General features: G+C 52.3%; 115 protein-coding genes, 1 tRNA gene and 10 pseudogenes (2 of these 126 cut by a window edge). 92 read left to right on the forward strand and 34 right to left on the reverse strand.

The annotated features are described in order from the left end of the window. Positions 1–1,652: pseudogene (locus DBY86_RS01265) on the forward strand (DNA internalization-related competence protein ComEC/Rec2) (it extends 567 nt beyond the left edge of the window). Positions 1,653–1,891: 239 nt separating this feature from the next. Here DBY86_RS01265 and DBY86_RS01270 read toward each other — a convergent pair. Further along, positions 1,892–2,695, reverse strand: coding sequence for an outer membrane protein assembly factor BamD (locus DBY86_RS01270; RefSeq protein WP_107818606.1), 804 nt, complete (start codon positions 2,693–2,695; stop codon positions 1,892–1,894). On the opposite strand from DBY86_RS01270, the gene rluD reads away from it, so the two are divergent. Further along, on the forward strand, positions 2,694–3,818 hold the full coding sequence (gene rluD / locus DBY86_RS01275; RefSeq protein WP_107818607.1) for a 23S rRNA pseudouridine(1911/1915/1917) synthase RluD: 1,125 nt from the start codon (positions 2,694–2,696) through the stop codon (positions 3,816–3,818). The two genes, DBY86_RS01270 and rluD, sit on opposite strands and share 2 nt — an antisense overlap. 152 nt (positions 3,819–3,970) lie before the next feature. Here rluD and DBY86_RS01280 read toward each other — a convergent pair whose 3' ends face one another. Together DBY86_RS01280 and DBY86_RS14040 are read right to left on the reverse strand one after the other, a co-directional pair. Then, positions 3,971–4,918, reverse strand: a complete 948-nt coding sequence (locus tag DBY86_RS01280; RefSeq protein WP_107818608.1) for a bile acid:sodium symporter family protein — start codon at positions 4,916–4,918, stop codon at positions 3,971–3,973. A 218-nt stretch (positions 4,919–5,136) separates the two neighbouring features. Continuing rightward, positions 5,137–5,360 (reverse strand): annotated as a pseudogene (locus DBY86_RS14040) (hypothetical protein); the annotation flags it as partial. A 165-nt stretch (positions 5,361–5,525) separates the two neighbouring features. On the opposite strand from DBY86_RS14040, the gene pgeF reads away from it, so the two are divergent. The 5 genes from pgeF (at position 5,526) to DBY86_RS01315 (ending at position 8,966) form a co-directional block, all read left to right on the forward strand. Further along, positions 5,526–6,305: a peptidoglycan editing factor PgeF gene (gene pgeF / locus DBY86_RS01295; RefSeq protein WP_107818611.1), complete on the forward strand. Its 780-nt coding sequence runs from the start codon at positions 5,526–5,528 to the stop codon at positions 6,303–6,305. Between the two features lie 51 nt (positions 6,306–6,356). Beyond that, positions 6,357–6,836, forward strand: coding sequence for an LPS-assembly lipoprotein LptE (locus DBY86_RS01300; protein WP_107818612.1), 480 nt, complete (start codon positions 6,357–6,359; stop codon positions 6,834–6,836). Between the two features lies 1 nt (position 6,837). Next, a complete protein-coding gene (gene holA / locus DBY86_RS01305; RefSeq protein ID WP_107818613.1) occupies positions 6,838–7,836 on the forward strand; it encodes a DNA polymerase III subunit delta in 999 nt (332 codons plus the stop codon). Between the two features lie 120 nt (positions 7,837–7,956). Next, on the forward strand, positions 7,957–8,376 hold the full coding sequence (locus DBY86_RS01310; protein WP_003707923.1) for a hypothetical protein: 420 nt from the start codon (positions 7,957–7,959) through the stop codon (positions 8,374–8,376). Positions 8,377–8,399: 23 nt separating this feature from the next. After that, positions 8,400–8,966, forward strand: a complete 567-nt coding sequence (locus DBY86_RS01315; protein WP_107818614.1) for an RDD family protein — start codon at positions 8,400–8,402, stop codon at positions 8,964–8,966. A gap of 211 nt (positions 8,967–9,177) precedes the next feature. Here DBY86_RS01315 and DBY86_RS01320 read toward each other — a convergent pair. After that, a pseudogene (locus DBY86_RS01320) lies at positions 9,178–9,399 on the reverse strand (S24 family peptidase); the annotation flags it as partial. A gap of 156 nt (positions 9,400–9,555) precedes the next feature. Further along, complete coding sequence (locus tag DBY86_RS01325) at positions 9,556–10,371, reverse strand: transcriptional regulator (protein WP_002224561.1); 816 nt, start codon at positions 10,369–10,371, stop codon at positions 9,556–9,558. Positions 10,372–10,499: 128 nt separating this feature from the next. Here DBY86_RS01325 and DBY86_RS01330 point away from each other — a divergent pair, with 128 nt between their 5' ends. Both DBY86_RS01330 and DBY86_RS01335 read left to right on the forward strand, forming a co-directional pair. Then, on the forward strand, positions 10,500–10,751 hold the full coding sequence (locus tag DBY86_RS01330; protein WP_002232388.1) for a helix-turn-helix domain-containing protein: 252 nt from the start codon (positions 10,500–10,502) through the stop codon (positions 10,749–10,751). A 1-nt stretch (position 10,752) separates the two neighbouring features. Continuing rightward, the gene (locus DBY86_RS01335; RefSeq protein WP_159068531.1) at positions 10,753–12,726 is read left to right on the forward strand and encodes a Mu transposase C-terminal domain-containing protein; all 1,974 of its coding nucleotides are present in this window, start codon (positions 10,753–10,755) and stop codon (positions 12,724–12,726) included. A gap of 66 nt (positions 12,727–12,792) precedes the next feature. Here the strand turns inward: DBY86_RS01335 and DBY86_RS14045 are convergent. After that, a pseudogene (locus DBY86_RS14045) lies at positions 12,793–12,879 on the reverse strand (GntR family transcriptional regulator); the annotation flags it as partial. Between the two features lie 67 nt (positions 12,880–12,946). On the opposite strand from DBY86_RS14045, the gene DBY86_RS01345 reads away from it, so the two are divergent. From DBY86_RS01345 to DBY86_RS01380, 10 genes are all read left to right on the forward strand, one after another. Then, on the forward strand, positions 12,947–13,858 hold the full coding sequence (locus DBY86_RS01345) for an AAA family ATPase (RefSeq protein WP_107818616.1): 912 nt from the start codon (positions 12,947–12,949) through the stop codon (positions 13,856–13,858). 15 nt (positions 13,859–13,873) lie between these two features. After that, positions 13,874–14,116: a toxin PIN gene (locus DBY86_RS01350; RefSeq protein ID WP_004520480.1), complete on the forward strand. Its 243-nt coding sequence runs from the start codon at positions 13,874–13,876 to the stop codon at positions 14,114–14,116. A gap of 27 nt (positions 14,117–14,143) precedes the next feature. After that, on the forward strand, positions 14,144–14,383 hold the full coding sequence (locus DBY86_RS01355; protein ID WP_049323763.1) for a hypothetical protein: 240 nt from the start codon (positions 14,144–14,146) through the stop codon (positions 14,381–14,383). Positions 14,384–14,488: 105 nt separating this feature from the next. Further along, positions 14,489–14,647 (forward strand): hypothetical protein, encoded by a 159-nt coding sequence (locus tag DBY86_RS13235; RefSeq protein WP_199901008.1) that lies wholly within the window; start codon positions 14,489–14,491, stop codon positions 14,645–14,647. A 156-nt stretch (positions 14,648–14,803) separates the two neighbouring features. Next, positions 14,804–14,971: a hypothetical protein gene (locus DBY86_RS13240; protein ID WP_199901009.1), complete on the forward strand. Its 168-nt coding sequence runs from the start codon at positions 14,804–14,806 to the stop codon at positions 14,969–14,971. Between the two features lie 85 nt (positions 14,972–15,056). Beyond that, positions 15,057–15,578 (forward strand): host-nuclease inhibitor Gam family protein, encoded by a 522-nt coding sequence (locus DBY86_RS01360; RefSeq protein WP_107818617.1) that lies wholly within the window; start codon positions 15,057–15,059, stop codon positions 15,576–15,578. A 138-nt stretch (positions 15,579–15,716) separates the two neighbouring features. Continuing rightward, a complete protein-coding gene (locus DBY86_RS01365) occupies positions 15,717–15,917 on the forward strand; it encodes a hypothetical protein (RefSeq protein WP_002213622.1) in 201 nt (66 codons plus the stop codon). A 149-nt stretch (positions 15,918–16,066) separates the two neighbouring features. Continuing rightward, positions 16,067–16,657: an antA/AntB antirepressor family protein gene (locus tag DBY86_RS01370; RefSeq protein ID WP_042507211.1), complete on the forward strand. Its 591-nt coding sequence runs from the start codon at positions 16,067–16,069 to the stop codon at positions 16,655–16,657. Positions 16,658–16,660: 3 nt separating this feature from the next. Then, positions 16,661–16,876, forward strand: coding sequence for a hypothetical protein (locus DBY86_RS01375; RefSeq protein ID WP_002213624.1), 216 nt, complete (start codon positions 16,661–16,663; stop codon positions 16,874–16,876). A 592-nt stretch (positions 16,877–17,468) separates the two neighbouring features. Next, on the forward strand, positions 17,469–17,954 hold the full coding sequence (locus tag DBY86_RS01380) for a DUF4760 domain-containing protein (RefSeq protein WP_234403349.1): 486 nt from the start codon (positions 17,469–17,471) through the stop codon (positions 17,952–17,954). Positions 17,955–18,011: 57 nt separating this feature from the next. Here the strand turns inward: DBY86_RS01380 and DBY86_RS01385 are convergent, their stop codons facing one another. From DBY86_RS01385 to DBY86_RS13245, 4 genes are all read right to left on the reverse strand, one after another. Then, positions 18,012–18,227, reverse strand: coding sequence for a hypothetical protein (locus tag DBY86_RS01385; protein ID WP_002213624.1), 216 nt, complete (start codon positions 18,225–18,227; stop codon positions 18,012–18,014). Between the two features lie 3 nt (positions 18,228–18,230). Then, positions 18,231–18,809 carry a Rha family transcriptional regulator gene (locus DBY86_RS01390; RefSeq protein ID WP_107818619.1) on the reverse strand — a complete coding sequence of 193 codons (579 nt, stop codon included), beginning with the start codon at positions 18,807–18,809 and terminating at the stop codon, positions 18,231–18,233. 104 nt (positions 18,810–18,913) lie between these two features. After that, a complete protein-coding gene (locus tag DBY86_RS01395; protein ID WP_002213621.1) occupies positions 18,914–19,099 on the reverse strand; it encodes a hypothetical protein in 186 nt (61 codons plus the stop codon). 272 nt (positions 19,100–19,371) lie between these two features. Next, on the reverse strand, positions 19,372–19,548 hold the full coding sequence (locus DBY86_RS13245) for a hypothetical protein (RefSeq protein WP_199901010.1): 177 nt from the start codon (positions 19,546–19,548) through the stop codon (positions 19,372–19,374). 282 nt (positions 19,549–19,830) lie between these two features. Between DBY86_RS13245 and DBY86_RS01400 the strand changes: the two genes are divergently transcribed. The 14 genes from DBY86_RS01400 to DBY86_RS01460 all read left to right on the forward strand — a co-directional run bounded on the left by DBY86_RS01400 (position 19,831) and on the right by DBY86_RS01460 (position 25,198). Next, complete coding sequence (locus tag DBY86_RS01400; protein ID WP_234403350.1) at positions 19,831–20,031, forward strand: hypothetical protein; 201 nt, start codon at positions 19,831–19,833, stop codon at positions 20,029–20,031. A gap of 44 nt (positions 20,032–20,075) precedes the next feature. Then, complete coding sequence (locus DBY86_RS01405; protein WP_070441643.1) at positions 20,076–20,267, forward strand: hypothetical protein; 192 nt, start codon at positions 20,076–20,078, stop codon at positions 20,265–20,267. Continuing rightward, positions 20,264–20,680: a hypothetical protein gene (locus DBY86_RS01410; RefSeq protein ID WP_107818620.1), complete on the forward strand. Its 417-nt coding sequence runs from the start codon at positions 20,264–20,266 to the stop codon at positions 20,678–20,680. The genes DBY86_RS01405 and DBY86_RS01410 overlap by 4 nt, the downstream gene beginning before the upstream one ends. 153 nt (positions 20,681–20,833) lie before the next feature. Beyond that, positions 20,834–21,235, forward strand: coding sequence for a regulatory protein GemA (locus tag DBY86_RS01415; RefSeq protein ID WP_107818621.1), 402 nt, complete (start codon positions 20,834–20,836; stop codon positions 21,233–21,235). Further along, on the forward strand, positions 21,235–21,675 hold the full coding sequence (locus DBY86_RS01420) for a Mor transcription activator family protein (protein WP_019272982.1): 441 nt from the start codon (positions 21,235–21,237) through the stop codon (positions 21,673–21,675). Before DBY86_RS01415 ends, DBY86_RS01420 begins: the two co-directional genes overlap by 1 nt. A gap of 1 nt (position 21,676) precedes the next feature. After that, positions 21,677–22,357 (forward strand): hypothetical protein, encoded by a 681-nt coding sequence (locus DBY86_RS01425; protein WP_107818622.1) that lies wholly within the window; start codon positions 21,677–21,679, stop codon positions 22,355–22,357. 143 nt (positions 22,358–22,500) lie between these two features. After that, positions 22,501–23,046 (forward strand): N-acetylmuramoyl-L-alanine amidase family protein, encoded by a 546-nt coding sequence (locus DBY86_RS01430; RefSeq protein WP_107818623.1) that lies wholly within the window; start codon positions 22,501–22,503, stop codon positions 23,044–23,046. Next, positions 23,043–23,219, forward strand: a complete 177-nt coding sequence (locus DBY86_RS13250) for a hypothetical protein (protein WP_199901011.1) — start codon at positions 23,043–23,045, stop codon at positions 23,217–23,219. Before DBY86_RS01430 ends, DBY86_RS13250 begins: the two co-directional genes overlap by 4 nt. Positions 23,220–23,380: 161 nt before the next feature. Continuing rightward, the gene (locus DBY86_RS01435) at positions 23,381–23,617 is read left to right on the forward strand and encodes a hypothetical protein (protein WP_107818624.1); all 237 of its coding nucleotides are present in this window, start codon (positions 23,381–23,383) and stop codon (positions 23,615–23,617) included. Continuing rightward, on the forward strand, positions 23,589–23,879 hold the full coding sequence (locus DBY86_RS01440) for a hypothetical protein (protein WP_107818625.1): 291 nt from the start codon (positions 23,589–23,591) through the stop codon (positions 23,877–23,879). The genes DBY86_RS01435 and DBY86_RS01440 overlap by 29 nt, the downstream gene beginning before the upstream one ends. Beyond that, a complete protein-coding gene (locus DBY86_RS01445) occupies positions 23,876–24,217 on the forward strand; it encodes a hypothetical protein (RefSeq protein ID WP_107818626.1) in 342 nt (113 codons plus the stop codon). Before DBY86_RS01440 ends, DBY86_RS01445 begins: the two co-directional genes overlap by 4 nt. An 11-nt stretch (positions 24,218–24,228) precedes the next feature. After that, complete coding sequence (locus tag DBY86_RS01450) at positions 24,229–24,495, forward strand: hypothetical protein (protein ID WP_002222591.1); 267 nt, start codon at positions 24,229–24,231, stop codon at positions 24,493–24,495. Then, positions 24,492–24,689: a hypothetical protein gene (locus tag DBY86_RS01455; protein WP_002234862.1), complete on the forward strand. Its 198-nt coding sequence runs from the start codon at positions 24,492–24,494 to the stop codon at positions 24,687–24,689. The genes DBY86_RS01450 and DBY86_RS01455 overlap by 4 nt, the downstream gene beginning before the upstream one ends. 2 nt (positions 24,690–24,691) lie before the next feature. Next, positions 24,692–25,198, forward strand: a complete 507-nt coding sequence (locus DBY86_RS01460; protein ID WP_004520456.1) for a DUF1804 family protein — start codon at positions 24,692–24,694, stop codon at positions 25,196–25,198. 10 nt (positions 25,199–25,208) lie between these two features. Here DBY86_RS01460 and DBY86_RS01465 read toward each other — a convergent pair whose 3' ends face one another. Then, positions 25,209–25,457 (reverse strand): hypothetical protein, encoded by a 249-nt coding sequence (locus DBY86_RS01465; protein WP_107818627.1) that lies wholly within the window; start codon positions 25,455–25,457, stop codon positions 25,209–25,211. A gap of 13 nt (positions 25,458–25,470) precedes the next feature. On the opposite strand from DBY86_RS01465, the gene terL reads away from it, so the two are divergent. The 27 genes and pseudogenes from terL to cas4 form a co-directional block, all read left to right on the forward strand. Continuing rightward, a complete protein-coding gene (gene terL / locus DBY86_RS01470; RefSeq protein WP_107818628.1) occupies positions 25,471–27,093 on the forward strand; it encodes a phage terminase large subunit in 1,623 nt (540 codons plus the stop codon). 76 nt (positions 27,094–27,169) lie between these two features. After that, positions 27,170–28,723 carry a phage portal protein family protein gene (locus DBY86_RS01475; protein ID WP_107818629.1) on the forward strand — a complete coding sequence of 518 codons (1,554 nt, stop codon included), beginning with the start codon at positions 27,170–27,172 and terminating at the stop codon, positions 28,721–28,723. Beyond that, positions 28,716–30,062, forward strand: a complete 1,347-nt coding sequence (locus DBY86_RS01480) for a phage minor head protein (protein WP_107818630.1) — start codon at positions 28,716–28,718, stop codon at positions 30,060–30,062. Before DBY86_RS01475 ends, DBY86_RS01480 begins: the two co-directional genes overlap by 8 nt. Before the next feature lie 226 nt (positions 30,063–30,288). After that, positions 30,289–30,783 carry a phage virion morphogenesis protein gene (locus tag DBY86_RS01485; RefSeq protein WP_107818631.1) on the forward strand — a complete coding sequence of 165 codons (495 nt, stop codon included), beginning with the start codon at positions 30,289–30,291 and terminating at the stop codon, positions 30,781–30,783. A gap of 217 nt (positions 30,784–31,000) precedes the next feature. Next, positions 31,001–32,056, forward strand: coding sequence for a phage protease (locus DBY86_RS01490; RefSeq protein ID WP_107818632.1), 1,056 nt, complete (start codon positions 31,001–31,003; stop codon positions 32,054–32,056). Positions 32,057–32,078: 22 nt separating this feature from the next. Then, positions 32,079–32,981 carry a Mu-like prophage major head subunit gpT family protein gene (locus DBY86_RS01495; protein WP_107737791.1) on the forward strand — a complete coding sequence of 301 codons (903 nt, stop codon included), beginning with the start codon at positions 32,079–32,081 and terminating at the stop codon, positions 32,979–32,981. 41 nt (positions 32,982–33,022) lie between these two features. Beyond that, positions 33,023–33,448, forward strand: coding sequence for a hypothetical protein (locus tag DBY86_RS01500; protein ID WP_107818633.1), 426 nt, complete (start codon positions 33,023–33,025; stop codon positions 33,446–33,448). Beyond that, positions 33,448–33,873: a phage protein Gp36 family protein gene (locus DBY86_RS01505; protein ID WP_107818634.1), complete on the forward strand. Its 426-nt coding sequence runs from the start codon at positions 33,448–33,450 to the stop codon at positions 33,871–33,873. Before DBY86_RS01500 ends, DBY86_RS01505 begins: the two co-directional genes overlap by 1 nt. Continuing rightward, complete coding sequence (locus DBY86_RS01510) at positions 33,857–34,528, forward strand: phage protein Gp37 (protein ID WP_107818635.1); 672 nt, start codon at positions 33,857–33,859, stop codon at positions 34,526–34,528. Before DBY86_RS01505 ends, DBY86_RS01510 begins: the two co-directional genes overlap by 17 nt. Continuing rightward, the gene (locus DBY86_RS01515; RefSeq protein ID WP_019273002.1) at positions 34,521–34,703 is read left to right on the forward strand and encodes a DUF2635 domain-containing protein; all 183 of its coding nucleotides are present in this window, start codon (positions 34,521–34,523) and stop codon (positions 34,701–34,703) included. The genes DBY86_RS01510 and DBY86_RS01515 overlap by 8 nt, the downstream gene beginning before the upstream one ends. Further along, positions 34,700–36,127 carry a phage tail sheath C-terminal domain-containing protein gene (locus tag DBY86_RS01520; RefSeq protein ID WP_107818636.1) on the forward strand — a complete coding sequence of 476 codons (1,428 nt, stop codon included), beginning with the start codon at positions 34,700–34,702 and terminating at the stop codon, positions 36,125–36,127. The genes DBY86_RS01515 and DBY86_RS01520 overlap by 4 nt, the downstream gene beginning before the upstream one ends. Positions 36,128–36,139: 12 nt before the next feature. Next, positions 36,140–36,514 carry a hypothetical protein gene (locus DBY86_RS01525; RefSeq protein ID WP_004520443.1) on the forward strand — a complete coding sequence of 125 codons (375 nt, stop codon included), beginning with the start codon at positions 36,140–36,142 and terminating at the stop codon, positions 36,512–36,514. A gap of 93 nt (positions 36,515–36,607) precedes the next feature. Further along, a complete protein-coding gene (locus tag DBY86_RS01530) occupies positions 36,608–36,994 on the forward strand; it encodes a hypothetical protein (RefSeq protein WP_107818637.1) in 387 nt (128 codons plus the stop codon). A 205-nt stretch (positions 36,995–37,199) separates the two neighbouring features. Further along, positions 37,200–39,332, forward strand: a complete 2,133-nt coding sequence (locus DBY86_RS01535) for a phage tail tape measure protein (RefSeq protein ID WP_107818638.1) — start codon at positions 37,200–37,202, stop codon at positions 39,330–39,332. A gap of 9 nt (positions 39,333–39,341) precedes the next feature. After that, positions 39,342–40,709, forward strand: a complete 1,368-nt coding sequence (locus DBY86_RS01540; protein WP_107818639.1) for a DNA circularization N-terminal domain-containing protein — start codon at positions 39,342–39,344, stop codon at positions 40,707–40,709. After that, a pseudogene (locus tag DBY86_RS01545) lies at positions 40,693–41,628 on the forward strand (phage baseplate assembly protein); the annotation flags it as partial. The gene DBY86_RS01540 and the pseudogene DBY86_RS01545, both read left to right, overlap by 17 nt. A gap of 1 nt (position 41,629) precedes the next feature. Next, positions 41,630–42,043, forward strand: a complete 414-nt coding sequence (locus tag DBY86_RS01550) for a phage baseplate assembly protein V (RefSeq protein ID WP_465119535.1) — start codon at positions 41,630–41,632, stop codon at positions 42,041–42,043. A 111-nt stretch (positions 42,044–42,154) separates the two neighbouring features. Beyond that, a complete protein-coding gene (locus tag DBY86_RS01555; RefSeq protein ID WP_107818640.1) occupies positions 42,155–42,508 on the forward strand; it encodes a phage GP46 family protein in 354 nt (117 codons plus the stop codon). Then, positions 42,505–43,560, forward strand: a complete 1,056-nt coding sequence (locus tag DBY86_RS01560; RefSeq protein ID WP_107818641.1) for a baseplate J/gp47 family protein — start codon at positions 42,505–42,507, stop codon at positions 43,558–43,560. Before DBY86_RS01555 ends, DBY86_RS01560 begins: the two co-directional genes overlap by 4 nt. After that, positions 43,557–44,120 carry a YmfQ family protein gene (locus DBY86_RS01565; protein WP_107818642.1) on the forward strand — a complete coding sequence of 188 codons (564 nt, stop codon included), beginning with the start codon at positions 43,557–43,559 and terminating at the stop codon, positions 44,118–44,120. The genes DBY86_RS01560 and DBY86_RS01565 overlap by 4 nt, the downstream gene beginning before the upstream one ends. Before the next feature lie 10 nt (positions 44,121–44,130). Beyond that, positions 44,131–44,368: pseudogene (locus DBY86_RS13510) on the forward strand (phage tail protein); the annotation flags it as partial. Positions 44,369–44,589: 221 nt separating this feature from the next. Beyond that, positions 44,590–45,060 carry a phage tail protein gene (locus DBY86_RS13515; protein ID WP_234403363.1) on the forward strand — a complete coding sequence of 157 codons (471 nt, stop codon included), beginning with the start codon at positions 44,590–44,592 and terminating at the stop codon, positions 45,058–45,060. A 39-nt stretch (positions 45,061–45,099) separates the two neighbouring features. Continuing rightward, a complete protein-coding gene (locus DBY86_RS01575) occupies positions 45,100–45,753 on the forward strand; it encodes a DUF4376 domain-containing protein (RefSeq protein WP_107818644.1) in 654 nt (217 codons plus the stop codon). Continuing rightward, complete coding sequence (locus DBY86_RS01580; RefSeq protein ID WP_107818645.1) at positions 45,750–46,154, forward strand: hypothetical protein; 405 nt, start codon at positions 45,750–45,752, stop codon at positions 46,152–46,154. Before DBY86_RS01575 ends, DBY86_RS01580 begins: the two co-directional genes overlap by 4 nt. Positions 46,155–46,471: 317 nt before the next feature. Next, on the forward strand, positions 46,472–47,551 hold the full coding sequence (locus DBY86_RS01585) for an AlwI family type II restriction endonuclease (protein WP_159068533.1): 1,080 nt from the start codon (positions 46,472–46,474) through the stop codon (positions 47,549–47,551). An 18-nt stretch (positions 47,552–47,569) separates the two neighbouring features. Further along, positions 47,570–47,734, forward strand: a pseudogene (locus tag DBY86_RS12835) (CRISPR-associated endonuclease Cas1); the annotation flags it as partial. Beyond that, positions 47,710–48,192: pseudogene (gene cas4, locus DBY86_RS01595) on the forward strand (CRISPR-associated protein Cas4); the annotation flags it as partial. The pseudogenes DBY86_RS12835 and cas4, both read left to right, overlap by 25 nt. A 40-nt stretch (positions 48,193–48,232) precedes the next feature. Here the strand turns inward: cas4 and rpoD are convergent. The 3 genes from rpoD to secA form a co-directional block, all read right to left on the reverse strand. Then, a complete protein-coding gene (gene rpoD, locus DBY86_RS01600) occupies positions 48,233–50,161 on the reverse strand; it encodes an RNA polymerase sigma factor RpoD (RefSeq protein ID WP_107818648.1) in 1,929 nt (642 codons plus the stop codon). Positions 50,162–50,345: 184 nt separating this feature from the next. Continuing rightward, positions 50,346–52,118 carry a DNA primase gene (gene dnaG, locus DBY86_RS01605; protein WP_107818649.1) on the reverse strand — a complete coding sequence of 591 codons (1,773 nt, stop codon included), beginning with the start codon at positions 52,116–52,118 and terminating at the stop codon, positions 50,346–50,348. 143 nt (positions 52,119–52,261) lie between these two features. Continuing rightward, positions 52,262–55,012 (reverse strand): preprotein translocase subunit SecA, encoded by a 2,751-nt coding sequence (secA, locus tag DBY86_RS01610; protein ID WP_107818650.1) that lies wholly within the window; start codon positions 55,010–55,012, stop codon positions 52,262–52,264. 131 nt (positions 55,013–55,143) lie between these two features. Between secA and DBY86_RS01615 the strand changes: the two genes are divergently transcribed. The 6 genes from DBY86_RS01615 (at position 55,144) to DBY86_RS01645 (ending at position 60,548) form a co-directional block, all read left to right on the forward strand. Beyond that, positions 55,144–55,566: a DciA family protein gene (locus tag DBY86_RS01615; protein WP_107818651.1), complete on the forward strand. Its 423-nt coding sequence runs from the start codon at positions 55,144–55,146 to the stop codon at positions 55,564–55,566. 281 nt (positions 55,567–55,847) lie between these two features. After that, positions 55,848–56,429, forward strand: coding sequence for an azurin (gene azu / locus DBY86_RS01625; protein WP_107818653.1), 582 nt, complete (start codon positions 55,848–55,850; stop codon positions 56,427–56,429). 92 nt (positions 56,430–56,521) lie between these two features. Continuing rightward, a complete protein-coding gene (locus DBY86_RS01630; protein WP_107818654.1) occupies positions 56,522–57,031 on the forward strand; it encodes a hemerythrin domain-containing protein in 510 nt (169 codons plus the stop codon). 118 nt (positions 57,032–57,149) lie between these two features. Beyond that, positions 57,150–57,770, forward strand: a complete 621-nt coding sequence (locus DBY86_RS01635; RefSeq protein WP_107818655.1) for an HI_0552 family protein — start codon at positions 57,150–57,152, stop codon at positions 57,768–57,770. A 99-nt stretch (positions 57,771–57,869) separates the two neighbouring features. Next, a complete protein-coding gene (gene dapE / locus DBY86_RS01640) occupies positions 57,870–59,015 on the forward strand; it encodes a succinyl-diaminopimelate desuccinylase (RefSeq protein WP_107818656.1) in 1,146 nt (381 codons plus the stop codon). 717 nt (positions 59,016–59,732) lie between these two features. Next, a complete protein-coding gene (locus DBY86_RS01645) occupies positions 59,733–60,548 on the forward strand; it encodes a helix-turn-helix transcriptional regulator (RefSeq protein WP_192884728.1) in 816 nt (271 codons plus the stop codon). Here DBY86_RS01645 and DBY86_RS01650 read toward each other — a convergent pair. Beyond that, the gene (locus tag DBY86_RS01650; protein WP_025457780.1) at positions 60,526–61,083 is read right to left on the reverse strand and encodes a YbhB/YbcL family Raf kinase inhibitor-like protein; all 558 of its coding nucleotides are present in this window, start codon (positions 61,081–61,083) and stop codon (positions 60,526–60,528) included. The two genes, DBY86_RS01645 and DBY86_RS01650, sit on opposite strands and share 23 nt — an antisense overlap. A gap of 254 nt (positions 61,084–61,337) precedes the next feature. Here DBY86_RS01650 and DBY86_RS01655 point away from each other — a divergent pair, with 254 nt between their 5' ends. Next, positions 61,338–62,147, forward strand: a complete 810-nt coding sequence (locus tag DBY86_RS01655) for a methylated-DNA--[protein]-cysteine S-methyltransferase (protein WP_107818658.1) — start codon at positions 61,338–61,340, stop codon at positions 62,145–62,147. Between the two features lie 49 nt (positions 62,148–62,196). On the opposite strand, the gene glgB is transcribed toward DBY86_RS01655, so the two are convergent. Beyond that, positions 62,197–66,489, reverse strand: a complete 4,293-nt coding sequence (glgB, locus tag DBY86_RS01660; RefSeq protein ID WP_107818853.1) for a 1,4-alpha-glucan branching protein GlgB — start codon at positions 66,487–66,489, stop codon at positions 62,197–62,199. A gap of 260 nt (positions 66,490–66,749) precedes the next feature. Between glgB and DBY86_RS01665 the strand changes: the two genes are divergently transcribed. The 3 genes from DBY86_RS01665 (at position 66,750) to smpB (ending at position 68,467) form a co-directional block, all read left to right on the forward strand. Continuing rightward, positions 66,750–66,825, forward strand: a tRNA-Asn gene (locus DBY86_RS01665). Between the two features lie 130 nt (positions 66,826–66,955). Continuing rightward, the gene (gene waaF, locus DBY86_RS01670; protein WP_107818659.1) at positions 66,956–67,966 is read left to right on the forward strand and encodes a lipopolysaccharide heptosyltransferase II; all 1,011 of its coding nucleotides are present in this window, start codon (positions 66,956–66,958) and stop codon (positions 67,964–67,966) included. A gap of 54 nt (positions 67,967–68,020) precedes the next feature. Further along, entirely contained in the window at positions 68,021–68,467 is a 447-nt protein-coding gene (gene smpB, locus DBY86_RS01675) for an SsrA-binding protein SmpB (RefSeq protein ID WP_019273200.1), read from the forward strand. Positions 68,468–68,654: 187 nt separating this feature from the next. Here smpB and DBY86_RS01680 read toward each other — a convergent pair whose 3' ends face one another. From DBY86_RS01680 to DBY86_RS01690, 3 genes are all read right to left on the reverse strand, one after another. Next, positions 68,655–69,155, reverse strand: coding sequence for a YfbM family protein (locus DBY86_RS01680; protein ID WP_234403351.1), 501 nt, complete (start codon positions 69,153–69,155; stop codon positions 68,655–68,657). Between the two features lie 40 nt (positions 69,156–69,195). Beyond that, entirely contained in the window at positions 69,196–70,563 is a 1,368-nt protein-coding gene (locus DBY86_RS01685) for an FAD-binding oxidoreductase (RefSeq protein ID WP_107818661.1), read from the reverse strand. A 109-nt stretch (positions 70,564–70,672) separates the two neighbouring features. Beyond that, complete coding sequence (locus DBY86_RS01690) at positions 70,673–70,960, reverse strand: hypothetical protein (RefSeq protein WP_107818662.1); 288 nt, start codon at positions 70,958–70,960, stop codon at positions 70,673–70,675. 477 nt (positions 70,961–71,437) lie between these two features. On the opposite strand from DBY86_RS01690, the gene DBY86_RS01700 reads away from it, so the two are divergent. Next, positions 71,438–71,920, forward strand: coding sequence for an FKBP-type peptidyl-prolyl cis-trans isomerase (locus tag DBY86_RS01700; RefSeq protein ID WP_107818663.1), 483 nt, complete (start codon positions 71,438–71,440; stop codon positions 71,918–71,920). A gap of 86 nt (positions 71,921–72,006) precedes the next feature. After that, positions 72,007–72,819, forward strand: coding sequence for a squalene synthase HpnC (gene hpnC, locus DBY86_RS01705; protein ID WP_199901023.1), 813 nt, complete (start codon positions 72,007–72,009; stop codon positions 72,817–72,819). Positions 72,820–72,891: 72 nt separating this feature from the next. Here the strand turns inward: hpnC and DBY86_RS01710 are convergent, their stop codons facing one another. Continuing rightward, positions 72,892–73,362, reverse strand: coding sequence for a DUF1841 family protein (locus DBY86_RS01710; RefSeq protein ID WP_107818665.1), 471 nt, complete (start codon positions 73,360–73,362; stop codon positions 72,892–72,894). A gap of 90 nt (positions 73,363–73,452) precedes the next feature. Here DBY86_RS01710 and DBY86_RS01715 point away from each other — a divergent pair, with 90 nt between their 5' ends. Beyond that, a complete protein-coding gene (locus DBY86_RS01715; RefSeq protein ID WP_107818666.1) occupies positions 73,453–75,294 on the forward strand; it encodes a protein-disulfide reductase DsbD family protein in 1,842 nt (613 codons plus the stop codon). Positions 75,295–75,857: 563 nt separating this feature from the next. Here the strand turns inward: DBY86_RS01715 and DBY86_RS01735 are convergent. After that, positions 75,858–77,054: an acetate kinase gene (locus tag DBY86_RS01735; RefSeq protein WP_107818667.1), complete on the reverse strand. Its 1,197-nt coding sequence runs from the start codon at positions 77,052–77,054 to the stop codon at positions 75,858–75,860. Between the two features lie 350 nt (positions 77,055–77,404). Here DBY86_RS01735 and DBY86_RS01740 point away from each other — a divergent pair, with 350 nt between their 5' ends. The 10 genes from DBY86_RS01740 to DBY86_RS01785 all read left to right on the forward strand — a co-directional run bounded on the left by DBY86_RS01740 (position 77,405) and on the right by DBY86_RS01785 (position 83,698). Beyond that, positions 77,405–77,704: an HLGFF motif protein gene (locus tag DBY86_RS01740; protein ID WP_107818668.1), complete on the forward strand. Its 300-nt coding sequence runs from the start codon at positions 77,405–77,407 to the stop codon at positions 77,702–77,704. Continuing rightward, positions 77,704–77,889, forward strand: coding sequence for a cbb3-type cytochrome oxidase assembly protein CcoS (ccoS, locus tag DBY86_RS01745; protein WP_003688317.1), 186 nt, complete (start codon positions 77,704–77,706; stop codon positions 77,887–77,889). The genes DBY86_RS01740 and ccoS overlap by 1 nt, the downstream gene beginning before the upstream one ends. Then, entirely contained in the window at positions 77,879–79,189 is a 1,311-nt protein-coding gene (locus DBY86_RS01750; protein ID WP_107818669.1) for an MFS transporter, read from the forward strand. The genes ccoS and DBY86_RS01750 overlap by 11 nt, the downstream gene beginning before the upstream one ends. A 157-nt stretch (positions 79,190–79,346) precedes the next feature. After that, positions 79,347–80,081 carry a DNA polymerase III subunit epsilon gene (gene dnaQ, locus DBY86_RS01755; RefSeq protein ID WP_107818854.1) on the forward strand — a complete coding sequence of 245 codons (735 nt, stop codon included), beginning with the start codon at positions 79,347–79,349 and terminating at the stop codon, positions 80,079–80,081. After that, positions 80,078–80,767 carry a 2-C-methyl-D-erythritol 4-phosphate cytidylyltransferase gene (gene ispD / locus DBY86_RS01760; protein ID WP_107818670.1) on the forward strand — a complete coding sequence of 230 codons (690 nt, stop codon included), beginning with the start codon at positions 80,078–80,080 and terminating at the stop codon, positions 80,765–80,767. The genes dnaQ and ispD overlap by 4 nt, the downstream gene beginning before the upstream one ends. Before the next feature lie 31 nt (positions 80,768–80,798). Next, positions 80,799–81,281: a 2-C-methyl-D-erythritol 2,4-cyclodiphosphate synthase gene (gene ispF, locus DBY86_RS01765; RefSeq protein ID WP_107818671.1), complete on the forward strand. Its 483-nt coding sequence runs from the start codon at positions 80,799–80,801 to the stop codon at positions 81,279–81,281. Positions 81,282–81,358: 77 nt separating this feature from the next. After that, the gene (rpiA, locus tag DBY86_RS01770; protein WP_002234071.1) at positions 81,359–82,030 is read left to right on the forward strand and encodes a ribose-5-phosphate isomerase RpiA; all 672 of its coding nucleotides are present in this window, start codon (positions 81,359–81,361) and stop codon (positions 82,028–82,030) included. A gap of 68 nt (positions 82,031–82,098) precedes the next feature. Then, positions 82,099–82,773 (forward strand): thermonuclease family protein, encoded by a 675-nt coding sequence (locus DBY86_RS01775; protein WP_199901012.1) that lies wholly within the window; start codon positions 82,099–82,101, stop codon positions 82,771–82,773. A 15-nt stretch (positions 82,774–82,788) separates the two neighbouring features. Beyond that, entirely contained in the window at positions 82,789–82,968 is a 180-nt protein-coding gene (locus DBY86_RS13520; RefSeq protein ID WP_107818673.1) for a hypothetical protein, read from the forward strand. After that, a complete protein-coding gene (locus DBY86_RS01785; RefSeq protein ID WP_107818674.1) occupies positions 82,952–83,698 on the forward strand; it encodes an amino acid ABC transporter permease in 747 nt (248 codons plus the stop codon). The genes DBY86_RS13520 and DBY86_RS01785 overlap by 17 nt, the downstream gene beginning before the upstream one ends. Positions 83,699–85,029: 1,331 nt before the next feature. On the opposite strand, the gene DBY86_RS01795 is transcribed toward DBY86_RS01785, so the two are convergent. The 7 genes and pseudogenes from DBY86_RS01795 to DBY86_RS01840 all read right to left on the reverse strand — a co-directional run bounded on the left by DBY86_RS01795 (position 85,030) and on the right by DBY86_RS01840 (position 94,041). Next, positions 85,030–86,448 carry an LTA synthase family protein gene (locus DBY86_RS01795; RefSeq protein ID WP_199901013.1) on the reverse strand — a complete coding sequence of 473 codons (1,419 nt, stop codon included), beginning with the start codon at positions 86,446–86,448 and terminating at the stop codon, positions 85,030–85,032. A gap of 541 nt (positions 86,449–86,989) precedes the next feature. Continuing rightward, the gene (gene argS, locus DBY86_RS01810; RefSeq protein WP_107818677.1) at positions 86,990–88,708 is read right to left on the reverse strand and encodes an arginine--tRNA ligase; all 1,719 of its coding nucleotides are present in this window, start codon (positions 88,706–88,708) and stop codon (positions 86,990–86,992) included. Between the two features lie 91 nt (positions 88,709–88,799). Beyond that, positions 88,800–90,008 carry a nicotinate phosphoribosyltransferase gene (gene pncB / locus DBY86_RS01815; protein ID WP_107818678.1) on the reverse strand — a complete coding sequence of 403 codons (1,209 nt, stop codon included), beginning with the start codon at positions 90,006–90,008 and terminating at the stop codon, positions 88,800–88,802. 107 nt (positions 90,009–90,115) lie between these two features. Beyond that, positions 90,116–91,441 (reverse strand): branched-chain amino acid transport system II carrier protein, encoded by a 1,326-nt coding sequence (brnQ, locus tag DBY86_RS01820; protein WP_107818679.1) that lies wholly within the window; start codon positions 91,439–91,441, stop codon positions 90,116–90,118. A gap of 135 nt (positions 91,442–91,576) precedes the next feature. Continuing rightward, positions 91,577–92,422, reverse strand: a complete 846-nt coding sequence (locus DBY86_RS01825) for a segregation and condensation protein A (RefSeq protein WP_107818680.1) — start codon at positions 92,420–92,422, stop codon at positions 91,577–91,579. 170 nt (positions 92,423–92,592) lie between these two features. Next, positions 92,593–93,121 (reverse strand): annotated as a pseudogene (locus DBY86_RS01835) (hypothetical protein). A 143-nt stretch (positions 93,122–93,264) separates the two neighbouring features. Continuing rightward, positions 93,265–94,041 (reverse strand): tRNA threonylcarbamoyladenosine dehydratase, encoded by a 777-nt coding sequence (locus DBY86_RS01840; protein ID WP_107818682.1) that lies wholly within the window; start codon positions 94,039–94,041, stop codon positions 93,265–93,267. A gap of 217 nt (positions 94,042–94,258) precedes the next feature. On the opposite strand from DBY86_RS01840, the gene DBY86_RS01845 reads away from it, so the two are divergent. The 3 genes from DBY86_RS01845 to DBY86_RS01855 all read left to right on the forward strand — a co-directional run bounded on the left by DBY86_RS01845 (position 94,259) and on the right by DBY86_RS01855 (position 97,085). Next, complete coding sequence (locus tag DBY86_RS01845; RefSeq protein ID WP_003713854.1) at positions 94,259–94,723, forward strand: universal stress protein; 465 nt, start codon at positions 94,259–94,261, stop codon at positions 94,721–94,723. Between the two features lie 218 nt (positions 94,724–94,941). Further along, complete coding sequence (rph, locus tag DBY86_RS01850; protein WP_107818683.1) at positions 94,942–95,670, forward strand: ribonuclease PH; 729 nt, start codon at positions 94,942–94,944, stop codon at positions 95,668–95,670. Positions 95,671–95,867: 197 nt separating this feature from the next. Beyond that, positions 95,868–97,085 (forward strand): aspartate kinase, encoded by a 1,218-nt coding sequence (locus tag DBY86_RS01855; protein WP_107818684.1) that lies wholly within the window; start codon positions 95,868–95,870, stop codon positions 97,083–97,085. 390 nt (positions 97,086–97,475) lie between these two features. On the opposite strand, the gene tdfH is transcribed toward DBY86_RS01855, so the two are convergent. The 4 genes from tdfH to DBY86_RS01880 form a co-directional block, all read right to left on the reverse strand. Beyond that, positions 97,476–100,241, reverse strand: coding sequence for a TonB-dependent zinc piracy receptor TdfH (tdfH, locus tag DBY86_RS01865; protein WP_107818685.1), 2,766 nt, complete (start codon positions 100,239–100,241; stop codon positions 97,476–97,478). A gap of 284 nt (positions 100,242–100,525) precedes the next feature. Beyond that, positions 100,526–101,086: an rRNA large subunit pseudouridine synthase E gene (locus tag DBY86_RS01870; protein WP_107818686.1), complete on the reverse strand. Its 561-nt coding sequence runs from the start codon at positions 101,084–101,086 to the stop codon at positions 100,526–100,528. A 237-nt stretch (positions 101,087–101,323) separates the two neighbouring features. Continuing rightward, positions 101,324–101,518, reverse strand: a complete 195-nt coding sequence (locus DBY86_RS01875; RefSeq protein WP_107818687.1) for a YbdD/YjiX family protein — start codon at positions 101,516–101,518, stop codon at positions 101,324–101,326. Beyond that, a complete protein-coding gene (locus DBY86_RS01880; RefSeq protein ID WP_107818688.1) occupies positions 101,508–103,589 on the reverse strand; it encodes a carbon starvation CstA family protein in 2,082 nt (693 codons plus the stop codon). The genes DBY86_RS01875 and DBY86_RS01880 overlap by 11 nt, the downstream gene beginning before the upstream one ends. A gap of 641 nt (positions 103,590–104,230) precedes the next feature. Here DBY86_RS01880 and DBY86_RS01890 point away from each other — a divergent pair. Further along, on the forward strand, positions 104,231–104,611 hold the full coding sequence (locus DBY86_RS01890; RefSeq protein ID WP_107818690.1) for an MliC family protein: 381 nt from the start codon (positions 104,231–104,233) through the stop codon (positions 104,609–104,611). A gap of 132 nt (positions 104,612–104,743) precedes the next feature. On the opposite strand, the pseudogene DBY86_RS01895 reads toward DBY86_RS01890, so the two are convergent. Next, positions 104,744–105,234, reverse strand: a pseudogene (locus DBY86_RS01895) (contact-dependent growth inhibition system immunity protein). 332 nt (positions 105,235–105,566) lie between these two features. On the opposite strand from DBY86_RS01895, the gene DBY86_RS01905 reads away from it, so the two are divergent. After that, a complete protein-coding gene (locus DBY86_RS01905; RefSeq protein ID WP_107818855.1) occupies positions 105,567–107,000 on the forward strand; it encodes an NAD-dependent succinate-semialdehyde dehydrogenase in 1,434 nt (477 codons plus the stop codon). 97 nt (positions 107,001–107,097) lie between these two features. Beyond that, entirely contained in the window at positions 107,098–107,913 is an 816-nt protein-coding gene (locus DBY86_RS01910; RefSeq protein WP_234403352.1) for a type III-B CRISPR module-associated Cmr3 family protein, read from the forward strand. A 370-nt stretch (positions 107,914–108,283) separates the two neighbouring features. Here the strand turns inward: DBY86_RS01910 and mnmC1 are convergent, their stop codons facing one another. Next, positions 108,284–109,903 (reverse strand): FAD-dependent 5-carboxymethylaminomethyl-2-thiouridine(34) oxidoreductase MnmC1, encoded by a 1,620-nt coding sequence (gene mnmC1, locus DBY86_RS01915; RefSeq protein ID WP_107818693.1) that lies wholly within the window; start codon positions 109,901–109,903, stop codon positions 108,284–108,286. Positions 109,904–110,022: 119 nt separating this feature from the next. Between mnmC1 and DBY86_RS01920 the strand changes: the two genes are divergently transcribed. The 3 genes from DBY86_RS01920 to DBY86_RS01930 all read left to right on the forward strand — a co-directional run. Further along, positions 110,023–110,382, forward strand: a complete 360-nt coding sequence (locus DBY86_RS01920) for a gamma-butyrobetaine hydroxylase family protein (protein ID WP_107818856.1) — start codon at positions 110,023–110,025, stop codon at positions 110,380–110,382. 53 nt (positions 110,383–110,435) lie between these two features. Next, positions 110,436–111,173, forward strand: coding sequence for a bifunctional demethylmenaquinone methyltransferase/2-methoxy-6-polyprenyl-1,4-benzoquinol methylase UbiE (ubiE, locus tag DBY86_RS01925; protein ID WP_002214049.1), 738 nt, complete (start codon positions 110,436–110,438; stop codon positions 111,171–111,173). A gap of 219 nt (positions 111,174–111,392) precedes the next feature. Continuing rightward, positions 111,393–111,566 carry the beginning of a hypothetical protein gene (locus tag DBY86_RS01930; RefSeq protein ID WP_101131418.1) on the forward strand. It continues 300 nt past the right edge of the window, so 174 of the gene's 474 nt are visible here — the first part of the coding sequence; the start codon lies at positions 111,393–111,395; its stop codon lies beyond the right edge, outside the window.

Raw genomic sequence — 111,566 nt, forward strand, 5'->3', positions numbered from 1 at the left:
CAGCAGGCGGATGCGGACGGCGGGCTTTCAGACGGCATCGGGCTGATGCGCGCGTTGAGCGTGGGCGAACAGTCGGCATTGCGCCCCGAATTGTGGCAGGCGTTCCGGCCGTTGGGGCTGACGCATCTGGTCAGTATTTCGGGTTTGCACGTTACGATGGTGGCGGTACTGTTTGCGTGGCTGGCGAAGCGGCTGCTTGCCTGTTCCCCGCGCCTTCCTGCCCGGCCGCGCGTGTGGGTTTTGGCGGCGGGGTGTGCAGGCGCGCTGTTTTACGCGCTGCTTGCCGGTTTTTCCGTGCCGACGCAGCGCAGTGTTTTGATGTTGGCGGCGTTTGCGTGGGCGTGGCGCAGGGGAAGGCTGTCGGCGTGGGCGACGTGGTGGCAGGCGTTGGCGGCGGTGCTGCTGTTCGACCCTTTGGCGGTCTTGGGTGTGGGAACTTGGCTGTCTTTCGGTTTGGTGGCGGCCCTGATATGGGCGTGTGCAGGGCGTTTGTACGAGGGGAAACGGCAAACTGCTTTGCGCGGGCAGTGGGCGGCTTCGGTGTTGTCGTTGGTTTTGCTCGGTTATCTGTTTGCCTCGCTGCCTTTAATCAGCCCTTTGGTCAATGCGGCGGCGATTCCGTGGTTTTCTTGGGTGTTGACGCCGCTGGCGTTGCTGGGTTCGGTCGTGCCGTTTGCGCCTTTGCAACAGTTGGGGCATTTTTGGCGGAATACACTTTGCGGTTTTTGGTGTGGCTTGCCGATGTGTCGCCCGAGTTTGCCGTTGCCGCCGCACCTTTGCCGCTGTTGGTTTTGGCGGTGTGTGCCGCTTTGATGTTGCTGCTGCCGCGCGGCTTGGGTTTGCGTCCGTGGGCGGTGTTGCTGTTGGCAGGGTTTGTGTTTTACCGTCCGCCCGGCGTGCCGGAAAATGAGGCTGTGGTTACGGTTTGGGATGCGGGGCAGGGCTTGTCGGTGTCGGTTCAGACGGCAAATCATCATCTTTTGTTTGACACCGGAACTGCATCGGCGGCGCAGACGGGGATTGTGCCGAGTTTGAATGCGGCGGGTGTCCGCCGTTTGGACAAGCTGGTTTTGTCGCATCACGACAGTGACCACGACGGCGGTTTTCAGGCAGTCGGCAAGATACCGAACGGCGGGATTTATGCCGGGCAGCCGGAATTTTATGAGGGGGCGCGGCATTGTGCGGAACAGCGTTGGCAATGGGACGGCGTAGATTTCGAGTTTTTGAGGCCGTCTGAACGCAAAAACATCGATGATAATGGGAAAAGTTGTGTTTTGCGTGTTGTGGCCGGCGGTGCGGCTTTGCTGGTAACCGGAGATTTGGATATGAAGGGCGAGGAAAGCCTGGTCGGCAAGTATGGAGGCAACCTGTACAGCCAGGTGTTGGTGTTGGGACATCACGGCAGCAATACGTCCTCGTCGGGCGTGTTCCTCAATGCCGTCTCGCCCGAATATGCCGTTGCTTCAAGCGGTTATGCCAACGCCTACAAACATCCGACCGAAGCGGTACAGAACCGTGTCCGCGCACACGGCATCAAGTTGTTGCGGACGGATTTGTCGGGCGCGCTGCAATTCGGCTTGGGACGCGGCGGCGTGAAGGCTCAACGTTTGAGAGGGTATAAATTCTATTGGCAGAAAAAACCGTTTGAGTGAATGGGAAGGCTGGTGCCGGAACGGAAAATGTCGCCTAAAAGGACTTCAGACGGCATTTTGGCGTTAACGCCGGTTCGTGCCGGCAAGGCATATCGTTTGATTTTCTGTGTGCGTCAAAAACAGAAAGGGCGTTGCGGTTAACGGCAGGGAGAACCGTTTGAATGAACGGAAAGGTTTGTGCCGGAACGGGAAATGCCGTCTGAAAGGGCTTCAGACGGCATCATGACATCGGTGCGGAATCAGTGCCAGTAACGCCACCAGGGCATATCGTCAGACCGCCACGGCTGCTTTAAGAACGGGCTTTTCGGAAAGTTGGCTTCCAAAACGCGGTGTGTGTCGGCGGCAAGCTGGGGCTTGTCCAACTTCTTGTAGGCAAGTTCCAATATGGCCAGTGATTCTTCGACATAGCGTGTATTTTGATAGCTGCCGATAATTTTTTGGGCGCGGTTGGCGGCGGCGATATATGCGCCGCGTTTCATGTAGTAACGCGCTACCGACATTTCATTGCCGCCCAGTGCATCGACCAGTTTGACCATGCGTGCGGTCGCATCGGCGGCGTATTTGCTGTTGGGGAAGCGTTGGACGAGTTCCGCAAAGGCCTGATACGCTTCGCGGTTGGCTTTCGGATCGCGGTCGGACCAGTCTTGCGAGGCCAGCTTGTTCAAGAAAGACTGATCTTCGTTGAACAGTACCAAACCGCGCAGGTACAGCGCGTAGTCCATATTCGGGTGTTGAGGGTGAAGGCGGCGGAAGCGGTCAATGGCGGCCAGCGCCTTATCCTTCTCATCATCTTTATAGTAGGCGTATGCCGTATCCAGTTGGGATTGCTGGGCATGGCGGCTGGTAGGGAAGCGCGATTCCAAGATTTCGTATAATTTGACAGCTCGCGTATAATTGCTGCTGTTCAGCTCGTCCTGGGCTTCGGCATAGAGTTTTTCCACACTCCAGTCTTGGGTAATCTGGGCATCTTTATCTACCGTACCTTTGGTGGCACAGGCACTCAGTGCCAAACCTAATGAAACCGTTAAAAGAATTTTTTTCATGCAGAATACTTCCTTTGATAATGAATCCGATTATAGCGATGATTCAGACTTTGTGTCAGCCCCGGAAACCGAAAACTGTATTTGTCTGACTGTTCCGCTCGAGCTTGCCGGCGGGCGGTTGGATGCGGTATTGGCAAAACTTCTGCCAGACTATTCGCGCAGCCGGTTGACATCATGGATTAGAGAAGGCGCGGTTATTGTAAACGATAAACCTTCGCAACCCAAAGACAAAATGATAGGCGGTGAGCAAATCCGTGTAACCGTCCGCCCGAGTGAGGAGAATCTGGCATTCATGCCGGAGCCTATGGATTTGGATATTGTTTACGAAGACGATACCGTCATCGTCGTCAACAAACCGGCCGGACTGGTCGTCCACCCGGCCGCAGGAAACTGGAGCGGTACCCTGCTCAACGGTCTGTTGGCGCATTGCCCCGAATTGAGCCAAGTACCGCGTGCAGGCATCGTACACCGTTTGGACAAAGAAACCAGCGGCCTGATGGTGGTCGCCAAAACCCTGCCGGCGCAAAATTCCCTCGTGCAACAGCTTCAAGAGCGCACGGTCAAACGCATCTACCGCGCCGTCGCCAACGGCATCGTTCCCTTTGACGGTAAAATCGAAACCCAAATCGGACGCGATCCGCACAACCGCCTGAAAATGGCGGTGGTCAAATTCGGCGGCAAACCAGCCGTTACCCACGTCAAAGTGTTGGAACGCTATCTTGCCCACAGCTACATCGAATGTTCGCTCGAAACGGGCAGGACGCACCAAATCCGTGTGCATATGCGCGAAGCCAACCATCCTCTTGCTGCCGACCCGGTTTACGGCAACCTGCGCCATCCCTGCAGCGAACCGGTGAAAGAAGCCGTTAAAAGTCTGGGCGCGCGTCAGGCATTGCACGCCTACCGCTTAAGTTTCGTCCATCCGGAAAGCGGCGAAACCGTTTCGTTTGAAGCCCCGATTCCCGACGATATATATCATTTGTTGTCCGTCCTCCGCCTCGAAGCCGGTTTGGATTCCGCCTTGGACAATGAAGAAGAATGGCAGGACAAACTCGGCGCGGATGACGACGATGATTGGAACGAAGACGACTATGATGTCGAAGTGGTTTATGTAAGGGAGTGAGGCGGCTTGAAAGGCGGGGCGAACGCAGGCAGCCGAACCGGAGCAGCCGAGCAATCGTCCCCGCCGATTTCAAACAAAGGCCGTCTGAAGGGGCCGGGCAGAAACCGCCGGTTTCGTTTGCCCCGTTCAGACGGCATTATGATGAAAGGCGTTTAGGGTTTTTTATGTTTACCGGCTTTAGCTGCCCAATAAGTTGCCAGCAGCGAGCCGGAGATATTGTGCCACACGCTGAACAATGCGCCCGGAACGGCAACGACCGGCGCGGCGGCAAAGTGTGCGGCGGCAAGCGCGGCGGCCAGGCCTGAGTTTTGCATACCGACTTCGATAGCCAGCGTTTTTTGTGCATCATAAGGCAGGCCGGTCCATTTGGCGGCAAAGAAGCCGAGCAGGTAGCCGATGCCGTTGTGGAGTACGACAACCGCAAAAATCAGCAGGCCGCTTTCCATAATCTTGCCTTTGCTTGCCCCGACTACCGCGCCGATAATCAGCACGATGGCGGCAACGGAAACCAGCGGCAGCGCATCGGTCAGCTTTTCGGTTTTACTGCCCAAAACCTTATGGACAATCAAACCCAAAACAATGGGGAGCAAAACCATTTTGACGATGGACATCAACATACCGACCGCTTGGATTTCCAGCATTTCACCGGCAAGCATCAGGAAGATGGCGGGAGTCAGCAATGGGGAAATCAGGGTGGAAACAGACGTAACGGCAACCGACAAAGCCACATTGCCACGCGCCAGATAGGTCATCACATTGGAAGCCGTACCGCCCGGGCAGCAGCCGACCAAAATCACGCCGACTGCGATTTCGGCAGGCAGGTTCAACAGTTTGGACAGCAGCCAGGCGGTTGTCGGCATAATGGCGAATTGTGCGATTACGCCGATGATGACGGCTTTGGGATGTTTGAACAAAATATCGAAGTCGGAAGGTTTGAGCGTCAAACCCATACCGAACATAATAATGCCCAGCAGCCAAGGAATATAAGGCCCCGCCCATTTGAAGGTGTCGGGCGCGAAAAAAGCGGTGGCGGCAAAGAGCGCGGCCCAGAGGGAAAATGTTTTTCCGATAAAGCTGCTGATTTTACTGAGGATATTCATAATAATGTGTTGCGTTTTTGTTTTTAAGGGAAGGCAAGCATACACGCCTTAACCTTAATTTGCAAAATGACCGCGCCTAAACAATGCCGTCTGAAAGTGGAGATTGGTTTTCAGACGGCATCGCCCGAGGGGTGTCGGAAACGGACTTTATCCCCATTCCTTTTCGGTTGAAACCCGTCTGTTTATAGCGATAGAATCTAATCGGAGGGCAGCCTCGTTCGGGCAACACGCAGTGCGGTGCTTGATGTGCCGTCCTCTGTTGAAACATATAAAGCTCGGAGAAAGTATAGTGGATTAAATTTAAACCAGTACGGCGTTGCCTCGCCTTAGCTCAAAGAGAACGATTCTCTAAGGTGCTGAAGCACCAAGTGAATCGGTTCCGTACTATTTGTACTGTCTGCGGCTTCGTCGCCTTGTCCTGATTTAAATTTAATCCACTATATATAAGGGCATCATTCCCGCGCCTGCAAGAATCCGAACCCGAACGTTTGAAAACAATCCCGAATCTCCGGATTCCCGCCTGTGCGGGAATGACGAAAAAACAAGCATCCATTTGCCCCGAAGGCAGTTAATCAACCCTTTCCGCCACACACCTATTCAATATCCAATGAAAACCATCACAGAAACCCTAAATCTTGCCCCGAAAGGCAAAAACTTCCTGACCGCCGATTGGCCCGCGCCCGCCAATGTGAAAACCCTGATTACCACGCGCAACGGCGGCGTGAGCCAAGGTGCGTATCAGAGTTTGAACCTCGGTACGCACGTCGGCGACGACCCTGAAGCCGTGCGCCGCAACCGCGAAATCGTGCAACAGCAGGTCGGATTGCCCGTTGCCTACCTCAATCAAATCCACAGTACCGTCGTCGTCAACGCTGCCGAAGCATTGGACGGCACGCCCGATGCCGACGCTTCCGTGGACGACACGGGCAAGGCTGCCTGTGCCGTGATGACCGCAGACTGTCTGCCCGTTCTATTTTGCGACAGGGCAGGTACGGCGGTTGCCGCCGCACACGCGGGCTGGCGCGGTTTGGCGGGCGGCGTATTGCAAAACACCATTGCCGCGATGAAGGTTCCGCCTGTTGAAATCATGGCGTATCTCGGCCCCGCCATCAGTGCGGATGCGTTTGAAGTCGGGCAGGACGTGTTTGATGCGTTCTGCACGCCCATGCCCGAAGCCGCCGCCGCATTTGAAGGCATAGGCGGCGGCAAATTCCTTGCCGACCTTTACGCGCTGGCACGCCTGATTCTGAAGCGCGAAGGCGTGGGCGGCGTGTACGGCGGCACGCATTGTACGGTTTTGGAACGGGACACTTTCTTTTCCTACCGACGCGACGGAGCGACAGGGCGTATGGCGAGCCTGATTTGGCTGGACGGCAATGCCGTCTGAACACGCCGCTGATATAATCTACCGACTTTGTGCTTTTGAGAAAGGCAAGCCATGAACAAACTGTTTCTTACTGCCGCAGTGCTGATGCTGGGCGCGTGCGGTTTCCACCTGAAAGGTGCAGACGGCATTTCTCCGCCGCTGACCTACCGGAGCTGGCACATCGAAGGCGGACAGGCATTGCAGTTTCCTTTGGAAATCGCGCTGTATCAGGCTTCGGGCAGGGTGGACGATGCTGCCGGCGCGCAGATGACCCTGCGTATAGACAGCGTTTCCCAAAACAAGGAAACCTATACCATTACCCGTGCGGCAGTCATCAACGAATATCTTTTAATCTTGACGGTTGAGGCACAGGCGTTGAAGCACGGCGAGCCGGTCGGCAAACCGATGACCGTGTCCGTCCGCCGCGTCCTTGCTTATGCCGACAACGAAATTTTGGGCAAACAGGAAGAAGAAGAAACCCTGTGGGCGGAAATGCGGCAGGATGCCGCCGAACAAATTGTCCGCCGCCTGACCTTTCTGAAGGCGGAATGACGTGGCGGCACATATCGGACGCATCGACACGGACGCGCCTTTGAAATCTCTGTATGTCATCCACGGCGAGGAAGAACTGTTGCGTATCGAGGCATTGGACGCATTGAGGGCGGCGGCGAAGAAGCAGGGTTATCTCAATCGCGAAGCCTATACCGCCGATGCGTCTTTCGATTGGAACGAACTGCTGCAAACCGCAGGCAGTGCGGGTCTGTTTGCCGATTTGAAGCTGTTGGAACTGCATATCCCCAACGGGAAACCCGGCAAAAATGGCGGCGAGGCGTTGCAGGATTTTGCCGCCCGACTGCCGGAAGATACGGTAACGCTGGTTTTGCTGCCCAAACTGGAGAAAACCCAGCTCCAGTCCAAATGGTTTGCCGCATTGGCGGCAAAGGGGGAAGTGTGGGAAGCCAAACCGGTCGGCGCGGCGGCCTTGCCCCAATGGATACGCGGACGGCTGGACAAAATCGGTTTGGGTATCGAGGCAGACGCATTGGCACTGTTTGCCGAGCGCGTGGAAGGCAATCTGTTGGCGGCGCGTCAGGAAATCGACAAGCTCGCGCTGCTGTATCCGAAAGGGCATACCGTCAATATCGATGAAGCGCAAACCGCCGTCGCCAATGTTGCCCGCTTCGACGTGTTCCAACTGGCAGGCGCGTGGATGAAGGGTGATGTGCCGCGCGTATGCAGGTTGTTGGACGGATTGCGGGAAGAAGGCGGGGAACCGGTGCTGCTTCTGTGGGCGGTTGCCGAAGACATCAGGACGCTGATCCGCCTTGCCGCCGCCTTGAAACAGGGTCAAAGCGTCCAAGCCGTCCGCAACAGCCTCAGGCTTTGGGGCGACAAGCAGACGCTCGCTCCGGCTGCGGTCAAACGGATTTCCGTCCCCCGCCTGCTTGACGCGCTGAAAACCTGTGCCGAAATCGACAGGATAATCAAAGGCGCGGAAGAAGGCGATGCGTGGGCGGCGTTCAAACAACTCGCCGTGTCGCTGGCGAAATAAAGCGGCAATCCCCAAAATACGAAAATACTGTAAAATACCGTTAATCCTGAAAAGTATTCACCAATCCGTCCGAAAACATTTCAGACGGCACGACCACCTTAATAAAGGAACATCAACCCTATGGACAATAAGACCAAACTGCGCTTGGGCGGCCTGATTTTACTGACTACCGCCGTCCTCAGCCTGATTATCGTGCTCATCGTCGATTCTTGGCCGCTCGCCATCCTGCTTGCCGCCATCATTGTCGCTGCCGCTGCGGGCGGTTTTGTTTGGACATCCCGCCGACAGCAGCGTCTGTTTATCGAACGTTTGAAAAAATTCGACATTGATCCGGAAAAAGGCAAAGTCAACGAGGCCAACCTGCGCCGGATGTACCACAGCGGCGGACAATATCAAAAAGATGCCGTCACATTAATCTGCCTGGCGCAAAAATGTTCGGTGGACGAGGCGCACGCTATGTTCAAAAAACGCCCGACCCGTCAGGAAATCAACCAAATGGCGGCAAAACAGTCGCGCGGTCAGAAACGTCCGCACCGTTAATCGTCCGAGGCATATCTGTATGAATGCCGTCTGAAACCCGCCCGTGCTTCAGACGGCATATTACGATTGAAAAGATGATGACACTGAAAACCGCCCCACTCAAACGCCGCTTTGCCGCCATATTGTATGAAATGCTGCTGGCAGGCGCGGCAACCTGTCCGGCGGCATTGCTTGCCGGCATTGCCGCCATTTTCCTCAATCCCGTCTCCGCTGCGCTTTCGGCATTGGTTACGAGCATCCTGATTGTCGGTTCGTGGTGGCTTTATTTCCGCGCCAACTGGCACGGGCAGGGGCAGACTTTGGCGATGAGGACGTGGAAAATCGGCTTGTGCGACCTTAACGGCATACAGCCGTCTTTGCACCTGCTGCGCCTGCGCTTTATTTGGGCGTGCATATTCACCGTATTCGTCCCCGCCCTTGCTTATGCCGGATTGCGCCACTTTCTCGGCATTCCGCCCAAGGGCGCGGCCGGTGCGGCATTGATTTGGCTGATTTTACCGTGGGGGTTCGCCCTGCTGAATCCCGACCGGCAGTTTCTGTATGACTTCCTTGCCGGAACGAGGTTGGTGGATGTGAAAGAACAATCTTGAATTTGTGGGGGACTGTTAGTTTTTGCACAAGGAACAAATAGAGTAAAAAACGCTGAAATCTTCGAAAGACGTGGATTTCGGCGTTTTTTTGTATCTGGAAAAGTTACACCAGCTTTTTCACGAAACCGCGCCGGAATGCGCGGTTTTCTGTTTTAAAGCTGACGAGATTAGGGAATTTTTAAAACTGTTTTAAGAGGTTTTTAAAATGGATTTAATCAATACTCCGGCCATACCACTCAACACGGCCTATGATGGCGATGTCGTCTTGGGCATTGCTCAAATCTATTTCAAACGGTGCGTAACGTGGATTTTCAGACGTTACAAGCAGTTTGCCCGGTATGCGTTGCACACGTTTGACAAAGAGGTCATTGCCTATACGCAAGACATATAGGCCGTCACGCGGGTCGGTTTCGGCGTGGTTGATGAGGATGTTTATAAAAGGCTTTAACTAGAAACTAAACATGGAACTCGTACAACAGTTCCATGTTTGAAAAAATCTCTTAATATCATACATCTAAAAAACAAAGCATCTGAAGACTATAAGCTAAACATGAAACTTGAATTTAAAGGCGGAGTTTCATGTTTAAGCCTATTTTTTCCGTTTTTTAGTCGATACTGCTGCATATGTTTTTTGCAAATCTTCATCACTTAATTCAGTCAGGCTTTCTACTGAGAAATTTTTTTCGAGGTAACTTTTCAACCAATCTTCAAGCTCAAGTTGTTTTACATTTAATTTGATATAAGCGTATTTCTTTTTTCGCCAGTCGGGATCGTTGTTCTTTGATGTTGCTGTATTACTCAACCTACCCAGCCATTTTCTGAGATAAGTTTCTGCTTTGTCGTAATCACTCAATGCGATTAGTTTGTAACTTGGAACTTTACAGTGAGCATTCAGACTAGCCCAAATTGCACGGATTGATTTTGGCGATCGTTTGGCAATCTCTTCGGCTGCGGCAACTTGTTTAACAAGTTGTTGCAGCTTTGAGGCTTGCTCAAGCGTTATGTGTTCCTTACCGGGTTTTGAATCGACACGGGTTCTGATGACATGATTCTGGGTATTAATTTGATGAACAACAGAACCAGATGAGGCGATAACAGCGTTACTGACGTTGCCGTTAATCTGATTTTCAACGTTTGATTTGCCAATAGCGTCGTCCAGTTTTTTATTAAGGTCGTCTGAAACAGCATTTAAATTTGCCGAATGAATGCCTGTAAAGACAAATTGAATATCCACCCCTAATTGGACAGCAGCAAGTAAAAAGTCCGCAGGAATGTTGACCTGCCCGCTTTCATACAGTCTCAAACTTTCTGCACTGCATCCAGTTTGCTCAGCAAAATTCTTTCGAGAGTATCCAAGTCGGCTTCTCTCTTCAACTAAATTCAATGCTAAATCAATGCGTTCCATAAAAAACACCGCAAAATAGTACCAAATATATTTGCTATACCAAATATTTTGGGTATATCATTCAGGTAACAGTTAAGGCAGGCATTAAAGCCTGTAAGGTAAGTAAGGGATTCTATCATGGAGGCATTATGCAAGCGAACGAAATCTATAAATCCTTAGAAGAAAAAAATATATCGGCAAGAATGTTGGCTTCGGCTTTAGGGGTAACTAACCAATCTGTTTCTGAGGTCATAAGAAATGGACGAGGAAGCAAAAGAATTGCGGAAGCAATCGCGAAAGTGATTCAAAAAGATTTAGTTGAAGTTTTTCCGCATTACAAGAAAACAGATTGTCGAGACAAAAAGATAGCTGAATTGAAAGAGATGCTCGGAGTGGGTTGAAATGGAATATATGGACCTCAAAAGCCTGCTTGATTTTGGGTTGCCAAATATGCCAAGAACAGTAATAGGGCTGAGAAAAAAAGCGCAAAGGGATGGTTGGCAAACGAGAAGGCGTCAAGGTAAGGGTGGTGGTGTTGAATATGCCCTACCTATTGAAATCCGAGCCGCCATCATGAAACGGCAGTCGGACGAACTGGCGGAGAAGATGCCGAAAATGCTGCCCCAAGTCAGACCGGGGACGGCGATGTCGGCTCAGGCACTGGCTGAAGCGGCCAAGCTGTTGAACGAGAAACAACGGTCGGTGGCGGATGCGCGATGTGCGGTGGTGGCGGCGGTGTTGGGTATCAAATATCAATACGGTTGCTCTGCGAAGGCTGCGGTGGCTCAGTTTTTGGGCTTGCTGGCAGAAGGCAAATTGGACGCGGTTACGCTTGGGAATTTGGAAAAGGCCAATGACCGCAGCCGGTCGGCGAAGGTTGGCGAACGTACTTTAGACGGCTGGATTTCTGCTTATTTGAAAGCGGAAAACGCGACGGAGCGGCTGGTGGCTTTGGCTCCGAAGACGACGAAGGCGGTTAAGCCGATTGAGAGCTACGGTTGGTTGCCGATGTTTATGCAGTTTCACAATATCCCGTCCGCGCCGAAGCTGGCGCACAGCTACCGCCGGTTTGTGCAGTGGGCGGAAGCGGAAAATATGCCGGTCAATGATGTGCCTAACTTGAGTATGGTGCGGCGCGTTTGGGACAAGCTGCCGCTGATTATGCAGGAGCGCGGCAGGAAAACGGGGGCGGCTTATAAATCGCTGCTGCCTTATGTGAAACGTGATTGGGGGGCTTTGAAGCCAAACGATGTTTGGATCGGCGACGGCCACAGCTTTAAGGCGAAGGTGGCACATCCGGTACACGGCAGGCCGTTTAAGCCTGAAGTTACGGTGATTATTGATGGATGTACGCGGTTTGTGGTGGGATTTTCGGTGTCGCTGGCTGAAAGTTGCGTAGCAGTGTCGGACGCTCTGCGTATCGGGGTCAAGCACTATGGTTTGCCGATTATTTATTACTCGGATAACGGCGGCGGTCAGACGGGTAAGACGATAGACCATGAAATCACGGGTATTACGTCCCGACTGGGTATCCGACATGAAACGGGTATCGCGGGCAACCCGCAAGGTCGAGGCATCATCGAGCGATGGTGGAAAGACAATCTGATTGAGATGGCGCGCCAGTATGAGACGTTTGCGGGCGCGGGGATGGACAGCAGTACGAAGAACCTGATGTACCGCAAGATGGAAAGTGCGTTCAACGCCTTGGAAAAAGGCAAGGATTTGACGGAGGAGCAACAGAAATATTTGAAAAAACTGCCGAGCTGGTCGCGTTTTATCGCGGATGTGGTCAAGTGTATCGACGAATACAACAACCGCCCGCACGGCGAGCTGCCCCGACATCCGGACGGCGGGCATTATTCGCCGAAGGCTTATCGGGAAATGAGGCTGGAACAGGACGGTATCGCGCCGGATATGTTGTCGGCGGAAGAGCTGGCGACGATGTTTATGCCGCAAGAGGTGCGAAAGGTACAGCGCGGTTGGCTGGATTTGTTCAACAACTCTTATTTCTCAACCGGGCTGGCGGAGTATCACAAAGACGAGGTACGGGTCAGCTACGATTTGAGCGATGCGTCGGCGGTCAATGTGTTTGATATGGACGGCAAGTTTATCACTAAGGCGCAGGCCAACGGCAATACACGCGAGGCTTTCCCGACGGCGCGTATCGACCAACTGGCGGAAAAACGCCGAAAAGGCAAAATCAAGCGGGCGGAAAATGCAATCAAGCTCGCGAATGCGGAAGTCAATCCGGCACTGGAACAGGCGGCAGCTTGGGACGAGCTGGGACATTTGGGCGGAAACGTCATCGAGGCGGAGTATGCGGTATTGCCGAAAACGGGCACAGACGATTTTGTGTTGTTTGAGGCGGATAGATAAAGGAAAACATGATGGACAAACAGCAAAATGCGGCGTTTTCGGCCGAGCTTATTGAAAAATTGAAACTCAAGCGAGCTCTTGGGCGGATTCAACGACTTCAAGCAAAGATTCAAGGTGTTCCCGCTGGACAGAATCAGGCTCAAACGTTTTTGCCTAAACCGAAAAACTCTTTCATTTCAGACGGCCTTTAAAGGTTGTTTAAAACTCAAGGATATTAAAAATGAAACAAATCAATCAAGCATTGCAACAAAAACTGGTTGAATTTAAAGAAAAATCGGGTATGAACCAAACCCAACTGGCACGCGGTATCGATACTTCGCCGGCCTCCATCAGTATGTATCTGAACGGCACTTATGCCGATAAAGGCGGCAATTATGAAACCATCGAGACGAAAATCGAGGCGTTTTTGGAGATGCAGGAAAGTAAGGCGCGACGTGAAGAGCTGGTGTTGGGTTTTGTATCGACTAAGACGACCCGCCGTATTGCGGAAGTGATGCGCGATGCGCATGAGGCTGGCGAGATTGCCGTCATTTACGGTCAGGCAGGCTTGGGCAAGACGCAGGCGGTCAAAAACTACTGCGAAAAACACGGAGCCATACTGATTGAAGCGAACCCGAGCTTTACGGCTTTGGTATTGATGAAGAAATTGGCAGCATCCGTCAAATTGACGACCAGTGGAACACTTAACGATTTATTTGAGGAGACGGCTTACCGTTTAGGTGGCTCTGAACGGCTGATTGTGGTCGATGAGGCGGAAAACCTGCCGCAACGCGCCCTTGAAATTGTACGCCGTCTGCACGATGAGACGGGCTGCGGCTTGGTGTTGAGCGGTATGCCCCGACTGGTGGCTAACCTGCGCGGTAAGCATGGCGAGCTGGTACAGCTTTACAGCCGCGTGTCGGTTGCGCTGAATTTGGGCGAATCTTTGCCGGACGAGGAACTCTTTGAGATTGCGAAAGCGGCTTTGCCTGATGCGGACGAAGAAACGCTTTTTGAATTGGTTAAACACAGCAACGGCAATACGCGCCGGATGAGCAAATTGATGCGCGGCGCGGTACGCACGGCAAACAAGAACGGTATCAAGGTGCAGGCCGGTATCGTTAAGAAATACAGCTCCCTGATTATCCGATAAGAAAGGCCGTCTGAAATGAGACACGAATATGCGGTACACGCCGGAGTCTATGAGGACACTTGGCACGATTATGAAACCCATAAACGTCGCAAGATTTGGCGGGCGGATGTGCGCGGCAAGCGCAAAGAAGGCTTTGCATGGTTGCAAATCCGCCGACTGCGGAAACGCTTCGAGAGCAAAGAGGAAGCCAAGGAATGGGCTGCTCAAGTGAAGGCGGATTGGGTACGCAATAATTTTTTTGCCTTAAGAAAATATTAAGTAATTGATTTATAAGGAAATAGGAAAATGTCTAATTTGTTTTGCGAACGAAAAACCAAGTGGATCGGTTTGGCTTTTTGGTTGTTGTTTTGGGCGGTTTTGGTGGGAACGATGCTTCACAGCTGCTCTAAGCCGGTGGTGTCGGCGGCGAAGTTGGAAATGTCACGCCGAGAGCGGATGGCGGATTTGGAGGCAAAGGCCTTGGGCGAGCAATACGAGTCGATGAGTACGGAAGAAAAAATGAAAGGGATTGTTTATGAGCGATAAGCCAATTTTATTGGGCCCTGCGGCGAAAAAAGAGGCTTTGGATCGGGCGGTAAAGGAAATCCGCGCGAAATATGGCGATAAGGCGATTGTGAAAGGATGTGTGAAATGAGTTTCGGACGACGCAATACGGATTGGCAGGCTTGGGGACAACACCGCAGGCGTGCGACGGCGCGAATGGCGCAAAAAAACAGAGAGCGTGAAATCGAGGAATATCAGGCGCGTTTTAAACGGCCTGCCGATGAGAAAAAGGAGGAGAAAAAATGATTTGGTCTGAACTGCCGGCCGGAATCGTCGTGTTGCACATAATCGGCAAATGCCATGACGGGTATGACGACAATTAAAACGGTAAGCCGTTGATGTTGCTCTATATTTTTTTGCCTTATTGAAAATATAAGGTACTGATTTAAAAGGATTTAAGAAATGAATGCAAAAGAAATTGCAGAATGGCTCGAAGACCGTGGCGAGCTGATGGTCATGAAGAAGGACGGCGAAGGCTTTGTCATCGCTGCGCGTGCGCCGGACGGGATGTGGAAGACTGCCGAGGCGGAAACTTTGGCACGGGCGATAACTTTATGGGAGGAAGTGTGATGAAGGGAGAAAAACAATCCAAGCGCGAACGCGAACAAGGCTTGAGCAAGCCGAAATGTTAAACCCAACCCGAAAGGAAAAGAAAATGGCTAAAACCCGAATCAAACAGCCCGCTATCGAAGCGGCACAAGACAAAGCGGAAGTCACTGCGTTTATCCGCAAAATCGGCGACTTGCAGCGCGAAGTCAAACGCCTGGAAACCGAAGCCGGAGACAAAAAAGCGGCCATCGAAGAAGAATATGCCGCCCAAGCCGCGCCGATGTGTGCCGAAATCATGAGCCTGACCGAACGTGTGGCCGCATACTGCGAGGCACATAAGGACGAGCTGACGGAAAACGGTAAAACCAAAACCGTGGACTTTACTACCGGCCTGATTAAATGGCGCATCCGTCCGCCATCCGTCAAGGTAACGGGCGTGGCCGCTGTCTTGGCGTGGCTCTCGGAAAAATCCGCCTTTGCCGAGTTTGTCCGCACTAAAAAGGAAATCGACAAAGACGCCATCCTGAATCAAAAAGAGCGTTTTTCAGACGGCCAAGTGCCGGGGATTAAGATTGTGAGCGGCGTGGAGGATTTTGTGATTGAGCCGACGGAGCAGGAGTTGTCATAGATATGACTACAAACAAAAAGGCCGCCTGAAACAGGTTTTAAACCCCATTTCAGACGGCTTTTTGTTGTAATACATCTTGATTAAAATGGTTTTTAGTATTACCATAATCGTGTTTTAAAACCTATTTAAAGGAAGATTATGGACTCGATTAAAAAGGCTCAAGAAAAATACGCACTCAAGCGAGTAGTGAAAACAGTATCGTTCAATTCTGAAAAAGAACTTGATTTAATTAAATTTTCTGAAAATTTAGATTTTTCAAACTGGGTAAAATCGAAAATTAGAGGAGATATGGAATCGGAAAAATTCAAAAAGAAAGCAAAAAAGAATATTGATAAATAGAATTACCATAATTTAAAATTTCCATATCTTGTGGTGCACAAGATATGGAAATCCCCGATAAGTGACAGCTTATCGGGGATAGTGGAAAAGCAACGTTAGAGCGTTCTTTCCCTTGTCATCTCAACCTTGAAATGAAAGATAATTTTACCATGAATACCCAACTCATCCCAACTGTTTCAGGTCAATTGGACAATCAAACACAAGCACTGGTTGATGCTCATGACCTGCATAAGTTCTTAGGTGTGGAAACACCATTTTCTAAATGGATTCAGCGTCGCATTGAAGAATACGGATTTACACAAGCCCTTGATTTTATCGGCGTGGACAAAATTGTCCGCACCGAAGCAGGTTTCTTTGGACAGCGTGATAAAACTGTTCAGGGGTATTATTTATCCCTCGACATGGCAAAAGAGCTGTGCATGGTTGAACGCAACGACAAAGGACGCCAAGCCCGCCGATATTTTATCGAAATGGAGAAACAGGCAAAAGCCCTGCCTGATGCCGTGCTATACCGCATCGATGCATTGGAAGACGCCTATTTCCAAGCCGCGCCCGAAATGCTCGCGCTGCTGCGCTACCGCAGTATGGGCTTGAACCTGACCGAAATAGGCAAACTCTTGGACATGAACCCCGGCGCGGTTTCCTACCGTCTCAAAAAACTCAACGATTTGGGTTTCTTGGAATATGTCCCCAAGCCCAAAATGGTGGTGCAACAACAGTCTTTGGGATTGGAGGGTTAAGCCATGAATACCACCTATACCCTGACTTTCGACCAAGACAGCCTCAAAGCCCTGAATCTGCTGGTGTTCACGCTCAACCATCTGAAAGTTTTGGATATGGACATGGAAGGAATCGAAGACGGTTTGTCTGCCGTGATTGAAACCGCCTCCGAGAAAGCCGACAAGCTGTCCGCCGCTTTCTACAACGCCGTGTACGAGCAGGAAGAGAAAGCAGCCTGAATGTAGGGCATGAAAAAAGGCCGTCTGAAACAGGTTTTAAACCCCATTTCAGACGGCCTTTAATCCAGCTTTAAACGCCAAAGAAAAATAAAATCAACGAAAGAAAAAACCAAACCACCCCGAAGCAGTAATAAATAAAGGCTTTTTTTCGGGCGCGCATAGCCTCTTTTTCTCCTTCTTTCACTTTTTCCCACACGAGAAAAGCGGTTTCCAATTTTCGGTTGGCGTTTTCGGTTAGGGCGTGGATGTAGAAGGAATCGCGTGCGGCAGTTCTTAAAAATTCCAGCTCAAGTGTTTTAAAGTCTTTAACAGGGGATTTAACAACAGTTTTAACAAGCTGTTTAAATCTTCTGTTAAATTTTTACAATAAACCATATATTCCAATATTTCAAAATATTTTTAATATAAAACACAATATATTGTATTTTTAATGTGGAGTAGCAAGTAAATTTAGGCCGTTAGAGTCCGCTAGAATTCGCTTTATTTGAATGAATGTATTAAAATTAAAGCATTGCTAATTTAGTGATTAACAACCAATGTTAGGAGGGAGCCATATGAAAAAAACTTATTCTGAAGGATGGGATGTATAAAAGTGGAAATTGTTATTTTACTCTCTGGGCTAGGCACCTGTATTGCTACAGTTTACCTAGCCCTTTTTGCAAGTAAACAACTTGATGAACAGCGTATTCATCATAAACAGAAATCTACGGTCGAGCTTCTGATTTCAAATAACAATAACCCGTTTTATCGTGATCAGCGCAAGTTGTTTGTTGATATGCGTCGAAATGGGGAAAATTTTACTTCTCTTGCCTGTAAAATTAACGAATCTGGTGCTCACGAAGGAAAAAATGCCACTATTTTGGCTGTTTTGAATTCAATTGAGTTTATTTGTGTGGGCATCAAAGAAGATATTTTTGATGAGGCTGTTTACAAAAGGATGAGCCGTAGTAGCGTGATTAATGACTGGAATACTTTAAAGCCATATGTAATGGAACTTAGACGCTTAAACGGAAACAATGAAAAGTTATTTTGTGAATTTGAATGGTTGGCGGGGAAATGGATAGAAGAGGATAAATAGGTTTTCGGCAAAAAGGCCGTCTGAATCATTCAGACGGCCTTTTTTCATGCCTTATATTCAGGCTGCCTTCTCTTCCTGCTCGTACACGGCGTTGTAGAAAGCGGCGGACAGCTTGTCGGCTTTCTCGGAGGCGGTTTCAATCACGGCAGACAAACCGTCTTCGATTCCTTCCATGTCCATATCCAAAACTTTCAGATGGTTGAGCGTGAACACCAGCAGATTCAGGGCTTTGAGGCTGTCTTGGTCGAAAGTCAGGGTATAGGTGGTATTCATGGCTTAACCCTCCAATCCCAAAGACTGTTGACCGTGTGCCGTTGCCAAGGCGCGGCGGTTGCGGTATTTCGGGTCGGGGCGGTATCCGGTCAGACCCAAATCGGCGAGTTGTTTGAGGCGGTGGCGAACGTTGGACGGAGCAATACCCAAGAGCTTGGCGGCTTCCGCCTGATTCAAGCCCATTTCGATGTAGCGCAACAGGTGCGCCATATCGGGGCGGGCGGAAAGGTAGGCGGTTTTGAGCTTGTCCGATGCCGGCGCGCGGCAGCGGGCAGCTTCGGCTTCCAGGGCGTTGAAGGCGGCGATGTATTTTTCCTTCCACTGCGCGGCAGCTGAGCCGGTAAAGCCCATGCACAGGAACACGAAGCCGTCGCGGGTGATTTCGTAGGCGGGTTTTTCGCGGTTCATTCCGTCGCGGTAGGAGATGGGCTGAAAATTCAGCTTTACAAACTCGTCTGAACATTCGAGGTTTTCAATTGCTTGAAGGACGTTCTTGTGCTTCTTGCCGAAATGGTTGCTGATTTCTAAGGAGGTGGTAACCAAACGGTTGCCGGAAATGCGTACTAAGGTTTGAGTTGTCATGATATAATGACCTTTCTGTTTACTCGGTTAAATGGACAGGAAAAGAACGTTACAGCGTTGCTTTCCCACTGTTCCCCCGATGTTCCACCATCGGGGGAATTTTCTTATTTCATTTTTTCCTTCATGACTGATTTAACCCAGTTTGAAAAGTCGGGAATTTCTTTTTGCATAAAATCCACTAACTCTTTCTCTCTTTCCAAATGGAAAGAAACTGTTTTCATCAGCCGCTTTTGGTCATACTTTCGCTGATATTCAGCTTGTTTTGCTTTTAGCGTTTTTTCATCAGGCATAGGCAATCCTTGATTTTTAAAACCGTTGTAGTAAAATGGCTTGCAGAAAGGTTGGCGAAAGGGGCGCGGTGTTCTGCCACCCCTTGTGTTTAATCAACTTGCTTAGTAAGCCGGACTACAGCTTAAAAGCAGAATGATGAAAAAAACAACTTTCGCCAGTTTTGTCATTTCCACAAGCCTCCTTTCTATCCGATAAGCCCCCGAAGTTGCCGCTTCGGGGCTTTGCTTTATCGGATAGGCGTATTATCTAGTATTTCTAGATTTTAATCAAGTTATTTTTTCATCCTTTCTCGGATCATGTCTTTAACCATTTGGGAAAAATCGACATTTCCTATAAACTTCAGCAAGTCGGCTTCTTTTTCCAGATTGAATGAAACGTGCTTGACAAGCCTTTTTTGCTCGTATTTTTTCCGATACTCGGCTGCCTTTTTGGCTTTTTCGTCATCCATAGGCAAACTCCTTGATTTTTTAAACCGTATTTTGTAAGATTGGGACTGGGGACGGCGGCGACCGCCCCCAGCTGGTCAGTCTTTAGTAGGCATTAGCACTTGCCAACATGAAAACTGCGACCAAGATGAGAATTTGAATAGTGCGTTTATTCATCTTCTTTCTCCCAGTTGAGCCCCGCTTCGGTGGGGCTTTTCCCGTATCGGGCTTCACTGCCCCGATGAATCGAATTATATCGTAACACGATAAAAAGTCAAGCCTTTCCCCAACAAAATCAAAGAAAAATGCCGTCTGAAAACAGCTCGAATGCTGTTTCAGCGGCATTTTTTGTTGTCGGGCATCAATGCCCTGCCATTTGTGCGGCGTTGCGGTTATGTAAATCAAGATATGGTATTTTAGTGTGTATTTTTGGAAGAAATTTACCATATATAGTATTAAAATATTATACAGTTGTTTTATATGGGTTTGATTTTCTTGAAAAATAAATCCTATATGCTAATATTTGCGCTATTTAAGCGAGGTTAAAAAAATGAATACCATCAAAGAATATACGACAGTCCGCGAACGGCTGCTCAATGCTGCCGATTATTTGGAAGAAGTCCGTAAAGACCGTAAGACGGGCAATATTGCGTCCGTGGAATTTGTGCCGCCGAAAATCGGGGCTCGGGGTTACGGCAAATTCAAAGTCCGTTACAAAACCTTGGTGGCGGTTGATTTATGAGCGGGGAAAAATCCGAGAATCTGCCGGTCGATGAACAGCAGAAAATGCTTCAGGAGTTTTTAGAACTTCAAAAACAGGATATTGCGGTCAAACAGAAGGAGTTGGAAAGCCGTAAGGACGAAATCCAATCTCACGAGCGCATTGCACTGGCTACCATCGAAGCGCAAAAACAGGGCGAACAGCAACATGGTGAGATTTTCAAAGAGGTACATAAACGCCGTCTGAATGCCGTGATTGCTGTTGCTTTTCTGATTGCCGCCGTGCTGATTACTGCGTTATGGCGCGATAAGGACAGCGTCGCTATTGAAATTGTCAAAATCGGCGGGGCGGTAGCTTTGGGATATTTTGCAGGAATCAACAGAGGTAAAGCGCAAACCTTGGAAAAGCAACGGCGCGAAAAAGACAGTGATTAGATTGTAGTAAAAAAGGCCGTCTGAAACGTTTTCAGACGACCTTTTTTCATGCCTGTCCGTTTCGTAAAAAAACAGCGGCTTACTACAATATATAGTATTTTATATGTATAATATGCATCAATTAATCAATATATTGTGTTTTATGGGTTTGAAATGCGCCGGGCGTTGATTGCGAAAATTAAGATTGCTCAAAAGGAGCTGGGCTTGGACGACGGTACCTATCGCGCGGTGTTGGAGTGTGTGACGGGTAAGCGATCGTGTACGGAGTGCAGTATCCCTGAGCTGGAGCGCGTGGTCGAGGATTTGCGCCAACATGGGTTTGCGCCGAAAAAAACGGCAGGCCGACGGCCGAACCGCCGAAGCTCTGCCGATCCGATGATGCGCAAAATCGAAGCCCTGCTGCTGGATAACGGCTGGACTTGGAATTATGCGCATGGTACGGCGAAAAAGATGTTTAGGGTTGACCGTGTGGAATGGTTGTCTGACGGCAATATGCACAAGCTGGTGGCGGCGTTGCAGATTGCTGCGAACCGCCGTAAGAAAGGGGCTATGTGATGTATGAGACGGCAGATTTTGGCGCGGTCAAGCATCTGCTCCCTGATAGTGTACAGGCGTTGATTACGGTCATCGGGTTTAATGAAACGCTGGAGCTGGTGCGCCTGATGGGCGGTACGACTTATCCTTTGCGGCAGGGTTATACGAAAAACAGTCAATCCCGTGTTGCATACTTGGAGGAGATTATCGGCAGTGAGGCGGCCGGTCGGCTGGTGGAGGCAATGGCTCCGTGCAATCTGTTTGTACCCCGTTGCGAGACGGCCTTGTATGAGCTGCGTAACCGTAAAATCCGCAGTCAGTTTGACCGGCAGACGGCAGGCGGCACCCCTGCTTATGAGGCCGTTAACGATTTGGCCTTGGCACACCGCCTAAGCGACCGCCATGTGTGGCGGATTTTGAAGCAGGCGGATAAGGAAGCGGAGCAGGAGAATTTGTTTTAGAATGGGATGCCATGCAGATGTATGGCATTTTATTTTGGAGAAAAATATGAAAACGTTTTATTTTGTGCTGCTGGCGTTGGGTTTGGCAGCGTGTGGGCAAGTATCAGAGGAAGTCAAACCGACAGCCCCAGCACAGCAAGAAACTCAGCCTGACCCGAAAGTGAAAATCGTGGAGCGCCTGAAAAACGAAGAATACTTTATAGGGGAGAATAATTTAGACAAAATCCGCCGGCACGGCGAACTGAAAAGCCATGCGGAAAAATTGGTGGCATTGCTTGCTCAAGCTGAAAAGGAGAGCCGCGACATGGTGTTAAACGGTAGCAATTTGGCGGAGGTCAAGACATTTAACGAGGCTTTTATCGCTGTCGCCAAGTCAGCCGATGAAACTTTCGGTGGGCCATTTTTGGAAGATAAGGCTGGATTGTATCAGTGTACCAATGCCGCCAATGCCGCATATGACTACTTTACCGCCAGACAAAACCAAAACGCTATGGTTGCCAATTATAAACAAAACTACAACAACGCTATGGCTGCTTGTAAAGAGCAAATTAAACATCCTCCTGAAGCTGAGGCAACTGTCTATGCCCGTAAAGGTATTAATCTGCCTATAAATGATTGTTTAGTCGTGTTGACCGGAGATGAACCATTTGACACATTTACTTGTCCGATGAAAATCAAATAAGGTTGAATCATGCCAAGGCCGTCTGAACAACAGACGGCCTTTTTGTTGCCTACTGACACTGTTTCGCCCGCTGCAAAAGCCATGCCGTTTGAAAATGTAAGCCTCTGAAAGTGCATTTTAATCTGATTTTGAGGAAGGCTTTAATGAGCAAAATTATTTGTCTGACTGCCGGACACAGTAACACCGACCCGGGCGCGGTCAACGGAAGCGACCGTGAGGCGGACTTGGCGCAGGATATGCGCAACATTGTGGCTTCAATCCTGCGTAACGATTACGGCCTGACCGTACGCACCGACGGCGAAGGCAAAGGCAATATGCCGCTGCGCGAAGCTGTAAAACTGATTCGCGGCTCGGATGTGGCGATTGAGTTCCATACCAACGCGGCGGCGAACAAAACGGCGACAGGCATCGAAGCCTTGTCCACGCCGAAAAACAAACGCTGGTGTCAGGTATTGGGCAAGGCTGTTGCCAAGAAAACCGGCTGGAAACTGCGCGGCGAAGACGGCTTTAAACCCGACAATGCGGGCCAGCATTCGCGTCTGGCTTATGCGCAGGCCGGCGGCATTGTGTTTGAGCCTTTTTTCATCAGCAACGACACTGATTTGGCCTTGTTTAAGGCTACAAAATGGGGTATCTGCCGCGCGATTGCGGATGCGATTGCAATCGAACTGGGAGCGGTGAAGGTATGAGAAAGTCTTTGATTGCTTTGGCTCTGTCTGTCTTGAAACCGCAGATGCCTGAATTTGAGATTAAGCCTGCCAGTATTGGCTATTTGAAACAACATCCGTCTATGCGCCCGGGTAAGTCGGGCGTGGCGGCAGCCAAACGCGCGGCGCGTAAACGCAAGGCGAGAAAATGCTGAAAACACGTCTGATTTGTTGGATTTTGAATTTGGTATCAAATGATTGGGAAGTCCGAATTGAAACACGTTGTATCGGCAGTGGTTATTACGACCGCCCAATCATTGCGAGAAAAAAGCACTGATTTTTGTCGGGCATAAATGCCCAACCTACTGGGTAAATAATGCGTATTTTGGATATTTTTAAAAACCCGGCTACCGGTAATGTGTCCCACTCTAAGCTATGGGCAAACGTTGCCTGCGCGGCGGGGACGGTTAAATTCGTCATGCTGCCCGACCCTTCGGCAGAGGTTTGGGCGGTTTATTTGGGCATCGTGGGCGGCTATGCGGTGGCACGCTCGCTGGTCAGCGTGAAACGGCAGGAGGTCGGGAATGAATCTCGTGAAACTGCTGGCGAATAACTGGCAACCGATTGCCATCATCGCGCTTGTCGGCACTCTCTTGGCGGTGTCGCACCATCAAGGCTACAAGTCGGCGTTTGCAAAGCAGCAGGCGGTCATTGACAAGATGGAAAAAGACAAGGCGCAAGCCCTGCTGTTGTCGGCTCAAAACTATGCCCGCGAACTGGAACAGGCGCGTGCGGAAGCTAAAAAATATGAAGTCAAGGCGCACGCTGTCGGCATGGCTTTGGCGAAAAAACAGGCGGAAGTCAGCCGTCGATGACGACTTATCGTGAGTTGGTACAACGCACAGTCGCCTGCCGCCATGCGGATTTAGAGCTGGGATTGAGCCGCGCACGCGAACAAGAGCCGTTTGTCATCCATGTTTCCGATTTGTTGGATAAGGCAGGCATTGAGTACGCGGTACGCATGGATAAGGATTTTCAGACGACCTTTAACCTTGAATATCCAAATACAAACTACGACACCTTTAAGCGTGTAGTTAGGCAGATGATTTCGGCGTATTACTGCGTTTGTAATGATGGAGATGGACTCGAAATTTCCGGCAATCGCCCTGACTGCTACTCCGTCCGTATCGTATTCGGCGATGTGCCGGTTTAAAGGGGTTTTAAATGGACTTTGAATTTGGTTTCAGAACCCTGTGGCCGATTGCGACGGCGGCGTTTTGGTTTTGGGTCAACGGCATTTCAGGCCGTCTGAAAGAGGCGGACAAGCGTATCGACGACCTTAAAGAGGAGCTGCACGCGGTCAAGCTCTCTTATCACACCAAGCAAGATGCCAAGGCAGACCGCGACAATATCGCGGCTTCTTTGGGACGCATCGAAAACAAGTTGGAAAAAGTAAACGAAAAACTGGACAGGAAAGCGGACAAATCATGAGCGCCCCGATTTTGGAAGCCTTGGCGCGTATCGAAAACAAGACTGATCAGACGCTGAAAAATCAGAAGGAAATGCAGGCGGAAATTGCACAAATCCGCCAAGACACGAAACGCACGGCCATTACATTCGGCGCACTGGGCGGCGGCGTGATTACGGTCGGCTGGGAATTGCTTAAAGCGAAAATGGGACTGTAATTATGGCTCACCCGCAAGAAATCCGTGAAAAGTTACGCCGGCTCTATGTGAGCGGCGAGCAAACTTTGGAAACGGCGGCCTTGATGTGCGAAATCCCGCAGGCCACTGCGCGTGCGTGGAAACGTGCGGATAAGGAAAAAGGCGACGACTGGGATAAGATGCGCGCCGCCTACACTTTGGCCGGCGGCGGTATTGAGGATTTGAGCCGCGCGATGCTGGCCGGTTTTATGGTGCAGTACAACAGCACGATGACGATGCTGCAGGATTCGAGTACCGAAGATTTGCCCCCGTCCGACCGCGCCAAGCTGTTGGCCAGCCTGGCCGATGCGTTTACCAAAACCGTATCCGCCAATGCCCGTGTGATGCCGGAAACGTCAAAACTGGCGACGGCTTTGGAATTGATTGAGTTCTTGATGGCGTTTGTGCAAGAAAAACACCCCAAACATTTGCCTGCCTTTGTGGAGGTATTGGAGCCGTTCGGGGCGGAAGTGGAGAAGAAGTTTGGTTAGTTGGGTGAAACTAAGGCTTGCGTCGTTTGCGTTTACCTTTTTCTGATTGTTTGATTTCTTCTGATTGTTCGACTTCCTTAGGCTTATTTTCATGAGATGCAAATAAATCTTCAATCAATTCTTGCAACTCTAAATCGGATATGCCTACCAGTTCATTTTCAAAAGTTTTTCTTAGTTCCTGAATAATTTCTGGAATGCTTAGACCCAAGGCTTGGAGCCTAAGGGCTTCTTTTTTAATTGGTTCGGATAATTCAAACATACATTGCACCCTTATGAAAAATAAAGAATTTCTCAAATCTCTTGCCACCCTTGCCGCCAGTCTGCGCCAAGTCATCGAAGCGGAAGTGGACGGCTTCGATGCGTCGCCAAAGGCTATTGCTGCACGCCGTGCCAAGGTATTTGACCCGGCAGGCGGTTACGAATATTTCGTAAATACCTACTTCCCCCATTATATCCGCTCGCCTGAGAAATCCGAACTGCATGCGTTTTTATTCAGCCGTCTGCCGGAGATTATCCGCTCCCCCAAAGGGGAAAATGAGGCGGTGGGTGCGCCGCGCGGCGAGGGTAAATCGACGCAGGTTACCCAGCTGTTTACGCTATGGTGTATTGTGACAGGCCAAAAACATTATGCCGTTATTGTGATGGACAGTATCGACCAAGCGTATCCGATGCTGGAGGCCATTAAGGCAGAACTTGAGTTTAACCCGCGCCTGAAAACCGACTTCCCGGAAGTCTGCGGGCAAGGCCGTGTATGGCAGGCCGGTACGATTGTGACGGCCAATGACGTTAAGGTGCAAGTGGCCGGTAGCGGTAAAAAGCTGCGCGGTTTGCGTCACGGCCCTTACCGTCCTGACTTAACTGTTTTGGACGATATTGAGAATGACGAGCAAGTCCGCAACCCCGAACAGCGCGACAAGCTCAATGCGTGGCTGACTAAGACTGTATTGCCTCTGGGCGGGGTCGGTCAGAAATACGATGTGATTTATATCGGCACGATTTTGCATTACGACAGCGTACTTAACCGCACTTTGAATAACCCGTTTTGGCACGGTATTAAGTTTAAGGCGATGAAACGCTGGCCCGACCGCATGGATTTGTGGGACAGGTGGGAGGAACTTTTCCGAAACGACGGCGAGATGGTGGCCGAGGCGTTTTATCTCGCCAATAAAGACGAGATGGAGCGCGGTGCGCAAACAAGCTGGGCGGCTCGCGGCGTACTCGCGCTGATGAAAATCCGCGCCCGTGACGGCCATGCGACGTTTGATTCGGAATATCAGAATGATCCGGTTGCTGGTGAGGCCGCTCCGTTTGCGAACAGCCTGAATTTTTGGGTCAATCGTGATTCGGATTGGATTTTTTATGGTGCGTGCGACCCGAGTTTGGGCAAGGCCGGCAACAGCCGTGACCCGTCTGCGTTGTGTATCGGCGGGTACAACCGTCGCACGGGTGTGTTGGATGTGGTGGAGGCTCTGATTAAGAAACGCCTGCCGGACAAGATTATTTCCGACATTATCGAACTGCAACGGCGGTACCGCTGTGTGTTGTGGGGCATTGAGACGGTGCAGTTTCAGGAGTTTTTAAAGACTGAGCTGGTCAAACGCGGCGCGGCTGCCGGTATCCCGATTCCGGCACGCGGCATTAAGCCGAGTGCGGACAAGTTGCTCCGTATTGAAAGCCTGCAGCCGTATATGCAAAACGGTCAAATCCGTTTGCACGCCAGTCAAAGCACACTGATTGACCAATTCCGCCATTTTCCGATGGCAGACCATGACGACGGCCCTGATGCCGTGCATATGCTGTGGGGCTTGGTTCAAAGCAGCGCGACTGTCGGCGGTTATATTGCCGTGCCTAGAGAGCACGGCTTGTCCGGACGGATGGGGAGCGGCGCATGGTAAAACTGACACGGGATATAGCCTGCTAAGGAGCGGCACGGCTGAAAATGGGGCAAGTTTAACTTGCCCTTTTTACGTCATGAAAAACCTACTCCGTGCGTTGTTTAGTAAAGCCGCACCTAAAACGCCCGATAAACCATCCCAAACGGCGGATATCGTTAAAAACCGCACTACCCATGAGCATCCGAGCAAAGGGCTGACTCCGCAGTCGCTCCATCGGATTTTAGAAGATGCGGAAAACGGCGATATTCAGGCACAGTCCGAACTCTTTGCCGATATTGAGGAGAAGGACGGCCATATCTTTTCGGAGATGAGCAAACGCAAGCGCGCGGTAATCGGCTTGGATTGGAATATTGTTCCGCCTCCGAACAGCGGCGAAGCGGAACGGAAGCTGGCCGAAGAGGTTGATGGCTGGCTCAATCAGATGACCGATTTAGAGGATATGATGTTTGACCTTTTGGACGCGGTCGGACACGGCTTCTCCTGCGTGGAAATCGAATGGGAAAACCTTGGTTCGTTATGGTTGCCCAAGGCATTCCATCATCGTCCGCAGGCTTGGTTTAAAGTCAATACGATGGATGAGGTGTTGCTGCGCAAAGACGGCAACCCTGACGGAGAAAAGTTGTGGGATTTGGGCTGGATTGTCCATAAGCACCGCAGCCGTTCGGGTATTTTGGCAAGAAGCGGTTTGATGCGCACGCTGGTGTGGCCGTATCTGTTTAAAAATTACTCGGTGCGTGATTTGGCCGAGTTTTTGGAGATTTACGGCCTGCCGACCCGAATCGGTAAATATGCCTCCGGTGCGGACGACAAAGATAAGCTCACCCTTTTGAATGCGGTGCGCGAAATCGGCCATAACGCGGCGGGGATTATTCCTGAAACCATGCAGATTGAGCTGCTCAACGCGGCCAATGGCAGCGCGGACCCGTTTCAGGCAATGATTGATTGGGCAGATAAAACGTCTTCAAAAGCGATTTTAGGCGGCACGCTGACCAGCCAGGCTGACGGCAAGACTGCTACCAATGCGCTGGGGCAAATCCATAACGAGGTGCGCCATGATTTGCTGGTGTCCGATGCCAAACAACTGGCCGGCACATTGACGCGCCAATTGATCCTGCCATTGTTGCAGCTTAATAAAGGCAATGTCGATGTTTCACGTCTGCCGCGCTTTGTGTTCGATACGCAATTACCCGAAGATTTGACGGCGTACTCCGACTCTTTGCCTAAATTGGTGGAAATCGGCATGAAGATTCCGTTGTCGTGGGCGCAGGAAAAATTGGCCATTCCTTTAGCTTCCGGAGACGAGCCGGTATTGGCTTTTCAAACCGATGTTAAAACAGATTTAAAAAGTGCCCCGCTAAGCTACCGCCGTGTGGCTTTGAGTAAATCGGGCGAGATTGTCGGCGCGGCGCAGGTGGATTTAGACAATGCGGACTTGAGCAAGGTGGCCTTGCCGGAAATGATTGAGCCGTTTTTACGCGGCTTAGGCCAGGCTTTGGCCGAGGGCGACAGTTATGAGGATGTGCAGGAGCGCCTGCTGCGCGTTTATCCCGAGCTGACTGCCGGGCAATTTCAGACGGCCTTGGCGCGTGTGGTTTTTGTGTCGGACTTATGGGGACGGATGAATGGCTGATTTGAGCTACGCATTCGGCCTCGAGCCTGAACAGGCCGTCAAGTATTTTGAGGGACTGGGCTTTAATGTGCCGCCCGATTGGAAAGTAACGTGGAACGAAGCGCAGGCTAAGGCACGGGCGATTGCGGGCATTCACAAGCAGGATATTGCCGCACAAATCCACGGTGCTTTGTATGAAAGCCTGAAAAACGGTACGTCATTTGAGAAATTCCGTGATGATGTGGTAGGCCGTCTGAAACAGCATGATTGGCAGCTGCTGAAAGATGGCGACATTGTGAATGCCAACACCGGCGAAGTAGGCGGTAAAGGCATCACGCGGCATCGACTGGAAACCATTTTCCGTACGCAAATGCAGTCGGCTTATATGGCTGGGCATTGGCAGGCTCTTGAAGATGGTCGAAACTCTGCGCCCTGGCTGCAGTATTCGGCCATTCTTGACAGCCGTACCCGACAAAGCCACGCTGCGGCGCATGGCGCGGTGTATCACATCGACGACCCGTTTTGGAATTACTTCTACCCGCCCAACGGCTTCAACTGCCGCTGTACCGTACGGGCGTTTTCAGACCGTGATTTGAAGCGGCGCAATCTGCTGCCGCAAAAGGCACAACTGGAAGATACGGAAGTGGTGGTCAACCGCAAGGGCGACACCCGCCCGGCCAAGGCAGTGAAGCTGGCCGACGGCAGCCGCTTTTATACTGATGCAGGTTTTCAGAACAATGTGGGTAAAAGCCATTTGGCCAACTTGGGGCAATTGCAGATGCAGCGTGCAGTGGAACTGCCGCCGAAGCTGGCAAGCGTGGCGATTCAGACGGCCTTAAAACAGCCCGATTTGATGCGGGCGGTGTCGCAACAGGCGGCGCAAATGGTGCGGCGGGTAGATGCGGAAAAAGTAGCGCGCGGGAAAACGCTGTATGTGGGCGCATTGACCCTACCCGTGTTAGATGCATTGGCGGTAAGGCAAATCTATCCGCAATCCGCCGTGATTTCGATGAGCGACGAACGGGTATTGCACGCTTTGCGCGACAAGAAGGTCAAGCCGCTGCCGGTGTCATTTTGGGAGCAGATACCCGAACTGCTGCAAGAACCGGAGCAGATTTTATTAGGCAAGGCGGGACGAAATGACGATGCCAAACAGTTTTTGGCATTTGTGTATCCGCTGCCGGCAGGCAAGGGGAAGCTGGTGGTAACGCTGGACTATGATGTAAAAACCCGACATCCGTTTACAGGTAAGAAAGAACATCTGACCTTGAATATGGTCAACACTGGCATGATTGCCGAAACGGATAAACAGGTGGATAGCTTACTGTACGGGTATGAAACAATATGGAAAAAGCCATAAAACTCTTTGCCTGATTCGAACAGGATAATACGCGACACGGTAACGTGGCCGTAACCTTTCCAGTAGGAAACCCGAGTTTTACGGCATTAAGGACAATATACTGATGGGGAGAAATAACCAAGTTGGCGGCTTTGCCTGATTCGAACAGGATAAAACAGCAGATAAACCACCGAGGCCATTCCGGTTGGCGACCCGCCGACAACTTGGCATTGAGGATAATATACTGATGATCGAGATAAAAATCAACACAGATGCACTACAAAACGGCTTAAATACCATTGCGCAACGTACAAGCAACACCCGGCCATTGATGACGCAGCTTGCCCGCATCATGCGCAACGCTGTGCTGGACAACTTCGAGGCAGGAGGCCGCCCCGCGTGGGCTCCGCGCAAATATCCGTCCGCGCGTGAGGGATCGGGGTTGTTGCAGGCCAGCGGGCGTTTGCGCAATTCGATTACGCAGGACAGTACGTCCACGGAAGCGGTGGTCGGTACCAATGTGGAATATGCGGCCATTCATCACTTCGGCGGACAAACTGCACCGCATACGATATTGCCGAAAAAAGGCAAAGCCTTAAAATTCGGCGGACGGCTTGCCAAACGCGTCAATCACCCCGGCAGTAAGATTCCCGCACGTCCGTTTATGGTTCTCCAACCTGACGACGAACAGGCTTTAGTCGATGCGGTAAATGATTACTTGGATGCCGCTCTCGGCAATTAAAACAAAAGCCGTCTGAAATTGCACACAGACGGCTTTTATACACCTTTCCCTTATCCACCCTTTCCCGAAACGTTTAAATCAATCTGTGATGGGCTTAAAAGGCTTCTGAAACGGTTTTAAACATACTCTCTTTTCCATTCTCCGATATTTCTCATTTTCGTTCCTTACTGACAGTGATTCAGCCTCTTGTGCCGGCTTGACGGTTCATGATTCGGCAATGGATACAAAAACCTTTCTTGCCGCCTTATCTGCCGCCAAAGTCGGAAATACGGACGGCCTTATCAAAATCGTACCCAAAGGTCAATTTGCACCAGTCGACGGACGCACCGATACAGGCGTGGCGCACTGGACGATGACTGCCTCTTTGGCGCAGCAAATCATTGCCGCCTTTGATGCCGGACAAACAGACCTTGTTGTGGACTACGAACACGCCACACTGAAAGCTGCAGAAACCGGACAGCAAAATCCTGCTGCCGGTTGGATCAGCAAATATGTGTGGGATGACGATCGCGGTCTGATGGGCGAAGTGAAATGGACACAACGCGCAAAAGACATGATAGACAGCGGCGAATACCGCTATCTGTCGCCGGTTCTCGAATACGACACATTGGGCAATGTGCGCGGGCTGCACAGTGTGGCGTTGACCAATTCGCCTGCGCTGGACGGCATGGCTCTGGCTGCATTGAGCCGCCAAAACTCTATCAACCCCAAACAGGAAACCAGTATGAACAAGGAAGCTTTAATCAAGCTCTTGGGCTTGGCGGCAGATGCCGACGATAAAGCCATTGAAGCGGCTTTGGCCGAAGCACAAGAAAAGCTGGGCGGTAAAACGCTGGCCGAAGCACTGGCCGAACACAAAAACGAACCGCAAGGCGGCGAAGGCGGTAAAGGCGATGCCGGCAAGCCCGAAGATAATCCGCAAGGCGGTAATGCCGAAGACGGCGAAGTTGCCGAGCTGAAAGCCCAAGTAGCTGCGTTGAGTAAGAAAGTGATTGCAATGGAAGTGGGCGGCACTTCAGACGGCCTGATCCGTGCAGCACTCTCAGACGGCCGCCTGCTGCCGCACCAAGAAGCATCTGCACGCCAATTGGCTGCTAAAGACCCGGAGGCATTTAAGAATCTGATGGAAGGCAGTTTGAAGTTGGCCGCGTTGAGTAAAACGCAAACTGGCGGCAAAGGCGCCCAAGGCGGTGAGCCTGCGTTGACTCCGGAAGAAATCGAAGTAGCCAGGCAATTGGGTATTTCGGCCACAGATTATCAAAAAGCCAAATAAGGCTTTAAACAAGGATTAAACCATGATTATCACTCCAGATACCCTGAAGGCGCTGTTTACCGGCTTTAAGAAAAACTTCCAAGACGGCCTGAAAATGGCGGATAGCCAATACAAGGAAATCGCCACCGTCATCCCGTCTTCCACGGCTTCCAATACTTACGGCTGGCTCGGCCAATGGCCTGCTTTCCGCGAATGGGTGGGCGACCGCGTATTCCAAGATATGAAGGCGCACGGCTATGCCATCACCAACAAGCATTTTGAAAGTTCGGTCAAGGTCAACCGCAACGACATCGAAGACGACAATGTCGGTATTTACGCGCCGATGATGACCGAGATGGGCCGTGCTTCCGCTGTTCATCCCGACGAATTGGTGTTTGCTCTGCTGAAAAACGCGCACGCTACGTTGTGTTATGACGGTCAGAACTTCTTCGACAACGACCACCCGGTATATGAAAAAGTCGATGGCACCGGTCAATCCACCACTGTATCCAATATTTTTGCCGGTACCGAAGCCGCTTGGTATTTGCTGGATACATCACGCGCCCTGAAACCTCTGATTTATCAGGAACGCAAACCTAAACAGTTCACTGCGATGACCGCCGCTACCGACGAAGGCGTATTTATGCGCAACGAATACCGCTACGGCGTGGACGGCCGTTGTAATGTTGGTTTGGGCTTCTGGCAAATGGCGGCCAAGTCGCAAGAAAAACTGGATGCCGCAGGTTTTGAAAAGGCTTACAACGCAATGGTCAGCCTGAAAGGCGATGGCGGCCGACCGCTGGGTATCCGCCCGAATGTACTGCTGGTTCCTCCTTCTTTGGAAAACGCCGCCAAAGAGTTGGTGGAAGGCGACCGCCTGGCGAATGGTGCGTACAACCCGAACAAAGGCAAATGCAAGGTAATCGTATCTCCTTGGTTGCTGTAACCCTTTAGATAGGCGGGCTTTGCCCGCCAAAAGGATAAAAAATGGCGAAAGTAAAAAACGAAGATGAAAAAACTGAGCAAACGGTTGGCGCAACTGTGGATGTAAATCCCGAAGACGTTAAGTTGCAGGCTTTTCTTGAGGCTGAAGTCGAAAAATTGAACACCGGGCTTGAAGCGGCGCGTGTGCGTATCGCCGAATTGGAAGCTCAATTGGAACAGGCCGCAAGAGGTGCCGTTGAAGCGGCAGAAGCGCAAGAACGCTATCAGGCAGGCGGTGAAGCGGCGGCCGATGCCGAAGTGGTTGCCGTCAAATCCAAACACGGCCATGCGTTTTGGCGCAGCGGGTATCACGTTCAGCCGCATTTTACCTTTGTGAAACGTGCCGATTTTGAGACCGAAGCGTGGGAGCGCCTGCTGGCCGAGCCGATGGCTGTTGTTTGTGAAGCCTTGCCCGTGGAGCAGGATTAATGGCTTACGCAACGGTTGCCGATTTGGTGGCGCGTTATACCGAGCCGACGATTGCAGGTCTGACCGACCTGACGCGCTTGGGCAGTGTGAACGCCGAAATCGCGCAACAAGGTTTGGATGATGCCTCTGCCGAAATCGACGGCTATCTGGCATCGCGTTATGAATTGCCGTTGCCTGCCCCTGTGCGCCTGTTGAGCCTTTATTGCTGCGACATTGCCGTTTACCGTTTGGCAACGGGCAAGCGCCAGCTGACGGAAGATATGGTGCACCGATATGAGGCGGCGGTTGCGTATCTCAAATTGGTGGCATCAGGCAAAGCTGGTTTGGGTGTGGCTGAAAATGCCGACCCCAAGCCGACCGTGCAAGGTGATGCGGTAATGTTTGCCGCCAAGGAAAAGGTGTTCGGCCGTGATAGCGTCTATTGAACAAGCCATCAAACAGCGTCTTTCAGACGGCCTTGGCCAAATGGTCAGCGGTGTGCATACCTACGGTGGTGAATTTGACGGCAAAGGCTTGGCTCAAGTGGTTAACCGGTTCCCCGCCGTTTGGATCATGTTTGCCGGCATCACCAACAGCGAGCCCCATGATACGCGCCGTACACGCTACCAAGTCACCGGCCGCTTTACTGTCTTAGTCGGCGACCGTGCCAGCGGCAGCGAGGCAGACAGCCGCTTTGGCAGTTTGCACCAGAATGATGTCGGTACTTACCGGCTGATGCAGACCGTGCGCCTGTTGCTGATCAATCAGACTATGGGTTTGTGTATAGGCCGTCTGAAACCCGGCAAAGCAAAAAGCCTGTTTTCAAAACAAATGGAGTTGGACGCAATCAGCGTATTCGCGCTGGATTTTGAAACGCATTGGTTTGAAGACGCACTGCAAGACGGCGATTGGCCGCGGCCTGCGGTTTCAGACGGCCGACAGGCGCAAGTATATGCCGACGTATCCGCCTACCGAGGCCGTACCGACCCGGAACATCCCGACTTTAAAGGTGCAAACCTTGAGCTGCGTATCCCGCCTAAAAAACCAAACCAACCCGCCGATATGGCGGCCACCGTTAAAACCGAGGTAAAACATGACTGAAACCATTAAAGTTCGTGCCGCCGCAGGTCTGCAAGTCCCTATGGCAGGCAAGCCACATGAATATATTACCGACCAAGAAACGGTCGAAGTGCCGAATGCCGCGTATTACCTGCGCTGTATTCACTACGGCGACTTGGTTATTGTTGAGGACAAACCGAAAGGCAACAAATCATGACTTCCGCAAACGTCAGTTTCGATAAGATTCAAACCAGTACGCGCAAGCCCGGCGTTTACGTCGAATGGAACACCAAGCTTGCCGTGCGCAACCTGCCGGCCAACAAGCAACGTGTGCTGATTGTGGCGCAGCACAACAATCCCGCCTTGGGCGGGCTTACCGGGCTGGAGAACGTATTTTCCGCCGCCGATGCGGCCGCCAAATACGGCGCGGGCAGTATGGCGCACCTGATGGTTACCGCCGCGATCAAAGCCTATGCCTATGCAGATTTGAGCCTGATTACCGTTGCCGACAATGAAGCAGGCGTTGCCGCGACCGGCAGTATCACGATTACGGGCACTGCCGCTACGCAAGGCGTTTTACGCGTCAACATCGGCAATGCCGATACGTTGACCGTCGGTGTCGCCTCCCGTGCAAGCGCCGCAACCGTAGCGGCAGCCGTTAAGGCGGCCATTGACGCGGAAACATCTTTGCCGGTAACGGCAACAGCTTCCGAAGGTTCGGTAACGCTGACGGCTAAAAATAAAGGCACGCACGGCAACCATATCCGTATCCGTGCCAGCAATACCGCCGAAGGGATTACCGTTGCGGTCAGGCCCATGAGCGGCGGTGATGCCGATGCCGATATCGGCCCCGCATTGAATGCAGTGGTTGCCGAAGGCCATCATTTAATTGCGGTAGGCTGTACCGATGAGGCGAACCTCTTGAAGTTGCGCGCACATTTGGACACTGTCGGCGCACCCGAAGAAAAACACTGGGCATTGGGTATTTACGGTCAAACCGGAGCATTGGCGCAGACAACGACACAGGCAGGCCGTCTGAACAGCGGTTATCTGTATTCGGCCTGGTATCGTAAAACGCCCAGCCTGCCGTGCGAGCTGGCGGCCGCGTTTGCTGCCGTCGCGGCAGGCGAGGAAGATCCGGCCCGTCCGCTCAATACCCTGAAGCTCAACGGCATCGGTGTGTGCGACAGTGCGGACAAGACGATGCGTACCGAACAGGAAAACGCGCTCTACAACGGCGTTACCCCTATTGAAACCAGCCCGGACGGCACATCCGCCCAAATCGTCCGCGCTATTTCGACTTATACCAAAACCGCCAACGGCACGGCAGACGAAAGCCTGCTTGATATGACTACCGTACGCACATTGATTTATGTATCAGGCGCGTGTGCCGACCGTATCGCATTGCGTTTCCCGCGCGACAAAATGACCGAGCGCACCATTGCCCGTGTCCGCTCCGAATTGATTGATGTGTTGATGAAATGCGAAGAATTGGAAATCGTCGAAGACGTTGAAAACAATTTGGCCAACTTGATTGTGGAACGCGATGCACAAAACACCGGCATGCTCAACTGCCGCGTGCCGTCTGATGTGGTTAACGGCCTGCACCAAGTAGGCATGGTTATCGACCTGTATCTGTAAAAAGGAAAGAACATGAGTACAGAATATGTAGGCAGCGTAACGCTGTATGTCGGTGCGACCGAGGTGGAGGTCACCAAGATTGATGTGAAAAACATCACAGGCAAAAAAGAAGTTAAAACCATGAACCGCACACGCCGCGTCAAAGGCTTTACGCGCGGTGTCGGCCAGTATGATATTTCTTTTACCGCCGTCGTGCCGACAGACGGTACGGTTATCGATTGGGATAAAATCGAAGACGCAAAAATCTCGCTGGTCCCTGATATCAATGGCGCACGCCCAACCTCCTATCTTGGTTTTTGCGCGAAGGAAGCCGGTGAAAGCTATACGGTGGACAACGAATTGGTCATTGATGTGACCGGCTTTGCAACCCGTAAAGTGATTGAGTAAGCCATCCGAAACTGACACCTGTTAAAGACGGTTTAAACAGCCTTTAAACGATAATTGGATTTTTATCCGATTAACCGTTTAGAGGCTTTTATTATGTCTTCAATTTCCAAAGAACTCGAACATGCCGCAAAAGAGTATGGGCTGGTTGTTTCTTCTGACCTGAAAACCGTTTCAGGCCGTCTGAAGTACGGTATCTCTGTTGACGGCGCTGTCCATCGTGATTTTTCCATGCATCTGCTGACCGTGCGCGAAGATATGGCTATTGACCCGACGCTGGAGGGTCAGGCGCGTATGTTGGCAGCCTATTCAGCCTCTCTCGACCATATCGGTACGATCCAACCTGATGTTTTAACGCCCGACTTCTTGGCCGATGAGTTGGTCGCCACCGATTTTGACGCGCTTTATTTCGCCCAAGAGCTGCTGGCAAAAAAGCGTCTGTCCGTTCAGCCCGTGCCGACCGCTACCGATACGCAGTCCTAAAGCTGGGGAGCTACGGTATCTCTGCCGACGATATCGGCAAGATGACTCAGCCGGAGCTTGAGGGATGGCTTAAACAGGCTGATTTGATTGACCGTGGCCGTGCCGCTCCCGTGGTGTTGCCATGGTTTGCCCCATCGGCCAAAACCTCAGCTCCATCTGCATCCGGCGGACACACTCAAACCTTTATCAGTAAACGGAAGAAAAAATGAGCCGTAATACAGTCGAATTAGTTGCCAAGTTCCGAGATGAGGCCAGCGTCGGCCTGCGCCGCTTGGCAACCGAGGCCAACCGTACGATGCAGATTCAAAGCCGTGCGGCATCATCTTCCGGCAGGCAACAACAGCTGATGCATGCAGCTGCCGCCCGTTTGGGCATTCGCACGGAGCGTGAAATCCGCCGTGAAATCCAACGTACTCAAGCGGCCTACAACGCAATGGCCAAAAGCGGCCGTGCTTCGCACAATGAACTGGCGCGAGCCGCCCAACAGACGCGCAGCCGTATTCGTGAGTTAAATGCCGAAATGAACAGCGGCAGCCGTTTCAACCGCATGGTTCAAGGCGGTAAAAGTTTGGCGCGCGGCGCGGCTTCGGTTGCCGCCGGTGCGGCGGCAGGGGCTTATGTATTGGCTCAGCCGGTCAGCCGGACAATGGACTATGACACGGAGCTGCGTCACGCGACCAATACCATGTATGCAGGCAAGACTTTGGCGGAAAAACGTGCCGGCATGGAGGAAATTAATAAAACGGTAAACGATGCCGCTTATTTGGGCGGAACATCTAAGCAAGCAGCCTTGCAGGCAATGAATACCATGGTGGCCAGCGGTTCGTTGAGTGATGCTGCCGTGAAGCAGATGTTGCCAACCGTAATGAAAACAGCACTTGCCGCCAATGCTGATGCCGATGATATTGCCAATATTGTGACCAAAGCGAAACAGGCAGGGTTTAAAGAAGCCGATATCCCTGCTTTGCTTGACCGAGCCATGCAATCGGGCGCGGATGGCGGTTTTGAGCTGAAAGACATGGCGCGATGGTTGCCGCAACAGTTGGCAGCAATGAAGTCCGCAGGTATGGGCGCGACACTGGATAATTTCAGCAGTTTGTTAAATGCAAACCAACTGGCGTTTATGACTGCAGGCAGTACAGACGAAGCCGGTAACAACCTGGTCAATCTGCTGGCGAAAATCAGCAGTCAGGACATCGTTACTAAGGCAAAGAAAATCGACATTAACGGGCAAGAGGGTTTTGACTTCACGGACAGTATGAATAAGCGTCAGGCTGCAGGCATGAACTCGCTGGACGCATTGGTCGATATCGTGAGTGAAATCGTGAGCAAGGATAAAAAGAGCGCGGCATTAATGAAACAAATGGCCGCCGCTCAAGGCGATGAAGCCAAGTTGGCTTTACTGGAAAACCAAAAAGCTTTGGTTGACGGTACGGCTGTCGGCCGGTTGGTTTCAGACCGCCAAGCCTTGATGGCGTTGCTCTCTCTCATCAATAACAAGCAAGAAGCCGCACGACTGCAGCAAGGACAAGCCAATGCCGCCGGTGCAGTAGACAATAATTATCAATTTGTGGCCGAAGGCTCCGGGTTCAAAAAAGAACAGCTCAAAACGGCATACAGCGAAGCTGAATATGGCGCATTCTCAAGCTTTACCGACATGGTGGCCGATAAGCTTAAAGGTATTGCCGACTGGGCCAGAGGTCATCAGGAGGCCGCGCAGACAGCGGTGGCGGCGGGTCAAGGGGCTGCGGCGGTATCCGCAACTGCGGGGACAAGCTCAATGGTAAGCGGCGGATGGCGGTTCTTCCAAGGCGGTCAAGGCGTTGCCGGTGCCGGCCGTTTTCTGCCTTCTGCAGGCTCAATGGGTGCCTTTACTTTGGGTGCTGCTCCGTTGGCCGCTATGGGCGGCGTAACACATTTGGCGGCGCAACGGGATAAATATGACGACTGGAGTAAGCCCTTGGCGGCATTCGCCGACCGCTTGCAGTCGTTTTTACCTGATTTTATGTCGTCTGCCAAAAACGAATACATGAGAAAACGGGAGGAATTGGGTGGGAATAACTCTCCGCTCGACAGCCCTGTTCTCAAAGAGAGTATGGCGCAGCTCAGTCAATCTGCACAAACCAATCAGCAAGCCAGCCAACAGTATGTCACAGCGGCAACTGAAAATCAGGCTGCAACTGTCCAGCTTACCAATGCGGCCTCCCAGATGACTGCGGCTGCCGCGCAAATGCAGGCGGCGGCAGGTAAGCCGATACCCGTTACAGTCACCGTTCAAAACGGCAATATTATGGCCTATATCAATCAAGCGGCGGCGCGTGCGGCAGCTAAAAATTAAGGATCCGTGATGAGTTGGAAAGATACTTTGCTTGATGCCAGTTTCAAGGGTGTCGGCTTTGATGTAATCGATGATACGTTGCGTGGCACGCACGCCTTAGCCGAACACGAATACCCGTTTGTTCAGGGTTCGGATATTGAGGACACGGGCGTATCGGCAATGGATATGAGCCTGACGGCGGTATTGTGGGGGGATGATTATGAAAGCAGGCTGCAAAGCCTGTTAGGTGTTTTGCGGGAGACTGGTGCGGGCGAATTGATCCACCCGATTTACGGCAGCGTGCCCGATTGCGTGGTGGCTGATTTTGAAGCTGCTCATAATGAAGAAAATCCCGATTACTGTACGGTGCGGATGACCTTTAAGCAAAGTGTCAAAGCCGCCCCGTTTTTTGACCGTGAATTGCCGTCTGCACTGGCCGATGAAATCGATTGGCTGGCAGATTTGGCCTCATGGCAGGGTTTTGAAGTGTTTCAGACGGCCTTGGGCAAGATTCAGAAGACACAAAGCCGTTGGAACGCATTTCATGCCACAGTATTGACGGCAGTCGGCGTTATGTATGGTCAGGTTAACGGCGTGTTTGCCGGCTCAATGAATCTTCTGAACAGCCCGCGTGTATTGGCGGCGGAGCTGAAATCAGTATTCGGTGTGTTGGCAAATATGCACGTTGTCGGTAAAAGTGGGCTGGATGGCTGGCGCGATATGGTTGGTGGGGTATCAAAAGCCGCCGCTACACCGTGGCAGGTAAGTCGCGGGGCAGAAGGCAGTGTTTCGGCAATAGATTTAATTCAGCGTGCAAAGGTTGAAGATGTCGCTGCGTTCACAGCGTTTACCGCAACCGTCGGAGCGTGTGCTTTGGCGGAACAGGCAGCAGATATTTTGGCAACACAAATTGATGATCCGACTTTAACGCCCGTGGAAATCTCACGCCTATTATCCGATACCCATACTGCTTTGCAACGTGCGCTGGGCGCAAACCGTATTTTGGCGATGATGTCGGCAGACGAGGCAAAGGCCGGAAAGATGGCTTATTTCCTGCTGCGGCTGTATCAGACACCGGCAGACAGCGCCGATGATGTGTACCGACGTATCGAAGCGGCAGGCCTGTTGCCGCAAACACCATATCTTGAAACTGCCGCCGAACTGACTGAAAGTTTGCGTGATACGGCACACAAGCTGCAAAAACAGGCTTTTGCCGTTTTGAATATGCGCCCTCCGTTAGTGCAGAAAATTGTAGGACATGATACCGGCCTGCATCTGTTGGCGTTTGAATGGTATGGCGATTACAGCCGTTTTGGCGAGCTGCTGTGTCTGAATCCGCAAATCCGTCATCCGAACTTTCTCAGTAAAGGAGAGGTGTTGAATGCCTACGCCAAATAATTCCGTCACTCTGATGATTAACGGCAAAACTCATGGGCAGTGGACGAATTACGACATTGTGTCCGACCTGTTGACTCCTGCCGATGATTTCAGCGTTACGCTGGGCCGTCCCGTCGATGCCGAACCCGATGCGGTGCGGGTGGGCGACAAAGTGGAAGTGCGCGTGGGCGGCGATACGGTATTGAGCGGCCGTATCGACCGTGCGCACACTACGACAGAGAAAGGCAATAAAACGCTGACCATTCAAGGCCGCGATGATGCCGGTATCCTGTTGGACTGTTCTGCGCCGTTGTTTAACGCGCAGGATATGGATTTAAACCAAATTATTGAAAAAATCGTCAAGCCTTTGGGTTTGTCAAAAATCCGTATCGATGCAGCCAAAACCAATAAAACCCATAAAGTACAAATCGAGCCCGGAAGCCGTGCATGGGATGCCTTGACGCAATATGCCGAAGCCAACGGGGTATGGCCTTGGATGGAGCCTGACGGTACGTTGGTTGTCGGTGGCCCCGACTACACTACAGCACCTGTTGCCGAGTTGGTCTTACGGGTCAGTGGCGACAATAACAATATCAAGCGCCTGGAAGTCGAGCGCAATATGGCTGCTCGGTACAGTGAGGTCACGGTATTGGGACAAAGCCATACCGGCAAGCACAATATCAAAGCAACGGTAAAAGATGAATCCCTTAAGCTGAGCCGGCCTTTAATTGTGACAGAGCCTGATGTTGACAGTCAGGCGGAAGCGGAACGTAAAGCAAAGAAACGCTTGGCGGACAGCCGCTTGGAAGGCTTGACCATCACGGCAGTGGTACAGGGGCACCGAACCGATGACGGTACGTTGTGGCAACCGGGTCAGAGAATCAACGTATTGAGCGAACCGGACGGCATCGACTCAGTGTATTTCCTTATGGCGCGTACCCTTGGGCGGCAAAACCAGCCACGGTATTATTGTTACCACGACAAACGGCGCGTACCGCATTACCGGTTTGTCTGATGGCGAAACGGCGGTTTACAACGCCGACGGTGCCAAGATGGTGTTAAAAAAGGGGCGTGTCATTGAGATCGACTGCGAAACGCTGAATATCAAAGCACCTGGCGGCGTAAATATTACTTCAGAAAAGGTCGAATGTTCGGCGGTGTTGACTGCGCAAGGTCAAATCAACGGCAATGGCGGTATGGCGGTGCAAGGCGGTAGCGGTACGACATTTACCGGCAATGTGGATATGGTCGGCAATTTGAATACTACCGGCGCATTAACCAACAACGGTAAAGATGTCGGCAGTAATCACAAACATACTGAGACCAACGGTTCGGAAACCGGTGAAGTCATTTAAACTGCTTTTAAAGGTCATCTAAGAATCCTTATTGGGTTTTTAGGCGGCTTTCTATATTTGTCTGACATCAATTCACTCAAAGAAGGGGCGTTCATATCCGAAAATTCTGGTATGGACGCTTTACTTAATCCCGCCACCGGCGACTACTTATTAAACCAATCCGCGCAAGGGATCGAAAACGAAGTCTATGTAAGGCTGGTTACCCCGCTGGGCAGCTACTGGGCCGAACCTGCATTAGGCAGCCGCCTGCACGAATTGCGCCGCATGAAAGACCTGCCGCGCATGGCGGTGCTGGCCAAGCAGTATGCCGAGCAGGCTTTGCAGCCGATTTTGGATACCCGCCGTGCCCGCCGCATCAATGTGGCCGCCTCTTTGGCACGGCGCGGCTGGCTGCGGCTGGATATTGCGGCGGTGGATGCAAGCGGCCGGAGTTTGAATTTAATCCACGAGGTGCGGCTGGCATGAAAACCAAAAACTTTGAGCAACTGCGCAGCGACTACCTGCGCGATTTGAGCAACCAACAGCCTGCCGCCCACACCCACCCCGGCAGCGACAATTACGCCCGCGCCACCGCTTTGGCCGCACTGGCCGAGGGGCAATACCAGCATCAAGAGTGGATTTTGCGGCAGGTATTTGCCGATACGGCGGACACCGCCTATTTGGAGCGCCATTGCGCCATGTATCGCATTTGGCGCAAAGCGGCTGCCGCAGCGGCGGGCAGCATCCGCATCAGCGGCGCACCCAATACCGTTCTGCCTGCCGGGCTGGTGGCCCAAGTGGGCAACATTGCCTATCAAACCAGTGCACCAGGTCAAACCGACGGCAGCGGTCAGGCATTGATTGCCTGCCACTGCCTGAGCACCGGTGCCACCGGCAATCAGCCGGACAACACCCCGGCCAAACTGCAAAGCCCGCCTGCCGGCATTGAGGCAGATGCCGTGCTTACCAGCATGGTGGGCGGCACCGATATCGAGAGTGATGCCGCGCTGTTAGACAGGCTGCTGTCGCGCCTGCGCCAGCCGCCCGCCGGCGGCAACGCCTACGACTATTACCGCTGGGCAATGGACGTGCCAGGGGTGGAGGCGGCATTTGTGTATCCGCTGCGTCGCGGTTTGGGCACGGTGGATGTGGCCATCCTTACCGCTTCCGGTTTACCCTCTCCCGATGTGGTGCGGGCCGTGCAGCAGTATATCGACGAACGCCGCCCGGTTACCGCCAAAAACGTGCAGGTGGTGGCGCCGCAACGCGTGCCGCTCAATGTATCTGTGCGCGTATCGCTGGCCGACGGCTACACCCTGCCTGCGGTCAAGGAGGCTGCCGAGCGCGCCTTGTCAGCCTATTTCGCGACCATCAAGCCGGGCGACACCGTCTATAAAAGCCATATCGAAGCACTGATTAGCGATACCCCGGGCGTGCGCGACCGCGTGCTCGACAGTCCGTCCGCCAACCAAAACGCCGCCATCACCCCGCACATCCAATGGCTCGCCTTGGGCACGTTTGAGATGACCCTGTTATGACTTACGCTGATTTACTCCCACTCTACTATCCGCCCGTCAGCTACGACGTACGTGCCACCCGGCAGGCCGCCGAGCGGCAGGCGGAAGCCGCCATATTCGACGGCGTGCAAACGCAGTCGGCACAGGTGCAGGCTGCCGCCTACGCCCCCACTGCCGGCGGCGACATCACGCGCTGGGAGCGGCTGCTCGGCATCAATCCGCCGCAGCCCGACAACTACGCCCGCCGTGTAGCCGATGTGTTGGCCAAACTCAATGAGACCGGCGGCCTGAGCATCCCGTATTTCATCCGGCTGGCTGCCGCAGCCGGCTACACCATCACCATCAGCGAGCCGCAGCCCTTCCGCGCCGGTGTAAACCGCGCCGGCGACCGTCTCGCCCGCGAAGACATTATGTGGGTGTGGTGGGTGGACGTGTCCGCCCAATCACAAACCGTGTGGTGCTTCCGCGCCGGCTCCGGCACCGCCGGCAGCCGCTTGAGCCAATACAGCGACGCCGTGATCGAGAGCCTGTTCAACCGCCTCAAGCCCGCCCACACCGCTATCCGATTTACCTACCGATAAGGACTAAACCATGCACCCCATCGAAACCCCCGACAAGACCTTCCACGACGGCGACGGCGTGAGCGAGCTTGGCACCATCCTGCCCGCGTGGTGGCTCAACCAAGTGCAATCCGAGCTGCTGGCCGTGCTGACTGCGGCCGGTATCCAGCCGGATAAGTCGCAGCCTAATCAATTACTGGCAGCACTGAATAAGCTGGCTGTAGTTGCCACCGGCAACCAAGAAATAGGCGGCGACAAAACCCTTACCGGCCTCGCCACCCTGAAAAAAGGCGCGATTGTGGCCGACAGCGTGGGCGACTTTAATGCCAACCAATACCTGCAAATCGGCGCAAACAACGTAAACGCTTATTTTTACAACAAACGGAGCGGCAAATACCTCTCCATGCGCAACGACGGCGAACTACGCTATGACGGCAAGCGCCTGCTCAACGTGGACGACCTCGCCGGCATGATACCCAGCGGCGCCGTGATGTACTTCGCCGGGCAAACCGCCCCGACCGGCTGGCTCAAAGCCAACGGCGCGGCCGTATCGCGCACCAACTATGCGGCCCTATTTGCCGCCATCGGTACAACTTACGGCACAGGTGACGGCCGCACCACCTTCAATCTGCCCGACCTTCGCGGCGAATTCGTGCGCGGCTGGGACGACGGCCGCGGCATCGACAGCGGGCGTGCACTGGGCAGTGCGCAAGGCGATGCCATCCGGAATATTACCGGCAAAATTGACAGCGGAAAAAACGGCGCACTGCAACTGTTCGACTACATTGAGCCGACGGGCGCGTTTGGCGTGGAAAAATCATGGAAACAGTGGACAAGCGAAGGCAACGGCGGAAATGACAATATTCCGCGCGCCATCACTTTCGACGCCTCCAGCGTCGTCCCAACCGCGCCCGAAAACCGCCCGCGCAACATCGCCCTTTTGCCCTGCATCAAAATTTGATGCGCGTTAAAACAAATGTCGTCTGAAAGGATAAACCCCATGATCCCCAAAACCGTTTACCAAATCGACACAAAAAACCTCTATGTCGGCAGCACTAGCGCCGACCCTGATCCCTTAAATCCTGAAAACTGGCTCATCCCGGCAGGCTGCATTGAGACCGCGCCGCCTGAAATCCCCGAACATCATGCCGCGCGTTGGACGGGCCAAGAGTGGGAAATCCTAGAAGACCATCGCGGCAAAACCGCCTACCGCACCGACGACGGCGCGGAGGTGCAGCTTGAACAGGTGGGTGAACTGCCTGACGAACTGACCTTTACCCCGCGTGAAAATGTGCATCAAACATGGGATGCCAAAGCGAAGGCTTGGATATTGCCTCCGGACGTTGCCGCCCGGCTCAAAGCCGAACAGCAGGATGAGATGTGGGAGCGCATCAAGGCCAAGCGTTACAACAACCTGCGGCATGGGGTTTATATCAAGTCCGTAGGCAAATGGTTTCAAACCGATGACGCCACTCGCCTGCAATATTTGGCGCTGGCGCTGGAAAGTGTAACGGGCGGTTTTAAAAAGCCCATCAACTGGAAGACGATGGATAACAGCTTTTTACAGCTAACTCCCGAGCTGCTGCGCGAAATCATGCAGACCATGCACGATACGGCTGGCGCGTATGGTGTGCAAGGGCGACCGACTGGCTGACCCGTGCCCTCACACGAGGACAATACAGCCATTGCGAGATTGCAGTGAGGCTGACAGAAAAAAACAATGGCGGACAGGTAGCGTATCAATGCTATTCCGCTTCCATCCGGGACGGCGGCGTGCGCGTGAAAACCATGCCGCTGCCTGCGTCCAAGTGGGACTTGATCCAAATGGAGTCAACCTCCGAAGCACACGAACGTCTGCAAAGGGTATGGGCGGAAACCCGAGGCCAAGGCTACGACCTGATGGGCGCATTGGGTATTGCCTTCGGGCTGCCGCAAAACCGCCGCCGTTGGTTCTGCTCCGAGTGGTGCGCCGCCGCATTGGGGTTGCCCGACGGCTGGCGCTGGTCGCCCAACGACCTCGCCGCCATCGTGCCCGCTTTAAAAAGGCAGGCATGAAAAATCCCGCCACATGGGCGGGGAACACGAAAGATGAGACGGAGACACGGCAGGTGCGGTAACACCCGCCGCGACAGCCAAGCAGAGATAGCCTGCATTGACCCAAGGCCGCCACCCTCGAGGGCACGCGGATTGTATCACGCAATGTAGGAAAAATAATGCAATACCGATGCAAAAGCTGCGACGACCACCTGATTTATAAGTTCTGACGGCGGGCGGCATACTACTTTTAAAGACATAAGATAATCCCCGTTTAACAGGCCATTAAACGGGGATAAATTTGGGCAAAAGCTTATACAATTTTCTACGCTGAGGCGGTGCAAAAGCTACTGCCAATTTGGGCAAAAGCTGCTGCCGCCTTACAACACTCTACTTTTGAAAAATTCATAAAAACAAAAGAAAGTAATATGCGCGATTACGCAGATGCTTTTTTTAGATATATCCGTGCAACTGAGTTGGTTACAATTGACTCTAAAACTATGAGAATTAAGATTTCACCATCTAGAAAAGATGATGTGAATTTTATTTTGGAAAATATTGATAGACATCCAATGCATTTTGATAGTGTAAAGTCATTTCAAAATTACCTATTTGATCCTGAATCATTAAAACTATTTTCAGATAATAAAGATAGGCTAATTGATAAGATAAAATCTTTGTCAGCTGAACAAGTAGTATTAGAAAGTAAGACTATTGATGAGTTAAAAGACGATTTGGTTGCGTTAGAAACTGAGCAAAAGAAAAAATTTGTAAGCGATAATATAATTAAATTAAAAGAAAATAAATTAGATGATTTAAATGATATTTATCTTATGTTTAATAAAATTATTGATAAAGAAGTTCCCGATGCCCCATTGTTTCTTGAGTGGAATGTTTGGCGTGCTTTTGCTGCTTTAAATCACACTAAAGAAATTTCTGGGAATTTTATTTTTGATTTAGATGGCATACCACTTAATACTGCTCCAGGAAATAAGCCGGATATTGAAATTAATTATGGGGATTTTTCCTGCATTATTGAAGTAACAATGTCTCGTGGTGAAACTCAATTTAATATGGAAGGTTCGTCTGTTCCCCGGCACTATGGTGATTTGGTCAATAAATTACAGCATAACAAAGCATATTGTTTTTTTATTGCACCTAAAATATCAGAAGCAACAAAGGCATTCTTTTTTAACCTGAATAAAGTGCATACTAAAAGGTATGGTGGAAAAACTAAAATTATTCCTATGGATTTATACAGTTTCATTGAATTTTTCAGAGTTGGAATTGTACAACAATTTTCACAAGTTTCTATTTTAGAAAACTGGTTGGAGCAACAATGGCTCTATAACCAAGATGCAGAAGATGAAGATATTTGGTTTAGACGGATTCAAGAAAGTATTCAAAATTGGATTTAAATATCTAATGGGCTAAAAATGAATTTGGTGTTTTTTACGGAAAACGGTCATTTCTTGGGGCGACTTCAGGGACGGCAGAGCGGCAATGTGCTGCTGCGTCGGGCGCAGTATCGGGTGTCGGAGCAAAGTCCCACACCGATTGCGCGCAATATCATTGCGGCAAAGATTCGGGTGAGCCGGAAACACGCAAGGGCGTGCGCTTTGAGCGGACGGTACACGTTTCGGCAGAAAAACCGGGCATCAGCGGCATATTGGATTTGGTGGAAGTGGACACGAAAACAGGCCGTCTGAAACCCGTGGAATACAAACGTGGCAAGCCAAAACCCGACCCGATAGACCAAATCCAGCTTTGCGCCCAAGGCTTGTGCTTGGAAGAAATGACGGGGCAAACCGTCTCTGAGGGCGCACTGTGGTATATGCAAACCCGCCGCCGTGTCCCCGTCGTGTTTTCAGACGGCCTGTGCGCCCAAACTCTCGCAACTATAGCCGCCGTCCGCGAACTTTTAAACAGCGGACAAACCCCGCCGCCCGACTACGGCAAACGCTGCAACGCCTGCTCGCTGGTGGAGATTTGCCAGCCGGAGTTGTTGGGAAAACGGGATAGGAGTGTGGGGTATCTGGAAGCGTTGTTTATTGTGTAAGAAAAAAACCGCAGGTATTTTGAATCTGCGGTTTTTTGGTTTACAGCTTGCTGTCTTCGCTGTCCAAGAAACTTCTCAAACGGTCGCTTCTTGTCGGATGCCGCAGCTTGCGGAGTGCTTTTGCCTCGATTTGACGGATGCGTTCGCGCGTTACGTCAAACTGTCTGCCGACTTCTTCCAGCGTGTGGTCGGTGTTCATATCGATGCCGAAACGCATACGCAGGACTTTTGCCTCACGCGGTGTCAGGCTTTCGAGTATTTCTTTGGTTACTTCGTGCAGGCTGGTGTACATTGCCGCATCGGCCGGCGCAACATTGTTGGCATCTTCGATGAAGTCGCCCAAGTGTGAATCGTCGTCGTCGCCGATCGGGGTTTCCATCGAAATCGGCTCTTTGGCGATTTTCATGATTTTGCGGATTTTGTCTTCGGGCATCTGCATCAGTTCGGCAAGTTTGGCGGAATCGGGTTCTTCGCCGGTTTCTTGCAGGTGTTGGCGCGAGATGCGGTTCATCTTGTTGATGGTTTCAATCATATGAACCGGAATGCGGATGGTACGTGCCTGATCGGCAATCGAGCGGGTGATTGCCTGGCGGATCCACCATGTTGCGTAGGTGGAGAACTTGTAGCCCCGGCGGTATTCGAACTTATCGACCGCCTTCATCAAGCCGATGTTGCCTTCCTGAATCAAATCAAGGAACTGCAAGCCACGGTTGGTGTATTTTTTGGCGATGGAAATGACGAGGCGCAAGTTTGCCTGAATCATTTCCTGTTTGGCGGCTGCGGTTTCTTTTTCGCTCGACACCATATTTTTGTTGATTTCTTTCAACTCTTCGATGGAAATGCGGGTTTCTTTTTCCATATCCGCCAACTCGGTTTGTTTTTCGAGGATGGCGTGGCGGAAGCGGTCGAGTGCGTCGCTCCAAATCCTGCCTTTGGCGATTTCTTCTTCAATCCATTCCAGATTGGTAATTTCGGGCAGGAAGTTTTGGATGAAGTAGTCGCGTTCCATATGGACGCGGTCGAGGCAGATGTCGCGGATTTCGCGTTCGAGTTTGCGGATGTTTTCTACTTTTCCGCGCAGGCTGCTGCTGAGGCTGTCGATTTGCCGGGTGGCAAAACGGACTTCCAGCAGTTTGTTGGCAATTGCGTCGCGGTAGGCGAGATAGTCTTTGTGCCGGCTGTGGTGTTTTTCCAAACGGCCGATCATTTTTTTGTAGTCTTTTTCGATTTGGGCAAAGTGACCGATGACTTTTTGTTTCAATTCGGCGAGATTGGCTGCCGAGATTTCATCCGCATCTTCTTCCGACTCTTCGTCGTCTTCGTTTTCATCCGAATTGTCGTTGGAAGGTTTCTCGGGCACTGTGGTTTCCAAGTGCCCCAAGCCCAATTCGTTGAGCAATACTTCATTCGGGTCGATAATGGCTTCTACGACTTCGTCGACGCGGATTTCGTCTTTGCGGATTTTTTCGATGAGTTCTAAGATTTCCGCAATGGATCCCGGGCAGGCGGAGATGGCCTGAACCATATTTTTCAGGGCGTTTTCGATTTTTTTGGCGATGATGATTTCGTCTTCGCGGGTCAGCAGGTCGACCTGTCCCATTTCGCGCATATACATACGGACGGGGTCGGTCGTCCTGCCGAACTCGGAATCTGCGCTGGAAAGGGCGGCCTCGGCTTCTTCGACGGCATCATCGTCGGTAACGGCGGCATTGTCGCTTAACAATATGTCTTCCGCATCGGGGGCGTGTTCGGTAACTTGGATGCCCAAACCGGAAATCATACTGACGATGTTGTCGATTTGATCGGCATCGGACATATCGTCTGGCAGGGCGTCGTTGATTTCGGAGTAGGTAATGTAGCCGCGTTCTTTACCCATGATGATGAGCTGACGCAGGCGCGCGCGTTGCTCTTCAATGCTTAACGGACGGGTGTCGTCTTGATATTCTTCGTGATTTTGGTTTCTGGACATTGTCTGCTTTCTGTTGGTAAGGTGCCGACGGTTTGCGTTTGACCGCACCTGAAGGCGTGGCAGAGTGGGGTACTCTGATGCCGTCTGAAAGTTTGTCTAATCGGATGTTCTGCCGGTATATTATGCAGCTGTGCCTAATACTTTTCAGACGGCATAACGGTTTACGGATGGCGGAATCCGCCGGTCAATTTTGTTTTGCGGTCAGCAGCGACAGCAAAAGTTTTTTCTCGCTTTCATTTAAGCCGGATTGCAGGCTTTTTTGTTTCAATGCTTCGATTTGGCTGTATTTTAACTCATTGAGCAGTTTTTTCATGCCGATTTGGAAATTCTCGCAATCTTCTTCACTGCTGCTGTTCATTTCTTCCGACTGGTGCGTTGAATGGAAGATTCGGTTTATCGTTTCTTCGTAAGGCGAGCCGCGCATATACTCTAAAACCTGAGCGGTTTCGGGTACGGCGGCATGGCTTTTAATCGATTCGGCAAGGTTGGCAAGGCAGGCGAAATCACCGTCCAACGCCAGATAATCAGGCAGGTCTATATATGCAGCCCAATCCGGATTTATCAAGAGGCTGCGGATTTGCCGCTGTACCAGCGTCAGCATGACGGGCTGTTTGACGGAAATTGGAGGCAGTTTGTAGCTTTTTTGTTTGACGTGCCGCTTCGGCGCTTCCTGTCCCAGCAGTCGGGCGAGATTGTCGGGGTCGATGCCGACCAGCTCGCTAAGCCGTTGTTTTAACAAATAAGCCAATGCCGGAGCGGTAATCTGCGCCAAAAGTGGCGAACTGGTTTTCACCAATTCCGCCTTGCCTTCCTGCGTATTGAGATTAATGCCGTCTGAAAGATGTTCCCAGAAATACTCCGACAAAGGCTTGCTTTGATTCAGAAGCGCGTCTTCAAATTGCGCTTTTCCGTAGGCGCGGATGTAGCTGTCGGGGTCGTGTTCCTCGGGCAGGAACAAAAAATGCAGCGATTTGTCGTCCTTCAACTGCGGCAACGCGTTTTCCAGCGCGCGCCAAGCCGCTTTTCGCCCCGCGCTGTCGCCGTCGAAACAGAAATAAATACTGTCTGCCTGACGCATTAGGATTTTGACGTGTTCCGCCGTCGTTGCCGTGCCTAAGGCCGCCACACCGTAGCCCACGCCGAACTGTGCCAGCGCGACCACGTCCATATAGCCTTCGACCACTAAAATCCGTCCTGCCTCTTTTACAGCAGCACGCCCCTCATACAAGCCGTAAAGGTTTTTCCCTTTGTCAAACAAAGGTGTATCGGGAGAGTTTAGATATTTGGGTTTGGAGTCGTCCAGCACCCTGCCGCCGAAACCGATGACCTGCCCGCGCGGATTGCGGATGGGGAACATAATCCGATGGCGGAAGCGGTCGTAATGCCGCCCCTCATTGTCAATCACCATCCCCGTATCCACTAACGCAGTATTCGGGTACGGTTGGAACACTTGCGCCAAAGGCTGCCAACCGTCGGGCGCGTAGCCCAACCCATAATGCGCGATGACTTCCGCGCTCAAGCCGCGCTTGTCCAAATAAGCCTTCGCCGCCGGATTGAATTTTAGCTGTTGCGCATAAAAATCAGCCGCCGCAGCCGTCGTTTCCTCCAGCGTCTGCTGTTTTTTCTTACGTTCGGCACGGACTTCGGGATTATCGTTCTGCCCGCGCACTTTAGGCACAACCATGCCCACACGGTCGGCAAGAAACTGCACCGCCTCCGGAAACGACAGCCCCTGATGTTCCATCACAAAACCAATCGCCGAACCATGCGCCCCGCAACTGAAACAATGGTAAAACTGCTTGGTCGGACTGACCGAAAACGACGGTGTTTTTTCCTTGTGGAACGGGCAACACGCCATATAGTTCGCCCCACCTTTTTTCAGCGGGACCTGTTCGTCGATGATGTCGACAATATCGGTTTTGGCCAGAAGTTCGTCAATGAAGTCGGATGGAATCATAGTTTGGCGGGGCGGATGCCTGTTTTTAGTTTGGACGGTATCAAATCGGGAGTTTTCGGATTGTCGGTTGGATACGGTGATTCAGGCAAAATGCCGTCTGAAGCCGGAAACCGGATGTTCAGACGGCATTTGCGTTCAAACGCTTAAGCCAATTTGCCGTGGCATTGTTTGTATTTCAAACCGCTGCCGCAGGGGCAGGGGTCGTTGCGGTGGACGATTTGCCCCCGCGCTTCCAAGGCTTCGGGGCTGAAATCTGTCCCATCGGGATTAAAGGCTTCGGTAACCAGATCGGTTTGCGATTGACCCAAAAGTTCTTCCATATCGGGTGATTCGGAATGGATGGACTGGATGTTGCCGACAGGTTGCTCTTCAACCGCCGCGACAGGGTTTTGTTCGATTTGAACCGAAGTAAGCAGGGAGGCAATATGGAATTTGATGCCGTTCCACAGGTCTTGGAACATGGTAAAGGCTTCGCGTTTGTATTCCTGCTTCGGATTTTTCTGGGCATAGCTGCGCAGGTGTATGCCTTGGCGCAGGTAGTCCATAGCGGCGAGGTGTTCGCGCCATTGGTTGTCGATGACCTGCAACATCACGTTGCGCTCAAAATCAGCCATTGCCTGCTTGCCGACCAGTTCGGTTTTGGCGGCATATTCGTTTTCGATGCGTTCGATCAGGCGCTCTTTGATGTCTTGACCGTCAATTGTATTGTCTGCTTTCAGCCAGGACTGAATGTCTTCGTGCAGTCTGAATTCGGCAGCCAGACGGTTTTCCAGAGTCGGAATGTCCCATTGTTCTTCCATGCTGTCCGGCGGCATATATATGTCTACAAGTCCGCCGATGACATCAAAACGGATTTCCTTCATCAGGTCGCTGATGTCTTTGCTGGTTAAAATTTCGTTGCGTTGGCTGTAAATGACTTTGCGCTGTTCGTTGGCGACGTCGTCGTATTCCAAAACCTGTTTGCGCATATCGAAGTTTCTGCCTTCGACTTTGCGTTGCGCGCCTTCGATTTGGCGTGTCAGCAGGTTGTGCTCGATGGCGACGCCGCGTTCGGGTGCAAGGCGGTTGAGGATGGCGGCGGCGCGGTCGAGTGCGAAGAGGCGCAGCAATGGGTCTTCAAAGGAGAGGTAGAAACGGCTGGATCCGGGGTCGCCCTGACGGCCGGAGCGTCCGCGCAATTGGTTGTCGATACGGCGGCTTTCGTGGCGTTCTGTGCCGATGATGTGCAAACCGCCTGCTTCCATAACCTTGTCGTGTTCTGCCTGCCAGCCGTTTTCGAGTGCGGTGATTTGTGCCTGTTTCTCTTCGTCGCTCAAGGTTTCGTCGGCGCGGATGGCATCGGTTTGGTGCTTCAGGTTGCCGCCCAATACGATGTCCGTACCGCGTCCCGCCATATTGGTGGCAACGGTAATCGCGCCGACTTTGCCGGCTTGGGCGACAATCAGGGCTTCACGTTCGTGTTCTTTGGCGTTGAGGACGTTGTGCGGCAGTCCGGCTTTTTGCAGAAGGTGGGAGACCAGTTCGGAGTTTTCGATGCTGGTCGTGCCGACGAGGACGGGCTGCCCGCGTTTGTGGCATTCCTCGATGTCTTTGACGACGGCTTCGAATTTTTCTTCGGCGGAACGGAAAATCTGGTCGTTGAAGTCTTTGCGCTGTACGGGGCGGTTGGTCGGGATAATGACGGTTTCGAGGTTGTAGATGCTTTGGAACTCGAAAGCCTCGGTATCTGCCGTACCAGTCATACCGGAGAGCTTGGTGTACAGGCGGAAATAGTTTTGGAAGGTAATAGATGCAAGCGTTTGGTTTTCGCGTTTGATTTCCACGCCTTCTTTGGCTTCCACGGCTTGATGCAGGCCTTCGGACCAGCGGCGGCCGGACATCAGACGGCCTGTAAATTCGTCAACGATGACGATTTCGCCGTCTTGGATAACGTAATGTTGGTCTTTGTGGAACAGCGAGTGCGCGCGCAGGGCAGCCATAAGGTGGTGCATCAGGGAGATATTTGCCGCCGAGTACAGTGAGTCGTTTTCTGCCAGCAGCCCCATTTGGGTCAGGATTTGTTCGGCGTGTTCGTGACCTGCTTCGCTCAGGATGACCTGATGTGCCTTTTCGTCGACCCAATAGTCGCCTTCTCCTTCTTCTGTCTCTTGACGGACGAGGTGGGGCGGAACGGTATTCATGATTTGGTAGAGCTGGATGTTGTCGTCCGCCTGGCCGGAAATAATCAGCGGAGTACGCGCTTCGTCAATTAAGATGGAGTCCACTTCGTCAACGACGGCGAAATTCAATTCGCGCTGCACTTTGTCGTATTGGTCGGTAACCATATTGTCGCGCAGGTAGTCGAAGCCGAATTCATTATTTGTGCCGTAGGTGATATCGGCGGCATAGGCGTTTTGACGGTCGAACGGCTGCATGTCTGAAATAATCACGCCCACGGTAAGACCGAGGAAATTATAGAGGGGCTCCATGATGCCCGCATCGCGTGAGGCAAGGTAGTCGTTGACGGTTACGACGTGTACGCCTTTGCCGGCAAGTGCGTTGAGATAAACGGCAAGGGTGGCGACCAAGGTTTTACCTTCGCCGGTACGCATTTCGGCGATTTTACCGTTGTGCAGCACCATGCCACCGATCAGTTGCACGTCGAAGTGGCGCATGCCGAGCACACGGCGGGATGCTTCGCGGCAGACGGCGAAGGCTTCGACCAAGATGTCGTCCAGAGTCTGTCCGTCGGCCAGGCGTTGTTTGAATTCGGCTGTTTTGGCCTGTAAATCCGCATCGCTCAAGGCTTTCATTTGTTCTTCGAGTGCGTTGATTTTGACAACGGATTTGCGGTATTGTTTGAGCAGCCTATCGTTGCGGCTGCCGAAGATTTTCTTGGCAATGTTTGTCAGCATGAATAATTCCTGCGCCTGATATAATAGTGGGGCGAAAACGCGATTTTAGCACAAGCGTTTGTGCAAAGTGCTAATGCCGTCTGAAATAAAGGCGCGTTTGCGGTATTTCAATCTTTTTGGGTGTATGTTTTATGAATTTGGAACAGTTGGGCAGGCGGGACGCGCTGCTTTCCGGACTTTTGAAACAGGCGGGACAGTGGCGGCGGTTGGATGCCGCCGTGAAAAAACTGCTGCCCGCCAACCTGCACCCTCATTTTCAGACGGCATGTATCGAAGACGGCAGGCTTGTCCTTTTGGCGGCAAACAATATGGCGGCATCGCGTTTGAAAATGATTGCACCGTCGGTATTGCCGCAGTTGGCAGGGCTTGACGCTTCGATACGGTCTGTTTCGGTCAGGCTGGTCCCGAAACCGGAAAAACCGCAGAAAACCAATACCCTGCATTTGAGTAAGGCTGCGCTGGAGAGTTTCGATTCGGCGGCGGCAAAGTTGGAAAAACGGCATCCCGAATTGGCGGCAGTGCTGGCGGAGCTGGTCAGGAAGCACGGGGCATAAGGCGGCCGGCAGGGATGTTGTAAATATCCGTTAATATTTACGCGGCGGGGGACGGCTTCCCTAATACTAAAGAAATAGGTTCGGGGTAAAATTGCCCTTTCTTGGGTAAACGATTGTAAACTTGCAAACAGGCTTTGATTTCAAATGAAATTTGTAGCAAAATGCCGCCCCGAAACATCTGTTTGTGCAACGCAGCGGAATCTTTTTCAAGGTTTTGTTAATGGCGGTTGTACTTTGATTTCCGTAAAACCGAATATTATTTTATCGATTGGAGATTTACCATGAAAGCTTATCTGGCCTTGATTTCTGCCGCCGTTATCGGTTTGGCTGCCTGCTCTCAAGAACCTGCCGCGCCTGCTGCCGAGGCAACTCCTGCTGCTGAAGCACCCGCTTCCGAAGCACCCGCTTCCGAAGCTGCTCCTGCAGATGCTGCTCCTGCAGATGCTGCTCCTGCAGATGCTGCCGAAGCCCCTGCTGCCGGTAACTGTGCGGCAACTGTCGAATCCAACGACAATATGCAGTTCAACACCAAAGACATCCAAGTCAGCAAAGCATGTAAAGAGTTCACCATCACTCTGAAACATACCGGTACGCAACCCAAAGCCAGCATGGGTCACAACCTCGTGATTGCCAAAGCTGAAGACATGGACGGCGTATTTAAAGACGGCGTAGGTGCTGCCGATACCGATTATGTTAAACCTGACGATGCACGCGTTATTGCCCACACCAAACTGATCGGCGGCGGCGAAGAGTCTTCCCTGACTTTGGATCCTGCCAAATTGGCTGACGGCGACTACAAATTTGCCTGCACCTTCCCGGGTCACGGTGCTTTGATGAACGGTAAAGTTACTTTGGTTGACTAATCCGTCTAAAGCTTGAAAACAGACAGCCTGCCTTGCGCAGGCTGTTTTGTTATAATTTGGAAACGTTAATTTAAGAATAAAACCTAAAAACCATGAATCCGTTTGAAACCAAAAGCGTTACCTTTGCCGAACCGATTGAAATGCTGTATGCCTGCCACGGCAAAGTGCGCCGTTTCTGCGGACAAGTTGCCATGCTGTCGGACTATATCGCCGAAAACGGCTGCAATCAGATTGTTTTGCAAACCATCCGCCAAATCGCCCAGTATTTCAACGTTGCCGCGCCGCTGCACCATGAAGACGAGGAAGAAAACTTTTTCCCGCTCCTGCTGCAATACGCGCCGCAAGCCCAAGAAAGCGTGGATGAGCTTTTGCGCCAACATGTGAGCCTACATGGCAACTGGGACGCCGTGGCTGCCGAATTTGCCAAACTCGAAGCAGACAACGTCTATATCCCTGATGCGGAAGCGTTCAAACGCTTTGTGGCGGGATATGATGTTCATTTGGCGATTGAAGAACCCTTGTTCGACATGGGCAAGATGTTTATCCCCAAAGAGAAACTGACCGAAATCGGCGAAATCATGGCGGCGCGCAGGCGCAGATAAGGTCATTTACAGATTACCGTTTCTTCAAACAAAGGTCGTCTTAAAACTTGAAAACAGAGTTTCAGGCGACCCCAGTATCCCCGTAACACAACCACGTCGTCTGAAAAGGAAGCCAACCATGCTGACCCCGAAAAGCTGCGATTTGTTCAATATCCCGTTTTTCCAGTTTGCCCAGCTCAAGAAATACCAGCCCGAAAGCATTCCGCAAATCAAAGCCGATTACAAGGAAAACTGGCAGATATGGCAGCAGTTGATTCAGCAGGTTGCCGCCGAATTGGGCGAACCTTTCGCCCCGCCGCATATCGAACGCTGGTGCAACGGCTGGCAGGTGCGCGCCCATTTCTTTGCCTATTTCAAATACGCCCAATACAAGAACTCTGCTGCCATCCTGTCGATACTACTTAACCGCCGCCGTCTGAGCGTCAGCTTGGATTGGCACTGCTACAAAGCCGACGTGTCGCCGATTGCGCTGCCGGAATACAACCGCTGGCTGGATGATTTCGATACCGACAAATACGCCGCATTCGATATGTGGCACGGTGCGGAAAGCGAATACGACGACTACCGCACCGTCGCGCAGCAAAATGAATCCGACCGAAGGTTGCAAAACGACGAAGATTTCTTCTGCATCGGCAAACACATCGAGCGCGACGATTTGGGCAGGCAGGATGTCGTGAAATGGATAGCGGAAACAGTGGAAGATTTGCTGCCGCTTTACGAAGCGTGTCATGGTGCTTGACCTGAAGAACCCGCTTCGCTATCGTTAGCCCGTTCCATTCAACATCAAATGCCGTCTGAAACTCCGTTCAGACGGCATCTCAAACAGAAAAGCCGAAAAATGACCGAAACCCGATCCCTAGAACTCGCCAAAGAATTGATTGCCCGACCGTCCGTTACGCCGGATGACCAAAATTGCCAACAACTGCTTGCCGAACGCCTGCACAAAATCGGTTTTGCGGCTGAGGAACTCCATTTCGGCGACACCAAAAACATCTGGTTGCGACGCGGCACGAAAGCTCCCGTCATCTGTTTTGCAGGGCATACCGACGTTGTGCCGACGGGCCCTGTTGAAAAATGGGATTCGCCCCCGTTCGAGCCGACCGAGCGCGACGGAAGATTATACGGGCGCGGCGCGGCGGACATGAAAACCAGCATCGCCTGCTTCGTTACCGCCTGCGAACGCTTCGTTGCCGAACACCCTGACCACCAAGGCAGCATTGCGCTTCTGATTACTTCTGACGAAGAGGGCGACGCGCTGGACGGTACGACCAAAGTCGTCGATGTGTTGAAAGCGCGCGGAGAGTTGATTGACTACTGCATCGTCGGCGAACCGACTGCCGTGGACAAATTGGGCGATATGATTAAAAACGGCCGGCGCGGCTCGCTGTCGGGCAACCTGACCGTCAAAGGCAAGCAAGGCCATATTGCCTATCCCCATTTGGCAATCAATCCCGTGCATACTTTTGCCCCAGCCTTGTTAGAGCTGACGCAGGAAGTCTGGGACGAAGGCAACGAATACTTTCCGCCGACCAGTTTCCAAATTTCCAATATCAACGGCGGCACAGGCGCGACCAACGTCATTCCGGGCGAGCTGAACGTCAAATTCAATTTCCGCTTCTCCACCGAGTCTACCGAAGCAGGGCTGAAACAACGCGTCCACGCCATTTTGGACAAACACGGCGTGCAATACGATTTGCAGTGGTCGTGTTCAGGGCAGCCCTTCCTGACCCAAGCGGGCAAACTGACCGACGTGGCACGCGCCGCCATCGCCGAAACCTGCGGCGTAGAGACCGAATTGTCTACCACCGGCGGTACTTCGGACGGACGCTTCATCAAAGCCATTGCAAAAGAACTTATCGAACTGGGCCCGTCCAACGCCACCATCCACCAAATCAACGAAAACGTGCGGCTGGACGACATTCCAAAGCTGTCGGCGGTGTATGAGGGGATATTGGCGCGGTTGTTGGCTGAAAAGGCCGTCTGAAAAGAAAATGGGCTGTCGGATATGGATGTCCGACAATTTGATTAGACCTAACATGAGTTCGAGATAACGCATTGATTTTTATGTAGAGCGATTTATTTGAACGGCAATCCATTCCCTCTCCCGTGGGAGAGGGTTAGGGAGAGGGCATCGGGGCGGTAACGGAAATATTGTCTGTATCTGCCCCGTTTTACCCTCTCCCCGAGCCTCCCCAACAGGGGAGGGAGCCAAGTTGCAGGCACGCCGACGGAATTTCGCTTTGCATTAACTGCCTTATTTCGAACGTACGTCAAACTTAAATTTGCAATGCCGTCTGAAAAGAAGATGGGCTGTCGGATACGGATATCCGACCATTTGATTAGACCTAACGTGGGTTTGAGATAACGCATTGATTTTTATGTAGGACGATTTATTTAAACGGCAATCCATTCCCTCTCCCGTGGGAGAGGGTTGGGGAGAGGGCATCGGGGCGGCAACGGAAATATTGTCTGTATCTGCCACGTTTTACCCTCCCCCACAGGGGAGGGAGCCAAGTTGCAGGCACGCCGACGGAATATGGTTGAAACCCGGCCATTCGGGGTAGTGGGATTTTGGTTTATTGTTGGGAAGTAACCCTTTCCAAATCAGGGTAAACAGGGCTGTGCCTTATGTGCAGCCCTGTGTGTTGAAACATTGAGGAATATAACCGTGCCGTCAAATTACTTTCATACGCGTGAACGATTGGGTGCTTTAGGCGGCATCGTGCAACATCATACCGCCTTGTACCGCAGCGTGGCGGTACATGAACCAACCGTGGTTATCGTGCGGCGCGGATGCAAGAAGCTGCGGTGGGCGGGGCGCGAATTGGGGATTGCGGCGGGTGAGGCGGTTGCCTTGGCAGGCGGGCAGACGTTTGACGTCATCAATATTCCCGATTCAGACGGCCTCTATCAGGCGCAATGGATTGCTTTCGAACAGGAAGCCATAGAAAGGTTTGCCGCACAATACGGGACGGCGCAGGCAGTGTGCGATGCGGTGAAGCTGCCGCACCCCGGGCGGATGAACGCGGCGTTTGATTATGCGGCTGCGGTGCTGGCGGATGAAGAAGTGCCGCACAATGCGGCGGAGGCCGCGCTTTGCGGCGTGTTGGCGTGGTTGCAGCATGACGGCATCGGTTTTGCCGTGTACGAAGGCGTCAACCTGATGCGGCAAATCCGCAAACTGATTACCGCCGATATGGCTGCGGACTGGTCGTCGGCGATGTTGGCGCAGCGGCTTAATTGCAGCGAGGCCGCGTTGCGGCGGCGGTTGGCGCGGCAGGACACGAATTTCCGTACGCTGCTGACGGATGTACGCATGATGCGCGCGCTGACGCTGTTGCAGGTTACGCAATGGCCGGTGGCGCAGATTGCCGACGCGGTCGGCTATGACTGTCCGTCCCGTTTCAGTGCGCGCTTCAAAGAGCGGTTCGGTTGCGTACCGTCAGCGGTCCGCTCGGAAGCGGGGCCGACGGCATATCGGCGCACGGGGCAGGTCAGCGTCGGTGTTCTACCGTGAATTTCGCTTCTCCCAAGCTGTTTGCCTTAGTAAAGAAACCGACCAGCGCGGGTGTGGATTCAGCGGTGATGTTCGGCAGCTTGGCGACTTTCAGCGCGGTGAGCGTGAATTCGTAGCGGTGTTTCCTGCCTTCGGGGGGGCATGCGCCGCCGTAGCCCGGCGTGCCGAAGTCTGTGCGGGTTTGCAGCGCGCCTTTGGGCAGCCTGCCGCCTTGCGCGGTAATGCCTGCGGGCAGGCGGCGGACATCGGCGGGAATGTCGGCGACCACCCAATGCATCCAGCCCAGGCCGGTTGGCGCGTCTTTATCGTAAACGGTCAGGACGAAACTTTTTGTCCCTGCGGGCGGATTTTTCCACGACAGCGCGGGCGAAGCATTGCCGCCCGAACAGCCGAAACCGTAAGGCGCGCTCAAAAGCTGGTTTTGCGTGAAGCCGCCGTCTTCGGACGGGTTGTCGAATTGCAGCGTGAATGCGCCCTCGGCAAAGGCAGCGGTTGAAAAAGCCAGCAGTACGGCGGAGAGGATGCGGGTTTGCATAGATGATTCTTTTGCTTGATGAATAAGTGGATTCATTATAGGCTGTCAACGGCGGCAGGAATGTGCCGAAACGGTTGGATGATGTGCCGAAATGCGCAAATGCAAAAATCCGTGGTTTCAGATGACCCTTCGCAGGTCGTCTGAAATCTTTAATTCCTTTCCCTGATGCTTTAGAAATATCGAATATTTAGGAATTGCCGCAACCTAACCCTCAAGATTTACGTCGTAGCCCGTTCCTGCATCAGCGTGCGGGAATGGCGAAAATTGGGGATTTTGCCGTCAAATCCATGATAGAGATACGGAGCAAACGAATGATTACCCTGCCTTCCTTAAACAACCTGCCGTCAAAATGGGATGAAATCCGCCATTGGCTCGAAACCCAAGTTTTTGAGTGCGAAGTCATGCCGTATCCCAATCTGACGGAACACGAAGCCAAGCAGTTCGAGCAGGATTTTATCGACCGTATCGGTTGCGCGCCTGAAGAATATGTCCGCATCCGCCGAGCCATCCGCATGTTGGAAGCGAGTTATCCTGACAGCCCGAACGAATTAACTACTGCCGCCATTGCCACGCCTTTGGGCGAGATGTTGGCGGTGTTCGGCGGTAACGGCTTGTGTTTGCTGGAGTTTGTCGGGCAGAAACATATGGAGCAGGAAATTATTGCTGTCCAAAAAGCCTTGCGCGGACGGTTTGTGTTTCGGGAAGATGAGCGGACGCAACTTCTGCGGCAGGAATTGGACTTGTATTTCCAATGCCGTCTGAAAACCTTTGCCACGCACTTGGAAATGATTGGTACGGCGTTTCAAAAACAGGCGTGGGACACGCTTTTGGCGATTCCTTACGGCGAAACGCGCAGCTACAAGGAGCAGGCGCAGCGTTTGGGCAATCCCAAAGCCGTCCGCGCCGTTGCCGCTGCAAACGGGCAGAACAAGGTGTCTATCTTGATTCCCTGCCACCGCGTCATCGGCAGCGACGGCAAACTGACCGGCTACGCGGGCGGGTTGAACCGCAAACAGTTTTTACTGGCTTTGGAACGCGGCGAAGTTCAGACGGCATTGTTTTGACGGGCGCGGAGGACAACGGGGCTTGAGGGGTTCAAGCCCCGTCCGCCTTTCAGACGGCATCGGAGGTTTTTTCCGCCCCGGTTTGGCTTTGTGCCGCCTGATACAGGTAAACCGTTGCCAACGGCGGTACGGTTACGGACAGGGAATTTGGTTTGCCATGCGACCAAACTTCTTCTGTTTTCAAGGTTGCGCCGGCAGAAACACCGCTGCCTTTGTAATGCAGGCCGTCTGAATTGAGGATTTCGCGGTATCCGCCGGCAGAATTCACACCGAAGCGGTAGCCTTCGCGTACCACAGGCGTGAAGTTGCTGATGACGATGACGCGGTTGCCTTCGCGGTCGCGGCGTTCGAAGACGAAGACGGAATTGTCGCCGTCGTCGGCAACCAGCCATTCGAAGCCTTCCGGCCATTGGTCGAGCTGGTAAAGCGGCGCGGTGTCTTTATAGACGCGGTTCAAATCGCGCACGAAGTCTTGCACGCCTTTGTGCCGGCCGCCTTCTTGGTCGAGCAAGAACCAATCCAGTCCTTCGTTGTAATTCCACTCTCTGCCTTGCGCGAACTCGTTGCCCATAAACAGGAGTTTTTTGCCGGGGAAGCCGTACATGAAGCCGTAGTAGGCGCGCAGGTTGGCGAATTGCTGCCAACAGTCGCCGGGCATACGTCCGAGCAGCGAGCGTTTGCCGTGTACGACTTCATCGTGTGAAAGCGGCAGGACGAAGTTTTCGCTGTACTGGTACATCATGCCGAAGGTCATTTTGTTGTGGTGATATTTGCGGTTGATAGGGTCTTCCATCATGTAGCGCAGGGTATCGTTCATCCAGCCCATATTCCATTTGAAGCTGAAGTTCAAACCTTCTTGACGGGTTACGTTGGCAAATGATGTAGATTCTTCGGCAATTTCGGTCGCAGCCGGAACTTCTTCTTTCAACATGGTGTTGGTATCGCGCAGGAAAGCGATGGCTTCAAGGTTTTCATGACCGCCGTATTGGTTCGGAATCCACTCGCCGTCTTTGCGCGAGTAGTTGCGGTAAATCATCGAAGCCACCGCATCCACGCGGATGCCGTCGAAACCGAAACGCTCTATCCAATACAGGGCGTTGCCTTGCAGGAAGTTTTTGACTTCGTTCCTGCCGAAGTTGTAAATCAGGGTGTTCCAGTCTTGGTGGAAACCTTCGCGGGGGTCGGCGTGTTCGTACAGCGCAGTGCCGTCAAACTTGGCAAGCCCGTGGTCGTCGGTAGGGAAGTGTCCGACCACCCAGTCGAGGATGACGCCGATGCCTTCGTCGTGGGCGGCTTTAATCAGGGCGCGCAATTCGTCGGGCGAACCGAAACGGCTGGTCGGCGCATACAATCCGGTCGCCTGATAGCCCCACGAGCCGTCAAACGGGTATTCGGAGACGGGCAAGAGTTCGATATGGGTAAAGCCCATGTCTTTGACGTATGCGACCAATTCTTTGGCGAGCTGTCCGTAAGTCAGCCAGTAGTTGTTTTCGGGATTGCGTTTCCACGAACCCAAATGCACTTCGTAAATGTTGATGGGCGCGTCAACGGCGTTGGCGCGGGCGCGGAAGTCGGGGGCTTCGACTTTTTCCGGCAAACCGCGCACGACAGACGCGGTATTCGGACGCAACTCCGCACCGAAGGCATACGGGTCGGCTTTTTGCCGCACATTGCCGCCGGCATCGCGGATTTCAAATTTATAGAGGGCATTGGGTTTGACTGCCGGAATAAAAATTTCCCAAATACCGTTGTCGCGGTGGAAACGCATCACATGGTGGCGGCCGTCCCAGTGGTTGAATTCTCCGATGACGGAAACGCGTTGGGCGTTCGGCGCCCATACGGCAAAGCGTACGCCCTTCACACCGTCCAACTCGGCAAAATGCGCGCCCAAAGTTTCATAAGGGCGCAGGTGTCTGCCTTCCGCCAACAGCCAAGAATCCATTTCTTCCAATGCCGACGGGAAGCGGTAGGGGTCTTCTTCGCGCACGGGGTTGCCGTTTCCGCCGTAATAGACGTTCAGCGCATAATCGGGCGCATCATCGGGCAGTACGGCGACAAAGAATCCGCGCTCATCGATTTTTTCAGACGGCACAATCAGTCTGCCGCTTTCACGGTTGACAATATCTACTGCCGAAGCGTCGGGAATCAGCGTGCGCACGACTTCGCCGCCTTCGGGAAGGCGGTGCCGTCCCAAATAGGCGAATACGTCGCCGTGGGCCGCAAAAAACAGGCTGTCAACCGTGTCGCGTTCGGCTTGGTCGGGTTGGCGGTAGGAAAGGGTTGGGCAGTTCTTTTTCATACGGACTCCGTCAATCATGGCAAGTTGGGCGGTCATGGTTCGGCAATCTGCAAAGTCTTCCAGTGCAAGAGGCATTTTGCGCGCCCAGTTGGGATAACCCTCGGCAACGCCCGGCACATTCAGGTTGTCGCCCACGCCCAGCAGGTTTTCCAGTTGCACCGCATACAGCCTGCTGCGGCTCATCGCGGCGTATTTGTGGATGGCGGACATCAGCCCTTCCGTCATTTCAGACGGCATTGTACTGTCTTTGTCCAAACAGCCGCATTGTTTAAGTTTGTCGAACAGGTCTGCCTTGTCGTGTTCGCGCGCTTCCAATGCCGTCTGAAAAGTTTCCGCATCGGGAATCGTGCCCAGGCGGAACATGGTTTCCAAATCCTTGCCCGTCCAATAACCCGCCAAAGGCGCGACATCGTGCGTGCTGACGACCGTAATCGCCTGTTCGGGATATTCATCGGGCAATTCAAAACCGTGCCTGCCTTTGCTGAAATACACGACCTTATAAGAAAACACCTGATAACGGTTCAGCAAATAACGCACCCGGTCGGGCACCGTCCCCAAATCCTCGCCGATGACGATGCAGCGGTTACGCCGGCTTTCCAAAGCCAAAATGGCAAACATCACGTCCGCGTCGTAATGCACATACGCACCCAAGTCCGCCGTCCCGCCCGCAACCCACCACAGGCGGTACAGAGCCATCACATGATCGATACGCAAGATGCCGTAAAGCCGCATATTTTCACGCAGCAGCCGGACAAACTTCTCATAACCCGTGTGCTTCAGCATTATCGGATTGAGCGGCGGCAAATCCCAGTTTTGCCCCGTCGGGCACAAAGGATCGGGCGGTGCGCCGACAGACATATCCATACAATAATCTTGGCGGTTTAACCAAGTGTCCGCGCCGCCGCGCGCCACGCCGACCGCCAAATCGCCGTAAATCCCCAACTTGATGCCGAGTCTGACCGCCGTTTCCTGCACTTTGTACCATTGTTCCGCGCAAAGCCATTGCAGCCACATATGAAAACGGATGTCGTGTCCGTAGTTGGCGGCAAAGTTTTTGACGGCTTCGCCGTCGGGGTCGTGAAACTCGGCAGACCAGGATTGCCAGCCTATGCCGTTGCAGCCGCCGTAATGTTGGTCGAGGGCTTCAAACAGCCCGAATCCCGACAGTGCCGCTCCTTTTTCTTCCGAAAATGCGGCAAAAGCCGCACGTTCCTTTTGGGCGGCTTCGCACGGTTCGGTTTCAAATGCTTGGAATGCCGCCTGAAGAGCTTCGCGTTTGAATGCCCAAACCGCCGTGTAGGTTACGGTATCGGTAATCCGCAGTGCGGCAATGCGCCGCTGCATTTTTTCTTGGGCAAAACGGTTTTTCAGGGTTTCGCTGTAGGAAAACGCCCCGACTTTTTCCACATCCAGATAAATCGGATTGAGCCATTCGCGCGAAGACGGGCTGTACGGGCTGGCAAAGGCGGGCTTGGCACTGAAAAGCGCGTGCAGCGGATTGATGCCGACGAAATCCAGCTTTTTCTCTGCCGCATAAGCCATCAGGTTCTGTAAATCGGTAAAGTCGCCTATGCCCCAGTTGCGGTGCGAACGCAGGCTGTACAAATGCACCGTCAGCCCGTTCATTCTTGCGCCGCAGTTTGGTTCGGGCGGACGGTAAACCGATTGCGGTGCGACAATCAGACGGATTTTTCCGGCAGCGCACGAAAGGGTGTAGTAGCCGCAAGGGAGGTCGGGTAGGGCGAGTCGGTATGTGCCGTGGTCGTCGCGGCTGAGGGGTAAAACCCGATGTGTGCCGTTTTCATCTTCCAAAACGGTTTCCGTTTCGTCCGACCATGCGGACGGCAGGGTCAGATTTTCGCATCCGTGTTCGCGGGCTGCCAGCGTGTCGAGATAAATGCCGTCTGAAACACCGTCTTTCTGCAAAGTATCGGCTATCGTTTCCCATATCTCGGGCGGCGTGGCGCGATATACGCCGCCGATGTCGTGAAACCCCAGGCTGATGCCCAAAGCAGAGGTCTGCTGTTCCGATACGGTATCCATCTTGTCGTCCTGTCTGTTGTCCGTAATCTCAAGGCGTAATCTTAATATAAATACGGAATGATGACGGCTGTAATTGCGTGTAACGGCGGTTTCTTCCATATTGTTTGATTTGAACCAATATGCCGTCTGAAGCCGGTTTTCCCGTTCAGACGGCATATTTGGCTAAATATCTTTTCCATTCATATATTTGTAGTTTTGTTACCCGTTTGGACAAAATTAAGGATTGACACATTTTTTCCGGACGCTATAATACGCCCCATTCCCCGATAGCTCAGTCGGTAGAGCGACGGACTGTTAATCCGCAGGTCCCTGGTTCGAGCCCAGGTCGGGGAGCCAGAATTTTGAAGCCCGAACTTGAATGTTCGGGCTTTTTCATATTTGCACATCCGGCGTTCGGAATGCGGCGAGATAGGTTTTCCAACGGTTTCGCGGTAAAATTCCGCCTGTCTGATTTCGGTTTCTTGTTATGTCCATCAAAATCCTGATTATTTCCCCCAGTTGGATAGGCGACTGCGTGATGACCCAGCCCTTGTTCCGCCGTTTGAAGGGACTTCACCCCGGTTGCACGATTGATGTGTTCGCACCGAAGTGGTCGATGGCGGTGTTTGAGCGTATGCCTGAAGTGAATGAGATTCTTGAAAATCCGTTCGGACACGGTGCGTTGGAGTTGAAACGCCGTTGGCGGGTCGGCAGGGAGTTGGGACGGCGCGGCTACAATCAGGTTATCGTGTTGCCGGGTTCTTTGAAGTCGGCAGTCATCGCGCTGGCAACGGGCATCGGAAAAAGAACAGGTTATGTCGGCGAAAGCCGTTATTTTTTGCTGAACGATATACGCAGGCTGGATAAGGAACGTCTGCCGTTGATGGTGGACAGATATACGGCTCTCGCGCATCAGAGTCAGGAAGATTTTGACGGGCATTCGGGATTCCCCGAGTTTTCCATTGATGAACGGCGGCGGGAAATTTCTGTCGAAACTTTCGGTTTGAATCTTGGAAAGCCTGTTCTGGCTTTTTGCCCGGGGGCGGAATTCGGGCCGGCAAAGCGTTGGCCGGCAAGGCATTTTGCCGAGTTGGGCAAACACTATTCGGCGGCGGGCTGGCAGGTTTGGCTGTTCGGTTCGCAAAAAGATGATGAAATTGCCGAAGAAATCAACCGCCTTTCAGATGGCATATGTGTCAATTTGTGCGGCAAAACCGATTTGTCGCAGGCAATGGATTTGCTGTCGTTGGCGGACACGGTCGTGTGCAACGACAGCGGGCTGATGCACTTGGCGGCGGCATTGGGCAGGAAGGTGGTGGCGGTTTACGGTTCGTCCAGCCCGACGCATACGCCGCCTTTGAGCGACAGGGCAAAAATCGTCAGCCTGCACTTGGAATGTTCCCCGTGTTTCAAGCGGGAATGTCCGTTGGGGCATACAGACTGCCTCAACAAACTTTATCCCGACAGGATTGTGCAGGCGGTTGAAGAGGCGGTATGATGGCTTCTGTTTTCGGATTTATGCCGTCTGACGGCGGATATTGATAGGATGTTTATGGCTATTGCGAATAATAAAAAAGCATTTCACGATTTTTTCATTGAAGACCGGATTGAAGCCGGTTTGGTCTTGGAAGGCTGGGAAGTCAAAGCAATCCGCGCCGCGCGCGTACAGCTTAAAGAGAGTTATATCTATTGGAAAAAAGATGCGTTTTATCTGGTCGGCTGCCATATTACTGCGTTGCCCACAGCCTCGACACACATCAAACCTGATGCCACGCGCCCGCGCAAGCTGTTATTAAAACAGTCGGAAATCAACAAATTAATCGGAAAAACGGAACGCGCCGGCTACACCATCGTGCCGCTGGATTTGCATTTTTCACGCGGAAAAATCAAGATGGAAATCGGTTTGGCAAAAGGTAAGAAACAGCACGACAAACGCCAGAGTATGAAAGAGGCGGATTGGAAACGCGAGAAACAGCGGTTGATTAAGCATACGCGCTGATGGGGGATGCGGTTTCAGACGGCATTTGAACAATGCCGTCTGACGGTTGTTTAGACAATGGTGTTGAAATACGAAACGGAAAAACAGGGCGGTTGCCCTGTTTTCTATTTGCGTAAAAGATGCGGATGACGGGAAGCGGAAAAACGGATTTGTCTTCATTAAAGTTTCCGTGATGTTTGAAATATGTTTAGTAAATGCTGACCAGTACATTGCTATTTGAATGCCGGGCGGTTTTGTAAAAATTGCCGATTTTGTAAAAGTAGTCGGTAATTTCTTCTTTTATATCATCAATTTCATCTTCATAATCCCAAATGTCGGGGTAGATATGATGCTCTTTGCACACCTGCATACTGAAATGCTCCATTGCGCTTTTTATGTCGAAGCCTTCCAAAGCTGAGACGATTTCATGGATTTGGGTGGATTCGATATAAGCGGCGTATCCGTCGCTGTCCGAAATAGGTGTCGTTCCGACGATTGATTCGGATAACAGATTGCCCTTTAAGGGATTTTCTGCACTTGTTCCGGTCAGTACAAAATGCAAAATATCCCACATTTTATCGATGTCGAGGCAGACGGCAGCCTCATCCTCCAAATCTTCCAGTTCTTCAAACAATTCTTGCCATTCGGCATCGGTATTTTTAAGCAAAGCCAGTTTTTCATTATCGACCAGTTGATAGGTTGCTGTCATTCCCATGATATTTCCTATAATTTAATTTTGAATCAGTTATTTATGGAAGAAGTTTTCCAGGGTTCATGATGTTATATGGATCAAGGTGTTGTTTGATGCTTTTCATCAGGGCGATTTCGGCAGGTGTGCGTACTTTGTCCAGCCACTGTTTTTTGATGATACCTATGCCGTGTTCGGCAGCAATTGTACCGTTGCAGGCAAGAACGTTGCAATAGACTGTGCTGTTAATGTCGTTTTCGTAACGATAGACTTCATTGCTGAGGATTTCGGGCAGGAAAGTATTGTAGTGCAGGCTGCCGTCGCCCAGATGTCCGAAGCAGACGATTTGTATGCCTTTGAAATTCTGTTCCAAATCTTTGGCGCACCGGCGGACAAAGTCGGCAACGCGCCCGATGGGGACGGCAATATCGTGTTTGATGCTGGTGCCCAGTTTGCGTTGTGAAACGGAGATGTTTTCGCGCAACGCCCACATATGGATACGTTCTTGTTCGCTTTGTGCCAATACGCTGTCGGTAAAGCCCTTTTCATATAGGAATTCGGCAAGTTGCCCGTCAAGGCTGCCGTTTGGCAGTGAATCGGTCAATTCAAGCAGGATGTTCCATTCTGAGTGTGTCGGCAGGGGGAGGTTGCTGAATTCGGAGGACAACTCGGCAGCAAAACGGCTGATCAGCTCAAAACTGCATAGGCGTTCGGCAAAGTGTGCTTGGGTTTCGGTCAGCAGGCGGACGGCGGATTCGATGTCGGGTATGCCGACCCATGCGGTTGCTTTGTCTAATGGGCGGGCAAACAGCTTGAGCGTGGCTGCAGTGATGATGCCCAGTGTACCTTCGCTGCCGATAAACAGATGGCGCAGGTCGTAGCCGGTGGTGTTTTTATGCAGGGGATGGAGATGGGAAACCAGTTCGCCGTTGGGGAGGACGACTTCCAAACCGATAACCAGGTCGCGCATCGTGCCGTAACGCAATACGTTCAAACCTCCGGCATTGCAGGCGATGTTGCCGCCGATTTGGCACGAGCCTTCGCTGGCGAGACTGAGTGGAAACAGCCTGTTTGAGGCTTCGGCTGCCTGTTGGACGGTTTGGAGTACGGAACCTGCTTCGACGGTTATGCAGTTGTCTGACAAATTGATGCTGCGGATGCGGTTAAGTTTTGAAAGGTTAAGCAATACGCCGTTTTCCGATACTGCCGCGCCGCACAAACCGGTATTGCCGCCTTGCGGCGTAACCGGAATACGGTGTTTGTGGCAGAAACGCATAATGGTTTGTACGCTTTCAACGCTGCGCGGCTGCAAAATGATGTCTGGTGCAGACGTAAAGCGGTTGCGCCGGTCTTCTAAAAGCGTCGGAGAAGGTTCGACAATTTCATCTGCCGGCAGGAGTCGGGAAAATTCGGTATGCAGGTCAAGCATGTTTGTCGGAAGGGTGGGGAGGAGATTGAGGAAGGGAATCTGATGCCGTCTGAAAAGTCAAAAAAGCAGGATACTGAACGTATCCTGCTTTTTTGCAAGCGGAAAATGCTTATTTTGCAGCTTCAGATGCAGCGGCAGGAGCTTCGGCAGCAGGTGCTTCAGCAGCGGGAGCTTCGGTAGAGGAAGCCTCAGCAGCAGGAGCTTCAGCGGCAGGAGTTTCGGTAGCGGAAGCTTCAGCAGCAGGAGTTTCGGTAGAGGAAGCCTCAGCAGCAGGAGCTTCAGTAGCGGGAGCTTCGGCGGCAGGTGCTTCGGCAGCAGGAGCTTCAGCGGCTTTTTCTCCGCCGCAGGCGGCCAGGGCCAAAGACAACAAAGCAGCGGCAAACAGGGATGTTTTCATTTTAGTAACCTTTAAAATCAATTTAAATCAAATTAGGGTAAAACAGTCATTATCGACCATCATTACAAACCAAGTTGAAAATTCATTGCTGAATTTTGCGTAATTATGCACCACGAAATAGGGGATTGCAACGGTGTGCAAATGGGAAAGCAGGTTTGAATGAAAAGTTTTTCCGCCGGGCGAATGATAAATCCTGTAAAACGGTTTTGCTGTTAAAAAATCGATAGGGATGAATATTATAGAGATTAATATAATTCAGTATCTTGTATGATTTATTAAGGCGGATTGGGGAAGTCGGCAGACGGGTCGGAATGGTTTTTGAGAATGTTGTAAAAAAGTTACACTACAATAAAATAACAAAAATTTACATTGAAATATGTGCCGTACAGTTTATGAACAGGTTAACGGTAATCGGCCGGCGCGGCGGTTGTGTTAGAATGCGCCTGTAATCAATCTGCTGTTCCTGAAAGGACAAATATGGCTATCGTGAAGAATTCCGTGGTTTCGCTGCATTATGAGATGTATGATGCCAACAATCAGCTTTTGGACAAAACCGAAGAACCGATTGCGTACCTGCACGGCGGTTACGACGGCATTTTCCCTTTGGTGGAAGAGGCGTTGCACGGCAAGGATGCCGGCGATACGGTCGATGTGGTACTTTCGCCCGACGATGCGTTCGGCGAGCAGGATCCGGGGTTGGTCCGTATTGAAGATGTGGGCGTGTTCCCTGTTGAAGTCGAAGTCGGCATGATGTTTGAAGCCGACGATCCTGAAACCGGCGATGTTGTCGTCTATCGTGTAACCGATGTTGCCGACGGCAAGGCGGTGGTTGACGGCAACCATCCTTTGGCCGGTATGAAAATCCGTTTTAAGGCTACGGTTGAAAGCGTGCGCGATGCATCCGATGAGGAAATCGCACACGGTCATGTCCACGGTCCGCACGGTCATCACCACCACTGATTGCCGGCAGCTTGGAGGTATCTGATGCCGTCTGAAAAGGGTTTGTTCCGTTTCAGACGGCATTTTGTTTGATGGATGGAGAAGGTATGTCGGTTGGGCATTATGAGAATTTTCCCGTCGGTTCGCTGATTTTGCCGCGCAGGTTAAGAAAGCCGGTCCATGCTGTATATGCGTTTGCACGGACGGCGGACGATATGGCGGATGAGGGTGGTATGCCGTCTGAAGCCAGGTTGGCGAAGTTGGAGGGTTTGCGGCGCGAGTTGGACGTGTTGGCATCGGGCGGCCGGTCGGCGCATCCTTTGATTGCACGATTGGATGCCGAGGCGGTTGTGCCGTTCGGTTTGGATTTGCAGCCGTTTTATGATCTGCTCTCGGCGTTTTCGCAGGACGTGGTCAAAACGCGGTACGCGCATTTCGGCGAGCTGGCCGATTATTGCCGACGTTCCGCCAACCCTGTCGGACGTATTATGCTGGCTTTGTACGGGAAAACGGATGCGGTGTGCGTGGCGCAAAGCGACGGCATCTGTACGGCTTTGCAACTGGTGAATTTTTGGCAGGATGTGGCTGTGGATTGGCAAAAGGGCAGGGTTTATATCCCGCAGGACGATTTGTTGAAATTCGGTGTTTCCGAAGGACAGATTGCGGAGGGTAGGGCGGATGCGGCGTTTCAGCGGCTGATGGCGTATGAGTGCCGACGCGCATTCCGTATGCTGAAGGCGGGTTCGCCTTTGGCGCGCGAATTGAAAGGGCGTATCGGTTTGGAACTCCGTATGATTGTGTTGGGGGCGCAGTTGATTTTGCAGAAACTGGACGCGTGCCGATACGATGTGTTTGCACAACGCCCCGTTTTGGATAAGAAGGATTGGTTGATTATGCTGAAACGCGCGTTGTGGAAATGATTGGGGGGAAATGAATGCCGTCTGAAAGGGGTTATTCCGCTTCAGACGGCATTTTGCAGGCGGTTGGTATGGTCAGGCGATTTCATGCGGGTTCAACCTGGCTTGATCTTCTGCACCCAAGCCGATGAGTTTGCGCAGTCGGGTCATGTAGAAATTGACATCCAAACCGGTGCCGTAGCGTTGCGCCGTCCACAGTGTTTCCGCCAGTGCCTCCATCATTTCGTGTTCGGCTTCCAGCCAGCCGCGTTTGGCGCACAGGGTGTCGTGGATTGCGCGTATGCCGTGCGGCTGGTCTATGCCCGCCTGTTCTTGGATGGAAAGGTGCAGCGACATGTGAAGAAACGGGTTGCTTTCGCCGTTTTCGGGCAGCCAGTCGGTGTCCAGATGGTCTTCGATGCGTTCGAGATAGCGGTGGTATTCGGGATGGGCTTCGACAATGCGGAGGGCTTTCTGTTCCAACGCGCTCAGTTGCAGCGGATTGAGCCGCTGCTGCCACACGCGGGCGAAAAAGCGGCGGACATCGTGGGTATTGACATCGTACATGGCGGGTTCGATAAGATGTTTATGGAAATAGGTTCGGATAATGGCGGGTTTTACATAAATTAAATCCTACCGTCAACCTTACCATTTATAATGCGGACAAATTATTTGTCTGAAACGGATTCGATTATGAAAAAACTGATTTGCCTGTTCGCCGTATTTTTGATGTTGTGCGGACGAGCTTTCGCGCTGGATGCGAACGATCTGCTGCCGCCGGAAAAGGCATTCGTGCCGGAGCTTACTGTTGCCGACGACGGTGTGAACGTCCGTTTCAGGATTGCCGACGGATACTATATGTATCAGGCGAAAATCGTCGGCAAGACCGATCCGGCGGATTTGTTGGGACAGCCTTCTTTCAGTAAGGGTGAAGAGAAGGAAGACGAGTTTTTCGGCAGGCAGACGGTTTACCATCACGAAGCGCAGGTTGCCTTTCCTTATGCAAAGGCTGTCGGCGAACCGTATAAATTGGTTTTGACTTATCAGGGCTGTGCCGAAGCCGGCGTGTGCTATCCGCCCGTGGATACCGAGTTTGATATTTCCGGCAACGGCACTTACCATCCGCAAACCGACGAACCGGCATCGGCCAAAGACCGCTTTTTGCAGCCTTCCGCCCCAAACGGCAGCGGGGCGTTGCCGCCCCCGAAGGGGGACGAGGGCGGCGACAGCCGTTTCAAGCTGTCTTGGGATACGCTCAACGCCAACCTGTTGGCGTTTTTTCTCGCCGGTTTGGGTCTGAGTTTTACCGCCTGTATGTATCCCCTGTTGCCGATTGTTTCCAGTATCGTGGTCGGTGACAAAAAGGCGGGCAAGGCGCGGGCGTTTGTGCTGTCCGTCGTTTATGTTCAGGGTTTGGCTCTGACTTATACGCTGGTCGGCATTGTTGCCGGACTGACGGGCGCGCTGCTGACCGTATGGTTGCAGCAGGCTTGGGTCGTGTTGGCGGCATCGGCTTTGATGGTCGTCTTGGCACTGTCTATGTTCGGGCTGTTCAACATCCAGCTTCCCAACGCCGTACAGTCGTATTTCCAAAACCAGAGCAGCAAACTTTCAGGCGGTAAAATCGTTTCCGTCTTTATTATGGGTATATTGTCCGCGCTGATTGTCGGGCCGTGTGTCGCCCCGCCGCTGGCATTTGCCTTGGGCTACATCGGTCAGACGGGCGATGCGGTTTTAGGCGGTTTGGCACTTTACACTTTGGCGTTGGGCACCGGCGTGCCGCTGATTGCCATCGGTACGTTCGGCGGACATATCCTGCCTAAGGCTGGCGATTGGATGAATGCCGTCAAATACGCATTCGGCTTTATCCTGCTAGCCGTCGCCGTTTACCTCGCCACGCCGCATTTGCCCTATTATCTCGTCGTCGCGCTGTACACGCTGCTGATGCTGGTTCCTGCCTGTATGCTGCTGGTCAACGGACGCAGGCAGAAACGCCGTCCGAAAGCTGTGGCATTCGTATTGGGCGGCATATTGCTGATAGGCGGCGCGTGGTTCGGCTGGCAGGGCGCAAACGGCAAAACGACCGCGCTGCACCATTTCCTGACTCTCAATCCCCCGGTCGAAGCAGGCAAATCTTCGGAACACGGCAAAATGTTTGCCGATACTGCCGCGCTGAAGGCAGCGATGGATATGGCGTTGAAAGAACATCCCGACAAACCCGTCGTTTTGGATTTTTATGCCGACTGGTGCATTTCCTGCAAAGAAATGGCGGCTTACACGCTCAATCAGCCGGAAGTGCATCAGGCGGTCGATATGGAACGCTTTTTCCAAATCGATGTAACCGCCAATACGCCCGAACATCAGGCGTTGTTGAAAGAATACGGTCTGTTCGGGCCGCCGGGCGTGTTTGTCGTCCGTGCGGACGGCAGCCGCAGCGAACCGCTGCTGGGTTTTGTCAAAGCCGACAAGTTTATTGAGTGGTATGAACAGAACCGCTGATTCCGATGTTTCAAATGCCGTCTGAAGTTCTCAGACGGCATTTTTGTCAGAAAGGAAAACGGCAATATCCGCTATACACACGGAAGCAGTCCAAAGATGTGAAAACCGTGTGTATAAGTTAGTTTGCGTATTGAAATTAAAAGATAAAAATACGATGATTAAAAAATAGGCATAAGAAAAGATAAACACAGCCGGTGTTTGCCGGTGTGTGTATCTTTTGTGGAAAAACATCTTAATGCCATGTATTTTATGGAAAATAACAACATGATTAAAAAATAGTCAATAATCAAGGTTCAGGTGGGGTAGCTGCAATCGTCAATGTCTGAAAAGAGGCAGTGCTGTTTAAGTATGGAAAGCCGGATATAGTGGATTAACAAAAATAAGGACAAGGCGACGAAGCCGCAGACAGTACAAATAGTACGGAACCGATTCACTTGGTGCTTCAGCACCTTAGAGAATCGTTCTCTTTGAGTTAAGGCGAGGCAACGCCGTACCGGTTTTTGTTAATCCACTATAAAAAAACTGCCTCCGTTTCCGGAAGCAGTTCGCGTGAGGATAAAACCTTACAGACCGCTCAAACGGGCGGTATCGTGGGCAATCATCAGCTCTTCGTTGGTCGGAATGACCACGGCGACGGCTTTGCTGTCGGCAGTGGTAATCACGCCGGCGTTGCCGAAGCGGGCTTTCAGGTTGGCTTCTTGGTCGATGTTCAGACCGAGGAAGCCCAAGTAGCCGATCACGCGTTCGCGGATGATGTCGGAGTTTTCGCCGATGCCGCCGGTAAAGACCAGTGCGTCCAAGCCGCCTGCGGCAACCGCCATGCTGCCGATGTATTTGGCAAGGCGGTAGATAAACATATCCAAGGCCAATTTCGCGCCTTTATGCCCCTTGGCGGCTTCTTCTTCAATGGTGCGGCAGTCGTTGGACAGGCCGGACAGACCGAGCAGGCCGGATTTTTTGTTCAGCATTTCGGTGATTTGGGCAATGGTCATATTGGCGTTTTCGGCGAGGAAGCCGAATACGGAAGGATCGATGTCGCCGCTGCGCGTACCCATTACCAGCCCTTCCAGCGGGGTCAGGCCCATGCTGGTGTCGCGGGATTCGCCGTTTGCGACGGCGGTAATGGACGCGCCGTTGCCCAAGTGGGCGATGACCATACGCAGGTCTTTTTTGTCTTTGCCGAGGAAGCGCGCGGTTTCGTCGGCGACGAAGCGGTAGCTGGTACCGTGCGCGCCGTAGCGGCGCAGGCCGTATTTTTCATACAATTCTTGCGGAACGGCGTATTTGTAGGCGTGTTCCGGCATAGTCTGATGGAAGGCGGTGTCGAAAACGACGACGTTGGGCAGGCCTTTGAAAATGCTTTGTGCGGCACGCAGGCCCAAGAGGTGGGCGGGGTTGTGCAGTGGGGCGAGCGGGATGCATTTTTCGATGCCGGCGATGACTTCGTCGTCAACGAGGATGGATTCGCTGTACAACTCGCCGCCGCTGACGACGCGGTGGCCGATAGCACCGATGCGGCTGTCGAGGCTGTGGGCTTTGAGTTCTTCCATCAGGGCTTCAACTGCGCCGGTGTGGTCGGGGTGTGCGGACAAATCGACTTTGTGTTTTTCGCCGTTTACTTTGAATGTGATGTATGCGTCGGGCAGGTTGAGTTTTTCGGCAAGGCAGCTCAGCAGGACTTCGCCGCTGCCGTTATCCAGGACCGCGCCTTTGAGGGACGAGCTGCCGCAGTTCAAAACCAAGATTAATTTTTGGGACATTTTCTTACTCCGGAAAGTTTCAGACGGCATCGGAATCGGCACCGGATACTAACCAAGCCCCGTGCCGAATCCGTTTTGCCTCCCTTGGCGGGAAAGTAGTGGGGCCGTCTGAAACGGTTGATAAAAGAAGCAGGCTATTCTAGCAAAAAATCTTTGCAATTGCTTGGCTTAATCGGGCGTTTGCGTGAAAATGGAAGAATGCGTAATTTTTTGACGGATAAGGGGAAATATGGGGTTTGCCGGTGTTTTCGGCTGTGGGAGGGAGAATTTCTTTGCATTCTTCCCGTCCAAACCGGTACATTTGCCCTGTTTTTGGTTGATGCCGTCTGAAAAAGGCGGGTGGGGAATTTATGCATTATTTCAGTATCCATACCCAATCGGGACAGCATATAGGCTTCTTCATCCTGCTTGCCGACGACGAATCGGAAGCACGGCCGCAGAGCGGGCGTTTTGCCGTTAAACTTGAAGGAGGAATGGAAAATCATGTCCTGTCGCCGTTTGCCCAGACGGAAATTCCCCAATATTGGCGTGTCGTCAAAGACCGTATCGAGCTGTTTTTTGACGAAGCCCCCGTCGGAACTTTGCGTAACGAATATCTGAACGTGTCGGGGCAGACTTTTGTTTTGAACGATTTGACAGGGAATATGTGATGGAAAGTATGTTTATTCTGGTGCCCATCAGCATCATTTTGGCGTTTGTCATCGGCTGGTTTTTCTGGTGGTCGGGCAAAAACGGACAGTTTGACGATTTGGAAGGGCCGGCGCACCGCATTTTGATGGATGATGATTCGACAAGTAAACTGATTGAAAAAGAGAAGGAAAACGATGGACGCTAAAAAAGGCGGTTTGGGACTGGTCAAAAGCCGCCGTTTCGCGCCTCTTTTCGCTACGCAGTTTCTCGGCGCGTTCAACGACAATGTGTTCAAAACCGTGCTGTTTGTGATGATCGGGTTTTACGGTTTGGGGCAAAACGGTGTTCTGCCTGCCGGACAGATGTTGAATTTGGGCGCGTTGCTGTTTATTTTGCCGTATTTCCTGTTTTCCGCGCTGTCGGGGCAGTTGGGCAACAAATTCGACAAGGCCGTTTTGGCGCGGTGGGTCAAGGTGCTGGAAATCATCATTATGGCGGTGGCGGCATACGGGTTTTATATCCGGTCTGCCCCGCTGCTCTTGCTCTGTCTGTTTTGCATGGGCGCGCAATCGACGCTGTTCGGCCCGCTGAAATACGCCATCTTACCCGATTATCTCGACGACGAAGAATTGATGATGGGCAACAGCCTGATTGAATCCGGTACGTTTATCGCCATCCTGTTCGGTCAGATACTGGGGACTGCGGTGGCAGGCGCGCCGCCTTATATTGTCGGGATACTGGTTTTGCTGGTCGCCGTCGGAGGCACGGCCGGCAGCCTGTTTATGCCATCCGTACCCGCCAAGGCTGCCGATACCCAAATCGAGTGGAATATTGTCCGTGGCACAAAATCCCTGCTTCGTGAAACGGTGCGGCACAAGCCCGTTTTTACCGCCATTATCGGTATTTCGTGGTTTTGGTTTGTCGGCGCGGTTTATACCACGCAACTGCCGACCTTTACCCAAATCCATTTGGGCGGCAACGACAATGTTTTTAACCTGATGCTTGCCCTGTTTTCCATCGGTATTGCCGCCGGTTCGGTACTGTGTGCCAAGTTCGGCAGGGAACGCCTGATGTTGGCTTGGGTAACGGCCGGTGCGTTCGGTTTGACGGTTTGCGGCCTGGTTTTGGTGTGGCTGACGCACGGACACCGTTTTGAAGGGCTGAACGGCATTTTTTGGTTTTTATCGCAAGGATGGGCATATCCCGTGATGGCGGTGATGATGCTGATCGGCTTTTTCGGCGGATTTTTCTCCGTTCCGCTCTACACTTGGCTGCAAACCGCCAGCAGCGAGACTTTCCGCGCCCGCGCCGTTGCCGCCAACAATATCATTAACGGCATCTTTATGGTTTCCGCCGCCGTTTTGAGCGCGGTGTTGCTGTTTTTGTTTGACAGCATTTCACTGCTGTACCTGATTGTCGCCTTGGGCAATATTCCGTTGTTGGCGTATTTGGTGAAACGTGAGAAGCGGTTTTTGGGAGTTGTGCCGATTGGGGAAAAACCTTGAATGCCGTCTGAAAAAATTATCCCCAAAATACACAATCCGCCTGTCCAATGTTGTGAACACGCTGTGAATAAGTGGGTTTGCACGTTGAAATAAAAACAGAAAAATACGCTGCCTAAAAAATAGTCAGCAGATGGAAAATTTGAAGAAAGAAGCAGACATGATTCAACGCCAAATCATCCTCGATACCGAAACCACCGGCCTGTATGCCGACGGCGGCGACCGCTTGGTCGAGTTTGCCGGTCTGGAAATGGTCAACCGCCAAATGACCGACAAAAACCTACACCTCTATGTCCACCCCGAGCGCGATATGCCCGAAGAGGCGGCACGCGTCCACGGTTTAACGATAGAGGTTTTGGAAGGGAAAAACGCGCCGCCGTTTGCAGAGGTCGGCAGGCAGATTGCCGATTTCCTGCGCGGTGCGGAGTTGATTATCCACAATGCCAAATTCGACGTGGGCTTCCTCAATATGGAGTTCCGCCGGATGGGTCTGCCGACCGTCGAGGAACTCGGCTGCACCGTTACCGATACCCTGGCGATGGCGCGCGAAATGTTCCCCGGGCAGAAAGCCAGCCTGGATGCCCTGTGCAACCGTTTTTCCGTCGACCGCAGCAAGCGCGTCCTGCACGGCGCATTGATCGACTGCGAACTTTTGGGCGAAGTTTATCTGGCGATGACGCGGCGGCAGTTCGACCTGATGGGGGAGGCCGCAGAGGAAAAAATGGAAACCAAACCCGTGGCGCATACCGAAACCAAACGCAGCGGCAAACTGAAAGTCATCAGGGCGGACGAAAACGAGTTGGCGGAGCACGGGCGATATTTGGACGGCTTGGGCGAGTCCTGTATTTGGCGTAAGGAAGCCGTGCCGTCTGAAAACGGCGGGACGGACGCATGAAACGCAAAAATATCGCCCTGATTCCCGCCGCCGGCATCGGGGCGCGTTTCGGTGCGGACAAACCCAAGCAATATGTCGAAATCGGAAGCAAAACCGTTTTGGAACATACGCTTGGGATTTTTGAACGGCATGAGGCCGTCGATTTGACCGTCGTTGTCGTCTCGCCAGAAGACACGTTTGCCGATAAGGTTCAGACGGCATTTCCACAGGTTCGGGTGTGGAAAAACGGCGGACAGACCCGCGCCGAAACTGTCCGCAACGGTGTGGAAAAACTGTTGGAAACCGGTTTGGCGGCGGAAACCGACAATATTCTGGTACACGATGCCGCCCGATGCTGCCTGCCGTCTGAAGCTCTGACGCGTTTGATAGAACAGGCGGGCAACGCCGCCGAAGGCGGGATTTTGGCAATTCCCGTTGCAGATACGCTCAAGCGTGCGGACGGTGGGAATATTAGTGCAACCGTCGAGCGGACAGGCCTTTGGCAGGCTCAAACGCCCCAGCTTTTCCGTGCCGGGCTGCTGTACCGCGCATTGGCTGCGGAAAACTTGGACGGCATTACCGATGAAGCGTCCGCCGTGGAAAAACTGGGTGTGCGTCCGCTACTGATACAGGGCGACGCGCGCAATTTGAAACTGACGCAGCCGCAGGACGCATACATCGTCAGGCTGCTGCTCGATGCCGTCTGAACTTCAATTCAAAACATCAGGAACACAAACGATGACGAACATCCGTATCGGACAGGGCTACGATGTCCACCAACTGACCGAAGGCAGAAAGCTGATACTCGGCGGAGTTGAAATCCCATTTGAAAAAGGGCTGCTCGGACATTCCGATGCCGACGCGCTGCTGCACGCCGTTACCGACGCGCTACTCGGCGCGGCAGGTTTGGGCGACATCGGCAGCCATTTCCCCGACACCGCCGCAGAGTTTAAAGATGCGGACAGCCGCGTCCTTTTGCGTGCGGCGTATCAAAGCGTTCAGGCGCAGGGTTGGCAGGCGGTCAATGTCGATACGACCGTGATTGCACAGAAACCCAAACTCGCGCCGCATATTCCGCAAATGCGTGCCAACATCGCCGCCGATTTGGGCATAGATGTTTCATGTGTCAACATTAAAGGGAAAACCAACGAAAAACTCGGTTATCTCGGGCGCATGGAAGGCATAGAGGCGCAGGCGGCGGTATTGCTGGTACGGATTTGAACGCGGCGGGCAGGACGTGCAAAAAAAATGTTAAGATGGCGGCTGTTTGTTGATACGGTTTCCCAAAGGACAAAAATATGACGACACAAGACGAACTCAAGCGCATCGCCGCCGAAAAAGCAGTCGAATTCGTACCCGAAAATGAATATATCGGCATCGGTACCGGCTCGACCATCAACTTTTTCATCGAAGCCTTGGGTAAGAGCGGCAAAAAAATCAAAGGCGCGGTATCTACTTCCAAAAAATCCAGCGAACTGCTTGCCCAATATGATATTCCCGTCGTTTCTTTGAACGAAGTATCGGGGTTGGCGGTCTATATCGACGGTGCGGACGAAGTCAACCACGCCCTGCAAATGATTAAGGGCGGCGGCGGCGCGCACCTCAACGAAAAAATCGTCGCCAGCGCATCAGAAAAATTCGTCTGCATTGCGGATGAAAGCAAATATGTTTCACGTTTGGGCAAATTCCCTCTGCCTGTGGAAGTCGTCGAAAGCGCGCGCTCCCTTGTTTCGCGCAAACTGCTCGCTATGGGCGGACAGCCCGAACTGCGTATCGGCTACACCACGTTTTACGGCAACCAAATCGTCGATGTCCACGGCTTGAATATCGACAAACCGCTGACGATGGAAGACGAAATCAACAAAATCACCGGCGTACTCGAAAACGGCATATTCGCCCGCGATGCCGCCGATGTGTTGATTTTGGGGACGGAAGAGGGTGCGAAAGTCATCTATCCCTGCCAAGGGTAATCCTGACGTTAAGATGCCGTCTGAAATCCGATTCCGATATGTTCAGACGGCATCGGCATTTGAAAAATATGCAGATTAAAAAAATCATGAAATGGCTTCCCGTCGCCCTGTCGCTTTTGGGCGCGTTGGGTTATACGGGGTACGACAGTGAGCTTGTTCGTACCGGTATTGCCGTACTGAATGGATTGGGTGTAGAGGAGGGTGCGGGCAGGTATGAAACGCCCGTCCGCCGACGGGCATCGGCGAAATCCGGCCACCGCTACACAGGCACGGTGTCCAAAGTCTATGACGGCGACACCCTACACGTCATTGATGGCGACGGCGCGAAACACAAAATCCGCATGGCGTATATCGATGCGCCGGAGATGAAACAGGCTTACGGCACGCGTTCGCGCGACAACCTGCGTGCGGCGGCGGAAGGCAGGAAAGTCAGCGTGCGCGTGTTCGACACCGACCGCTACCAGCGCGAAGTGGCGCAGGTTTCTGTCGGCAAAACCGATTTGAACCTGATGCAGGTGCAGGACGGGGCGGCGTGGCATTATGAAAGTTATGCCAAGAAACAGCAGGATAAGGCGGATTTTGCCGACTATGCCGACGCTCAAATTCAGGCGGAAAGGGAACGTAAAGGATTGTGGAAAGCTAAAAATCCGCAAGCGCCGTGGGCGTACCGCCGGGCAGGCAGGAGCGGCGAGGGCAATAAGGATTGGATGGATTCCGTGGGCGAATGGTTGGGCATTTGGTAAAGACACCGCACGGCTTTGAACGGCAAATGCCGTCTGAAAACCGCGCGTCCGGCATTTTTGCGGAAACGCGCAACCGCCGTCTGCCGCGATAAAAAAGTTCAGGCGGCGGTTTTTACGGTAAAATGGCGGATTATTTTGCAACGGCGGCAGTTTCGCCGGTTTTTGATACGGACACTATATGGATTTTCGTTTTGACATTATTTACGAATACCGCTGGATGTTCCTTTATGGCGCACTGACGACACTGGGGCTGACGGTCGTGGCGACCTCGGGCGGTTCGGTATTGGGGTTGCTTTTGGCATTGGCGCGCCTGATTCACTTGGAAAAAGCCGGTGTGCTGATGCGCGTGCTGGCGTGGGCGTTGCGTAAGGTTTCGCTGCTGTACGTTACGCTGTTCCGGGGTACGCCGCTGTTTGTTCAAATTGTGATTTGGGCGTATGTGTGGTTTCCGTTTTTTGTCCACCCTTCAGACGGCATTTTGGTCAGCGGGGAAGCGGCAGTCGAGCTGCGTCGCGGATACGGGCCGCTGATTGCCGGTTCGCTTGCTTTGGTTGCCAACTCGGGGGCGTATATCTGTGAGATTTTCCGCGCGGGCATCCAGTCTATAGACAAAGGGCAGATGGAGGCGGCGCGTTCTTTGGGTATGACTTATCCGCAGGCGATGCGCTATGTGATTCTGCCGCAGGCATTGCGCCGTATGCTGCCGCCTTTGGCAAGCGAATTCATCACGTTGCTGAAAGACAGCTCGCTGCTGTCGGTGATTGCCGTGGCGGAGTTGGCGTATGTTCAGAATACGATTACGGGCCGGTACTCGGTTTATGAAGAACCGCTTTATACCGTCGCCCTGATTTATCTTCTGATGACGACTTTCTTAGGCTGGATATTCCTGCGTTTGGAAAAACGTTACAATCCGCAACACCGCTGATTGGAGTCATATCAACAAAAAGTCGCCTCGGTATTCATTTGAGGCGGCTTTTTTGTAGCAAATTTACATTCAAAGAGAAAACGCCCTATGCCGTCTGAAAGTCTTTCAGACGGCATCTGTCAGCCTCACGCAAGAGGGAATTTCATCTGTCTGGTTTCAATTTTTTTGGGTTTTGGGTGATGTATAGTGGATTAACAAAAACTAGTACGGCGTTGCCTCGCCTTAGCTGAAAGAGAACGATTCTCTAAGGTGCTGAAGCACCGAGTGAATCGGTTCCGTACTATTTGTACTGTCTGCGGCTTCGTCGCCTTGTCCTGATTTTTGTTAATTCACTATAAATTCAAAGAGAAAACGCCCTATGCCGTCTGAAAGCCTTTCAGACGGCATCTGTCAGCCTCACGTAAGAGGGAGTCCCAGCTGTTTGGTTTCAATTTTTTGGGTGATGTATGAGCCGTCATTCCCGTGCAGGCGGGAATCCTGTCCGTTCGGTTTCCGTTGTTTTTGAGTTTCGGTTTTTCCGATAAATTTCTGCAGTTTCCGATTCCGGATTCCCGCTTTCGCGGGAATGACGAATCCATCCATACGGAAACCTGCACCACGTCATTCCTACGAACCTACATCCCGTCATTCCCACGAAAGTGGGAATCCAGAACGTAAAATCTGAAGAAACCGTTTTATCCGATAAGTTTCCGCACCGACAGACCTAGATTCCCGCCTGCGCGGGAACGACGGCGGAGAAGTTTCGGTTTTTCCGATAAATTCCCGTGGCTTTGGATTCCCGCTTTCGCGGGAACGACGAATCCATCCATACGGAAACCTGCACCACGTCATTCCTACGAACCTACATCCCGTCATTCCCACGAAAGTGGGAATCTAGAACGTAAAATCTGAAGAAACCGTTTTATCCGATAAGTTTCCGCACCGACAGACCTAGATTCCCGCCTGTGCGGGAACGACGGCGGAGAAGTTTCGGTTTTTCCGATAAATTCCCGTGGCTTTGGATTCCCGCTTTCGCGGGAATGATGGCGGATGGTTTCTGTTTTTTTGATAACTTCCTGTGATTTTGGATTTTTGGATTCTTATAGTGGATTAACAAAAATCAGGACAAGGCGACGAAGCCGCAGACAGTACAAATAGTACGGAACCGATTCACTTGGTGCTTCAGCACCTTAGAGAATCGTTCTCTTTGAGCTAAGGCGAGGCAACGCCGTACTGGTTTTTGTTAATCCACTATACAAAGCAATTTATCGGAGATGATGAAAAAGTGGGCTTGAGGGGTCTGTCTGCAAAATGCCGTCTGAAGGCTGTTGGTGCTTTCAGACGGCATCTGCTTATTTGATTTTGAAGTGCAGCCAGGCGACGTGCCCCTGTTTGAGGTAGCGGAAGGTTTCATTGAGGTTGCCGACGGGCGGCGGATGGTCGCCGACGATGATGACTTCCACGCCTTTCATTTCGGGGCGTTGGATCAAATCCGCCAGTTGGTCGAAAAATTGGGTGTGCAGGCTGAAATTGCGGCAGAGGTCGGTTTCGGCGGGCAGGCCGTATTCGGTGCATTTGAGCCTGTGGTTGAAAATGTCGGATTCGGGATAGTCGGCGTGGCTGGTCAGCGTCATCCAGTAAAACAGTCCCTTGTCGTGTTTTTTGAAAAATGCCGACACTTCGCCGAACAGCTCGCTGTCGCACACGCCGCCGAAAATGGCGCAGGTTTTTTTACCGATCAGGTTTTCGGCGGTTTTGATTTCTTGAAAGCCCGCCCTCGGATACCAGCTGAAGCGGTCGTAAAGCGAACTGCCCGCGCCGTGCATCGCAAAGGTGGCGTAACCTTCTTGTTTCAAACGGTTGGGGAGGCAGCGGGCAAATTTTTCGTCGGGCGCGCGGCGCAGTGCAAACCCGCGCAAACCGCCGTAGGCGCACAATTCGCGCATTTCGCCTTCGACCGTCGCGCCGATAAAGGGAAAACTGCCGCTTTCCCAAACTGAAAAACGGTCTTTTTGCGCCAGCAGTTTGGCAAAAGTGGCGTTTTGAAGTTCGGGATTGGCCGGCAGCCCCCAAGATTCGGCGATGATAAAGAGGATTTTTTGAGATTTCGGCTCGTTCAGATGCGTGGCGGCACGCTGCTGATTGCCCAAGGGGAGGAAGACGGGATCGATCAGGCCGGCGGTAATAAAGTCGGCATTCTGGCTGACGGTGTAGAGCATTGCCTGACTTTTGGCGTAGTAGAAGTTGTTTGCGCCGAAGATATTGGCCATCCGCCCCCGGTCGTAGTAACTCAAATGGCCGGTGAAATAGCCGGCTGCCGCCACGACGGCGGCGCAGACGGCAATGTGTCGGAAGTCGGTTTTGGCGGCGGCTTTCTGCAACACAAACGGCATCGCCAGCATATACAGCAGCAACAGCCCGGTCATTATCTGATAAGGGGCGGGGGCGGTCAGGATGAAGGGGACGAGGTTGATGGCGCCGATGAGGTCCATAAAAGGGAAAAGCTGGATCACCATCATCAGCCCGTCAAACAAAACCGCCAGCCAAAACGCCAATACGCCGGTAATTTTGACGAAACGCCAAGGCAGGGCGATCAGCAGCGCGGCGGGAAGGTAGTCCAAATTGACAATCGGGCGGGCGGTGGCGGTCAGCAGTGCCAAAACCCAAAACACCGCATTGGGAGCCAGCAGTATTAGCAGGGACAGCAGCAGCCGTTTCGGCAGAAATGGCGGCAGCGTCCATTGTTTGGAGAGCAGGGTGTGAATATTCATCGTATTTCCTTTTCGGTTGAAACTTCGCCACTCGGACATCTGTCCTTCGGGGCGGCAGGATCAGACTTTATTTGGGAGGCGTAACCCCTTCCAAATCAGGGCAACACATAGGGCGGTGCTTTATATGTCGTCCTGTGTGTTGAAACATCTGCATTTCTTTCTGAAACAGGGGTATTTAAAACAGAGAACCGGATGACAGACCGATGCCGTCCGGGCGCGAAAGTGCGGCACGGTGCGGCAGGGGTCGCGCGCGTGTCGGGGAAAGGAAAACAGGGAAAGGGGGCGGGCTGAAACCCTGCCTGAAGAAAAGGCGGGTTTGAGGGGCGGGAAAAGGGGAATGCGCCGCGCGGAAAGTGCGTGCGTCGGCAGGAAGGGGGTTATAATTTTTTGCTTTGCTTTGCTTTGCTTTGCTTTGCTTTGCTTGCTTAGCGTTTGTCTGTTTCGCATTTTGGGAGGGGCGGCGGATACGGTGTATCGCGCCGCTTTCTTCAGATTCGGATGAGGATTGCGGGGCTGTTGTCCGCAATCGGGCGGTGCGGTTTTACATTACGTCCAACACATCGATGCCCAGCAAATCCAGGCCTTGTTTCAGCGTATCGCCGGTGAGTTTTGCCAGTTGCAGGCGGCTGTTGCGGCTTGCGCCTTCGGCTTTCAAAATCGGGCAGGCTTCGTAGAAGCGGCTGAACAAGGTAGCGATTTGATAGAGGTAGGCGGCGAGGTAGTGCGGATACGCGGTGTCCGCCACGCTTTGCAGCACGTCTTCAAATTTCAGCAGCTCGGCGGCAAGCTGTTTTTCCAGCGGTTCGGTCAAAACGGTTGGCGCGGTTGCATCCCATTCGCCGGCTTTGCGGAATACGCTTTGCACGCGGGTGTAGGCGTATTGCAGGTAGGGGGCGGTGTTGCCTTCAAACGAAAGCATAGCGTCCCAGTCGAACACATAATCACTGGTACGGTTTTTGCTCAAGTCGGCATATTTGACCGCGCCGATGCCGACGGTTTTGCCGATTTTAGCGGCTTCGTCCGCGCCCAATTCGGGATTTTTTTCCTTCACCAAAGCAGTGGCGCGCTCAACGGCTTCGGTCAGCAGATCGACCAGTTTCACGGTGTCGCCGCTGCGCGTTTTGAATGGTTTGCCGTCTTTGCCCATCATCGTGCCGAAGCCGACAAATGCCGCGCCGACGTTTTCCGGCAAATAGCCTGCTTTGCGGGAAGTGGTGAAGAGTTGCTCAAAGTGCAGGGCTTGACGGTGGTCGACGACGTACAGCAGGCGGTCAGCTTTCAGACGGCCTATGCGGTAGCGCAGGCACGCCAAATCGGTGGAGGCGTAGAGGAAGCCGCCGCCTTGTTTTTGCACGATAAACGCGGCGGGTTCGCCTTCTTTGTTTTTGAACTCGTCCAAGAACACGACTTTCGCGCCGTCGTCTTCGACCGCCAGACCTTTTTGAACCAAATCATCGACCACGGGTTGCAAATCGTCGTTGTATTTCGATTCGCCCGCCACGTCTTCGGGGCGCAGCTTCAAGCCCAGCGTGTCGTAAACGGCTTGGGCGTGCGAGAGCGAAATATCGACAAACTGTTTCCACAACGCCAAAACGGTTTCATCGCCGCCTTGCAGCTTCACAACGTATTCGCGCGCGGTGTCGGCAAAGGCGGGGTCTTCGTCAAAGCGTACTTTGGCGGCGCGGTAAAATTGCTCCAAATCCGCCAGCTCGAACGCGGCATTGTCTTTTTGCTGCTCAACCAAATAAGCAACCAACATGCCGAACTGCGTACCCCAGTCGCCGACGTGGTTTTGGCGGATGACAGTGTTGCCCATAAATGCCAACACGCGCGAAATGCTGTCGCCGATGATGCTGGAGCGCAGATGGCCGACGTGCATTTCTTTTGCCAGATTGGGCGAAGAGTAGTCGATGACGACGGTTTGCGGTTTATCGGTTTTTGCTATGCCGAAACGCACGTCGTTCAAGGCCGTCTGAATGTTTCGGGCGAGAAATTCGGGGTGCAGGCGCAGGTTGATGAAGCCTGGACCGGCAACTTCCGCGCTTTCAATCACGGCGTTGTCAGCCAATGTTTCGGCGACCTTTTGCGCCAGTTCGCGCGGGTTTTGTTTGGCTTTTTTCGCCGCCCCCATCACGCCGTTGATTTGGAAATCGCCGTGTTCGGCATTTTTGGTCGGCTGCAAGACAACGGGGCTGTCGGCGATGCCTGCGGCGGCAAAGGCGGCGGCGGCTTCGTGTTCGACGGTTTGATGTAGGTTCATGAAGTTCGGTCTCTCGGTTAAATTCAAATCAGGCGGTATTTTAAAAGATTTTATGCGGCGGAAACAGGAATTGTGCGCTTTTTCTGCCGGTTTACGGCGTTCCGGGTTCGGGTACGCCGAACACTTGGCGCAGGTAGGCGAGGAAGGTGCTGTTGTTGGTCATGGTTTTGCCAGGCGAGTCGGACAGCTTGGCGACGGACTGCCCGTTGCATTCGACCAGTTTCAATACGATATTCAAGGGCGTATGCCCCATATCGTTGGTGAGGTTGGTGCCGATGCCGAAGCCGGTTTTGAAGCGGCCTTTGAAATATTGGTGCAATGCCCAAGAGCGTTCGATATCCAGCCCGTCGGAGAAGGTCAGCATTTTGGTGCGGCTGTCGATTTTGAGCTTTTGATAGTGGGCGTAGGCTTTGTCGCCCCAAACGTAAGGGTCGCCGCTGTCGTGGCGCAGCCCGTCGAAGAGTTTGGCAAAATAGAGGTCGAAATCGCGCAGGAAGGCATCCATACCGACAACGTCGGTCAGGGCAACGCCCAAATCGCCCCGGTATTCGTGTACCCAGCTTTCAAGTGCGGCTTTTTGGAAATTCCGCAATTGTACGTCGAGGGCCTGGAATGCCTGCAGGAACTCGTGCGCCATGGTGCCGATGGGGGTAATGCCGAGTTTTTTGGCGAGATAAACGTTGCTGGTCCCGCGTACGATGCCGGGGGCAGCTTCAAGCAGGGTGCGTATGACGTGTTCCTGCCATGGGAGATTGTAGCGGCGGCGTGTGCCGAAGTCGGAAATCAGGAAGGGCGGATCGTCCGGATTTTGTGTGGCGGCTATTTCTTTCAGACGCGCGGCTTTGGCTTGAAGCCGGCGTTCGCCTTCTTCGATAACGGCGGGGGTTTCGAGGCGGCGGAAGTAAAGTTCGTTGACAATGGCGAGGATGAAGATTTCAAAAAACATCGCCTGTATCATCGGGCCTTCGATGCGGATGTTCAGACGGCCTTCGGCATCGGGGCTGACTTGTACGAAGCGGCGTTGGAGCTGGAAGAGTTCGAGATAATCGACAAAGTCGCTTTTAATGAAGCGCAGGGAGCGCAGATAGCCGAGTTCGTCATGGGTGAAGCGCAGGCGGCAGAGTGCGTCGAGTTCGGCTTCCAAGTCTTCCCTGATGTCGGCAAGCGGATAGACGGTCGAGGCGTTGCGGCAGCGGAATTCGTAAAGGCTGTGCGTCTGCGGAAACTGGTGCAGGACTACTTGCAGCATAGTGAATTTGTAGAGGTCGGTGTCGAGCAGCGAATGTATGATGCCGGTCATATGGCGTGTCTTCCGATTTCTGTTGGCGGCTTGGGGCGTATTAGAACACATCGCGCCCGCCCCGTGTGCCGAAAATGCCGTCTGAAGGTCTTTCAGACGGCATGGTTTCAGGATTTTTTCCTTACGGCCGCATTGAGCAGGCAGCCTAAGGCAAAGCAGGTTAAAGAGGGAATAATCCAACCCAGTCCTATGCTGTATAGGGGAAGGGCTTTGTCGATGGCTTTTGCTGCCGTTTCGCTGAAACCGAAGGCGGTTTTGTAGGCATCGAGCAGGCCGACCGCCAGTGCGGGCATCATGGTGCAGAAATAGACGATGCGGCTGCCGCCGAACAGCCTGTCGGTCAGGGTCAGCAGGATGAGTACGATGGTCAGCGGATAAAGCAGCATGAGCATGGGGACGGAAATTTGCAGGATGGCTGACAGCCCCTTGTTTGCCAAGACGATGGAAACCAGCGTATTGATGATGACGAAGGTTTTATAGGAAATGCCCGGGCAGAGGCGGTTGAAGTATTCGGCACACGAAGTAACCAGACCGACCGCCGTGGTCAGGCAGGCTAGCAGTACGATGATGCCGAGCAGCAGGTTGCCGCCCAACCCGAAATAGTATTGTGCCGATTTCGACAATACCAGCGCGCCGTTTTCCTGTAAACCGATTCCCGCCACACTGGTCGCCCCCATATAGCCTATCAGCAGGTAAACCGCAGCAAGGCAGCCTGCAGCCATCAGGCCTGATATGACGGTGGTTTTCAGCAGGTCCGAACGGTTGTCGACACCCATGGCGCGGACGGCGTCGATAATGATAATGGCAAATACGAGCGAGGCGAGGGCGTCCATCGTGCCGTAGCCTTCCAAAATGCCTTTAATCATCGGGCGGACGGCAAAATCGCCTTGTGCGGCGAGCGGTGCGCCGATGGGGTTGAGTGCGGCATAACCGACCAATACGGCGATGGTCAGCAGGAGTGCGGGTGTCAGGATTTTTCCGATGCGGTCAACCAATTTGCCCGGAGAGATCGAAAGCCAGTAGGCCAGGCCGAAAAAAAGCAGGCTGAATACTGCCTGAGCCATATTCGGGGGAAGATTGCCGATCAGCGGTAAAACGCCGATTTCAAAGGAAACTGTCGCCGTCCGGGGCAGGGCGAACAGCGGGCCGATGGCAAGGTAGAGGGAGGCGGCAAACGCTATGCCGTACCAGGGGGCGACACGCGAGGCGAGTGCTTCGACATCACGGGAACCCGAGTAGCCGATGGCGATTACGCCCAATAGCGGCAGGCCTGCGCCGGTCAATAAGAAGCCGGGCATGGAAATCAGCCAGTTTTCGCCTGCCTGCTGACCGAGATAGGCGGGATAAATCAGGTTGCCCGCACCAAAAAACAGGGCAAACAGCATCAGTCCGACCGCCCATAATGAGGCTTGGTTTCGTTTGCTTGTCATCATGTTCCTTATATATTACGTCCCATCAGAGGGGCGCATTACTTTTCTTAACATTCCCCTTTGGCAGCCAAGTGAAAGGGGCTTTTTTATGTCAAGATCAAATTCAAAAATAAATTTAATATTCTCTTTTTAAATAGGTCAATCCGGTGTTTCTGTCCCGGTCATGCCGTCTGAATGCGCCCCCTCATGATTGAGGCTGATTCGGATTTCTCCGAAACCGACTTCCTGCACGATTCTGACCAAGCCTTCCTTGGCAAGCTCCAGCAGCGCGATGAAATTGACCACTACATAAGCCGCACCCTGTCCGGGCTTGAACAGGTCGTGAAACCCGCATATCCCGTGCCCGTTCAGACGGCGCAGGATTGCCGCCATTTGCGCCCGTACGGAGATGGTTTCTTTGATTACTTCGTGGCTGCGCGTGTGTTTCGCCCGCGACAAAATACTCAGCCAAGCCTGCGTCAGGTCGGCAATATAGACTTCGGGCAGCCTGACCTCGGCGGCGATTTCCAAAGGCAGGTATGCCCACGCGAAATCCCGTCCGGCGCGGGGCAGCGCGTCCAAGCCCTGTGCCGCCAGCTTCATTTGTTCGTAAGCCAGCAGGCGGCGCACCAGCTCGGCACGCGGGTCGGCCTCGTTTTCTTCGGTTTCTTCGGGGCGCGGCAGCAGCAGGCGGGATTTGATTTCAATCAGCATTGCCGCCATCAAAAGATATTCCGCCGCCAAATCAAACTGATAGGCTTCCATTTGGGCAATATAGTGCAGATACTGTTCAGTAATCTTCACCATGGGAATATCCAGTACATCGATATTCTGTTTGCGGATCAGATACAGCAGTAGATCCAAAGGGCCTTGGAAGCTGCCCAATACGACTTTCAGCGCGTCGGGCGGGATAAACAAATCCTGCGGCAAATCGGTAACGGGTTGTCCGAATACCCATGCGACGGTGTGCTCGGATGGTGCGGATGGGGCAGGGATGGGCGGCATAGCGTGAATCGGTAAGTGGATTTTAATATAAGTTTACAAAAGAAAACAATCTGCCGGCATTCACGCGTAATGTGGTCGGGCAGATGTTCAGACGGCATTATAACGGCTTTTAAATGCAAATGTTTTGAAAAGGAGCAGGTTGTGAATACGGTCTTGCTAAAACCTCTTAATTAATATAAATGTCTGAATTTTAAGTTTCTTGAGACAATATAATCAGTACTGGCTCTATCTATATAACCAGTAGCTTCTTTTACTTCAATATTATCTACATTACCGTATATTACAGGTAGCGACCCATAAATGATAAATTTATTCCCCAAAATTTTTTTACTAATTGATATATCATCTTCCATAAGTAATTCAGCGTAATTTTTAGCTCTTACTTGAAATCTAAACAATATTTTTCCTGCGTAAATTCTCGTATATGTGGGAGAGTTTATACCATAATCTTTGTATAGATGAACAATAGAAATACATTGTTCATCTATGCAATAATAAGCTACTTTTTGTTGGTCAAGATAACGGCAATATATGTAATACATACTGCAAAGTATTACCACTAATAATGTAAAACTTGTTCTTAGGATACATATTTTGCGATAACGTATCTTATGGTATATACCATATACTACAAAAAATATCGGAATAAGCATTAGTAATAAAAATGAAAAAAATAACTAAATTATTAACGAATTCCATTAAATAGCTCTCCGATACTTAGTATATTATTAGGAATCATATATTTTATGTTATTTTTTTATCCGTATCCTTTTTTGTCCTAAATCATAACCATAGTTTGTCCAAATGCCGTCTGAATCCTGCCTGTTTCAGACGGCATTTTTTTATTTTTTGCCCGCGATGTGTTCCACTGCCGCCTGCGCGCAATACAGACCGAACGAAGCGGTAACGAGCATACTTGCGCCATAGCCGGCGCACGACAAGCCCTGCGGTGCGGCATCGGCAGAACACGCCGCGCCCGATTGCGGCGGCGTGATGTTTTCGGTTGAGAACACGCACGGCACGCGCATTTTGGCTTTCGTATCGCGGCTGAATCCGTAGCGTTTCCGCAAGGTATAGCGCAGGTTGGCAAGCAGGGGGTCGTGGGTGGTGCGGCTTAAGTCGGCGGTTTGGATCAGGGCGGGGTTTTTCTGTCCGCCCGCGCCGCCGCTGACGATGAAAGGCTGACGGTTTTTCACAAAATAAGCCGCCATTGCCGCTTTGACGCGCACTTGGTCGATCGCGTCAATCACAAAATCAAAGCCCCTGCCAAACAGGGTTTCGATATTGTCTTCACTGACAAAATCTTCAATTTCAAATACTTCGCATTGCGGATTGATTTGTGTAATACGTTCGCGCAAGGCGGTAACTTTTGCTTTGCCGAAGTCGCCGGTCAGGGCGTGCAGTTGTCGGTTGACATTCGATTCGGCAACGTTGTCCAAATCAATCAGGGTCAAACGTCCGATGCCCGTCCGCGCCAAAGCCTCGACCGCCCACGAGCCGACTCCGCCCACGCCGACCACGCAAACGTGCGCGCGGGCAAAATGTGAGAGAGCTTCATCTCCGTAGAGCCGCGCAATGCCGCCGAAGCGGCGCGAAAGGTTCAAACCGGTGCCGGTCATAAGTCAAATCCTGTAAGGTTGCATCAAATGAAGCGTAAACGGAAGCCGGTGGGAAACGTCCTGCCGTCCGACGGCGGCGTATTATACTGTAAAGCGGCCGGGCTGTTCGGCTGTTGTATAAAACCCGGCGGCGGGACTATAATGAAACGGCGCAGACAGCCTTTGCGCGAACCTGATGAAACGGCGCCGCGAGGCGGTGCAAAAGGAGGATACGATTATGTACAAACATTTGGTCGTTGCCGTCGACGGCAGTGAAACGTCCATCAATGCCCTGAAACACGCCGCCGAACTTGCCGGCGTCAACAATGCGCGCCTGACTTTGGTGCACGTTGCCAATCCTGCCGAATATATGGCGCTTGCCCCCGAATTTTTGCAACACGAAAGCTACGAAGCCGCCGCCGTCGCACAAGGCAACGAGGTTTTGGACAATGCCGAGAGGATTGCCCGCGAACTGGGTGTTGGAAATACGGTCAAACACCTCTTGGTGGCGAACAAAGGCGCGCGCGAAATGGCGCAGGATTTGGTCGATTATGCCGATGAAAACGGTGCCGACCTGCTGGTGTTGGGCACGCACGGACGTACCGGCCTGATGCACCTTCTGATGGGCAGTTTCGCCGAAACGGTAATGCGCCAAAGCCACCTGCCGCTTTTGATTATCCGCAGCAAAGCCGAAGAGGCGTAAAGTTTCCCCGTCCGTTCGCCTTAAATGTGATTTCTTCATATTTAAGGCTTTTTGATTTTTTCGCTTGTGTTTCCGTCATCCGCCGGTTCGGCTTATGGGCAAGGCGTTTGTTTTCTGCCCGGTCGGAAATCTGTTTTGGCAGATGAAAAGTATTTTCCAACCGGCGGACGGCCCGGCATTGCATTGGAACACAGCCTTTTTTGACAAACGGAGCAACCGTGTCCGATTACATCCGCACCTCACGCGCCGCAGACAGCCTGCGCGATATTAAAATCACCCCTCGTTTCCTGCCGCATACGGACGGTTCGTGCCTCATCGAATGCGGCAATACCAAAGTGATTTGCACCGCAAGCGTGGACGAAAACGTCCCGCCGTTTTTACGCGGTAAAAACCAAGGCTGGGTAACGGCAGAATACGGGATGCTGCCCGCATCCACCGCTTTCCGGATGCGCCGCGAAGCTTCGGAGGGCAAACAGTCCGGGCGTACTCAGGAAATCCAACGCCTTATCGGGCGTTCCCTGCGCGCGGTCGTGGATATGGAAAAACTCGGCGAACGCCAAATCTTGATTGACTGCGACGTGATTCAGGCAGACGGCGGTACGCGTACGGCATCCATTACCGGCGCGTTTGTCGCGCTGCAAATCGCCGTCGGAAAGCTGATTTCAGACGGCATATTGACCGAAAATCCGATTCGTGAGGCCGTTGCCGCCGTATCCGCAGGCATAGTCGGCGGAGTGCCGCTTTTAGATTTGGATTATCCCGAAGACTCCGGTTGCGACAGTGATGTGAACATCGTCATGACCGCATCGGGGAAAATCATCGAAATACAGGGGACGGCAGAAGGCGCGCCATTTAGTTTGGAAGAATTGGGCAAATTAATCGGTTTGGCGGAAAAGGGGATAGGGGAGCTGCTGCGTTATCAGCAAAATGCGCTGTCCGCCGTCTGATTATTGTCCGTATGCCGTCTGAACGCTCTGACGGCATTCCGCCGCCCCGGCGGAACAAGTGGCATTTGCATGAGAGGCTTCAGAAAGGGGCGGAGAAATCTTTGCCCGTCCTTGAACTCTGTATCAAAAATAGTAATAATAAGCCCTTTTCCAGCAAATATGCTGCCCGACCAATCCCACACAAGAAAGCACGAAACATGGCGTTAATCGTACACAAATACGGCGGCACATCCGTAGGCTCGCCCGAACGCATTAAAAACGTGGCCAAACGTGTCGCCAAAGCCCGCGCCGAAGGACACGACATCGTCGTCGTCGTATCCGCTATGAGCGGCGAAACCAACCGCCTGGTCGCGTTGGCGCACGAAATGCAGGAACACCCCGATCCGCGCGAATTGGACGTGGTTTTGTCCACCGGCGAACAGGTTACCATCGGTCTTTTGGCAATGGCGTTGAAAGACATCGGCGTGGATGCCAAAAGCTACACAGGTTGGCAGGTCGCCCTCAAAACCGATACCGCCCACACCAAAGCCCGCATCGAAAGCATCGACGATGAAAAAATGCGTGTCGACCTTGCCGCCGGCAAAGTCGTCATCGTCGCCGGCTTCCAAGGCATCAGCAGCGAAGGCGATATTTCCACGCTCGGACGCGGCGGTTCCGACACTTCCGCCGTTGCGCTTGCCGCCGCGCTCAAAGCCGACGAGTGCCAAATCTATACCGATGTAGACGGCGTTTACACCACCGACCCCCGCGTCGTACCCGAAGCGCGCCGCATGGATACGGTTACATTTGAAGAAATGATCGAACTGGCCAGCCTCGGTTCGAAAGTTTTGCAAATCCGTTCAGTAGAATTTGCCGGAAAATACAAAGTGCGCCTGCGCGTACTGAGCAGCCTGCAAGACGGCGGCAACGGCACCTTAATTACCTTTGAAGAGGACGACAATATGGAAAGAGCTGCCGTAACCGGTATCGCATTCGACAAAAACCAAGCCCGCATCAACGTGCGCGGCGTACCCGACAAACCCGGCGTCGCCTATCAGATTTTGGGCGCGGTCGCCGATGCCAACATCGAAGTCGATATGATTATCCAAAATGTCGGCAGCGAAGGCACAACCGATTTTTCTTTCACCGTACCGCGCGGCGATTACAAACAGACTTTGGAAATCCTGTCGGAACGTCAAGACAGTATCGGCGCGGCTTCTATCGACGGCGACGACACCGTGTGCAAAGTCTCCGCAGTCGGCTTGGGTATGCGTTCGCACGTCGGCGTAGCCGCCAAAATCTTCCGCACGCTCGCCGAAGAGGGCATCAACATCCAAATGATTTCAACCTCCGAAATCAAAGTTTCCGTATTGATTGATGAAAAATACATGGAACTGGCAACCAGGGTATTGCATAAAGCCTTTGATTTGGGCTGATGTTTTACGGTTTGAAACGGACAACGGCACTGCCTTTATCGGGCAGTGCCGTTTTGTCTGCCGTCTGAACGTTCAGACGGTATATTTTGACTTTGGAACAAAAAATAAAATATCCTAAAAAATTAGCTACATATGACAAATTGAAATAGAAAATTCATTTTCACGGGCGAGATTAAAGTTTCAGGATTTATTGAACTTAAGCGAAACTCAAAAAACGGCTTCTCTACGTGGGGATGATGGGGTAAATCAAACAAAAATAATGGCTTTTTTGAGTTGCTGGTACGATAAAACGGATTGGATGGTGCGTTTGGGGAAACAAATGCCGTCTGAAGGGCTTTCAGACGGCATTTTGACTTTTTTTTGCGGTTTTCCACAAAACGCCGGCTGCCTTTAAAACTTGTAGCTCATCGTCATCAAAAAGGTGCGTCCGCGTGCAAAATTGGTCAATACGCTTTTGCTTGTGCCGCCGTATTTGCCGTTGCACAACGTTTTATCAGCATTACACGTTACTTCTTCGTCCTTGTCTTTCGGGTCGAACGAGCTGTAATAACGCTGCGTTGCCGCATCATTGCCCGCATCGAGCGGATCGATATAACGCCTGTCGAACAGATTTTTGACTTCGGCGCGGAAAATAAGGTTTTTCTTCGGCTCGTAAGCGGCGTAAAAATCAAAAATCAAAGGCTGGCGGGCAAGGGTTTCGGTTTGTTTGATGGAACGCTTGCCCAGTTGCCGGAAATTGCTGGTATTTCCCCCATTGGTGCCGTCGATATAGCGTTCTTCAGCCGTCGCGCGGATGCTCTTGCCGAAATAGCGCATTGCGCCGCCCAAAGTCAGTTTGTTGCCCAACCAGCGCGTACCGACTTCCAAACGTCCGTAATCTCGCGGCAGGGCGGAAACCCTGCTCAACCCATAACCTTGTTTGAGTTGGTCTTCTTTGGACGCATTGTTGGGCGATTCGCTCGCATCGCTGAAATTGGTCGGTTGCGTGCTTTTTTGATAGGCGTAAGAAAGGTTGGTGAAAAAACGCCCATAATCGTAATTTAGCTCCAACTCAAAACCGTGTTTGTGCACTTTGTCTTTGAAATTGCGATGTTGGATGGTGTAGGCAAGCCCGGTGCTGCTGACCCAGCTCGGAATATTCCCGTTCAAATCCCACCATTTCCCGTAAACGTTGTGGATGTAGTTGTCGATGCGGCTGCGGTAGCCGACCAGTTTTAATCCTAATGTATCATATTGTTTTAACAATCCTTTTTTATAGGTATTGAAGCCAAATTGCCAAGTGTTTGCGCGCTCTGGCTTTAAGGCGGTGTGAACGCCGGAGTCGCCGATTTGGGAAAAATACATTTCTTGGATGTTGGGCATACGGTGTGTGCGCGAATAGCCGGCGAACGGCATGAAATAATCGCCGAAGTCCGCACTAATGCTGACCGAATGGTTGTTGGCGCGCTTTTTGCCGTATTTTTTCAATACGGGTTCATAAAGCCCGCAGCTCGGATCGCAATGTTTCTTGTATGCCGGCGAGTTTTCTCCGAATGCCCGCTTAAATTCGTTTTCCGAGCTGTAATAGCCCGTATATTCGCCGCCGAAACGGTAGTTGATTGTATTAGTGCTGTAGTTTAAGCGGTAAATGTCTTTTTTGAGCGCGGCATCGAAGTAGAACGTGTTGAAATATTGGCTGCCGGCCGGTTGGACGATGGTGGATTTTTGGGGCAGCAGCCCTTTATCGCCCTTAAACCGCCCCAAATAGGAATAAAGCCCGTTGTCCTGATCCGGCCCGTCGAAAAACAGCCCCAATTCTTCAGGAAAGCGGTTTTTGCCGTATTCGTTGTGGAAATAATTGAAGCCCAAAGTGGTTTGCAACTCGGTTTCGCGGGGCAGCCGGAAGGTGGCGGTGTTGTTGAGGTCGAGGATTTTCGCGTTGTTGTAGGTTTCAAAATCCTTTAAAAGCCCCCAGCCTGTAAACTTTGCCCCTTTCGGATATTTCTGCCTGCCCGAATTGTAGGCTGCGGTCAGATTGAGGTTGGCATACGGGTTCAAAGACAAACCGTAATTGAACTGATAATTGCGGTTGATGATTTTGCGGCTGCCGATTTTGGTGTTTAAATCGCGAAATTGCGCCGTGTATTTATTGAATACGCCGTCGTATTCCAATTTAAACAGATTGCCTGCCGACTGCTGCTTCAGGCTGGACGGATCGATGGGGGTAATGTCGTATTGCGGTGCCAGGTTTTCCCGCCAGTCTTTATCTTGGTCTTCGATGTATTTTTTCAGTTTCTGGGGGTCTTTGTATTGTTTATAGTAACTGGTTTTCCAGAATTGCCTTTGCAAATCGCGTTCCCACTTTCCGCTGTCGGAATTGAATTTCAACCCGCCTGTTTGTACAAAATATTGCTGCTTGCGCCGTTCCAGATATTCTGCGCCAAAATTTCCGATGTGCTGCCCGCCGCCGCCCACGCGGTAATTTTGCGCCACGCTGCGCCTGCTGTGCCCGTAAAGCACGCCGACAGATGCTCCGCTTTCCAGCCATTTGCGCGCACCTATCGCCGCCATCGCATTACCTTTGGTTGAATTGGTGCCGGTCAGACCTTTTAGCAGCAGACCGTAGGTATTATTGCCCTGAACGACGTCATCCACGCCTAAAGTCCGCAAGTTTGCCGAACCGGCAAGGCTGTTGATGCCTGCCGAGCCGCTGAAGCTGCCTTTGACGACATCCAGTCCGGCAATAAAATTGCTGTCGACAGATGCACCGAATTGAGATGAACCGCCTGCCCTGCCCGCGTCGGTCGAAGTCGAATAAAAGGTTTGCGTGATACCGTCCACCATCGTATTGACCCGCCCGAACCCGCTGTCGCCGCGAATATTCAAAGACACAATGCCCGAGCTTTTATCTTGCTGTGTAAACGCACCGGGTATGCTGCGGACGATGGTATCGAGGTTTTCGCCGGATTTGAACACATCCTGACGGGTCGATACGGCGCGCGCATCGGTAAACACTTTTTTGTCTTTCGGTACGCGCTTCGCCTTGACGTGCACATCTTCCAAAACCTGCACTTGCGTGTTATGAGAATGCCGTGGTAAATCTTCAGCATAACTATGATATAACGTAACATTTAAAAGGCAAAAATAAATCGGTTTTAACCGAAAAGATGTTTTCATATTTTCCTCAACAATAAACAATCAGACAATTAAGAAATATATTAGCATTTTTTTCAGACGGCATAAACATCAAAAAAGTGTAAATTCGATATGCCGTCTGAAGATTTCAATCGGATATTTATCGTAAATTCAAATAAAAAATTATATATCCTTATTTATTCTGTCATTCGCAAACAGACTGGAAACCGCTTGTTCGGTTTTACTTGCCTTGGATAAGTAACCGTAACATTAAAATTCCGGATTCCCACTTTCGTGGAAATGTGGAAATAATGAGATAAACGTGATTATGGTTTAAACGGGGCGTATGCCCATTCCCCGGGTTTCAAATCCAAATCAAACAGTTTCAGTCTGCCGCTTGCCACTCTGACAAGACGCAGGCAGGGGTAGCCGGCCTTGGCGGTCATACGCCTGACTTGGCGGTTTTTGCCCTCGGAAATGGTGATTTCTATCCAAAAATCGGGAACGGTTTTGCGGACGCGTATCGGCGGGATGCGTTCCCATAACGGATTTGTTTCCCCGTGTTCCAAGACGCGGACGCTTGCCGGACGGGTAACGAAATCGCCTAAGTCTATCCCTTTTCTTAAACTTTCCAACCGGGTTTCGTCGGGTACGCCCTCCAGTTGCGCCCAGTAGGTTTTGGGGTGTTTGAATTTGGGGTCGGTAATTTGTGCTTGAAGTCTGCCGTCGTCGGTCAGCAGAAGCAGCCCCTCGCTGTCGGTGTCGAGCCGTCCGGCGGGGTAGAAACCGGGAAGATTGATAAAGTCTTTCAGGCTTTTATGTTTTTCGTGCGGTGAAAATTGGCAGATGACGCCATAGGGTTTATTGAAGATGATGAGGTTTTTCATGGTTTGTTTACCGGCATTTCATTAAGGGTTGCAAATCCGCCTTTCGGAGCGGCGGCAACAGAGGGGCGGAAAGGGGCAACACACTGACTGTGCCGTATGGTTATTTTTGTGCGAAGAAAACACGGTTTGCCGACGGACGAACCTGCCCGATATGGCGGCCGTTTGGCTTGCGGGGCGGGGTTTCAGCATAAAATGCCGTCTGAAGCGGCGTTCAGACGGCATTTGTTTCAGGCGGGGCTAACAGCAGCGTCCACCGTTTGCGCCGCAGCGGCGCTTGCGGCAGTAGTCTTGAAATTGCAGCTTGGTCATCACGGGGGCGTTGGGATTATGTTTGCGCTGCTGTGCAACGTAGTTTTCATAATCGGGCACGCCCGCCATCAAGTTTGCCGTCAGCTTGATGATTTTCCACCAAGACGCGAGCTTATGCTTCACTTTGTGCCTCCGGCTGCTTGCCGTCGCGGTACACCGCCGGGATTTCTTTGGCGGTCGGCCAGCCGACTTTGCGTGCTTTGAGGGCGGTACGCACGCCGTAGATGGCAACGATGACGACGACTAAGAGGAACAATGCGGTCAAACCGGCATTAATCTTGTCGTTGAAGATGATTTGCGCCATTTCTCCGATGTCTTTGGCCGGAGCGAGGACTTCGTTTTTAGCCAATGCGTCGCTGTATTTGCCGGCGTGGGCAAGGAAGCTGACGCGCGGGTCGCTGTGGAACAGTTTTTGCAGGCCGGCGTAGCAGGTTACAAACAGTACGCCGACGGCGGGAACGAGCGCCACCCAGACATAACGGTCGCGTTTCATCTTAATCAGCACAACGGCGCACATAATCAAGGCTACGCCCGCCAGCATTTGGTTGGCGATGCCGAACAAAGGCCAGAGCGAGTTGATACCGCCCAGCGGGTCGGTTACGCCGGTGTAGAGGAAGTAGCCCCACAATGCCACGGCGAAGAAGGTCGCAATCAGGTTGGCAGGGATGGAGTCAGTGTTACCGAAAGGTTTATAGAAAATACTACCCAAGTCTTGAATCATGAAGCGTGCGACGCGCGTACCGGCATCGACGGCGGTCAGGATGAACAAGGCTTCAAACAACAGGGCGAAGTGATACCAGAATGCCATCATGGCTTCGCCCGGAATCAGGCGGCTCATGATGTGTGCCATACCGACTGCGAGGGTTGGCGCACCGCCCGCACGGGACAGAATGGTGTTTTCGCCCACTTCCTTAGCGGTGTGCAACAGGGTTGCGGTATCAACGGGGAATTGCAGCTTGGTGGTAATCACTTCGGCGGCGGTATTAGCATCTGTACCGATTAGGGCGGCAGGACTGTTCATGGCGAAGTACACGCCGGGATCAAGCGATGCGGCGGCGGCAAGCGCCATAATGGCCACGAAACTTTCCATCAACATACCGCCGTAACCGATCATGCGGACGTGGGTTTCATTTTCCAGCATTTTCGGCGTGGTGCCGGAAGAAATCAGCGCGTGGAAGCCCGAAACCGCACCGCAGGCGATGGTAATGAACAAGAACGGGAACAATGCGCCTGAGAATACCGGACCGGAACCGTCGATAAAGTGGGTAACCGCAGGCATTTGCAAAGCGGGATTGACGATGACGATACCCAAAGCCAAGGCCGCAATCGTACCGATTTTCAGGAAGGTAGAGAGATAGTCGCGCGGAGTGAGCAGCAACCATACGGGCAATACGGAGGCGACAAAGCCGTAAATCATAATCGCCCAAGTGAGCTGGATGCCGTCAAGGTCGAACCAATGCCCGATGGAACTTTTCGCCACATCTTCGCCGTAAATTACCGCCAGCATCAGCAAAATAAAGCCGACGATGGAAATCTCACCGATTTTGCCCGGACGGATATAACGCGTGTAAATACCCATAAACAGGGCAATCGGCATCGTTGCGGCAATGGTGAACGTACCCCAAGGGCTGTGAACCAATGCTTTTACGACAATCAACGCCAACACCGCCATAATGATGACCATAATCATCAAAATACCGATGGAGGCAATCACGCCGGGGACAGTGCCGAGTTCCTGTTTCACAATATCGCCCAAAGACTTACCGTCGCGGCGCATAGAGACGAACAAGACCATCATATCCTGTACCGCGCCGGCAAACACCACGCCGAAGATAATCCACAAAGTACCGGGCAGGTAACCCATTTGCGCCGCCAAAACCGGACCGACCAAAGGGCCTGCGCCGGCAATCGCGGCAAAGTGGTGTCCGAACAATACGCCTTTGTGCGTCGGAACGTAGTCCAAGCCGTCGTTGTGGCGTTCTGCCGGAGTCAGGCGGTTAGGATCGAGCCGCATCACGCGGTTGGCGATGTAGAGGCTGTAAAAACGGTAGGCGATGCAGTAAACGGATATGGCGGCGGTAACCATCCATACCGCGCTGACCTGTTCGCCCCGGCTGAGTGCTAAAGTGGTAAAGGATGCTACGCCGACCAGTACCACTATGCCCCAAATGAGGAAGGTTTTGAGTGATTTCATCGTATTTCCTTTTCGGTTGAAACCCCGCCCCTTAGGGCGGTAGAATTAGACTTTATTTGGGAGGGGCGCAACCCCTTCCAAATCAGGGCAACACATAGGGCGGTGCTTTATGTGTCGTCCTGTGTGTTGAAACATCGAATAAATCCTTATCTCACACTGTCGGAATATGCCTGAACGGCGGGAAACGGCCGACCGCCCGCCGGCACGGGCACAAACCGGAGTCTGAATGATTGACGAAGTATGAAACAGTGCGCTTGTCGGGACTTGTGCCTTATGCCCGTATCAAACAGTGCAGGGATGCGGGCGCACAAAACGTTAAACGCCGAATATGATTTTAACGCAAATTAGCACACTGATAGCGGTTTTTACTTGGAATTTGGAAAAAATTTACATTCCTCCTGACGGGCAGGGAGGTTCAGACGGCATCGTCAGGCAAAAGGCGGCGTCGGAAGAAGGGTAAAGAAGGGGCGCGCAATCCGGATTATCGATTCATCGTGTTTCCTTTTCGGTTGAACCTCCGCCCTTTGGGGCAGTAGAATCAGACTTTATTTGGGGGCGCAACCCCTTCCGAATCAGGACGGCACATAGGGCGGTGCTTTACTGTGTGTTGAAACATATTTTCTTTTTATTGGGGAGCTTTTATGAATATCAGGTTTTTCGCGCTGACCGTACCGGTTTTGTCTCTGGCGGCCTGTGCCGTGCCGGAGGCATATGATGACGGCGGACGCGGGTATATGCCGCCCGTTCAAAACCAAGCCGGTCCGGCCGGTGTTCGGGCGTTTTCCTGCGAGAACGGTTTGTCTGTGCGCGTCCGTCGTTTGGACGGCGGCAAAATCGCGTTGCGGCTGGACGGCAGGGGTGCCGTCCTTTCTTCCGCCGTTGCCGCATCCGGCGAACGCTATACCGCCGAACACGGTTTGTTCGGAAGCGGAACCGAGTGGCATCAGAAAGGTGGCGAAGCCTTTTTCGGCTTTACCGATGCCTACGGCAATTCGGTCGAAACTTCCTGCCGCGCCCGTTAAACGGGGCAGCCTGTTTGAACCGCCGTTCGGATTTCTCAGGCGGTTTTTTATGTCGGATTTGTTTTGGCTGTCGGCTGGTTCCGGCGGTTTTCGGGCGTGGCGGATTATTTTTCGTTTTGTTCCGGGTTTATTCTATCGGCAGCGGCTCAATGCCAACTTTAAACCTGCTCCGATTTCTTCAGGGCTGTTATCCAATGATAAAATTACATCGTCTGCATCAATGGCATCCCACGCTTCCAGCTTGACATGGCGGCTCGGGCTGATTTTCAGGCAGCCGTTGTGCAGCCGAATATCCACGCTCATCATGTTTTTAAATAGGGCGCGTCTGGTTTTATAGCCCAAGTTCCCGCATAGCTTGGCAACCCAATCCTCATGGCGTGGTTTAAAACTTTCCTGTTTTAAAAAATCAATACGTTCAGCTTCGTTGTCTAACGTCCTGCTGTTCGCCAATGCTTGTAAGACTGTCGTGCCTAAAGTTTCATTGTCGGTATCCAATGGCAGGATATGGGGGGGTATAGGTGGTCTATTGCCGTTAACCCCAAACCTGAATATGTTTGAACAATCAGAGCTTCTTCATTAGCATAAAAAACTGCCCAATAATTCTGATCCTGTTTAAAAATCATTATTTGATCTCCGTAATTTTGACTGTAATGTTTCAATTTTTAGCATACTCTACCACACGTTGCAACTGCAATCTTTGCTCCTTATATATTGCACCCCATCAAAGGGCTGCATTACTTTTCTTTCTAAAGATTACTATCGTATAAAAAGTATTTTTCTTAAACGACAAGGATTGCGCCCGTGCCATATTCAGACACCGCCCGGATGTTGCGCTGCCCGATCGGATGCTTCAGACGGCATCGGAAGGGTTTGCAGTTTTGGAATATGAAGATGATAATGTCCGCGAGATTGACGGCATTTGAAAGCGGTTATCCCGCATACCGGAGGACACGAAATGAATGAATATTCCCAATTAATCAAGCATCCCGATATTTCCCTTTCCCCGATTTCAGACGGCATCGGGGTCGGCAATCCGGCGACGGGCGAAATTTTGGCGTATGTCCGCAACACAGGTTCGGACAAGCTGAAAAACCTGATTCAAAAAGCAGCTGCAGCACAAAAATTATGGGCGGCAAAAACTGCGTTGGAGCGGGCCGATGTGTTGTGGCGTTGGTATTTTTTGATAAAGGAAAACAAAGAAGCACTGGCGCGTCTCATGACGATGGAGCAGGGCAAAAGCCTGACCGAGGCGCGCGGCGAAATCGATTATGCGGCTTCGTTTGTGCGCTGGTTTGCCGAAGAGGCGCGGCGGATTGACGGCGATGTGTTAACGAGTGTGAAAGCATCGCAAAAATTGGTCGTGTTGAAACAGCCTGTCGGCGTTACCGCCGCAATTACGCCGTGGAACTTCCCGTCTGCGATGATTGCACGTAAGGCTGCGCCTGCTTTGGCGGTGGGCTGCGCGATGATAGTCAAACCAGCATCGCTCACGCCTTTGAGTGCGTATGCCTTGGCTTCGTTGGCTTACGAAGCGGGCATACCGCAGGATTTGTTGCCCGTCGTCAGCGGTCGCGCATCGGAAATCGGCCGTGAATTTGCCACGAACCCGATTATCCGCAAAATCAGCTTCACCGGTTCGACCGAAGTCGGCGCGAAAATTTTTGCCGACAGCGCGGCGGACATTAAAAAACTCAGTTTGGAACTGGGCGGCAATGCGCCGTTTATCGTATTTGACGATGCCGATTTGGACAAAGCCGTCGAAGGTGCGATGGCGAGCAAGTTCCGCAACAGCGGTCAGACCTGCGTCTGCACCAACCGAGTTTACGCTCAATCGGGCATTTACGACGCATTTTGCCGAAAATTGAGTGAAAAAGTAGCCGAGCTCAAATTGGGCAACGGCTTGGAGGATGGTGTCAACCAAGGGCCGCTGATTGAGGAAAAAGCGGTAGAAAAAGTCGAGCAGCATATCGCCGACGCGCTCTCAAAAGGCGCGGTCTGTCTGACCGGCGGCAAACGCAGCGCATTGGGCGGAACGTTTTTTGAGCCGACCGTCTTAAGCGGTGTAACGGCGCAAATGGCGGTAGCTCGCGAGGAAACCTTCGGGCCGTTGTGTCCAGTATTCCGTTTTGAAACCGAAGTCGAGGTCATCGAGGCTGCGAACAATACGGAATACGGTTTGGCGGCCTACCTTTTCACCTCCGACACCGCCCGCCAGTGGCGCGTCGGCGAAGCCTTGGAATACGGTATGGTCGGCATCAATACGGGCTTAATCAGTAATGAAGCGGCACCGTTCGGCGGCGTGAAACGCAGCGGTTTGGGACGTGAAGGCAGCAAATACGGTGCGGACGAATATCTGGAATTGAAGTATTTATGTATTGATATTTTGTAAATCATATATTTGATTTACTTATAAAAAATAGTTGGGGTGTGAAAATCTGATAGATTTTCATACCCCAACTTATACCCCAAAGTTATTTGAAGTTGGATTGCAGCCAATTTACCACTGCTTCTTCATTCCAACTGCCGCTTACGACCTTTCATCGCCTGCACAGAAACACCACCAAGGCTGGGAAAAGCACCGTTACGGTTTTGTCGTTCTGACGGCTGCCGATTTGAAGGACAACAGCCTGGTACGTTTCGGTGGGGAAGTCAGATTGTCGAGCCTGAACAAAAGTTCAGACAGCATTTTCAACCAACCCGGAAGCACATATTCAAACGGCTTCATACTTACCCTGCTTACTCCCGCACTGTTTGCAAAAGGCTGGCTGCCCGACTGGCCGGACAGTGAAATCCTGACCGGAACGCTGCCGCATATCGGTCTGCAAGTCAGACTCCGTGCCGCCGCAATCGACTGCTGGCTGATTTGCAAGCCTGTTTCCAGTTTGCTGTCCGGTACGCCGTTTTCTTTGAACCATGTGCGGATGAGTTGCTCGAATTATTCGCCGCCGATCCATCTTCTCCAGTTGTTGCTTGGGTTTTTCTTTTTGTATCTGACGGGCAGAACCAGCCCTTTTTCTTCCAGACGGATTTCGTCTTGTGTACCGATTAAATCGACCAGCCGTTTAAGAAAAGGTTTGATTTTATCGGGATTGGCGGCAAATTCCTGTCATTCGATGAGGATTTCTTTTTGTTCTTTTGGATATTTGTTTTTCCATGCTGCTTCCAGTGCGGGAATGACGGCGGGGAAGGGGTTGGCGTCTTCGGGCTACGTCATGCTTTGGGCGGTGAAACGCATTCTGGCAAGGGGCAGGCTGTCGGGATTTTGGGTAATGGGGCTGTGGTTCTTGGCTTTGTCGGCGTAGAATTTCAGCCCGTCGATGAGGGGAAATTCGTCGGGCGGCAAGGTAAAACAGTTCGTTGACAGCGTCTTGATATTCTTTATTGTCTGTATCCCATGCGGTCAGGTTGAAGACTTTCGACAGCAGTGTACTTGTCGGATATGTCGCCTGACGGTTGTTGCGGCTGCCATGCTTGGCAGTCCGGGTTTTACCGATTGTCCTGCATGACGAATAGGGGCTTTGGGAAAACATTGCTTGGCTTCTTTCAGTAGGGAATCGGGTGTGTCGGGCAGACAGAAAATTAGGAAGGACGGTAAGTTTCCGACCGTCTGTGCCATTGTGCAACCATGCCGTCTGAAATGTGTGATTTCAGACGGCATGGTTGCTAAGGTGGTTACGGTATCAGGTTCTGTTTTCTGACGATGGCGCGGATGACGGTGCGGTTGGGGTGTAGGGCGTGGCGCAGGCGTTTTGAGAGGGGGTGGGGCAAACCTAGGATTTCGGCGGCAACGGCGGCGGCGCAGATGGGGGCGGTGGCGAGTCCGCGGGTGCCGTGCGCGGTGTTGACGTAGGCATTAGGCAGATATGGGCATGGGGCGTCGATGCGGTAGTTTTTGTCCAGCGCAAGTTTGGCGTAAGTTTGTTGCATGGCGGCAATGTCGCCGAGTGCGCCGACGACGGGCAGATGGTCGGGGCTGTCGCAGCGTATGGCGGCGTGCCCTTGGTGTTTTTTGGGGTTTGGGTTGGCGGCAAACAATGATTCGGCAAGGGCGGGGTTAAGTTGTGCCAATGCTTGGCGGTTTGAGGCTTCTTCGGCGTCGTTCCATCCGGTATGGCTGCTGTTGGGAATAAAACTCGCGCCGTAGCAGTGCAGTCCGTGCCACGACGGGCTGATGTAGCTTTCGCCTGAAACGGCGCAACGCAGTTGTTCGGAAAACGGGGTGGACGGTGTGAGGCCGGTTTGTCCGCGTATTTGCCTGAGGGGAAGGGCGGCGAGGTTGGTTTCGGGCAGGCAGGGGCTGTGCGCGCCGGCGCAGTAGATGATGTGTGTGGCGGTAAATGTGCCGTTTGGCGTGCTTGCAATCCACTTTTCCCCGTCGTGGGAAATGTCGGTTAACGGTGTGTCTTCGTGTAGTCCAATCAGTGGATGGTTGAGGAGGGCGTGGACGAATGCGGGCGGATTGAGCCATACGCCGTGCTGCCAAAACAGTCCGCATAATGGTTCGGCGTAGGGCGTGTTCAGCGGGATGCCGGCGATTTTTTCGGCTTCTGCAGACGTGATGCTGCGGTAGAGGTGGTTATGGTGTTTTTGCAACCCCAATTCGTGATTGCGTTGTTGTTCGGTGCGGCTGTAATTGAGGTGGATGATGCCGTTGCCGCCCCAAGTGTCGGAGCCGGGCAGGATGTGTCCGAGCAGGCGTTTGGTGTAGCCGTAGCCGGCAAGCAAAAGTTCGGTCTGTTCGGTGTCGTGCGGCGAGATTTTGGCGTAGAGCAGCCCTTGGCGGTTGCCGCTGGCGGCTTGGGCGGCTTTTCGGGCTTCCAATACGGTAACGGAAATGCCGTGTGATGCTAAGGCGTGGGCGGTCGATGCGCCGGATATGCCTGCACCGATGACGAGGACGTGTTCCGGTTTTTGCCGTTCGGATGTTTGTGGAAGTGCAAACCAGGGTTTGTCGGGCTTGCTTTCGGTTTGCGGGATGGCTTCGGTCTGCCAGGAAATGTGGTGGAAGTGTTCGTGCAGGCGGTGGGTGCGTGAAGGGGGAACCAGCCAGAAGCGGACATCGGGCAGGATGTGTCCAATCAGGTTGATGCTGTCGAACTGGAGGCACTGGGTTGCCTGATCCAAACGGTGCTTCAGACGGCATTCCGCGTCCGAAGCATCTTGTGCGGTTTGAAAATCGGGAATCTGATTATCGGGGAGGCAGATAATCAGGTTGAGCGGGTGTGCGTGTTTGCGGATGGTTTGGTCGAGTGTGCGGATGTCGGGAATGCCGTCCCATACGAGATTGTCCATATCAATGCCGTCTGAAGTGTGGGTTTGAATATCGGTATCGGGATAAAGCTGTTAAAATACGCGCCGTTTGAAGGCACGCGTACGCCTGCCGGATATTGTATGCCGAATCGAGGTGTTTTTTGAAAAATATTCCTGTTGAAATCCGGTTGTTGAAAAACCGTACCGTGTTGGTTTTGACTTATGGGGACGAACCTAAAAATCTGCCTGCCGAATTTTTACGCGTCTATTCGCCGAGTGCGGAAGTGCGCGGACACGGCGTGGGACAGGATGTTTTGCAGACCGGTAAGGCGGATGTGCAAATTACGGATTTACAGCCTGTCGGTCAGTACGCGCTGAAAATCAGTTTTTCGGACGGACACGACAGTGGGCTTTACGATTGGGACTATCTGCACGGGCTGGCATACGGACGTGATGCCATGTGGCAAAAATATCTGGACAGGTTGGCAGCGGCTGGCGCGTCGCGTTTTGAAGAGAAATAAGACCGGTCGGATGGCAATCTGACGGGCAACGGTATCAGAGAGGTGGTTAGAATATGGGCGGACAGAAAACGCATTTCGGGTTTAGCACGGTCAACGAAGATGAGAAAGCCGGAAAAGTGGCGGAAGTATTCCACTCCGTCGCCAAAAACTACGACATTATGAACGATGTGATGTCGGCAGGGCTGCACAGGGTGTGGAAGCATTTCACCATCAACACGGCGCACCTGAAAAAAGGCGATAAAGTGTTGGACATTGCGGGCGGTACGGGCGATTTGTCGCGCGGTTGGGCGAAACGCGTCGGCAAGGAAGGCGAGGTTTGGCTGACCGATATTAATTCCTCTATGCTGACCGTCGGGCGCGACCGTCTGTTGAACGAAGGCATGATTTTGCCCGTGTCGCTTGCCGATGCGGAAAAACTGCCTTTCCCCGACAATTATTTCAACTTGGTTTCCGTGGCGTTCGGCTTGCGGAATATGACGCATAAAGATGCCGCGCTGAAAGAGATGTACCGTGTTTTGAAACCGGGTGGGACATTGCTGGTGTTGGAGTTTTCCAAAATCTACAAGCCGCTCGAAGGCGCGTATGATTTCTATTCGTTCAAGCTGCTGCCGGTCATGGGCAAACTGATTGCCAAAGATGCGGACAGCTACCAGTATCTCGCCGAATCCATCCGTATGCACCCCGATCAGGAAACTTTGAAACAGATGATGCTGGATGCGGGCTTCGACAGCGTGGATTATCACAATATGAGTGCGGGCATCGTCGCACTGCATAAGGGCGTGAAATTTTAAACAGACTGCCTGTGCAGCCAATGCCGTCTGAACACGTTTCAGACGGCATTTTTGTGTTTTTTGAGACAAAGGTTTTAAATCTTAAAAATTAATTCACATACATATCAATAGTTTATAAACTTTTTAAAAAATAGAAACAATTATCATTTGCAAGATTGGGAGATGTCTGTATAATGCAGTCAATCCAGTAAACAACGCAGCAAACGAAAGGAGGGAAAAATGCCGGAAAGTATTTTCAAACAGATTTCCTCCGATATTTTGAGGCTGCACCGTGATTCTGTTCATTCCCTGCTCGCAACCTCGGGTTGCAACTGTCAGGTGCATGAGGCGGTATATGTCAATATTGACGGCAAATATTATATTGCGCTTTCATGCGAGCCCGAGGTGGGGGAA

The organism is Neisseria bergeri (genome assembly GCA_003044455.1).
Classification (GTDB): domain Bacteria; phylum Pseudomonadota; class Gammaproteobacteria; order Burkholderiales; family Neisseriaceae; genus Neisseria; species Neisseria bergeri.

Coding starts and splice junctions, on each gene's coding strand:
- rluD (WP_107818607.1), top strand. CDS start 2,694: ATGCAGAATACTTCCTTTGATAATGAATCCGATTATAGCGATGATTCA.
- DBY86_RS01270 (WP_107818606.1), bottom strand. CDS start 2,695: ATGAAAAAAATTCTTTTAACGGTTTCATTAGGTTTGGCACTGAGTGCC.
- DBY86_RS01280 (WP_107818608.1), bottom strand. CDS start 4,918: ATGAATATCCTCAGTAAAATCAGCAGCTTTATCGGAAAAACATTTTCC.
- pgeF (WP_107818611.1), top strand. CDS start 5,526: ATGAAAACCATCACAGAAACCCTAAATCTTGCCCCGAAAGGCAAAAAC.
- DBY86_RS01300 (WP_107818612.1), top strand. CDS start 6,357: ATGAACAAACTGTTTCTTACTGCCGCAGTGCTGATGCTGGGCGCGTGC.
- DBY86_RS01310 (WP_003707923.1), top strand. CDS start 7,957: ATGGACAATAAGACCAAACTGCGCTTGGGCGGCCTGATTTTACTGACT.
- DBY86_RS01315 (WP_107818614.1), top strand. CDS start 8,400: ATGCCGTCTGAAACCCGCCCGTGCTTCAGACGGCATATTACGATTGAA.
- DBY86_RS01325 (WP_002224561.1), bottom strand. CDS start 10,371: ATGGAACGCATTGATTTAGCATTGAATTTAGTTGAAGAGAGAAGCCGA.
- DBY86_RS01330 (WP_002232388.1), top strand. CDS start 10,500: ATGCAAGCGAACGAAATCTATAAATCCTTAGAAGAAAAAAATATATCG.
- DBY86_RS01335 (WP_159068531.1), top strand. CDS start 10,753: ATGGAATATATGGACCTCAAAAGCCTGCTTGATTTTGGGTTGCCAAAT.
- DBY86_RS01345 (WP_107818616.1), top strand. CDS start 12,947: ATGAAACAAATCAATCAAGCATTGCAACAAAAACTGGTTGAATTTAAA.
- DBY86_RS01350 (WP_004520480.1), top strand. CDS start 13,874: ATGAGACACGAATATGCGGTACACGCCGGAGTCTATGAGGACACTTGG.
- DBY86_RS01355 (WP_049323763.1), top strand. CDS start 14,144: ATGTCTAATTTGTTTTGCGAACGAAAAACCAAGTGGATCGGTTTGGCT.
- DBY86_RS13235 (WP_199901008.1), top strand. CDS start 14,489: ATGAGTTTCGGACGACGCAATACGGATTGGCAGGCTTGGGGACAACAC.
- DBY86_RS13240 (WP_199901009.1), top strand. CDS start 14,804: ATGAATGCAAAAGAAATTGCAGAATGGCTCGAAGACCGTGGCGAGCTG.
- DBY86_RS01360 (WP_107818617.1), top strand. CDS start 15,057: ATGGCTAAAACCCGAATCAAACAGCCCGCTATCGAAGCGGCACAAGAC.
- DBY86_RS01365 (WP_002213622.1), top strand. CDS start 15,717: ATGGACTCGATTAAAAAGGCTCAAGAAAAATACGCACTCAAGCGAGTA.
- DBY86_RS01370 (WP_042507211.1), top strand. CDS start 16,067: ATGAATACCCAACTCATCCCAACTGTTTCAGGTCAATTGGACAATCAA.
- DBY86_RS01375 (WP_002213624.1), top strand. CDS start 16,661: ATGAATACCACCTATACCCTGACTTTCGACCAAGACAGCCTCAAAGCC.
- DBY86_RS01385 (WP_002213624.1), bottom strand. CDS start 18,227: ATGAATACCACCTATACCCTGACTTTCGACCAAGACAGCCTCAAAGCC.
- DBY86_RS01390 (WP_107818619.1), bottom strand. CDS start 18,809: ATGACAACTCAAACCTTAGTACGCATTTCCGGCAACCGTTTGGTTACC.
- DBY86_RS01395 (WP_002213621.1), bottom strand. CDS start 19,099: ATGCCTGATGAAAAAACGCTAAAAGCAAAACAAGCTGAATATCAGCGA.
- DBY86_RS13245 (WP_199901010.1), bottom strand. CDS start 19,548: ATGGATGACGAAAAAGCCAAAAAGGCAGCCGAGTATCGGAAAAAATAC.
- DBY86_RS01400 (WP_234403350.1), top strand. CDS start 19,831: ATGCCGTCTGAAAACAGCTCGAATGCTGTTTCAGCGGCATTTTTTGTT.
- DBY86_RS01405 (WP_070441643.1), top strand. CDS start 20,076: ATGAATACCATCAAAGAATATACGACAGTCCGCGAACGGCTGCTCAAT.
- DBY86_RS01410 (WP_107818620.1), top strand. CDS start 20,264: ATGAGCGGGGAAAAATCCGAGAATCTGCCGGTCGATGAACAGCAGAAA.
- DBY86_RS01415 (WP_107818621.1), top strand. CDS start 20,834: ATGCGCCGGGCGTTGATTGCGAAAATTAAGATTGCTCAAAAGGAGCTG.
- DBY86_RS01420 (WP_019272982.1), top strand. CDS start 21,235: ATGTATGAGACGGCAGATTTTGGCGCGGTCAAGCATCTGCTCCCTGAT.
- DBY86_RS01425 (WP_107818622.1), top strand. CDS start 21,677: ATGGGATGCCATGCAGATGTATGGCATTTTATTTTGGAGAAAAATATG.
- DBY86_RS01430 (WP_107818623.1), top strand. CDS start 22,501: ATGAGCAAAATTATTTGTCTGACTGCCGGACACAGTAACACCGACCCG.
- DBY86_RS13250 (WP_199901011.1), top strand. CDS start 23,043: ATGAGAAAGTCTTTGATTGCTTTGGCTCTGTCTGTCTTGAAACCGCAG.
- DBY86_RS01435 (WP_107818624.1), top strand. CDS start 23,381: ATGCGTATTTTGGATATTTTTAAAAACCCGGCTACCGGTAATGTGTCC.
- DBY86_RS01440 (WP_107818625.1), top strand. CDS start 23,589: ATGAATCTCGTGAAACTGCTGGCGAATAACTGGCAACCGATTGCCATC.
- DBY86_RS01445 (WP_107818626.1), top strand. CDS start 23,876: ATGACGACTTATCGTGAGTTGGTACAACGCACAGTCGCCTGCCGCCAT.
- DBY86_RS01450 (WP_002222591.1), top strand. CDS start 24,229: ATGGACTTTGAATTTGGTTTCAGAACCCTGTGGCCGATTGCGACGGCG.
- DBY86_RS01455 (WP_002234862.1), top strand. CDS start 24,492: ATGAGCGCCCCGATTTTGGAAGCCTTGGCGCGTATCGAAAACAAGACT.
- DBY86_RS01460 (WP_004520456.1), top strand. CDS start 24,692: ATGGCTCACCCGCAAGAAATCCGTGAAAAGTTACGCCGGCTCTATGTG.
- DBY86_RS01465 (WP_107818627.1), bottom strand. CDS start 25,457: ATGTTTGAATTATCCGAACCAATTAAAAAAGAAGCCCTTAGGCTCCAA.
- terL (WP_107818628.1), top strand. CDS start 25,471: ATGAAAAATAAAGAATTTCTCAAATCTCTTGCCACCCTTGCCGCCAGT.
- DBY86_RS01475 (WP_107818629.1), top strand. CDS start 27,170: ATGAAAAACCTACTCCGTGCGTTGTTTAGTAAAGCCGCACCTAAAACG.
- DBY86_RS01480 (WP_107818630.1), top strand. CDS start 28,716: ATGGCTGATTTGAGCTACGCATTCGGCCTCGAGCCTGAACAGGCCGTC.
- DBY86_RS01485 (WP_107818631.1), top strand. CDS start 30,289: ATGATCGAGATAAAAATCAACACAGATGCACTACAAAACGGCTTAAAT.
- DBY86_RS01490 (WP_107818632.1), top strand. CDS start 31,001: ATGGATACAAAAACCTTTCTTGCCGCCTTATCTGCCGCCAAAGTCGGA.
- DBY86_RS01495 (WP_107737791.1), top strand. CDS start 32,079: ATGATTATCACTCCAGATACCCTGAAGGCGCTGTTTACCGGCTTTAAG.
- DBY86_RS01500 (WP_107818633.1), top strand. CDS start 33,023: ATGGCGAAAGTAAAAAACGAAGATGAAAAAACTGAGCAAACGGTTGGC.
- DBY86_RS01505 (WP_107818634.1), top strand. CDS start 33,448: ATGGCTTACGCAACGGTTGCCGATTTGGTGGCGCGTTATACCGAGCCG.
- DBY86_RS01515 (WP_019273002.1), top strand. CDS start 34,521: ATGACTGAAACCATTAAAGTTCGTGCCGCCGCAGGTCTGCAAGTCCCT.
- DBY86_RS01520 (WP_107818636.1), top strand. CDS start 34,700: ATGACTTCCGCAAACGTCAGTTTCGATAAGATTCAAACCAGTACGCGC.
- DBY86_RS01525 (WP_004520443.1), top strand. CDS start 36,140: ATGAGTACAGAATATGTAGGCAGCGTAACGCTGTATGTCGGTGCGACC.
- DBY86_RS01530 (WP_107818637.1), top strand. CDS start 36,608: ATGTCTTCAATTTCCAAAGAACTCGAACATGCCGCAAAAGAGTATGGG.
- DBY86_RS01535 (WP_107818638.1), top strand. CDS start 37,200: ATGAGCCGTAATACAGTCGAATTAGTTGCCAAGTTCCGAGATGAGGCC.
- DBY86_RS01540 (WP_107818639.1), top strand. CDS start 39,342: ATGAGTTGGAAAGATACTTTGCTTGATGCCAGTTTCAAGGGTGTCGGC.
- DBY86_RS01555 (WP_107818640.1), top strand. CDS start 42,155: ATGGACGCTTTACTTAATCCCGCCACCGGCGACTACTTATTAAACCAA.
- DBY86_RS01560 (WP_107818641.1), top strand. CDS start 42,505: ATGAAAACCAAAAACTTTGAGCAACTGCGCAGCGACTACCTGCGCGAT.
- DBY86_RS01565 (WP_107818642.1), top strand. CDS start 43,557: ATGACTTACGCTGATTTACTCCCACTCTACTATCCGCCCGTCAGCTAC.
- DBY86_RS13515 (WP_234403363.1), top strand. CDS start 44,590: ATGTACTTCGCCGGGCAAACCGCCCCGACCGGCTGGCTCAAAGCCAAC.
- DBY86_RS01575 (WP_107818644.1), top strand. CDS start 45,100: ATGATCCCCAAAACCGTTTACCAAATCGACACAAAAAACCTCTATGTC.
- rpoD (WP_107818648.1), bottom strand. CDS start 50,161: ATGTCCAGAAACCAAAATCACGAAGAATATCAAGACGACACCCGTCCG.
- dnaG (WP_107818649.1), bottom strand. CDS start 52,118: ATGATTCCATCCGACTTCATTGACGAACTTCTGGCCAAAACCGATATT.
- secA (WP_107818650.1), bottom strand. CDS start 55,012: ATGCTGACAAACATTGCCAAGAAAATCTTCGGCAGCCGCAACGATAGG.
- DBY86_RS01615 (WP_107818651.1), top strand. CDS start 55,144: ATGAATTTGGAACAGTTGGGCAGGCGGGACGCGCTGCTTTCCGGACTT.
- azu (WP_107818653.1), top strand. CDS start 55,848: ATGAAAGCTTATCTGGCCTTGATTTCTGCCGCCGTTATCGGTTTGGCT.
- DBY86_RS01630 (WP_107818654.1), top strand. CDS start 56,522: ATGAATCCGTTTGAAACCAAAAGCGTTACCTTTGCCGAACCGATTGAA.
- DBY86_RS01635 (WP_107818655.1), top strand. CDS start 57,150: ATGCTGACCCCGAAAAGCTGCGATTTGTTCAATATCCCGTTTTTCCAG.
- dapE (WP_107818656.1), top strand. CDS start 57,870: ATGACCGAAACCCGATCCCTAGAACTCGCCAAAGAATTGATTGCCCGA.
- DBY86_RS01650 (WP_025457780.1), bottom strand. CDS start 61,083: ATGCAAACCCGCATCCTCTCCGCCGTACTGCTGGCTTTTTCAACCGCT.
- DBY86_RS01655 (WP_107818658.1), top strand. CDS start 61,338: ATGGCGAAAATTGGGGATTTTGCCGTCAAATCCATGATAGAGATACGG.
- glgB (WP_107818853.1), bottom strand. CDS start 66,489: ATGGATACCGTATCGGAACAGCAGACCTCTGCTTTGGGCATCAGCCTG.
- waaF (WP_107818659.1), top strand. CDS start 66,956: ATGTCCATCAAAATCCTGATTATTTCCCCCAGTTGGATAGGCGACTGC.
- smpB (WP_019273200.1), top strand. CDS start 68,021: ATGGCTATTGCGAATAATAAAAAAGCATTTCACGATTTTTTCATTGAA.
- DBY86_RS01680 (WP_234403351.1), bottom strand. CDS start 69,155: ATGACAGCAACCTATCAACTGGTCGATAATGAAAAACTGGCTTTGCTT.
- DBY86_RS01685 (WP_107818661.1), bottom strand. CDS start 70,563: ATGCTTGACCTGCATACCGAATTTTCCCGACTCCTGCCGGCAGATGAA.
- DBY86_RS01690 (WP_107818662.1), bottom strand. CDS start 70,960: ATGAAAACATCCCTGTTTGCCGCTGCTTTGTTGTCTTTGGCCCTGGCC.
- DBY86_RS01700 (WP_107818663.1), top strand. CDS start 71,438: ATGGCTATCGTGAAGAATTCCGTGGTTTCGCTGCATTATGAGATGTAT.
- hpnC (WP_199901023.1), top strand. CDS start 72,007: ATGTCGGTTGGGCATTATGAGAATTTTCCCGTCGGTTCGCTGATTTTG.
- DBY86_RS01710 (WP_107818665.1), bottom strand. CDS start 73,362: ATGTACGATGTCAATACCCACGATGTCCGCCGCTTTTTCGCCCGCGTG.
- DBY86_RS01715 (WP_107818666.1), top strand. CDS start 73,453: ATGCGGACAAATTATTTGTCTGAAACGGATTCGATTATGAAAAAACTG.
- DBY86_RS01735 (WP_107818667.1), bottom strand. CDS start 77,054: ATGTCCCAAAAATTAATCTTGGTTTTGAACTGCGGCAGCTCGTCCCTC.
- DBY86_RS01740 (WP_107818668.1), top strand. CDS start 77,405: ATGCATTATTTCAGTATCCATACCCAATCGGGACAGCATATAGGCTTC.
- ccoS (WP_003688317.1), top strand. CDS start 77,704: ATGGAAAGTATGTTTATTCTGGTGCCCATCAGCATCATTTTGGCGTTT.
- DBY86_RS01750 (WP_107818669.1), top strand. CDS start 77,879: ATGGACGCTAAAAAAGGCGGTTTGGGACTGGTCAAAAGCCGCCGTTTC.
- dnaQ (WP_107818854.1), top strand. CDS start 79,347: ATGATTCAACGCCAAATCATCCTCGATACCGAAACCACCGGCCTGTAT.
- ispD (WP_107818670.1), top strand. CDS start 80,078: ATGAAACGCAAAAATATCGCCCTGATTCCCGCCGCCGGCATCGGGGCG.
- ispF (WP_107818671.1), top strand. CDS start 80,799: ATGACGAACATCCGTATCGGACAGGGCTACGATGTCCACCAACTGACC.
- rpiA (WP_002234071.1), top strand. CDS start 81,359: ATGACGACACAAGACGAACTCAAGCGCATCGCCGCCGAAAAAGCAGTC.
- DBY86_RS01775 (WP_199901012.1), top strand. CDS start 82,099: ATGCAGATTAAAAAAATCATGAAATGGCTTCCCGTCGCCCTGTCGCTT.
- DBY86_RS01785 (WP_107818674.1), top strand. CDS start 82,952: ATGGATTTTCGTTTTGACATTATTTACGAATACCGCTGGATGTTCCTT.
- DBY86_RS01795 (WP_199901013.1), bottom strand. CDS start 86,448: ATGAATATTCACACCCTGCTCTCCAAACAATGGACGCTGCCGCCATTT.
- argS (WP_107818677.1), bottom strand. CDS start 88,708: ATGAACCTACATCAAACCGTCGAACACGAAGCCGCCGCCGCCTTTGCC.
- pncB (WP_107818678.1), bottom strand. CDS start 90,008: ATGACCGGCATCATACATTCGCTGCTCGACACCGACCTCTACAAATTC.
- brnQ (WP_107818679.1), bottom strand. CDS start 91,441: ATGATGACAAGCAAACGAAACCAAGCCTCATTATGGGCGGTCGGACTG.
- DBY86_RS01825 (WP_107818680.1), bottom strand. CDS start 92,422: ATGCCGCCCATCCCTGCCCCATCCGCACCATCCGAGCACACCGTCGCA.
- DBY86_RS01840 (WP_107818682.1), bottom strand. CDS start 94,041: ATGACCGGCACCGGTTTGAACCTTTCGCGCCGCTTCGGCGGCATTGCG.
- DBY86_RS01845 (WP_003713854.1), top strand. CDS start 94,259: ATGTACAAACATTTGGTCGTTGCCGTCGACGGCAGTGAAACGTCCATC.
- DBY86_RS01855 (WP_107818684.1), top strand. CDS start 95,868: ATGGCGTTAATCGTACACAAATACGGCGGCACATCCGTAGGCTCGCCC.
- tdfH (WP_107818685.1), bottom strand. CDS start 100,241: ATGAAAACATCTTTTCGGTTAAAACCGATTTATTTTTGCCTTTTAAAT.
- DBY86_RS01870 (WP_107818686.1), bottom strand. CDS start 101,086: ATGAAAAACCTCATCATCTTCAATAAACCCTATGGCGTCATCTGCCAA.
- DBY86_RS01880 (WP_107818688.1), bottom strand. CDS start 103,589: ATGAAATCACTCAAAACCTTCCTCATTTGGGGCATAGTGGTACTGGTC.
- DBY86_RS01890 (WP_107818690.1), top strand. CDS start 104,231: ATGAATATCAGGTTTTTCGCGCTGACCGTACCGGTTTTGTCTCTGGCG.
- DBY86_RS01905 (WP_107818855.1), top strand. CDS start 105,567: ATGAATGAATATTCCCAATTAATCAAGCATCCCGATATTTCCCTTTCC.
- mnmC1 (WP_107818693.1), bottom strand. CDS start 109,903: ATGGACAATCTCGTATGGGACGGCATTCCCGACATCCGCACACTCGAC.
- ubiE (WP_002214049.1), top strand. CDS start 110,436: ATGGGCGGACAGAAAACGCATTTCGGGTTTAGCACGGTCAACGAAGAT.